This is a genomic window from Paenibacillus sp. Leaf72, assembly GCF_001422685.1.
GTDB lineage: Bacteria > Bacillota > Bacilli > Paenibacillales > Paenibacillaceae > Pristimantibacillus.
In genome coordinates this window covers 115343-211799 of record NZ_LMLV01000002.1, presented here as the reverse complement: position 1 = coordinate 211799, position 96457 = coordinate 115343, and the positions used below count along the sequence as shown (strand labels likewise).

General features: G+C 47.7%; 75 protein-coding genes and 2 pseudogenes (1 of these 77 only partly in view). 20 read left to right on the top strand and 57 right to left on the bottom strand.

Going from position 1 to position 96457, the window contains the following annotated elements; translation table 11 throughout:
* Window positions 1–295: 295 nt before the first annotated feature.
* Complete coding sequence (locus tag ASF12_RS34370) at window positions 296–721, bottom strand: MerR family transcriptional regulator (RefSeq protein WP_063892531.1); 426 nt, start codon at window positions 719–721, stop codon at window positions 296–298.
* Window positions 722–905: 184 nt separating this feature from the next.
* Between ASF12_RS34370 and ASF12_RS10155 the strand changes: the two genes are divergently transcribed.
* Window positions 906–2057 (top strand): S-layer homology domain-containing protein, encoded by a 1152-nt coding sequence (locus ASF12_RS10155; protein ID WP_056033497.1) that lies wholly within the window; start codon window positions 906–908, stop codon window positions 2055–2057.
* 116 nt (window positions 2058–2173) lie between these two features.
* Here ASF12_RS10155 and ASF12_RS10150 read toward each other — a convergent pair whose 3' ends face one another.
* Window positions 2174–2932, bottom strand: a complete 759-nt coding sequence (locus ASF12_RS10150) for an SDR family oxidoreductase (RefSeq protein ID WP_056033494.1) — start codon at window positions 2930–2932, stop codon at window positions 2174–2176.
* Between the two features lie 179 nt (window positions 2933–3111).
* Here ASF12_RS10150 and ASF12_RS10145 point away from each other — a divergent pair, with 179 nt between their 5' ends.
* Complete coding sequence (locus ASF12_RS10145) at window positions 3112–3717, top strand: TetR/AcrR family transcriptional regulator (protein WP_056033489.1); 606 nt, start codon at window positions 3112–3114, stop codon at window positions 3715–3717.
* 82 nt (window positions 3718–3799) lie between these two features.
* Here ASF12_RS10145 and ASF12_RS10140 read toward each other — a convergent pair whose 3' ends face one another.
* Complete coding sequence (locus ASF12_RS10140) at window positions 3800–5605, bottom strand: ABC transporter substrate-binding protein (protein WP_056033488.1); 1806 nt, start codon at window positions 5603–5605, stop codon at window positions 3800–3802.
* Window positions 5606–5731: 126 nt separating this feature from the next.
* On the opposite strand from ASF12_RS10140, the gene ASF12_RS10135 reads away from it, so the two are divergent.
* Window positions 5732–6982, top strand: coding sequence for an MFS transporter (locus ASF12_RS10135; RefSeq protein WP_056033486.1), 1251 nt, complete (start codon window positions 5732–5734; stop codon window positions 6980–6982).
* A gap of 103 nt (window positions 6983–7085) precedes the next feature.
* Window positions 7086–7601, top strand: coding sequence for a peptide-methionine (S)-S-oxide reductase MsrA (gene msrA, locus ASF12_RS10130; RefSeq protein WP_056033535.1), 516 nt, complete (start codon window positions 7086–7088; stop codon window positions 7599–7601).
* An 11-nt stretch (window positions 7602–7612) separates the two neighbouring features.
* Here the strand turns inward: msrA and ASF12_RS36150 are convergent, their stop codons facing one another.
* Window positions 7613–7735: a hypothetical protein gene (locus tag ASF12_RS36150; RefSeq protein WP_268795420.1), complete on the bottom strand. Its 123-nt coding sequence runs from the start codon at window positions 7733–7735 to the stop codon at window positions 7613–7615.
* Window positions 7725–8410, bottom strand: a pseudogene (locus ASF12_RS10125) (HAD-IIB family hydrolase). Before ASF12_RS10125 ends, ASF12_RS36150 begins: the two are co-directional and overlap by 11 nt.
* 225 nt (window positions 8411–8635) lie before the next feature.
* On the opposite strand from ASF12_RS10125, the gene ASF12_RS10120 reads away from it, so the two are divergent.
* Window positions 8636–10654 (top strand): methyl-accepting chemotaxis protein, encoded by a 2019-nt coding sequence (locus tag ASF12_RS10120; protein WP_056033483.1) that lies wholly within the window; start codon window positions 8636–8638, stop codon window positions 10652–10654.
* A 147-nt stretch (window positions 10655–10801) separates the two neighbouring features.
* Here the strand turns inward: ASF12_RS10120 and ASF12_RS10115 are convergent, their stop codons facing one another.
* The 9 genes from ASF12_RS10115 to ASF12_RS10075 all read right to left on the bottom strand — a co-directional run bounded on the left by ASF12_RS10115 (window position 10802) and on the right by ASF12_RS10075 (window position 23392).
* Window positions 10802–11593: a hypothetical protein gene (locus tag ASF12_RS10115; protein WP_056033481.1), complete on the bottom strand. Its 792-nt coding sequence runs from the start codon at window positions 11591–11593 to the stop codon at window positions 10802–10804.
* A 180-nt stretch (window positions 11594–11773) separates the two neighbouring features.
* Window positions 11774–12088 carry a cupin domain-containing protein gene (locus ASF12_RS10110; protein WP_056033534.1) on the bottom strand — a complete coding sequence of 105 codons (315 nt, stop codon included), beginning with the start codon at window positions 12086–12088 and terminating at the stop codon, window positions 11774–11776.
* Window positions 12089–12139: 51 nt separating this feature from the next.
* Window positions 12140–14548 carry a hypothetical protein gene (locus ASF12_RS10105; protein WP_056033479.1) on the bottom strand — a complete coding sequence of 803 codons (2409 nt, stop codon included), beginning with the start codon at window positions 14546–14548 and terminating at the stop codon, window positions 12140–12142.
* Between the two features lie 19 nt (window positions 14549–14567).
* Window positions 14568–16586 (bottom strand): alginate lyase family protein, encoded by a 2019-nt coding sequence (locus tag ASF12_RS10100; RefSeq protein ID WP_056033478.1) that lies wholly within the window; start codon window positions 16584–16586, stop codon window positions 14568–14570.
* Window positions 16587–16663: 77 nt separating this feature from the next.
* Window positions 16664–18079 (bottom strand): ABC transporter substrate-binding protein, encoded by a 1416-nt coding sequence (locus ASF12_RS10095; protein ID WP_056033475.1) that lies wholly within the window; start codon window positions 18077–18079, stop codon window positions 16664–16666.
* A 143-nt stretch (window positions 18080–18222) separates the two neighbouring features.
* Window positions 18223–19848 (bottom strand): helix-turn-helix domain-containing protein, encoded by a 1626-nt coding sequence (locus ASF12_RS10090; RefSeq protein WP_056033472.1) that lies wholly within the window; start codon window positions 19846–19848, stop codon window positions 18223–18225.
* Window positions 19845–21617, bottom strand: coding sequence for a sensor histidine kinase (locus ASF12_RS10085; protein ID WP_056033470.1), 1773 nt, complete (start codon window positions 21615–21617; stop codon window positions 19845–19847). Before ASF12_RS10085 ends, ASF12_RS10090 begins: the two co-directional genes overlap by 4 nt.
* Window positions 21618–21649: 32 nt before the next feature.
* Window positions 21650–22486: a carbohydrate ABC transporter permease gene (locus ASF12_RS10080; protein ID WP_056033467.1), complete on the bottom strand. Its 837-nt coding sequence runs from the start codon at window positions 22484–22486 to the stop codon at window positions 21650–21652.
* 15 nt (window positions 22487–22501) lie between these two features.
* Window positions 22502–23392 (bottom strand): carbohydrate ABC transporter permease, encoded by an 891-nt coding sequence (locus ASF12_RS10075; protein WP_056033465.1) that lies wholly within the window; start codon window positions 23390–23392, stop codon window positions 22502–22504.
* A 285-nt stretch (window positions 23393–23677) separates the two neighbouring features.
* Here ASF12_RS10075 and ASF12_RS10070 point away from each other — a divergent pair, with 285 nt between their 5' ends.
* The 3 genes from ASF12_RS10070 (at window position 23678) to ASF12_RS10060 (ending at window position 27080) form a co-directional block, all read left to right on the top strand.
* Window positions 23678–25141, top strand: coding sequence for a DHA2 family efflux MFS transporter permease subunit (locus tag ASF12_RS10070; protein WP_056033463.1), 1464 nt, complete (start codon window positions 23678–23680; stop codon window positions 25139–25141).
* A gap of 172 nt (window positions 25142–25313) precedes the next feature.
* A complete protein-coding gene (locus tag ASF12_RS10065; protein WP_056033460.1) occupies window positions 25314–25934 on the top strand; it encodes a TetR/AcrR family transcriptional regulator in 621 nt (206 codons plus the stop codon).
* A gap of 291 nt (window positions 25935–26225) precedes the next feature.
* Window positions 26226–27080, top strand: a complete 855-nt coding sequence (locus tag ASF12_RS10060; RefSeq protein ID WP_056033457.1) for an alpha/beta fold hydrolase — start codon at window positions 26226–26228, stop codon at window positions 27078–27080.
* Window positions 27081–27147: 67 nt separating this feature from the next.
* On the opposite strand, the gene ASF12_RS10055 is transcribed toward ASF12_RS10060, so the two are convergent.
* The 8 genes from ASF12_RS10055 to ASF12_RS10015 all read right to left on the bottom strand — a co-directional run bounded on the left by ASF12_RS10055 (window position 27148) and on the right by ASF12_RS10015 (window position 37179).
* The gene (locus ASF12_RS10055) at window positions 27148–27918 is read right to left on the bottom strand and encodes a response regulator transcription factor (protein ID WP_056033454.1); all 771 of its coding nucleotides are present in this window, start codon (window positions 27916–27918) and stop codon (window positions 27148–27150) included.
* Window positions 27893–29692 (bottom strand): sensor histidine kinase, encoded by a 1800-nt coding sequence (locus tag ASF12_RS10050; protein ID WP_155973003.1) that lies wholly within the window; start codon window positions 29690–29692, stop codon window positions 27893–27895. Before ASF12_RS10050 ends, ASF12_RS10055 begins: the two co-directional genes overlap by 26 nt.
* Window positions 29693–29744: 52 nt before the next feature.
* Window positions 29745–30767 (bottom strand): NAD(P)-dependent alcohol dehydrogenase, encoded by a 1023-nt coding sequence (locus ASF12_RS10045; protein ID WP_327204912.1) that lies wholly within the window; start codon window positions 30765–30767, stop codon window positions 29745–29747.
* Window positions 30768–30804: 37 nt separating this feature from the next.
* A complete protein-coding gene (locus tag ASF12_RS10040) occupies window positions 30805–32406 on the bottom strand; it encodes a glycoside hydrolase family 43 protein (RefSeq protein WP_056033449.1) in 1602 nt (533 codons plus the stop codon).
* A 36-nt stretch (window positions 32407–32442) separates the two neighbouring features.
* The gene (locus tag ASF12_RS10035; protein ID WP_056033446.1) at window positions 32443–33717 is read right to left on the bottom strand and encodes an ABC transporter substrate-binding protein; all 1275 of its coding nucleotides are present in this window, start codon (window positions 33715–33717) and stop codon (window positions 32443–32445) included.
* 56 nt (window positions 33718–33773) lie between these two features.
* The gene (locus tag ASF12_RS10030; RefSeq protein ID WP_162241889.1) at window positions 33774–34631 is read right to left on the bottom strand and encodes a carbohydrate ABC transporter permease; all 858 of its coding nucleotides are present in this window, start codon (window positions 34629–34631) and stop codon (window positions 33774–33776) included.
* 18 nt (window positions 34632–34649) lie between these two features.
* Complete coding sequence (locus ASF12_RS10025) at window positions 34650–35537, bottom strand: carbohydrate ABC transporter permease (protein WP_056033439.1); 888 nt, start codon at window positions 35535–35537, stop codon at window positions 34650–34652.
* 475 nt (window positions 35538–36012) lie between these two features.
* Window positions 36013–37179, bottom strand: coding sequence for a TerD family protein (locus ASF12_RS10015; RefSeq protein WP_056033433.1), 1167 nt, complete (start codon window positions 37177–37179; stop codon window positions 36013–36015).
* A gap of 210 nt (window positions 37180–37389) precedes the next feature.
* Between ASF12_RS10015 and ASF12_RS10010 the strand changes: the two genes are divergently transcribed.
* Window positions 37390–37806: an Rrf2 family transcriptional regulator gene (locus tag ASF12_RS10010; RefSeq protein WP_056033431.1), complete on the top strand. Its 417-nt coding sequence runs from the start codon at window positions 37390–37392 to the stop codon at window positions 37804–37806.
* Between the two features lie 157 nt (window positions 37807–37963).
* Window positions 37964–38821: an SDR family oxidoreductase gene (locus ASF12_RS10005; protein ID WP_056033428.1), complete on the top strand. Its 858-nt coding sequence runs from the start codon at window positions 37964–37966 to the stop codon at window positions 38819–38821.
* 873 nt (window positions 38822–39694) lie between these two features.
* On the opposite strand, the gene ASF12_RS10000 is transcribed toward ASF12_RS10005, so the two are convergent.
* From ASF12_RS10000 to ASF12_RS09950, 12 genes and pseudogenes are all read right to left on the bottom strand, one after another.
* Window positions 39695–40777 (bottom strand): peptidylprolyl isomerase, encoded by a 1083-nt coding sequence (locus ASF12_RS10000; protein ID WP_081418729.1) that lies wholly within the window; start codon window positions 40775–40777, stop codon window positions 39695–39697.
* A 90-nt stretch (window positions 40778–40867) separates the two neighbouring features.
* A complete protein-coding gene (locus tag ASF12_RS09995; RefSeq protein ID WP_056033422.1) occupies window positions 40868–41707 on the bottom strand; it encodes a carbohydrate ABC transporter permease in 840 nt (279 codons plus the stop codon).
* 1 nt (window position 41708) lies between these two features.
* Entirely contained in the window at window positions 41709–42593 is an 885-nt protein-coding gene (locus tag ASF12_RS09990; RefSeq protein WP_056033524.1) for a carbohydrate ABC transporter permease, read from the bottom strand.
* A 341-nt stretch (window positions 42594–42934) separates the two neighbouring features.
* A complete protein-coding gene (locus ASF12_RS09985; RefSeq protein WP_056033420.1) occupies window positions 42935–45073 on the bottom strand; it encodes a discoidin domain-containing protein in 2139 nt (712 codons plus the stop codon).
* A gap of 419 nt (window positions 45074–45492) precedes the next feature.
* Window positions 45493–46938: a carbohydrate ABC transporter substrate-binding protein gene (locus ASF12_RS09980; protein WP_056033417.1), complete on the bottom strand. Its 1446-nt coding sequence runs from the start codon at window positions 46936–46938 to the stop codon at window positions 45493–45495.
* 110 nt (window positions 46939–47048) lie between these two features.
* Window positions 47049–48656, bottom strand: coding sequence for a response regulator transcription factor (locus ASF12_RS09975; protein ID WP_056033415.1), 1608 nt, complete (start codon window positions 48654–48656; stop codon window positions 47049–47051).
* Window positions 48649–50451, bottom strand: a complete 1803-nt coding sequence (locus ASF12_RS09970) for a sensor histidine kinase (protein WP_235533118.1) — start codon at window positions 50449–50451, stop codon at window positions 48649–48651. The genes ASF12_RS09975 and ASF12_RS09970 overlap by 8 nt, the downstream gene beginning before the upstream one ends.
* Before the next feature lie 206 nt (window positions 50452–50657).
* A pseudogene (locus ASF12_RS35540) lies at window positions 50658–50744 on the bottom strand (VOC family protein); the annotation flags it as partial.
* Window positions 50745–50810: 66 nt separating this feature from the next.
* On the bottom strand, window positions 50811–52001 hold the full coding sequence (locus tag ASF12_RS09965) for a cytochrome P450 family protein (protein WP_056033412.1): 1191 nt from the start codon (window positions 51999–52001) through the stop codon (window positions 50811–50813).
* Window positions 52002–52484: 483 nt separating this feature from the next.
* Window positions 52485–54197 carry a GGDEF domain-containing protein gene (locus tag ASF12_RS09960; RefSeq protein ID WP_056033409.1) on the bottom strand — a complete coding sequence of 571 codons (1713 nt, stop codon included), beginning with the start codon at window positions 54195–54197 and terminating at the stop codon, window positions 52485–52487.
* Window positions 54198–54480: 283 nt separating this feature from the next.
* Window positions 54481–55245: an AAC(3) family N-acetyltransferase gene (locus tag ASF12_RS09955; RefSeq protein WP_056033407.1), complete on the bottom strand. Its 765-nt coding sequence runs from the start codon at window positions 55243–55245 to the stop codon at window positions 54481–54483.
* A 203-nt stretch (window positions 55246–55448) separates the two neighbouring features.
* Window positions 55449–56024 (bottom strand): cysteine hydrolase family protein, encoded by a 576-nt coding sequence (locus ASF12_RS09950; RefSeq protein WP_056033404.1) that lies wholly within the window; start codon window positions 56022–56024, stop codon window positions 55449–55451.
* Window positions 56025–56155: 131 nt separating this feature from the next.
* Here ASF12_RS09950 and ASF12_RS09945 point away from each other — a divergent pair, with 131 nt between their 5' ends.
* Complete coding sequence (locus ASF12_RS09945) at window positions 56156–56764, top strand: TetR/AcrR family transcriptional regulator (protein ID WP_162241888.1); 609 nt, start codon at window positions 56156–56158, stop codon at window positions 56762–56764.
* 65 nt (window positions 56765–56829) lie between these two features.
* On the opposite strand, the gene ASF12_RS09940 is transcribed toward ASF12_RS09945, so the two are convergent.
* The 12 genes from ASF12_RS09940 to ASF12_RS09885 all read right to left on the bottom strand — a co-directional run bounded on the left by ASF12_RS09940 (window position 56830) and on the right by ASF12_RS09885 (window position 75639).
* Window positions 56830–59652 carry a sugar-binding domain-containing protein gene (locus ASF12_RS09940; RefSeq protein WP_056033401.1) on the bottom strand — a complete coding sequence of 941 codons (2823 nt, stop codon included), beginning with the start codon at window positions 59650–59652 and terminating at the stop codon, window positions 56830–56832.
* Window positions 59642–61255, bottom strand: coding sequence for a response regulator (locus ASF12_RS09935; protein ID WP_235533117.1), 1614 nt, complete (start codon window positions 61253–61255; stop codon window positions 59642–59644). Before ASF12_RS09935 ends, ASF12_RS09940 begins: the two co-directional genes overlap by 11 nt.
* The gene (locus ASF12_RS09930) at window positions 61252–63045 is read right to left on the bottom strand and encodes a cache domain-containing sensor histidine kinase (RefSeq protein WP_056033398.1); all 1794 of its coding nucleotides are present in this window, start codon (window positions 63043–63045) and stop codon (window positions 61252–61254) included. The genes ASF12_RS09935 and ASF12_RS09930 overlap by 4 nt, the downstream gene beginning before the upstream one ends.
* Before the next feature lie 94 nt (window positions 63046–63139).
* The gene (locus ASF12_RS09925; RefSeq protein ID WP_235533116.1) at window positions 63140–64801 is read right to left on the bottom strand and encodes a hypothetical protein; all 1662 of its coding nucleotides are present in this window, start codon (window positions 64799–64801) and stop codon (window positions 63140–63142) included.
* A gap of 69 nt (window positions 64802–64870) precedes the next feature.
* Window positions 64871–65767 (bottom strand): carbohydrate ABC transporter permease, encoded by an 897-nt coding sequence (locus ASF12_RS09920; RefSeq protein WP_056033393.1) that lies wholly within the window; start codon window positions 65765–65767, stop codon window positions 64871–64873.
* A gap of 6 nt (window positions 65768–65773) precedes the next feature.
* Entirely contained in the window at window positions 65774–66667 is an 894-nt protein-coding gene (locus tag ASF12_RS09915) for an ABC transporter permease (protein ID WP_056033390.1), read from the bottom strand.
* A 148-nt stretch (window positions 66668–66815) separates the two neighbouring features.
* Entirely contained in the window at window positions 66816–68498 is a 1683-nt protein-coding gene (locus ASF12_RS09910) for a carbohydrate-binding protein (RefSeq protein ID WP_056033387.1), read from the bottom strand.
* Between the two features lie 127 nt (window positions 68499–68625).
* A complete protein-coding gene (locus ASF12_RS09905) occupies window positions 68626–69546 on the bottom strand; it encodes a carbohydrate ABC transporter permease (RefSeq protein ID WP_056033384.1) in 921 nt (306 codons plus the stop codon).
* Between the two features lie 15 nt (window positions 69547–69561).
* Window positions 69562–70518, bottom strand: a complete 957-nt coding sequence (locus ASF12_RS09900; protein WP_056033381.1) for an ABC transporter permease — start codon at window positions 70516–70518, stop codon at window positions 69562–69564.
* Entirely contained in the window at window positions 70512–72218 is a 1707-nt protein-coding gene (locus tag ASF12_RS09895; protein WP_056033377.1) for an ABC transporter substrate-binding protein, read from the bottom strand. Before ASF12_RS09895 ends, ASF12_RS09900 begins: the two co-directional genes overlap by 7 nt.
* Window positions 72219–72343: 125 nt before the next feature.
* Window positions 72344–74074 carry a sensor histidine kinase gene (locus ASF12_RS09890; RefSeq protein WP_056033373.1) on the bottom strand — a complete coding sequence of 577 codons (1731 nt, stop codon included), beginning with the start codon at window positions 74072–74074 and terminating at the stop codon, window positions 72344–72346.
* Window positions 74075–74085: 11 nt separating this feature from the next.
* Entirely contained in the window at window positions 74086–75639 is a 1554-nt protein-coding gene (locus ASF12_RS09885) for a response regulator (RefSeq protein ID WP_056033370.1), read from the bottom strand.
* 370 nt (window positions 75640–76009) lie between these two features.
* Here ASF12_RS09885 and ASF12_RS09880 point away from each other — a divergent pair, with 370 nt between their 5' ends.
* Window positions 76010–77029, top strand: a complete 1020-nt coding sequence (locus ASF12_RS09880; protein ID WP_056033366.1) for an HD-GYP domain-containing protein — start codon at window positions 76010–76012, stop codon at window positions 77027–77029.
* A 12-nt stretch (window positions 77030–77041) separates the two neighbouring features.
* Here ASF12_RS09880 and ASF12_RS09875 read toward each other — a convergent pair whose 3' ends face one another.
* The 9 genes from ASF12_RS09875 to ASF12_RS09835 form a co-directional block, all read right to left on the bottom strand.
* A complete protein-coding gene (locus ASF12_RS09875) occupies window positions 77042–77707 on the bottom strand; it encodes an oxidoreductase (protein ID WP_056033363.1) in 666 nt (221 codons plus the stop codon).
* A 38-nt stretch (window positions 77708–77745) separates the two neighbouring features.
* Window positions 77746–78171: an arsenate reductase (thioredoxin) gene (gene arsC, locus ASF12_RS09870; RefSeq protein ID WP_056033360.1), complete on the bottom strand. Its 426-nt coding sequence runs from the start codon at window positions 78169–78171 to the stop codon at window positions 77746–77748.
* A gap of 16 nt (window positions 78172–78187) precedes the next feature.
* A complete protein-coding gene (locus ASF12_RS09865) occupies window positions 78188–79588 on the bottom strand; it encodes an arsenic transporter (RefSeq protein ID WP_056033358.1) in 1401 nt (466 codons plus the stop codon).
* A complete protein-coding gene (locus tag ASF12_RS09860; RefSeq protein ID WP_235533115.1) occupies window positions 79585–79929 on the bottom strand; it encodes an ArsR/SmtB family transcription factor in 345 nt (114 codons plus the stop codon). Before ASF12_RS09860 ends, ASF12_RS09865 begins: the two co-directional genes overlap by 4 nt.
* 179 nt (window positions 79930–80108) lie before the next feature.
* Window positions 80109–81035: a carbohydrate ABC transporter permease gene (locus tag ASF12_RS09855; RefSeq protein WP_056033355.1), complete on the bottom strand. Its 927-nt coding sequence runs from the start codon at window positions 81033–81035 to the stop codon at window positions 80109–80111.
* Window positions 81036–81058: 23 nt separating this feature from the next.
* Entirely contained in the window at window positions 81059–81931 is an 873-nt protein-coding gene (locus tag ASF12_RS09850; RefSeq protein ID WP_155973015.1) for an ABC transporter permease, read from the bottom strand.
* 200 nt (window positions 81932–82131) lie between these two features.
* Complete coding sequence (locus ASF12_RS09845) at window positions 82132–83823, bottom strand: ABC transporter substrate-binding protein (RefSeq protein ID WP_056033352.1); 1692 nt, start codon at window positions 83821–83823, stop codon at window positions 82132–82134.
* Between the two features lie 123 nt (window positions 83824–83946).
* Window positions 83947–85695: a sensor histidine kinase gene (locus ASF12_RS09840; RefSeq protein WP_056033349.1), complete on the bottom strand. Its 1749-nt coding sequence runs from the start codon at window positions 85693–85695 to the stop codon at window positions 83947–83949.
* A 14-nt stretch (window positions 85696–85709) separates the two neighbouring features.
* A complete protein-coding gene (locus ASF12_RS09835) occupies window positions 85710–87275 on the bottom strand; it encodes a response regulator transcription factor (RefSeq protein WP_056033346.1) in 1566 nt (521 codons plus the stop codon).
* A gap of 325 nt (window positions 87276–87600) precedes the next feature.
* Between ASF12_RS09835 and ASF12_RS34365 the strand changes: the two genes are divergently transcribed.
* The gene (locus tag ASF12_RS34365) at window positions 87601–87972 is read left to right on the top strand and encodes a hypothetical protein (protein ID WP_155973000.1); all 372 of its coding nucleotides are present in this window, start codon (window positions 87601–87603) and stop codon (window positions 87970–87972) included.
* Here the strand turns inward: ASF12_RS34365 and ASF12_RS09830 are convergent.
* Window positions 87929–88741: a UTP--glucose-1-phosphate uridylyltransferase gene (locus ASF12_RS09830; RefSeq protein WP_056033343.1), complete on the bottom strand. Its 813-nt coding sequence runs from the start codon at window positions 88739–88741 to the stop codon at window positions 87929–87931. The two genes, ASF12_RS34365 and ASF12_RS09830, sit on opposite strands and share 44 nt — an antisense overlap.
* Before the next feature lie 215 nt (window positions 88742–88956).
* On the opposite strand from ASF12_RS09830, the gene ASF12_RS09825 reads away from it, so the two are divergent.
* The 5 genes from ASF12_RS09825 to ASF12_RS33595 all read left to right on the top strand — a co-directional run bounded on the left by ASF12_RS09825 (window position 88957) and on the right by ASF12_RS33595 (window position 93978).
* The gene (locus ASF12_RS09825) at window positions 88957–90240 is read left to right on the top strand and encodes a UDP-glucose dehydrogenase family protein (protein WP_056033340.1); all 1284 of its coding nucleotides are present in this window, start codon (window positions 88957–88959) and stop codon (window positions 90238–90240) included.
* Entirely contained in the window at window positions 90237–91175 is a 939-nt protein-coding gene (locus ASF12_RS09820) for an NAD-dependent epimerase/dehydratase family protein (protein ID WP_056033338.1), read from the top strand. The genes ASF12_RS09825 and ASF12_RS09820 overlap by 4 nt, the downstream gene beginning before the upstream one ends.
* 17 nt (window positions 91176–91192) lie before the next feature.
* Window positions 91193–92449, top strand: coding sequence for a glycosyltransferase family 4 protein (locus ASF12_RS09815; protein WP_063892530.1), 1257 nt, complete (start codon window positions 91193–91195; stop codon window positions 92447–92449).
* A 5-nt stretch (window positions 92450–92454) separates the two neighbouring features.
* Window positions 92455–93546, top strand: a complete 1092-nt coding sequence (locus tag ASF12_RS09810; RefSeq protein ID WP_056033336.1) for a phosphotransferase — start codon at window positions 92455–92457, stop codon at window positions 93544–93546.
* Window positions 93547–93738: 192 nt separating this feature from the next.
* Window positions 93739–93978, top strand: coding sequence for a helix-turn-helix domain-containing protein (locus ASF12_RS33595; protein WP_162241887.1), 240 nt, complete (start codon window positions 93739–93741; stop codon window positions 93976–93978).
* Window positions 93979–94050: 72 nt separating this feature from the next.
* On the opposite strand, the gene ASF12_RS09805 is transcribed toward ASF12_RS33595, so the two are convergent.
* Window positions 94051–94779: a bleomycin resistance protein gene (locus ASF12_RS09805; protein WP_056033333.1), complete on the bottom strand. Its 729-nt coding sequence runs from the start codon at window positions 94777–94779 to the stop codon at window positions 94051–94053.
* Between the two features lie 171 nt (window positions 94780–94950).
* Between ASF12_RS09805 and ASF12_RS09800 the strand changes: the two genes are divergently transcribed.
* Both ASF12_RS09800 and ASF12_RS09795 read left to right on the top strand, forming a co-directional pair.
* Entirely contained in the window at window positions 94951–95655 is a 705-nt protein-coding gene (locus ASF12_RS09800; protein WP_056033330.1) for a MerR family transcriptional regulator, read from the top strand.
* A gap of 275 nt (window positions 95656–95930) precedes the next feature.
* Window positions 95931–96457: the 5' end (the start) of a spore germination protein gene (locus tag ASF12_RS09795; RefSeq protein WP_056033327.1), read on the top strand. Its footprint extends 988 nt past the window's final position; only the first 527 of its 1515 coding nucleotides appear in the window; its start codon is at window positions 95931–95933; its stop codon lies off the right edge, out of view.

The following is a 96457-nucleotide window of genomic DNA, read 5'->3' as shown; positions in this document are numbered from 1 at the left end:
CCGTTGTTCTCCCACTCGCGGACACCTCTTCTTTTTCGTTACGTCTATTATTAGGCGTTCCTTAACGCTGTGTCCACTTTTTATTCTAGTTACATCCTGTCCGCTCACAGGCTGAAATCGCATAAAATGCTAAAATAGCGGCTTCTCAGTCCTTCAAAATGCAAGGTGCCCTTCACTTCCCCCTTCCTTACCCTTCCTTATCCTGTCCTACCCTACCCGCGTTGCCTAAAATTAATTCCCCTTGCTCATCCTCTTCATTTTGATTTGAGTCAAGGGGTTGTCCTAGTTGTTGTAGCTACTGAGGGCAGCCACCTTGCTCAAAAGAGGTGATTTTCAGCTTGTCATCAATGAAGTCCAGCACCTGCTGCAAATCCGCTATTTGCTGCCGAATTTGCTGCTTATGATTCAGCATTAATTGCACCAGCTCGGGGTAATCCGACGGTTTATTGATGAAGGACACACCTATAAACGGTCTTATCTCGTCAAGCGACATGCCTGTTTTCTTCAGGCAGACCAGCATCTTCATCGTTTCAATATCCTTCATCCGGTAAAAACGATGGGTGTTGTTTTTACGCTCCGCCTGCGGCAAAACGCCGATTTTCTCATAATAACGGATTGTATCCTCTGATAACCCTCCTAGCTTTGCGGCTTCCTTAATGGTGTAAATCTTTCCACTATCTTGTACCCGCTTCATTTCCATCGTTTTCTTTCCTTCCGCCATCCCGATTCCCCCTGTTTCAACATAGATATAGAAAGCGTAACAAGGTTTCGGGGAAATTGCCAGTTTATAAGATAGGGAACGATCCCTAAGGTAGAACCTTACAAAAGGCCGCTTTTCAACCGATAATACTATGTAAGAAGTTTCATTCACAACAACTTTAAAGATAAGAAGGGCTGAGGTATACATGTCTATCGTCCGTCGGACGTTCATTTGTCTTATGGTGGTTTCCAGCATGCTTGGGGGAAGCATCGCTGCTGCTGAAACCTATGGACCAAGCAATCAAGGGTCAGATACATTAATGCATTGGGCCAGAGAAAATGGAATCATTGAGGGTTATTCGGATGGAAGCTTTCAACCGGATCGTCTTGTAAGCGAGGCAGAGTTTTTGAAAATATTGTATGAGGCGTTCGATAATGGGTTGTTGAGGAACGCTGAAACGGATGGGACAATTAAAAGTCGGGTAAACACGCTATATCAATTTGCGAAAGAGTGGAACCATCCCGTTGTCGGAGCAGCCAAGACAGAACTTCGTACAGCACCGATCACTCAAGCACAAGCAGCCGCGATTATTGCCTCAGCCAATGGCGTCCACTTTGAGGGACAGGATAATCTGATTTATCTAATTGGACATGGGATGGTACACGGTGATGCCGCCTCGCTGTCTACCTTTAAAGCCGATTCTCCTTTGACACGGGCTGAGGCTATTCAATGGATTAGGCAGTTGACGGTTGCAGGAATGATGGGTATCGAGGAGCGTCCAAAATCCCTGTCCAAACGCAGTATGCTGCCGAGTCTGGTGAATGCGCCAAAACCTTTGCCCCTATTCAGCACGCAGCCATTAACCAAAGGGGATTTTGATTTAATTGGAACCGAGCCTAATTCGACAATGAAATTTGGGGATACGAAATCCTCTATCGATGCACGGTTTGGGGAGTCTCAGACTGTCTCATTTGGATTTAACCAGTATCCTTCCTTCTCAGTTATATACAATAAAGCGGATCTGTTAGGCCTTTGGTCTATATCTACTGATTCAGAATATACGGACACTAGTAAGATTTTCTCTACCAGCAAAGGTATAATAGTCGGAAAAAGCACATTAAGGGATGTCCTTCTGCAATATGGAACAGCGGGCTATTTAAGACCAGGCAAAGCGTACCTCTTTTATGAGCAGGCGGAGGATGGAAGCTATTTTTCGCTTGATCCATTTTTCGATGGTACTCCCATTAAAAATAGAAACAAAACCTATGGCTTTGCCTTCTTCTTTGAAGAAGAAACATTAAAAGTCGAATACACTATGTCTTTTTGGCTGCCTGTAATCAGCGGAGATGATTCATAGTATACTTTTAAAAATCTAATATAAAAAATCCCCTCCAGTTCCCCCCCTTCCCTACAATTCGTATGGGAAACGGGTCGACCAGTGGGGATTACTGCTTCTGCTTGTGATTGTAAAGCTTAGTAAGCCAGCCAGCCCGCATCGGCAGTTACAACCGTGCCGTTGACGAAGCTTGCATCATCGGAGGCCAGGAACAGAGCAACCTTCGCAATTTCCTCCGGCTCGCCCGTACGCGGGTTGAGGCCCATGCCTGCCATCGCACGCGACGCTCCGAAAGCGTTAGGCTCCGTTAGCGACGCCGCAATGTTCGTTTTCACACCGCCAGGTGCAATCGCATTGCAGCGAATGCCGAGGTCGGCATATTGGAAACCAATATTTTTCGTGAGGCCCACGACTGCATGCTTGGAAGCTGTATAAGCTGCGCCCGCTCTAGAGCCTTGCAAACCTCCAGCAGAAGCGATATTGACGATAACCCCACTCTTTTTCTCGGTGAAAAGAGGGATCACTTTCCGAATCGTACGCATCGGTCCCGTTGTATTAATAGCGAATACCCGCTCCCATAGCTCATCCGTTAAGTCCCCTGCCGGAACAAAGTTATCCATAATTCCCGCATTATTAACTAAAATATCCACTGTGCCGTATGTTGCTACGGTCGTATCGATTAATTGCTGAACATCCTCTTCCTTCGCTACATTGGCAGCGATTGCAATGGCTTGTCCGCCGCTTGCTTCAATAGCGGAAACAACCGTTTGAGCAGCATCTACGCGAAGATCGGAAACGACGACTTTAGCTCCTTCTGCTGCGAACAGCTCGGCAATCGCTTTCCCCATACCTGAAGCTGCGCCAGTTACGACAGCTACTTTTCCTGTTAGTCTCACGGTTCATTCCTCCATTTGAAATCAAGGATACAATAAACACATGCTCATTACAGAACATCTGTTACTTCGAGTATAATAAAACGTAAGGTTAAGAGACAATCAGCAAAAAAACCACATTTGCCCGGTAACAGACACAATGCGGTTTTTTGTATATAAACACGTCAAGAAGGTGGAGCATAATGTCTGAAAACAATCCAAAAATCGACCGCCGAACTTTGCGCAGCAGACGTGCCATGCGGGAAGCACTGCTCACTCTAATGGCGAATAAGCCATTCCAAGCAATCTCCATTACGGAGATTGTAGAATGCGCTGGCTACAACCGGGGAACCTTTTATGCCAATTATGATAGTAAAGAAGCGCTGCTAGATGAGATTACGAATGAGCTGCTCGATAAGCTGCTGCAATCGTTTCGGGAACCCTACGAGCATGTCGAGGTCTTTAACGTTAGCGAGCTTCCTGCCCATGCAGTCACGATTTTCAGACATATTTACGAGCATTCGGGCGTCTACACGATTCTAATGAAAAATGATGTGCTGCCCAATATGAAGGAAAAAATGCTTCATGTCCTTAAACAAATTTCGATGGCGGAGCTTTTGAATCCTACGGATGATATTGATCCGGAGCTGTTAGCCACCTATAGCATGAGTTCTGTGCTTGGCCTCGTATGGCACTGGATTGAAACCGGCTTTAAGCATCCGCCTGAATATATGCAGGAACAGCTCGTTAAGATCGTTAATATGAATCCCAATGATGCAAATATGGCGCGTCCAGGAAAGCGGCCCTAATAGCTGTCTTAATAATACGCTCCCCCATTCCAAATTTCGACCTAACTGCAGGAGCATTCGAACTGCATGCCCCTTGCATCTGTCATGTCGTTCTCCGAACCCAGACATCCTTATAATTGATGTTGCCCCAGGCATTCAAGGCAATGCCCTGCAAAGACTGGTGATGCCCAACCAGCTGCCGGCTATGATGCAGAAACAACAGGCTGAACTGCTGCTTGAGCCGCTCTTGAATACGCATTAAAATGTCCAATCGGGCCTCCTGCTGCTGCTCCCGCAAACATAATGAAATATGCTCATCGACAAAGGCGCGGTCTTCAAGGCAAAGACCGCTAGCTACGAAGCTCGTCTCCGACTTATACAGCTCAATTAGCGTCATATCCGGCTGCTCCCCCAGCACCTCTCCGCCTAAAATAATATCAGCTTCCTTCCGATGCTCAGCGCACGCCACCAGCTCCTCAATTGGGAACACCCCCATTTCGATTCGAATACCCAGCTTCTCGCATGCCTTCCGGGTCCATTCCGCACTTTGCTCATTGCTGGGCATCTCATACGTGTACAGCTTGAGCGTTTCGCCTGCGTAACCCGATTCGCTTACCAGCTGCACCGCATAGGAGAAATCATAGCTGGTGCAATCGTCAGCATCTATCCCCTCTTCCAAGAAGCCCGTTGACGCCTGCTCGCGAATGCCGCCCAGATCGGCAATCATCTGCTGGCGGTTCAAGCCGTAATGAATCGCTTGGCGCAGCTTCAGCGACTGCAGCACTCCTTGTCTCGCTAGATTAAAGGCTAAATAGGTGCTGCCCTGCTCCAGCTGCTCCACTTGCTCCAACCGCTCCTTCTTCCCATCCGCCTGCTGCTTTAGCTGTGCTTCAAAATAGGCCAGCTGCGACTGCTGCTCTGGAACAGACCACCCTTCGCTTGACTCATAGTTTGGCCACACCCACATTTCAATGCGATCCAAATGGGGGCAGCCTTCGAAATACAGCTCATTCGCCTCCACAATGAGCATCGATTCATCATTTCGGAGCATGCGGAAGGGCCCTGTCCCAATCGGCATTTTGGCAAAATCGTCCGCTCCCCCCAGCTCGCCCGCATGCTCCGGCACAATGCTGAAGCGCTCCGTGCACAAGCTGTGCATAAACAAAGCATTCGGCTCCTTCAGCGTGATGGTGAGGCTGTACGTTCCGGTTATGTTGATCGCTTCAATCATCGAGGTCAGCCACTCCGAAGGAGAGCTTGCCATCAGCCGCTGAAAGGTAAAAGCAACATCACGCGCGGTCAGCCGCTTTCCATGATGGAAACGCACGCCCTTGCGCAGAAAAAAAGACCACTGCGTATGCTCCTCATTGCTTTCCCAATAGTGGGCCAGCTGCGGTTGAAACGTCCCCCGCGAAAACTTGACCAGCGTATTAAAAATCTGTTCAACCCAATGCGACTCCGTACGCCGGAACACATAGGCAGGGTCCAGCCTTAAGACAGGACGATAGAACGGGAAGCGCAGCACATCCTTCTCCTCCGTATCCTGCTGCAAGCCAAACTGCCGGGTCAGCCATGCCATGAACTCGGCTTTAATCGCTTGATCCTCAAATGGCTCCATGAGCTTCCATGCCTCATTGATTTTCTCCTTTTCAACCAGCTCCTGCGCTTTGGCGAACGCCAGCTCTCTATAGGATTTCAGAAATGCCAGCTGCGATAAATTTCCCCGTCCGCGCCCTGGCGTCCATTCCACAAGCCCAAGCTCCGTCATTTTGTGCAAAAGCATTTGCGTGTTGCGGCGTGTGCAGGCAAGCAGCTCGCTTAGCTCCTCCATCGATACAGCAAACCGCTGCCGCTTCGGCATGTCAATATAATGCTTCCTTAACTGGCCGTAATAGTCGTGGACGTCCATTTAGACTCCTTTTCCAATAGGCAAATGCTAAAAGGCGAAAAATAAAATCCTCACCTTTCGCTTTTCCTTCGTCTTTTTCGAAAGTATACTTTGATCCATAAATACGGTCAAGAGGAGCAGCCCCACATGTTCATAAAAACTAATCGTCTTCCCCTATCACGGCAGCAGTCGCACACGGCAATATGGGGCCATCGGAACTTTCTTATTCTTTTCTTTACTAGCGGCATCATAGCCTTCGGCAATAAAATCTATGAGCTGGCGCTGCCGCTCATTTTATATGATTTGACGCAGTCGGCTGTCGCTATGTCGACGATGAAGGGCATCGAGTTTCTGCCGAATTTATTGCTGGCCGTGTTCATTGGCGTATTAGTGGATCGGGTGCATAAAAAGAATTGGTCGCTCGCTTCGATTTTGCTGCAAATGCTCGTTCTGCTCGGCTTGTATGCCGCACTTGCCTATGGCGACCCTTCGCTGTATGTCCTCTACGCAGGCGGATTCCTGCTGATGGCCTTCGGCTATGCCTTCTCCAATGCGCGGGTAGCGATCGTCAAGCAGGCGATTCCTACCGAGCTGCTCACCTCGGCCAACGTATCGCTCAATTTTGTCACGATGCTGATCGGCATCATTGGTCCTGTACTGACGGGGCTTTTGCTCATGCTGCCGCGGCTTCATGACGGTTTGTTCGTGACGGCGGTGGCGTTCGGTTTTGCATTCATTTTGCTATTATTTCTGCAATCGACTGAGCAGCCGCGGGCGCAGCGGGTATCAAGCTTTTGGAAGGAGCTGCTGGAGGGCTGGCGCGAGCTGCGCCGCAACCGCTTATTGTGGCTGATCACGTTAACCGTTATTTTCCTCAATTGCGCCTCCGGCATGGTCGATACAACGGTTATTTTTTATGCCAAGGACGCATTGCTGCTGAGCAATTTCGAGCTGGGACTCGTATGGTCGGCGGCTGGGATTGGCGGCCTGCTTGGCAGCTTCATTATCAGCTGGCTGCGCCGCAGGCTTAAGGTAGGAACGTTAATTACGCTAACGACTTTATGTCTAGCCGTCACTTATTTCATGATGTATCTTTCCCATTCTGCTGCCATGCTAGGCGTGTCGCTGTTTCTAAATGGCTGGTTCGAAACGATCAGCGTCGTCTGCATTTGGACGTTCCGCCAGGAAACGACGCCGCAGCACTTGATCGGGAGAATTAGCGGCATTACCGGCTCGCTGTTCAAGCTTGGCATGCCCTTCGCCGTCGCGGCGGCTGGCTGGATTTCCGTGTTTACTGCGCCATCCATCGTCTTTCTTGTGGCAATGCTCATCAACTTGATTTTGTTCGTCTGCTGCCGCTTTAGCCCGCTATGGGAAAAGCAGCGAAGCTTGCTTTAAAATCGGATTATACTTGTGAGGAGCAAGTGTTTATAATAAAATTAAATATAATTAGATATAAATAAATATATTTAGCCGCAATAGGAAATGAGGAAATCATATGATACAAAAAGCAACGTTTGCCGGAGGCTGCTTCTGGTGCATGGTCAGTCCGTTTGAAGAGCAGCCCGGCATTCACGGCATTTTGTCCGGTTATATGGGCGGAGAGCTGGAGAACCCTACGTATGAGCAAGTATTGACAGGAGAGACCGGGCATTTGGAGGTTGTACAAATAACGTATGACGATGACATTTTCCCATATGAAAAGCTGCTAGAGCTTTATTGGCCGCAAATTGATCCGACCGATGCAGTCGGACAAGGCAATGATCAGAAGAGCCAATATCGGGCGGCGATCCTCTATCATACGGAGGAGCAGCGCGAGCTGGCCTTGCAGTCCAGAGAAGCTCTCGCGGGCAGCGGCCGCTTTGACAAGCCTGTCGTAACAGCGATCGAAGAAGCTTCCGTCTTCTATCCGGCGGAGGAATACCATCAAAACTATCATCGCAAAAACCCGGAATTTTATAAGGAATCGCGTATTTATTCCGGCCGCGAAGCGATTATCGAGAAGTATTGGAAATAAAACGAATCCATTTAATAAAGGCAGCCCGCAATTAGGGCTGCTTTTGCTTTTGCTTTTGCTTTTGTTTTTGCATTTGCTTTTGCATTTGCTTTTGCATTTGCTTTTGTCGGGAACTTCACCTTGTTATACAGCATACGCTTGGGAAAGCTGCTTTATTTTTTCAATAATCGCGCCTTCGTAATCCCCTTCCACTGCGATGCTTGCCGTCGCATATGGTCCCAGCTCCGCATGATCGCCGATTCTTACCGCATAAAGCGCCGCCTGGAACATGCTGATGTCATTGGCATCGTTGCCGAAGGCGATGAACTGCTTCGCTTGCAGTCCCGCTTTTTGCAGGGCGCTCCATTTATGGATGTTCTGCGGGCCCAGATCAAGCACATTTTCCCGGCTATGCTGGTGGACCACTAGCTCAAGTGCGGCTAATTCTGCAAACAAGCGCTCCATATTCACCGACGACAGGATGAGGATTTTTACGATTGTGTTAAGCGACAATCCCACTCGCTATCAATTAAGTATGTACCCTGATACGCTGTAATTAATTCCATTATTTTACTTACTTGTTCAGTGGCAAACACTTCTCCAGGCAGCCGTTTTCCCGCTTGAGAGATCAGCGAGCCATTGCCGCCAATGAATAGAAGATGATGAAATCTCTGGTCCACCACAGGAAGCATGTCCCTGATTGGGCGGGCTGAAGCAAATACAACCTCATGTCCTGCCTCGATTAAACCCTCCAACGCGCAAAGCAAACGTTCCGATATCGGTTTTCCTTTAAAACAAATTGTTCCATCCAAATCAAATACAAATTGCATCCTCGGCCTCCACTTTAGCTGCATTTCAACTAAATTTTATTAAATAATAATTCCTACGCAAAAAATAATATTTAAAATGACTATCGCCAACTATTTTGCAAGCGATTTCATTCCCAATTCATTAAAAATGAAAAATTTTCAAAATAAAATGAAAATAATAGTAATAAGTTTGCAAGCTGCAACCGATATTAGAAGTACACACATTTTATCAAAAGGAGAATAGTAATGTCATTAAAGAACTCGCGTTTTATTCGTAATTTGCTCATTCTTGGTTCGATTCGTCAGACAGCAGGTAGAATTGTATTGTCCACCCTGCTTATTATCGTCGTTTGTGTCTCCGTGCTCTCCTACACCTTCTACGTTCCAACCTCCAGAGAAGTCCAATCCCAAGCCGAAAAACAAATGGAGCTTTACTCCAGCCTTCTGGCCAAAGAAATTGATGCCAATTTAGTTGAAAAGCAGGCGATTATGCAGGTCATTGCGGAGCAGGGCTCCAAGGTGGAAGCAGACCGGCAGCAGCAGCTTGATTTTCTCGTTCAAGCCCATAATCAGCATCCCGAATTTGAATCGATTTTTTTCTCACTTGATTTAATTGGCGCCAACGCTGTTAACATTAAAAATACGGACGTCGATTTATCTGATCGGCCTTACATCAAGCTTGCCAAGGAAGGCAAACCGTTCATTTCTGAGCCGGTTATTTCCAAAACGATGGGCACGATGGTTGTTGTTGTCGGTGCTCCACTAATCAAGGATGGCAAAGCTTATGGATTTTATGGAGCCTCCTATTCGATTAGCCAAGCGGTAGAAAGCGTCAGCAAAGCTCAATTCGGCGAGACCGGAAAAGCTTATATGACCTTAGCTGACGGAACATTCCTTTCGTACACGGATGAATCGTTTGTGTTAAACAAAAAACTATCCGATCTAGGTATCGCTGCACTTGATCAAGCGCTCGCCAATGCGACCCAAGGCCATACCGCCCCGATTCATTATAAGGAAAATGGCGTTAATAAAATTGGGTTTATGAGTGTGACTGGCCTGGGCTGGGTCATTACGATGTTCGCAGACGAAAGCGAAATTTTAAAGCCTGTCGATACTTTGCTAAACTTGATTATGTTGGTCGGCTCAGGCATTATCATCCTTGCCCTGATTATGACGGTTCTCATTGCTCTGCGGATTGTGTATCCGATTCGTCAGTTGACACATGGCATTGATGTTTTGGCGCAAGGCGATTTAACGTATCGCATTCCGGTGAAAGGCAAAACCGATATTAGCAAGGCGCTGCATTCCTTTAATACCGCTGGCGATCAAATGCAGCTGTTGATGAAGGAGGTTAATGGCTTATCCGAGCAGTTGACGGATTCTGCGAAGCAGCTTGCTGAGGGAGCGGATCAAGGCGCACGTGCGGCGCAAAGCATTTCCGAAGCGATTCTCGTCGTAGCCGAAAGCTCGGAGCGCCAAACATCCAGCTTGCAGGATGGAAGCCAAGCAGCCGACAGCATCGCTGTGCAAATTGATGGTATCGCTTCTTATAGTACAAATGCAGCTGACATCGCTTCAGAAGCCTCCAACCTCTCCGATGACGGAGCGGCTTCCATGGATCAGCTTAATGGAAAAATGGTCGCGATGGAGCAAGGCATCGGCGAGCTTGCCCAAACGATTCATGCGCTCAGCGGCTTGTCCGGCAAAATCGGTGATGTCGTAAGCAGCATCAGCCAAATTGCCCGCCAAACGAATATTTTGTCGTTGAATGCAGCCATTGAGGCTTCACGCTCGGGAGAAGCAGGACGCGGCTTTGCAGTCGTAGCGGATGAAATCCGCAAGCTTGCCGGCCAGTCGATGGAATCAGCCGAGCAAATAGCTGGCTTTATCGGAAGTATCCGCCTCGAAATTGATCGGACGCTGCAAGCCTCTGAACAGACCGTCAACCAAGCGGCTGAAGGCAAACATACGGGTGAAGAAGCCCGTGAGCTGTTCGCCCGCATTCGCTCTTCCATTCAGGAGGTAGCCGTGAGCATTCAAGGCGTATCAACAGCATCCGGCGAGATGGTGTCCGGTACAACTACATTGGTGGAATCCATTCGCCTCATCTCCGACTCGGCCAGTGAAACGGCGGCCGAATCCCAAAATGTTTCCGCTGCGGCAGAGGAGCAAATGGCTTCGATGGAGGAAGTAGCGTCGTCTTCCGCAGAGCTTGCTAATATGGCAGAGAAGCTGCGTATTCAAATTAATAAATTCAAGCTGTAGCCTTGAGTTGAACGAACCGTCTCGGTGCATCGTCAAAAACAGCAAAAGCCTCTTGCTTTTGCTGTTGACGGTTCATCGGGATTTTTTAGCTTCCCATCCATTCAAAAAGCTTTCCAGCAGCGCTTATGCCATTTCGACGACGCAGCTCTATAAGCCTGCTGCTGCTTTGATTTGGGCCCGCTGCTCCATAATCAATTTTTTCAGGCTGTCTGTTCCGAAGGCGCCAGTATGAAAGCCATTCCCTTCGGGATAATAGACGAGCCGGAAAGAGCTGCCATCCAGCAAGTATACCCTTAGAAAAATACCGGATTCATGCTTCGTTTTTTCATAAACCTGATTGAATCCCACATGCTGCAGCGGAAGCAGCTCCTGAATGAATTGTGCAGACGCTTCTGCACTAAAGTCGCCGATCGGACTGCCATCCTCGGCACTTTCCAGGCCTACTTTTTCAACTTTGCCTTCGATATCGAGCAATTGTCCCAGCGTTGCCGCCTTTGGATTATCCATCACCTCATAAACCTTGTTGCCTGCTGCGACACGGAACTCCGACTTGTAGCCCTTTAACGCGTAAATCTCTGTGCCGATAGGCAAAAAGGCGGCATTCCCATCCTTCTCCACATAATCCGTGCAAGCATGATCGTTCAGCATATAAGTTACCTCGCCTACTTTTTCGCCAAGCTGATCGTCAGATACCTTTCCGCTTCCCTCGTAGTTGTATTGATATTTGATGCCATTAATCATCAGAAAATCGACCCACTCGATAATCGCATTACAAGTTTCAGTCGGTTCCTCGGGTTCTGGACCCGCAGCCTTAACCTGATTTTCGGTTGCCTCGGGCGCTTCACGTTCCATCGCACTACTCCCGCCGCCGCAGCCGACAGCTGTCAGCATAAGGAGCAGCACGATTAAAGCCTGGCCCGTCCGTTTTATTCCATTCATCGCCAATCACCTCCCTTCCCTAGACGCTCCCGCGAATCACAATGTTTCAGAAAACCGGGAAAGGCCGCGCTGACCTTCGCTCCATAAAAAAAGGGCTGCCCCCAGCCATTAATTATGGCTTTGGGACAACCCTCACAGCATAGCTTGCTCAGCTCAGCCGTCTATACTGACCTTATTTCATTAATTGATCAAATCCTGCCGAAGCGGCGTGAAGGTATCGAGCAGCTTGCTTGCTTTCAAGGCGCGGCAGCCATGCTCAGCATTGCTAGGAATAAAGATCGTCTCGCCTGCGGAAATGACGGTCTTCTCCCCATTTATCGAAAACTCCAGCTGCCCTTCCAGGCAGTAGGAAAACTGCTCATGCACATGGCTGTGCAAATAACCTTCCGCTCCTTCCTCAAAATGCACCTCCATCATCATAATCGTCTCGCCCGGTGTGAAAATTTTCCGTTTTACGCCCGGCTCGGCATTTTCCCAATTGTTCAATCTGCTCATCATTCGTCAATCCTCTCAACTATTATTGGATTAGATTACACATAATTGCGGTTAGACATATTGCGACTTGTTGCTGCTGCGGACGAAGCTCAGCTCATAATCATCCGCTGCGGTCAGCTTGAGCGCCGAACAATCGAAGGCAGGAGCAAGCCGGTAGCATTCCGCCTTAAACTGATCCCAGCTGCCGAACTCCTGCTCCGAGCCCAGCTTGCAGAAATACGCATTTTTGCGGCTGTATGCCCGGTATTCGCAATGGAATAGGCGATCATGATGGGGAACCATCGGCTCACTGCACCAGATCGCGGCATAGCCGCTGCCTTTTTGCCCAAACAGCCAATGTCCGTCCTGGACGAAATCATCAAACTTCGCCTCTGGGAAAAAGAGATGCGTAAACGCGACCGGATGCTCTTCCCCGATTTCATAAATCGCGCCGAGCGCGCTGCCCTGCTGCTTGACCGCTGGCATGATGCCATTGCCATACCAATAACCCGGCCGCATGCCGCCATCGTCAGCCAGCTCTCCCGGATGGTTCGTATACAGCACCGTATCGTTGTCCAGCGCCGCATACCACATATGCTGCTGATACCCGTACACGCCCGGCTCGAAACGCGATGTGCCGTGAAAACGCTCATTAAACGATTTAACATAATGGCCCGATTCAATGTCAACGGACTCGTCAAAGCTAATATTTTGCCAGAAGGACGGGCTGGCATCATATCTCGGTGATTGAACCGAGGTCAGCATATAATCAGGCTGCTTGTTGAGCTTCACCCATGCGTTCCCGGTCTGGTACTCCAGCTCCAAGGATTCATCCATCAGGCTTGTGAAATGCTGCGGCATCACGTATTTGCTGTTCATCAGAAAAACGATCCATTCGCTGTTGCCCATTGGCGTATCCGGATTCAGCAGATGAATTAAAGACTGGGCCGACTGGGTGAATGGCAAAATGACGGAGCGGTAAATGCGCGCTTGCGGCGCGACAATTGAACCGCGGAACGTATGATAAGCGAAGGATTTCAGCATCTCGTCAATTAACCGGCTTGCGCGAGCGGACTCCTCTTCCTCCATATAGTCGACGACATTTAGCAGCGCACCTAGCGTCACGCACATGTAATCCGCGCTGAGAAACTCCTCAAAGCCATATTCCTCGACATCATCCAGCCACTCGCGGATTTTGCCGAGCGCCACATTGCTTGCCTGAACGCCCGTGCGGCCCGATCTTGCGAATAGCTGATCCGGGTACTCGCGGCCCGCCATATAAGCGCAAATATAGAACATCAGCGCGTGATTTTCGCTCCAGAAGCACATGCCATCTGAGCCGTTCTCCGTCATCCAGAAGCGGTAGTCTAAAATCGCCTGCTTGGTCCGTTCGGTTAAATGGGCCGGAAGCTCTTGCTGCTGCATGAAGCGAAGCAGGCCCGCGAGGATAAAGTCCGAGCAATCCTCGCGCCGCTCAATTTGTCCAAGCGCGTGCAGAATATGCTGTTCATCATTAACACCGGGTTGTCCCAAGTTCCAGCGCGCCAGCACATAAAATAAACCAAAACGCAGCGGTTGAAACGCCTTCTCCGTGCCTATGGCGGCAATCTCCTCGAACATGGCGCCTTTAACCTTGGCCGCTGCCGCTCCTTTGCGATAAACCGGCTTTTTGTTTTGCAGCAGCTCGATTTTGCGAACCAGCTTTCTTTGTCCGATTTCACCATATACGATTGCCATTGGCGCACCCTCGTCAAGCTTCACGCTGCGCTTGCCGCTAATGTCCTCGGCGATCAGGCTGTCATTTACTTCTTCTCCATATGCCAGATAGATGCTGCAAGGCGCTTCCGCCGGGAAGCAAAGCTCATTGCCCTTCAGCGTAATGCCCGACAAAAAGCGGTCCAGCGCAAGAAATGGCTCGGCCTGCTCCGCATCCGGCAGCGTCACCGAAATCTGGTCCAAATGCTCCAATAGTTGGATGCCGAATATGTTCCGCGTATCACGCACTGCCAAATTTTGCATGCGGATGACCATCGTGTTGCTGCCTTTGCGCAAAGGCAGCTGTATTTCCTGCTTATTAATCGGCTTATACACCGGCACGGCAACGGAGCTTACCTTCTCTCCATTAAGCCATACTTCAATCGCCGTATAAGTCCATAGATTTGCCAAGACGACAAGGTCTTCTTCCGCCACAAGCACGGTAGCGGCGAGCAGCTCTACTTTTTGGGGCGTAAACGAAAACTGGCTGAAATTAACGAAGCCGCTGCACGGGTAAAGATATTCCCAAGGCAGCCCCAGCTCGCTCTCAGCGCCGATTTGGATGGCTTCTGATCCCGCTGGCGCTGGAAGCTCCCTGTCCGCGACAATCGAGCGCAAATATTGCTCGTAGCGTATTTGGTTTTTATCGGATTTGTCCGATATAAAATCACTCAAACGCAGTCCTGAAGTTAGATAATGAGTAATAAATCCGTTTTGCTTATCCACATGCTTCACTCCAATCGATTCATTCAGGTATGGCGAACACGGTAAGGCGCCCGTCACGGTTTAAGCTCAGTACAGGGCGGCCCTGCTCGTCCATGGCGACGCTCCATTCAGAGATCGCCAACTGCTGCGTGCCAAGTGATGGCTTCATCACGGTAATAAACCATGCACCTTCATTTTCCGTTGTCAGCAAGCCCTGAAGCACCTTCAGCGGCTGCATCTTCATTTGGTGCACGGATTCCCAGCTATCCTCCACATCAAGCTCCAACTCTGGCGGTCCAAATACGAGCAGCTCGCAGGCGAGCGGCGAAGCGGCAGCAGCTTCTACTCCATTGGTCAAGCCGCTGCCTTTGGCATAGTAGCAGGCAGGCTCAACATTGGAGCCTGTTTCATTAGCTGCAGCAGCGCTGCCTGCTGCCCGTTTGTGTGTCTCCCACTCCAGCAGCCTAGTGTGCAGCCGGTGCTGATACGTATGCTCGCCAGTACCCGTCAGGCGGTCATAAATGACCCATTCTCCGCTATCCAGAAACCATAGGGAGCGCCTATGCGCAACGCCGCGGGAAGCATATCCGTCATGCTCTGCGCAAATCATTTGCTGATCCGGCTCCCAAGCGATTAAGGAAACGGATGCCTCCGGCACGCCCCATCTTTGGGTGCGCAAATAAGGCGTCTGATCCTGCCCGTCCACAAGAACGGTATTATGGGCAGATGTGCTTTTGAAATAACGGCGCCATGGATTTTCCATATACGTGTACGTGCCCGGATCGACGAACAGCGCTTCGCCATAGGCGCACCATTCGAAGGACAACGCATCGGCATGGCCATGAGGGCCTCCAAGCGCAGCTGCATCGAAAATGAGCTGCTGCTCCGTATTGCCAAGCCCATAATAGCCTGCCGCAGGGAATGCAAAGGGCAGCCGCTCCTCCATATGGGCACTCGTCGCTTCTGCTTCGCCTGCCATTGAAGCCGCCCGCGATACTGCTGATTCTGGCGACTTAGCTGTCGTTTCTGGCGACTTAGCTGTCGTTTCCGGCATCTTAGCTGCCGCTGCCAGCAGGCGGTCGATAGCCTCAGGGCCGACCGTCCAAAACTGCTCATACAGCTGATCTTCCAGCAGCAGTCCTGGACGATCATAATACAGCGCCGCCGCATTCAAATCGGGCGGCTGGTTCGCGAAGGAATCGGCAAACGGCGCCATGCTGCCGTCCTGTCTGATCATCAGGCTTGCGAAACGCGTCATGCCGGCTACAATGCGCTCGTATTCGCCTGAGAACGCAAGCCCGCGCTTTTTCGCCATAACGGCACAATCGACGAACAGCTCCAGCGATACCATATGGTAGTGCGGCGTAAGCTCCGAATGGACGCCACCCTGCAGCACCTGCACGCGTATGCATTCCTCCAGCCGCTTCATCGCGGTGCTGCGCCATTCCGCGCTTTCCTCCCACGTCACAAAGGTCAGCCCCGCGCCCAGCAGCCCAATCATATGCATAATCGAATGATTGATTTCAATGCTCGCTTTGTAGGTGGAGAGAAACCAAGCATGCTCTTTTACCGATTGGAGGAACCGCTGCTTCGCTTCAGCATTCCAGCTTTCCGATTGATCGAAAAAATGATAGGCATATATCCATTGGCGCAGCCTAAGTCCAGTTTCCAGCAGGCGCCACGGGCCGGGCCTTTGAAAATAGGTCAGCTCCTCTGCCGGCAAATTCCGCGGGCATGGCTGCGTATCGATCCAGCCTAAAATATGCTCCAGCGCTTTAGCCGCATATTTCTCGTCTCCGGTGCACGCATAGGCGGTGCCTAAGGAGCGAAGATGCTTAAAGCGGTTAATGCCCCAAGTAAATTCCTTGTCTCCAGTTGGGTTGTAAAGCCAATTAATAGGCTGGCCCAGATCGATTTCAAAACCTTTCCAAATAATAGGCTTATTCTCGCACCAACGATCTGCCTGAGCCATTGCAGCGGCCGCCTGCTTGGGAAAATGCTGCTGAAAGCTTGCTCCCCACTCGCTTCTCTGCTTCGGCCTAAAATACAAATGATCCATTTAAGCACTCGCTCCTCTCCCATCCATAAAAGCAGAGGCTGCCCGCAGGCAGCCTCTCTTTTCCTTCAGCTATACGGCTACTGGCCGAGCGAGCCTTGCAGGCTCTTGGCGCTGAACGACGGATTAGCCTGAATATTAGTCAGCCCTTCCGTACGAGCCGCTGCTAGCGCTTTGTTGTATCTCGTATTCAAATCCTTAATCGCAGCATCCAAGTCCTGATTGCTGGTCAAAATATATTCAATAAATACGTCGCTTGCTTTTTTGCCTTCCAGCTTCGTTTCGGTAACCGAAATCGGAGTTGCTGGATAGATGCCATCATATTTCGTTGGAAGGAAGCCTTCGATGCCTTTCAGCTCTGGCTTGCCTGCCGCTTCATTGACGTAAGGCAGAACGGATAGTCCAAGACCTTTCTCTTGATATTCCGTACGAAGCTCCGTGTTATACAAGTATTCTAAGAACTTCACAGCTGCTGCCTGCTTGTCCGATTGTGCGTTGATTCCGATATAACCGCCTGCATTAACCCATGTTACACCATTGATTTGACCATCTTTAGTCGGTACAAGCGTCGATGACCAATTGATTTCCGTCGGGAATTGCGAAGTGTAAACAGCTGGCTCGCTGGAGTGGTTCACATACATCGCGATTTTACCTTGGGCAAACTGTGCGCGAAGCGGATCAATATCCAGCGATTCAGCGCCTGGGATCATGCTGCCATCTGTTTTCATTTGGTGCAGCGCTTTTGCAATGTCGGCGTACATGCCGAAGTCGAATTCACCGGTTTGGTAGTTAAAGCCCTCATGGCTTGTCTCTGAGCTTAGCGAGCCCGATGCAAAAGCCGGACGCGTAAAGCCGGAGCCATTTTTGAAATTGCTAGCGAAGCCGTATACGCCTTCAGCCTTGCCTTGCTCTGTCACTTTTTTCGCGATTTCTACCATTTCGTCGAGCGTCTTAGGAGGCTCTGTGTAACCCGCTTTTTTGAGCAGGTCTACATTGTACAGCAGGCGCCAAAATTGGCCCGTGTTTGGAAGCGTATACACATGTCCGTCTTTTGTATATACATCCTCTACCAGCAAACCGTCGAATTTCGCCAGAAACTCTTTGCTAAGCAGCGTATCAAGTGGAGCAAAATAGCCTTTGTTCACATAAGTTTGGAAGTCTCCGCTGCGGAAAATATCCGGAGCCTGATTGCTCGCAAACGCAACCTCAACCGCCTGATTGTAGTTATCCGCCATAACCTTCATTTCTACTTCAATGTTATCTGTATTCGTTGCGTTATATTTGTCTACCTGCTCCTGCATATAATCCATGTCATGACGATCTATTGTCCAATAGGAAATTTTCGTCTTTGCTGCGCTGCTTGCACCGTTTGTGCCAGCGCTTGCTTCTGGTGCGGCGTTCGTTCCGTTACCCGTCGAGCATGCCCCCAGCATTAAAGCCATTACAAGCAAGCTGCAAAGCAAAAACGAGCGTTTCGTTGCGAATCTTTTTTTCATCTGTCGTACCTCCCCTTTGTTTGGCAAGCGGCGTTCAAGCGGTGTCTACCACCCAGCCCCTCCTGCTGACCTCATTGTAGCACCGTTGCACTCTTGCCCATGAAGGACAAAAACACGATTCTGGGAGGGCAAAATCACTATGATTACGCTTCCGGCTCCGAGCTTTCATATTTGCTGCGGAATTCCGTAGGTGTCAGCCCCGTATGTTTTTTGAACAGCTCGGTGAAATATGGACGATCCCGATAACCTAGCTCATACGTAATATCCTGCACCTGCATGCCTTCCAGCAGCAGCTCCTTCGCCTTGTCCATCCGTGCAGAAGTGACGTATTGCATAAACGTCATCCCAGTCTCTTTTTTAAACAAATTTGAAAAATAGCTCGGGCTCAGATGCACGACATTCGCGCATTCCTGTACCGTCAAATCGGTGCCGAGCCGTCCGCCCACATAATTCATAGCTTGATGGATGAGCTGGCCGACATTGTTTTTCTGGCGCTTCTGGAGCCAGTCGCAGCCAGTCAGTCCTAATTCCTTCACATCTTTAATCAGCTCGGAGGTGGATGAATACCGGCCTTTCTTAATGACGCTCAGCCGTTCATCAAGCCACATGCGCTGCTTGCTATCCGCCTTCTCCGCTATGACACGGTAAATGGAGAAGGCCAGTCCATAAAACAAATTCGTCATCACATCGGGATCAGGCGGCGTCGGATAACGCAGGCATTCCTCGGCAATGCTCACCAGCAGCTTCTCCGTCCCTTCCCGGTTGCCTGAGCGCAAGCAATAAAGCAGCTCCACTTCCTTGTCTGCGGAATAATGCGGGGAAATATGATTTTGCCGTTCAATATCGCTATACGAAATAACACAGCCGCTGCCGGAATAAAACTGATAGCTGAGCGCTGTTTTCGCCTGATTATAGGAAAGGGCGATTTCGCTGATTCCTTCCACGCAGCTTCCGACGCCAATGGAAATGTCCCGCTTGGCATAGCGATTCACATTGTCCCGGCACGCCTCTGCCAGCGCCAGCATTTCCTCTTCCTCATTCGGATTCAGCAATATGACAAATTGGCCCAGATGCTCCCGAAAAACGACACCTTTCGCCTGTTTTTTAATCGTTTCCTCCATAATGTTTTGCACAGCGAAGCGGGTTAGCTCCACTTCCCGCACGGACAGCGGGGAATGCTCGTCCATTAGCCCCTCAATCTGCACAGACATTGCAACGAAACGTCGGGTATCCATATCGATGCTGAGAAACTCCCATTTGTCATAGGCCCGCTCGGGCAGCTCATCATGCCGGATCAGCAGCCGAAAATACTCCTGGCGCAAATAAGGCAGGCTTTCCCTTACTTTGCGCTCCAGCGTCATCCGGTCCAGCTGCTCCAGGCGCTGCGTTTCAATCTTCGCTTTAGCGCGCAGCACGACCTCGACAATTTGCTGCGTCGTAAACGGCTTGACCAAATAATCGAATGCCCCAAGCCGAACGGATTCCTGAGCATAGGTGAAATCGGTAAAGCCGCTGAAAAAAATAACCTTAGCCTCCGGTTCTCCGCTTTCCTTCATCTCACGGACCATATCAATGCCGCTGCGCATCGGCATCCGAATGTCGGTCAGCACAATATGCGGATGCTTCTCTTTAATAAGCTGCAAGCCATCATTGCCATTAGCGGCCGTTCCTACAATTTTGATGCCATGCTCCCCCCAAGGGATTTTGGCCACTATGCCATCGATGACCGTCTTTACATCGTCTATAATGCACATCGTAATTTCGCTCATTCGCTTATCACCTCTTGAATGGGAATAATTAGCTTAACAGAAGTCTGCACGCCAGGCTCGCTTTCAAGCTCCATGGAAGCTTTATATCCGTAATACAGGGACAGCCTTGTACGTACGTTTGCCAGTGCGTAGCTCGTCCGCTCCACTTCCGGACCGTTCAGCATTTTCTCCACACGCTCGGCCTCCATCCCAGTACCATTGTCTGTAACGGTTAGCATGAGCAAGCTCTTGGCAGCATCGGCTTCCACCTCAATGCGGATAACCCCTTCATGAGGCAGCTCCTGAAAACCGTGCAAAATCGAATTTTCCACTAGCGGCTGCAGCAAAATTTTGAGCACGGGCGTATCCAGCAGCTTCTCATCGACCGTCTGTATGCTGTACCTAAACAAATCCGGATAGCACATTTGCTGCAAACTCAAATATTGCGCCACATGCTCCAGCTCCTGCCGCAGCGTCGTAATTTCCCGGCCATTGTTCAGGCCCAGCCGGAAAAGCAGCGATAGCGAAACGATCATGCCGCTGACCGCCTGCTGCTCCTCCATCTCGCTTTTCCAATAAATCGTATTCAACGTGTTGTATAAAAAATGGGGATCAATTTGCGCCTGCAGCGCTTTGATTTCTGATTTGCGCTTGTCCTGCTCGGATGCTTTCACCTCTTCGATTAATTCGCCGATTTGCTCCAGCATCCGGTTGAACTTGTGGCCGACCTGGCTGATTTCATCCTCAAATACGCTCTCGAACCTGACGTCCAGCTTATTCTGCTCCACCTTCACCATAAGATTGCGCAGTTTGAACAGCGGCTTAAGCAGCAGCTCCGACAGCATGCTGGACATAACCAGCGCAAGCAAGACGCAGCCGCCCATAATCGTCAGAATCGTCCAGTTCATGCGCTGAACAGGCTTCAGCAGCTCTGACTTGGACTGATAGCCAAGCAATATCCAGTCGGGATTCATCCCTAGCGCCGCGTAATTGAGCAGATAAGCGTCTCCGCTCTGGCTTGTATATTCGAAGTTCCCTCTTGCGCTGGAACCGACACGCTCATAAATTTGCTGATTGCTTTGCGGCATGCCCTCAGTGGAAGCAAGAACGTTTTTCCCCGTACGGTCAACCACAAGCTGACTGAGGCTGGCGCTCTGCATATCCGCCTGAATCAAATCCAGCAGGTGATCCTCACGGATGTTGACAATGACATACACACCCGGCAGCTGGATATCAAAAAACGGTTTAATAATTAAGGTAATAACGGAGCTTTTCCGGCTGAACAGCTCATCGGCATGTCCCGGCACCCATAGCTTGCTCCATTTTTCCTGCGTTTCCGTTATTTTCTGATTAATAATCGTGCTCTCAAAATCGCTTTTCGGGCTGCGCCGATTTCCCGTCGGATAAAAATCCCCGATTGGCGTATGCACCAGCACCGAGTCAATCGACTGCTCAGCCAGCATGAGCTGGGCAAAAGGCGTTTGCAGCTCAGACAGCCGATTATAATATTCCTTCTTGCTGCTCGACTGCACATCTTTCAGCGTGCGCTGGAAGGGCTCGCCCATCATGAGGGTGGAGACAAGCACAACGATATTTTTCAGGCGCTCATCGAGCACCCTCGCCGACTTATTGAGCGTATCCTGGCTCGTCTTCGTTGCCTGAGATTCCATTTCACGAGAAAAAAACACGGAAACATAAGTTCCCGTGACGGATATACAAACGACGGTCAATAATACGAACGAAACCCACAGACGTCTTTTTAGCGACATTTTTCGAAATATACGTTTCATGCTGTTCATCGCCTCAATGCATATGGAGTTTGTTAGCCTTTAACCGAGCCAGCCGTAACTTGCATAAATGAACGGTTAGCGAAAATATATACGATGAGCATAGGGAAAATCGAAATGCATGCGCCGGCGAGCATCAGTTGATTTTCAACTGCGGCTCCCGCCCCGTAGCGCAAGTTCGCAAGTCCCACGGGCAAGGTTTGTAGATCAGGACGCGAAAGGGAAAAGACGAGCGGCAATATATATTCATTCCATGCATTACGGAAGGTGAATAGCGATACGACAGCCAGCGCTGGGCGCAGGAGCGGTAAAATAATGAGCCAGAAGGTGGTGTAGAAATTACAGCCATCAATGAGCGCCGCTTCATCCAGCTCCCGCGGAATGCCGCGGAAAAAGCCGATTACCATAAAAAAGGCAGTCGCATGCGCACTAATTAGAATAATTATGACGCCCCACAGCGATTTCTGCAAACCAATGGATACCATTAGATCAAATTGTGGACGCAGCACAACCGCACCGATGGAAATAAAAAGAGTGAAGGATTGAAGCAGAATAAACAGTTTCTTTCCTCTGAAAGCAACGCGATCGACCGCATAAGCAGCCATGGAAGATATGAGCAAAGTGCCAACCGTAGCGAACACAGCTACATATAAGCTATTGAAGGTATAAGCGGAGAAATCAGCTTGATTCCACGCCTGCAAATAGTTTTTAAACTGCCAGGAGGAAGGAAGAAACGTCGCTCCGGTTGTCAGCTCCAGGTTCGTCTTGAGGGAGCCGAATAACGCGATTACGATTGGAAAAAGCATCAGTGCTGCCGTAACAAGGAGCAGCAGCCAAACTGGTGTACGAAGTACTATTTTGCGAATGGTCATGATCGTTCCCCCTTTTTAATAAACGTTATTAAGCTTTTTGGACATCCAGAAATACAGCCATGTGACGATACCGACAATAACAGCCGTTGTAAAGCCGACCGCGCTGCCGTAGCCAATATTTTGCACGGACGTGCCAGACGTCGTCAGCGGGAAGAACAGTTTGTACAGGTATAAATACATAACCTCGGTTTTGCCGAAAGGACCGCCCTCCGTCAATACCATAATGCTCTCGTAGCCTTTAAGCGACGTTGTAATCGCAAGCATAATAATCATTTGCAAAACAGGACCGAGCATTGGAATCGTAATGTACCACATCCGCTGCAACGGGTTTACGCCATCCAGCGATGCCGCTTCATACACATCCTCTGGAATGTTCTGAAGACCGGCGATAAATAGCAGCATATAGTTGCCGACTGCTCCCCACACCGCAATAATGACGATCGTCGTCATGGCATGTGCAGCGCCCAGCCAGTCCACTGGAGCGGATACGATGTTCAGCTTCATTAAATACTGATTAATAATGCCGTTGTAGGAGTTAAACACAATATAGAAAACGATGGACATGACAGAGGCGCTGAAAATCGTTGGCAGGAAAAAAATCGCCCGAAACGCATGCCGTCCCCGCAGCTTCCGATTCAATATAACCGCCAATATGAGCGATAGCGGCAGCGTAATAATTAATTTTCCACCCGCATAGATGAAAGTATTCAGAACGGAGTGCCAAAATTCAGCATCCCTTCCCACTCGCGCAAAGTTCTCAAGTCCGATAAACTTCGGTGTCCCAAACCCTTGATAATCAAAAAACATATATCGAAGCGCCCATACAACCGGATAAATGCCGAGCGCCATGGTTAGAAAAAAGCTTGGAAAGCTGAACAAATACGCCCCGATTCGATTTTTATGCATGCCTTCATCTCCCCTTCTTTTGTAGCTTCATTGTATAGGATGCCGCCTTTCATAGGGGATGGGGCAATCAATGATGCTGGGGGGACGAAACGACTATTGTCGTTGTTGACTTGCGGACAATTGTCCGCTAAAATGGTTTTCAGCAGTGCGGACAATTGTCCGCAAGTAAGGAGCGGCATAGGCTGCCTGAATGGAGGCTGAGTGAACCAGCGGGAGCGGGGACATACTGATTTTAGAGCGTTAGCAGCATTGGCACACAAACGAAAGGCATGAGGAGGAACGATTTTGAACACAGGAAGTCTAGATACAGCACCCAAGGATTTGAGTGGAATAAAAAGAGGACCTATTGTAGCGGCACTTATTATAGGCGCATTTGTCGCAATACTGAACGAAACCCTGCTTAATATTGCTTTCCCCGATTTAATGAAGGAGTTTGATATTAGCTACGCGACTATTCAATGGTTGTCGACGGCATATTTGCTCGTAGTCGGCATTTTGGTTCCGATTACGGCACTGCTTCAGCAATGGTTTACCACCCGGCAAATGTTTTTGTCGGCGATGATTTTATTTCTTGTCGGAACCGTCGTCTGCGGCACGGCAACCGTCTTCCCGATGCTGCTTGTCGGCCGCGTCATTCAGGCGCTTGGCACCGGCTTAATGCTTCCGGTCATGATGAATACGATTTTGGTTATTTTCCCGCCGGAAAAACGTGGCGGCGCCATGGGCATGATCGGCCTCGTTATTATGAGCGCGCCAGCTATCGGTCCGACGCTGTCGGGGCTTATTATTGAATCCTTCAATTGGCGCTGGTTGTTTTTCTTAGTTATTCCGCTCGCCGTTTTCTCCATTGTGTTTGCGGCGGTTTATTTGAAAAATGTTTCGGATATCACTCGTCCAAAGGTTGACCTGGTATCGATTTTATTGTCATCCATCGGCTTTGGCGGTCTGATTTACGGCTTTAGTAAAGCAGGTGAGGATGGCTGGGGCAGTTCCATCGTCATTTGGTCTATCGTCGTCGGCGCAATCGCCTTGCTGCTGTTCATTGTGAAGCAGCTCATGTCGAGCCAGCCGCTGCTGGATTTGCGCGCCTTTAAATATCCGATGTTCAGCCTTGTCGCCTTGCTCATGCTGGTGATGATGATGACGCTGTTTTCCACGATGATTTTGCTGCCGCTTTTCCTGCAAAACGCGCTTGGCAAAACCGCTCTGGCTGCCGGACTTATTTTGCTTCCGGGCGGTATTATCAACGGCCTGATGGCTCCGGTTTCCGGCGTGCTGTTCGACAAGTTTGGACCACGGGTGCTCGTCATTCCGGGGCTCGCTATTACAGCGGCAGCGGTATGGATGTTTAACGGCATCGACGAGCTGACAAGTATAGGTTATATTATCTTTATCCATGTTGTGCTGCTAATCGGCGTTTCCATGGTGATGATGCCTGCGCAGACGACAGCGCTCAATCAGCTGCCGCGCAAGCTGTACCCGCATGGCACAGCAATTTTGAATACTTTGCAGCAGGTTGCCGGCGCAATCGGTACTGCTTTATTCATCAGCATTATGTCATCCGGCACAAAAAAATATTTGGAAAGCTCCACTGATCCGGGCTCTCCGCTTGAGCAGGTCAAAGGCTTCGTATCCGGCATGCACAGCGCGTTTCTGGTTGGGCTTATTATTGCCTTCATCGCCTTTGGGCTTGGCTTGTTCATCCGGCGCACCAAAGCACCTGATGTGGAGGAGAAAAGAGCGGCTTAGGGAGTAAATTAAAACTGGGGTTTTCAGTTTTAATTTACGACCCAGGAATAACAAAAAAACGGGCCTTTTCGTTTTTTTGTTATTCCCCTCCGAAGCATTTTTCCTAGAAAGTCGGTTTTGTGTTGCTCCCTCGGAGCGGCTTCGCAGTGAGCATAAAGGAAGTGAAAGCTAGTTGAATTTTGAAATGGATGAGGTGGGCCGGGATATTATCGAGAAGGCCCGCCAGCTTTTTAACGAGCATGGCGTTGAAGCGGTCAATATGCACCAAATTGCGAAAAAGGCAGGCATCGGTCAGGGCACGCTTTATCGGCGTTTTCCAAACAAGGGCGCGCTGTGCATGTCCGTTTTGGATAGCCAATTCGAGCAGTTCATGGCGAATACGATGCGGGACCTAACGGAAAAAGCCGCGCAGCCCGTCGTCATACGCCTTTCGGCCTTTATACAAAGCCTGCTGTTCTTTTCTCTTGAGCTGCGTGAATATATACGTCCTATTCTTTCCGCTATTTGCGCCGAAGAGAAGAACAACCAAGACTGGTTCCTAGCTGAGCCATATACCTTCATGCATGCGACGGTCAGCGGACTGTTGGAGGAAGCCGCAGCAGCAGGGCAGCTGCGACCGCAAATTTTGCCAACCATCGCCGCATCCCTGCTCATTTCCTCATTTTCACCAGAGCTGATGGCCCATTTCGCAGAACAGGGCTACAGTAAGGAATTTATTTCTGAGCAATATAGAGCGACTTTTATTGAGCCAATGTTTATAGAAGCGCCAGAGGCGGGCAAGGACGGCAATTGATTTGCTCCTTCAGTCAGCCCAGCTAAGAAATGTACGTATATCCTTATTATCAAATAAGAGGGTGTCCTATCGGCCTAAATGACCGTGGACACCCTCTTTCTGTTATATAAGATGGTTTATATGAGCTTATTGTATTTTATGTACTTGTTCCGTTAAAGGCCGCCGAAGCTCTACATGAAAAACGGCTGGGCAGGGCATTACTTTTAATAATAGAGGAGATATCCTGTGCTGCGAAAAAATCCGTGTGCACGGTTACAAATTACGAGCAGCAGATGGGAAGGATGGGACATCATGGATCGCCAAGTGAGCACCATACAAGTAGGTGAATATGTGCTTGAATACTCCATTGTGGGCGAAGGATCGCCGCTGCTGCTTTTTCATGGCGGGCACTCCAACTGCTATGAAGAGTTCGGCTACCAGAACCTTGTCGCTTCAGGGTTTTCCATTATCACCCCCTCCCGAGCAGGCTATAGTCAGACCTCCCCTGTTGCCGAGCTGCAGGAAGCCTGTGAGCTATACTTGGCTCTGCTGGATCACCTGCATATTGCAAAAGCACATGTTATTGCAGTTTCAGCGGGTGGGCCGACAGGCATCCTTTTTTGTGCGCAATTTCCTAAACGAGGGGCAAGCCTGACCTTGCAATGTGCAATCACCAAGCCCTGGCTCTCTTCAAACGATACAGCCTATCGCATTGGAAGGCTGATTTTCAAACCCGGGGTGGAAAAAGGAACTTGGCTCATCCTAGCTAGGATGAATAATCTTCTGCCGCGGCTCACGTTTAGGATGCTGCTTTCTTCCTTTTCCACCCTAACACCAGCTGAGGCGTATGCCAGGCTGGATAATCTTGCTGTAGAATTATTTCGCGAAATGAACAACAGACAGCGTTCATATAAAGGCTTTCTTATTGATCTCGAGCACACCCAGAAAGATTATACGAGAGAGTTACGTTCCATTAAAGCTCCTACACTAATTATGCATAGCAAAAATGATCGCTGCGTTGCTCCCAGCCATGCTGAGTATGCCGAAGCCCATATTGTACATTCTGAAGCTTTTATGCTGGATGCATGGGGCCACCTGATCTGGATAGGCAAGCACGCTGCCGAATTTGATCGTAAGCAGATTGCCTTTTTAGCTGAAAATCAATAACAGCCCTCTTCCTCCTTGAGATAGGTGAATTAAGATGGATGAGGGCTGTTTTGGCAGCTTTTAGAAGCTAAGACATCGGCCCTTGGCTCCCGTGAGCTGCCATCAGCTTAAGCTGCTCTCGGTACTGCTTCGGCGTAATGCCTTCATATTTTTTGAAAATCCGAATAAAATAGCTCGCCGTCTGCAGGCCGATTTGCTCTGAAATGCCATCCAGGCTGAGCGGAGAATGATAAAGCAGCTCCTTGGCCCGCTTCATCCGCAGCCGGATGACATAGTCACTGAAGCTTACGCCCGTCTCCTCCTTGAATAACACGCTGAGATAGCTCGGATTCAGATGGACATGCTGGGCGACCTCCTTGATGGACAAAGGCATGCCGATACTTTCATGGATATACTTAACGGCACTAAGAATATAAGCATTGGTCGATGGCACGCCATAGGAAAGCCCGTTTGCCGCTTCCTCCGACTTGGATTGAAACGCTTTTCCGACCGCCTGAATGAGCTGCTCCTGCCGAATCGGCTTCAGCAAATAATCGACGGCGCCAAGCTTCAGCCCTTTCTGGGCATACTCAAATTCTGCAAAGCCAGTGAGCAAAATCGTATTTATGCCATTCTGCTCGCCGCGCAGCGCCTCAAGCAGCTCGATGCCCGTCATGATCGGCATCCGAATATCAGTTATGAGCAGATCATACGGCTTCTCCCGAAGCAGACGGATCGCCTGCTTTCCATTGTCAGCCATATCGACCTGCACCTTGTCCTCCCCCCACTGCTCCAGAGTGAAGGCCACCCCCATGCGCGAGTTGTATTCATCATCAACGACCAATATGCTGTGATTCATCGTCAGAAGCTCCCCTCTCCGGCTCGGGCTTTAGCGGAATTTTCAATACGATCGTCGTCCCGGCGCCCGGCGCGCTGTCAATGGTTAAGCCGTATTGCTTGCCGTAATGAAGCTGGATCAGCTTGCATACATTGAACAGGCCGATCCCGTTTTTGCCCGTAACAAAGGCAATGCTCAAATCATTCTGTAAGCGTTCTCTTATTTGATGCAGCTGGTCCGGGTCTATGCCAATGCCATTATCGTGCACCGTAAAGGAAATGACGCCCGCTTCCTCCCTTACGCGCAGCTTGATCGTGCCGCCATGCTCCATAGGCTCTATGCCATGCACAATAGCATTTTCAACCAGCGGCTGAATCGCGAGCTTGGGAATTCGCACGCTGCCGAGCTGCTGCTCGCAGTCGATTTCAATGGCGAGCCTGTCGCGCCAGCGCATTTTCATAATATCGCCATACCGCTTGACCTGCTCCAGCTCCTCATCGATGGTGACAAATCCGTCCTGGGTGCTTGAATGAATCGTATACCGGAACAAATCGGCCAGCTGAATGACGGTTTGCGCCAGCTCCTGCTCTCCTTTGCGGATATGATCCCAGTAGAGCGAATCGAGCGTATTGAATAGAAAATGCGGATTGATTTGGGAATGAAGCGCTTTAATTTCACTTTTGCTCTTCACAATTTCAATCTCGTATACGGATTTAATCAAATAATTAATCTGCTTAACCATCTGGTTATACGTCATATTCAGCTGATTAACCTCGCGGTTGAAATACTGGTCGGGATTTTCCCGCGGACTGCCGTGCTTGCCGCCCTGAATGATGCGCGTCAGGCTTCGGATCGGCGAGGTAATAAACTTGGACAAATAATAAGACAGCAGGGCAAATACGAAAATGCTCAGCACGCTCGCCCACAGCAGCACATCACGCAAAAAGTAAATGTCGGCGGTCAGCGTTTGCTTGGGAATCATAATTTGCAGCTTCCAGCCTGTCGACCGTATCGCCCGCTCTACCGTTACATAATCGCCGCTCTCCCCTTCAAGTGCGCCGACAGACAGAAGCAGGCCGCTGTCTTCCCCCACGTTCATGCTGTTATTGTTCTCGTCAAGAAGACGCATCACCCGGCCTTTATCCTTCGCCTTGTCCGTAGTGGCCAGCTCAATAATCGAAGGCTTAAGCCGAATGAGCAAATAGCCGCCCTTCGCATATTTCTCTTTCTCCAGCTTGACCTGCCTGACAGCCAGCAAATATTCCGGATTGTCCGGATCACGTCCGATCCATATAATGGCTCCGGCCTGATGAATTTCATCCGCCTGCTTTAAATAACGCTCCTCTACCCGTTCTCCGATGCTCTTCTCCACGATGGGGTAGAGGCTGCGAGACAAGCTGTAAAGCTCAATATCCTTTATCGTATCTGAGTAGGCCGTCTTCTCGATGAGCAGCCTCCTCAGCTTCATTCGTTCGTCATAAACCGCCAAGTGCCCCTGCTTCTCGAGGCCGAGCGCTTCTTGTATCCGGTCATCCATGGCGAGCTGCAGCGTCAGAACGTTAACCTCGTTAAGCTGCGATTCCAGCCTCCCGCTTGCTTGCAGCGCAATCTCGTCAATGTACAGTGCCGCATTTTCCCGCTGCACCTTGGACAGCAGCACATAGAGGCTGCTTACCGTAATGAGCAGGACAATGGACATGGTCAAAATAAAGCTGACAAAAATTTGGCCTCTCGTCTGATCCAGCCCTATTTTTTTGAAATAGCCCACTTTGTCTTCCTCCAGTAAAACTTGCACAAAACCTATCCTCTCGAAAGTTCATGAAAGGATAGGCTTTGTCCGCATACGATTATTTATTAGGATAGATCATGATTTTTATACTCGTGTCCTTCTGCGTGCGGGCCATTTCTACCGCTTCCTTCGTATCCCGCAGCGCATATTTATGGGTAATGACCTTCTCGATGTCCACGCTGGACTGGCTGAGTGCTTGAATGGCGCCCGGGTAGGTGTTCGCATAACGGAACAATCCGAGCACATCTACCTCAGCATCGATGATCGCGTTCACATCAACCGGAATTTCGGAGGCTGCCGGCATACCGACAAGCACAATGCGTCCGCCGCGCTTGACGGTGCGAACCGCATCGGCGATCGCCCGTCCGTTCCCCGATGTCTCAACGATAACGGTAACGCCTTTTCCGCCGGTCAATTCAGCAATGCGCGCCTGCACATCCTCTTTCATCGGATCAATAATCGCCGTAACGCCCATTTCCTTCGCCAGCTCCTGGCGGAAGGGCACAACGTCCGTCGCATAAATTTCACTTACGCCAAATACCTTTGCTGCCTGAATGGCAAGCAGGCCGATCGGGCCAAGCCCGGTTACGAGCAGACGGTCTGCCGGAGTAACCTTTGCGCGATTCATCGCGTGAAGGCCTACCGACAACGGTTCCAGAAGCGCGCCCTGCTCAAAGCTGATTTCACCCGGCAGCTTGAATAGGAAATCGCTGCGTACCGCTACATACTCAGCCCATGCGCCGTCAACCGGCGGCGTTGCCATGAACACAACGTCCGGGCACAAATTGTAACGGCCCGACTTGCAATATTCACAGCGTCCGCAGGCTACGCCCGGCTCTACCGCTACCCGGTCGCCAATCGCGACATTGGATACGCGTGCGCCGACAGCAACGACCTCGCCAGCCAGCTCATGGCCGAGAATAATCGGTTTTTCTACGACGTAGCGGCCAATTCTTCCGTGCTCATAATAATGAACGTCCGAGCCGCATACGCCAATGCAATATACTTTGACGAGCGCCTCATCGTCTTTCGGCGTCGGAACGGGTACTTTTTGAATCTCGATATCCAGCGGTTTGTTCATTACGGCTGCATCCATTACGTTTATGCTCATCATCAGCTCACCTTTCAGAATACTTGAAATAATCAAAGTCCGCATACTTGCCTCGTCCGCTTAAATCCTGTACGCAAATGCCGATAAATGCCCCGGTGAAGCCTTGATCCAGCGCAATGCCATCCTTCACCAGCTCGGCGTTTTCATCCGATATTTTGCTGGCATCCAGAACAGGACCAATTGGCTGCCAAGCCGCTCCAGCCAGCGAATAATAAAATTGCAGCGCCTCATGGCGGACTTCCGCCTTCAAATAGCAGCGCTCGGCCCCATCAATCGATACGGGCTGCTCAAGCGGCTCATCATAGACAGAGCGGTCGCTCGACATAATGCCGAGGCATTTGCCCAGCTGCTCATCGCGGCTGATCCATAAGTAATAATAATTCTTTGTATTGTAATAGTATACAAGCCCGGCAAGCTGCTGATAAGTATCTGGCTCAAATTCAACGACCGTTTCAGCATCTACTGTGAACGATTGCTGGCGGCGTGCGATCAGGCTCTGCCGGTGGGAGGAATACAGCGATTCTCTTCCCTTCAGCCTCATATGGCCGGGACGCTCCTTCAGCGTTGCCCATTGCTCGCTCCGCGGCTCGCGCAGCGTATGAAGATGAATGCTGATCGCATCCCCGTCAAAATGCTCGATCTCCGGCTCCGCCGCAAAACGATGCTCCGGAAGCGCAGGCGCGCTCACCTGAACTTCTGGAGAATGGCCTCCGCTGATAAGGCGCAGCCAGCCGTCCTCCGTCCAAACGACCCTCTGAAGGGCCGTTTCCCGTCCAAGCGTGCAGCTTCCCGAAGGGCTGAGCGGCCGCGCGCACAGATGGGCAATGTACAGCTGCCCAGCCTGCGTCTCAACCAGACTGACATGACCCGCCTTTTGCAGCTCAAGCTCTGGGCGGTCCGCCGACGTAATAAGCGGCCCAGCCGGATCGGCCTCGTAGGTGCCAAGCAGCGTCCGGGAGCGAGCAACCGTCGCCGCATGGCCAAAACGCGTGCCGCCCTCGGCGGTAATCAAATAATAATAGCCGTCATGGCGGTAAATGTGAGGACCTTCGGTCAAGCCAAGCGGCGTGCCGTCGAATATCGTTTGAATCGGCCCCGTCAGCGCCTTTAATTCCTCGGAATACTGCTGAATAACGATGCCGCCAAACGGGTTTTTCCCTTTGCGGTGATCCCATGTCAAATTGACCAGCCATTTGGTGCCATCCTCATCATGGAACAGGGAAGGGTCAAAGCCGCTGCTGTTCAAATAAATCGGCTCTGACCAAGGCCCCATAATCTCGGTTGCTGTAACGACATAGTTATGCGTGTCCTTGAAAGGCCCCATATGGCTCTTCACATCGGTAAACACCAGGTAGAAGATGCCGTTATGGTAGCTCAGGCACGGCGCCCATACTCCGCCGGAGTCGGGATTGCCGATCATATCGAGCTGGCTCGCCCGGGTAAGCGGGTGCGTGAGCACCCGCCAGTTTTTCAAATCGCGAGAATGATGAATTTGGACACCGGGAAACCATTCGAAAGTCGAGGTCGCAATATAATAATCGTCTCCGACACGAATGATCGAAGGATCGGGGTTGAAGCCCCGAAGTATCGGATTGTTAATTACGTTAATCGTAAACGCCTCCTGTCTCGTAAGTTCTAGCTGCTATTACTTGATTTTCGCCAGCTCGTCTTTTACGCTGCTTGCGTTTTGACCGACGATCGCACCGACCGAGTTCAAAAACTGCTCCGCACGCTTCGCGTCAAGCGCTTGGTCGTAGTAGCTGAAGAAGCCTTCCAGGCTGCTGCTGATCGAGCTGTCGTAGGCAAACGCCAGCGGGTTCATTTTCGCCTCGTCAAGTCCAGGGTTTTTCATCGGGCTGATGTTCGCGCCCTCGTTAATTTCTTTCCGTTGCAGCGAGTCTGTGAGGAAACGGATCGCCTCATAAGCAGCTTCTTGGTTCGTCTTCGAGGAAATCGCCATGCCGGCGCCGAAGCCGCCTTGGTAAATGTTAATGCCGCCTTGGCCGCCATCAACTGTCGGGAATGGCACAAAGCCTACTTTATCGGCAAAGTCGCCATCCAGGAAGGAGTTCATTGCCCATTCGCCTTGCAAATACATCGCAGCTTTGCCGTTCGTGAACAGCGATTCCGCCGCTGCATAATCAAGGCCAAGGAAGCCATTGATGAAGCCTTTATGATCGACAGCAAGCTCACGCAGCATTTCGCCTGCTTTCACAAAGCTGTCCTGAGTGAAATCGGCTTCGCCTTTTTTCGCTTTCTCGAACGGCTCCATGCCGCCGATGCGCTGTGCCAGATAAGAGAACCAGTGCAGAACCGGCCAGCGGTCTTTGCCTGCAACTGTAATCGGCACGATATTTTTAGCGTTCAGTTGGTCTACAACGCTTAGCAGCTCCGCGTAGGTTGTCGGAGGAGTCAGGCCATTTTCCTCAAAAATTTGCTTGTTGTACCACAGGGATACTCCGCTGAACAGAACGGGAATACCGTAGTTTTTGCCGTCGTAAGAGAACGTTTCCAATCCGCCGTTAAGCACATCGTTTTTGAATGCTTCATCCTTGTTAAGCGGCTCGGTAATATCGCCCAGCATGCTGTTGGATACGAGCGTGTCGAAAGTTTCACCGCTCCAATACGTAATAATATCCGGTACCTGGTTGCCTGTAATGGCTACTTTCATTTTTGTTTTCAAAGCCTCGTCTTCAAAAAACTCAGCCGTAAGCTCCACATTCGGATGCTCGTCGTTGAATTGCTTGATCGACTTTTCAATAATATCTTTGTTTCTCGTCTCCATGCTCCACATGGTCAGCTTCGTTACATCGCCCGATGCTGCCTCCGTCGCTTCGCCTTCCGCCTTGTTTCCGGCGTTAGAGCAGCCTGCCATCACTACCATCATCATTGCCAACAATAAAATAAGACCCTTTTTCATGTTTGTTTCCCCCTTGAATAGTGTCGAATGCCGCAGCTCATAAATAGATGTTCCGATCAACCTTTAACCGAGCCCGCTACAACCCCCTTTTGAATATACTTTTGCAGAAACATATATAAAATAATGATTGGAGCTGTCGTAATGACCAATGCCGCGCTGATGAGCGAATAATCGGCACTGAAGTTGCCTTTGAACATCATAAGGCCGAGCGGCAGTGTTTTGAGCGATTCTTTGGATACCATAACGAGCGGAAAGACGAAATCATTCATAATGTTGAAAAAGGAAAGAATCGTAATCGTCGCCAGCACAGGCTTCGCAATTGGAAAATACACTTTGAAAAACGTCTGGTAGATCGAGCAGCCGTCAATCATGGCCGCCTCCTCCAGCTCCTTCGGCACCCCTTGAAAGAAACCATGGGCAATAAAGACAGCGACCGGAAGATTAAAGGCGACATAAGGGAAAAACAACGCCCAGAACGAATCATACATGCCCAGCTTGTTCGCCATCGTAAACAATGGAATCAAGGTGCTGTGGATCGGAATCATCATGCCGAGAAAAAATGCCCCCAGCAGCAGCTTCGAGCCTTTAAACGGCCGAATCGATAAATAAAAGCCAATCAGCGTCGATACGACCAGCAGCCCGACAACCGAGAAGAAAGTAATGTACAAGCTGTTGAACAAATAGCCGTTGATTCCTTGGTTCCAGGCCTGCACAAAATTATCGAAATGCCACGATTCCGGCAGCCCCCAAGGGTTGGCGAAATACTCTTTGTTGGTTTTGAATGAGGAAATGACCATCCATACGAACGGATATCCTGTAAATACGAGATGCACCAGTAACAGCACATACAGCAGCAATCGGGAAAAACCTTTGCCACGCGTCCCCGCCGGCTGCATTGTTTGAGTCGCGCTCACCTTCATCTCTCCTTTCTCTTATTCGAATCTGGCGCCTGTACGGCTCAGAAGCTTGGAAATAATAAATGCGAGGCACAGCCCGAACAGCAGCAGGAAAGTAGAGATGGTGCTGCCATATCCGAAGTCCATCATGCGGAATGCATTTTTCATCATATAGCTTGCTAGCACTTCACTGCTATTATTCGGCCCGCCGCCCGTCATAATATAAATCAGGTCGAAATATTTCAAAGAATTAATCACACAGTTCAGCACCGTGAACGTAATGGTCGGCCAGATCAGCGGGATTTGGATGCTGAAAATAATTCTCCACTCTCCTGCGCCCTCTACTCGTGCCGATTCCAGCACCTCTTCGGAAATGCCCTGAAGCGCTCCGAAATAGACGATAATATAAAAGCCGATAAACTGCCAAGCAACAACTGCGATTACCGACCCTAGCGCCGTCGCTTCCTCTCCGAGCCAGGCATGTGCCCAGTTGTCGAGCCCAAGCTGCATAAGCAAATTATTCAGCAGCCCGAAATTCGGGTCGTAAATTTGCCCCCACAAAATGCCAAGCACGGCTGTAGACAGCATAACCGGCGTGAAATAAATCGTTTTCAAAAAATTCGACCCTCTCAGCTTGTAGCTAAGCACAATGGCAAAGAACAAACCGACAGGCAGCTGAATTAAAAGCGCTCCCAAAGTTAAGTACACGGAATTTTTAAGCGAGGTCCATAGAATCGGATCATGAATCAGCCGATTGAAATTGTCCCCTCCATTAAAAATCTTTGCCGAAACTCCGTCCCATTGGAAGAAGCTATAATAAATGCTCATACTGATCGGCACAACTACGATTGCCAAAAAAATCAACAGCGCGGGACCCATGAAAAACAGTCTGCTGCCCAAGCGTCTGACGCCTGTCTCGTTCATCCGTAACACCCTCTCCTAGCTTAATGCGCATGATGCCTGTTGCGTTGTATCCGTTTTCATTATTTTATCAATGACATAAATCATTGTAATGACACGTTGATTAGGTAAAATAGCACTTTCATTGGTTCGTCCGGTCGGGCGATGGAATAAAACAAAAAAAACCGCATTCGTCTGAATGCAGTTCTTTTGAGAGGAAGCTTTTAGTTTGTGCCGACTATTGTAGTAGGACGTGAATGGGAACATAATACCCCCAAATCCTGCTAGAAGCAGCCCGCGTCAAACGTATTCCCGATCGATAGGCTTGGTGGACACAGAAGACCCTATTTCTATCGAATAACGGGTTATGGCATAGTTCGCGGACTCAGGAGCAGCTATTGCGATGCCAATCACCATTTTGAAGGGATAATGAGGACGATAACGGATCTCCTGTCCGCATACTGCCCGAAATCGCATAAAAAGCCAGAATAGCGGAACCTCAGTCCCAATCATCCTTAAACTCTTCTGGGCCAACATCCATTTTAAAATCGCCTTTTTCATAAAGAAGCGGACTGCGCTCCACCCCGTCTTTGGAGTATTTTTCAACGTGACTGACTCGCATTTGCTTGGCATCTGTGAAATCGATGTGGGCAATTGCCACCCAATAGGCGTAATCGTTTTTCTCGAGAAGTGGTGCTGTTACGGTTTGGCCCTGATGATTATCAACAACTGCGCGAACCTTCATTGATTTAAAGCTGCCCGTTCCATTGCTTAATGCGCTATAGGCGGCAAATAAAACGAAGCTTAACGCTTCCGGCCGATGAATGACAATCGTTTCTTTACCATGCCCCAAAGCATCCCCATCCAGTTGAATGTAAGGTGCAGTATGTGGCGATCCAAGGTTGCGATAATAGATTTTGCCGACCTGCCTGTCCTTTGTTACATAAAAACAATACAGATCCAAATCCTTATCCGTTTGCCATTCCAGAGTCGCCGTAACCTTGGATGACTTTTGAATGCTAATGCTCTCTTTCTTCTTGAGCTCTATTTTTAGCAATTGGTTTGGCTTTGCAGGGGAAACAGCGGGTTCAGCAGCAGCAGCCACTTCCGCATGTGATTCGCTGTATACTTTGAGTCCAAAGTTGCTAACAAGAGCGGCGAGCCCTCCCTCAAAACCGCTTCCGACGGCGCTAAACTTCCACTCCCCTTTATGGAGATAAAATTCGCCAACAACGATGGCTGTTTCTTTGCTAAGGCCTTCTCCGAAGTTAAATCTTCCTATCTCTTCTCCGTTGATCGGATTATAGATTCGCCCTATGGCGCTGCGAACTTGCGAAAAGGCTTGGCCGTTCAATTCCCCATCATGAATGGTGAGTGTTACCGCGATTTTATGTATATCACTCGGTATCTTTCCTACCGAAATTTTTATAAGCTCTCGATCACCATTCGCCTGACCTGAGTGTGCAACGGCATGCTGCCGGCTGGACTGTTGATTGTAGAAGATCATATCTTCATCCTGGGCACATACACCTGCTTGATTTAAGAGAAAAGCTGATGCATTTATATCGATTGCTGGATCTGCCGCCTGCCAAGAAAGCCCAATTGCAATATCAGTAATCCCGCGACCTTTTGTAACATCGATTTTTTGACCTTTTGTGAGGATCATGGATAACCCCTCCTTATCAATCTCCTATTTTACAAAATGACACATTTTTAGTATATCACACGAATTAATGACTATAGACATCGTAACAGCTTCTTAGATTTCTCTTCACCCAAGTCATGCAAAAGCAATGAACCAAACACAAAAAATAAAATAACAGGATTGACTTTCTGCTCAGAAGTAACTATGATAGTTACAACGGTGGTGATAACAATGAAACAACTCAGCAGCCGCTTCTCGATGGGAGTCCATATTTTGACGTTGATTGCTGTTATGCCGGGAGATTGCACAGGGGATATTATTGCTGGCAGCGTGAATACGAATCCCGTCGTCATCCGAAGAATTATGGCCCAGCTGAAAAAAGCCCGCTTGATTAGCGTCCGGCCCGGTGTTGGGGGTGCTACTCTTTTGAAAGACCCCGCATCTATTAGCTTATTGGAAGTGTATCATGCGGTTGAAGTCATTGATGAGGGGCCCTTGTTCAATTTTCATCAAAATTCTAGTCCGCGCTGCCCTGTAGGCAGAACCATTGAAGCCTCGCTTACGGCAGAACTGGCTGAAGCCCAAGCTGCTATGGAGCAGAAATTAAGCAGCGTGAGCATCGCGAAGATGATGGGACAAGTAGGTTGAAAAAAGCTCTTGCAGCAGCTTTTTTTATGCGCTCGTTGTAACCACTTGAGTTATAACATTGAAAGTTTCAATAGTAAATAAAGCTAGGCTACAAGGGGAATTCGATAGTAGAATTCCGTTTTATTACACACAAACCCACCCCATGGAGGAATGAATCATGAAAATTTTAGTTACTGGCGCAACTGGACAATTTGGCTCTCACGTAATCGATTCCCTGTTGAAAAAGCTGCCCGCTGAACAGCTCGCGGTAAGTGTGCGTACACCAGAAAAAGCCGCGCATTTGCAGGCACTAGGCGTTGACGTTCGCTACGGTGATTTCGATCAGCCCGAAACCCTTGATAAAGCTTTTGCCGGTGTAGACCGTTTGTTGATCGTTTCCGCTGATGCAGATAATGCTACACGTATTCGCCAGCATCAAGCTGCTATCGATGCAGCTAAAAAAGCAGGCGTAGGCTTCATCGCTTATACAAGTGTTGCCAAAGCCGATAAGAGCACGCTTTCGCTCGCAGAAGTACATCGCGCTGCGGAAGCAGCCATTCTGGCGACGGGCATTCCCTATTCGCTGCTGCGGAACAATTGGTATGTTGAAAACGAAGCAGGCAGCGTGCAAGGCGCCATTCATGGAGCTCCTTGGCTGAATGCCGCAGGCGCTGCACGTACAGGCTGGGCATTGCGCAGTGATTATGCCGAAGCGGCGGCGGCTGTTCTGGCTGGCGAAGGACATGACAATACCGTTTACGAGCTGTCGGGCAAGCCTCGTACGCAAGCTGAGCTGGCTGCTATCACTGGCGAAGCGTTGGGCAAAGAGATCAACGTCGTGGATGTAGACGATGCTGCATTCGGCCAAGCATTGACTCAAGCCGGATTGCCTGATTTTGTCGTAGCGATGTTTGTGGATATGCAAGGCGCAATCCGTGAAGGCTCCCTCGATGTAGAGAGCAATGATCTGGAAACGCTGCTTGGACGTCCGGCTGCTCCTTTGAGCGCATTTGTTACAGCTCTATCTGGACGTTAAGCTTTCCTCGCTAAGAGGATAGGCAGGGTAGGCAAAAGAAACGAGGTTGTCTCGTGAGGTCAGAAATGACCTCCGGGACAGCCTCGTTTTACGTTAAACGTCTGGAGAAAGGGCTTTGATATATGCCACCCCTTGTCTAAGTGATCATACATACCGTAAGGTAGCTTCATGCTCTTTGTTTCAGAGATTCAGGGTTTCAGGGATTCGGGGATTCGGGGTTTGCACCCGGCACAAAGCTAGACTCGGCGGACACAGCAGACGCTATTTCAACAAAATCAGGGTTATGGCACAGGCTGCGGACTCAGGAGACGCTAATGCTCCACAATCGGCCATTTTGGCGGGGTACGGAGGGCAATAACGGATTTCCTGTCCGCTTAAGGCCAGAAATCGGGTCAAAAGCCAGAATAGCGGAACCTCAGTCCTCCAAAAAAGCAGTGAGCATCCCGAGCTTCGAATTCTCAACTACAGTGCTTCAGCTAACTTGCTCTCAGCTACAGTGCTCTCAGCTACAGTGCTTCAGCTAAAGCGCTCTGAGCTACAGTGCTCTCAGTTACAATCGCAAATTAAGGTTCCCCTTTCCTTGAATCATCAGATGAGATTAGTCTTGAATAAACACGCAGCAAGTTTGGCTGTCCGTGTTCCTATTTGGCGTTTTAAACACCTGTGTGGCTGTTCATGTTCCTGTTTAGCAATTCATGCTCCTGTGCGGCTATCCATGTCCCTTCGCGGCTGTTCCTACTCCTTTCTGGCTATCCATGTCCCTTCGCGGCTGTTCCTACTCCTTTCTGGCTATTCATGTCCTTTCGCGGCTGTTCCTACTCCTTTCTGGCTATTCATGTCCTTTCGCAGCTGTTCCTACTCCTATTTGGCTGTTCACGCTCCTGCCTTCAACCGATCAAAGGCTTCTTGATTTACAGCAATGTCCACTGCTTTTACCTTTTCCTCAAAATAACGCTCGAATTTATGATGAAGCACTTCGCTTTGCAGCTGGGACTCCAGACTCGCAAGGGGAACCGCATACTGTTCATTTTTGTCGATCAGCTGAATAATGGAGAAGCTGCTGCCCTGATCAATAATGGCAGAATGCTCGCCAACCCTTAATGTTTCAGCAGCCTGCTTCAGCAAGGTATCGGCCTTGAGCGGAGAGGCTTGCTGCTCTAGAACGAGCGAGCTCTGGCGTACGCCGTCTTTGCCGTACTTCCTCCCCACTTCTGCAAAAGGCGTGCCGGAGTCTAGCTGCTTAAGAGCCAGCTTTATTTTCTCGCCTGCCGCTTCCCGTTCTTCCTTGCTGTAGGAGACGGACAGTTCATTAAAGGTAATTTGGGTTTGATTTTCAAACTTTGCAGCATGGAATTGATAACGGTCCTTCACTTCGTCCTTCGTTACCTTTAATGCCCCTTCTCCCAGCTTCTCCTCAAAGTCCAGCCTTAATTGGCTTAAGGAATAGAAATAATATTGGCTGAGATCGTATTGGGCCAGGCCAAAAATCGCCTTCCCCTGCTCTTTGCTTTCGCCACGCTCTGCATTGTTCTTCTCCCAACGTTCAACGAAGCTTCGAAAGGAGCTGTCTGCCACAAGCCCATGCTCTACGGCCAGCAGCTGCAAGGTTTTTCCTTTGACAGCCTCGTCCATTGCTTGCTGTCTAAGCTTATCAATCGGACGCTCTTCTCCGAACGTTTCCGTCCAGTAGGCTTCACTATCTTCGGCCCCATAGGTTACGTTGAAATAGTTGGTGACGGCCCCTTTTTCCTTCTCCATATAAAGCAGAAATTCGGCTTCGGTGACAGGCAAGCCGCCCACCTCTAGGATGATCTCCTCTCCTTGAGGCTCGGAGGGCAACAAGGCTGCGAACCCTGCGACTGAAATAACCGCCACTACTCCAATAACGACAGCAAATAGCACAATTCGAGACTTAACCGTGTTGAAAAACATTTGGTTAGACCCTCTCCGATTCATCCGTCTCCTCCATTCGCATCCGATATCCCCTGTTCCTCTCAGTTAAAGCTGCACTCCGCCTTTCACTCCGCCTTTCACTCGGCCCTTCACTCAGCCCTTCACTCCGCCAAGCGACATGCCATTCGTTAATTTTTTTTGCAGCAGCGCGTACACGAGAATGGTTGGTGCAAGCACAATGACTAGGCCGGCGAAAAGGGAGCCCCAATCGGTAGCAAATTGCTGGATTTGCATCAGATTAGACAAGCCAACCGGAATCGTCTTCTTGCTATCGCTCGTAATGAAGGTCATCGCCAGCACGTATTCATTCCAAAAGTCGAAGAAGCTGAAGACAGTCAGCGTAATAATGCCCGGCCGGGCCATCGGCACAATAATGCGCAGCAAAATGCCAAAATAGCTGCAGCCATCCATCATGGCCGCTTCCTCGTAATCGTGCGGAATCGACTTCATGAAGCCGGTGAGCAAATAAATAGAAAAAGGCAAGCTGCCTGTCGCATAAACGGTGCTTAACCAAAAGCGATTATCGAGCATATGCCATTCATTCATTAAAATGAACAGCGGCACAATAATATAAACGCCCCCAATAAACAGCCCTGCCATATAAAATTGCGCTATAAATCCACGCAAGCGGAATTTCATCCTCCCCAGCACATAGGCAGAGGGAACCGCCGCAAGCAGCAGCACCGCCATCGATAATAGAACGATAATAACGGAGTTGATCATGTAGTCGCCCATTTTCGCCGTCGTAAAAGCATGAACGTAATTGCTCCAATTTAGGCTCGACGGCAGCCGCCAAGGGCTTCCCATAACCTCCGTATTGGTTTTGAAGGACGCCAGTACATTCCAGACAAGCGGATAGACGACTAAGAGCGCCTGCACGAGCAGAAAGAGGCGAAGAACGATTTTCCCCGGAATGGCTGTCAAAGCGGGCATGTTAATACGATCCCCTTTCCGTTAATTTATTGCTCACAAGCGCGAGCAGCATCGAAATGACAAATACGACAACCCCGATCGCCATCGCATAGCCAAAATTCGAGTTCGTGAAAGCTTGGGCATATAAATAAGTCATCACAACTTCCGAATGCCGATCGGGCCCGCCCCCCGTCATAATCGAAACAATGATAAAGCTAATGCTAAGGACCCCATTAATGCTGAAAATAATCGTGACGCGAATAATCTCCCACAGCATCGGAATCGTAATGCGGAAAAATTGCTGTATGCGGGTTGCCCCATCAAGGTCGGCAGCTTCATAAAGCTCCGGCGAAATGCTGTCGATCCCTGCCATATACATGACCATGTAATACCCGGCCGCCTGCCAGATCAAGGTAATCGCCAATGCCCAAAGGACGGTGCGCTGATCGCCCAGCCACGGCTTCGCCCACTCCCCAAGTCCAATCATCTCTAGGCCAGTGTTCACAAAGCCCATCGTAGGGTGATAAATAAAGGACCACAGGATAGCGATAACAACGAACGAAAGAATGCTTGGGAAAAAGAAAACGGTGCGGTAAAAGCCGCGTTCCTTGAGCTTCGATTGCGTTAAGATAGAGGCATTAATTAAAGCGATCATAATCGTAATAATCGGCACGACCAGCATTAAGAAGCCCGTATTGCGCATGGACAGCAGGAACGTCTCATCGTGAAGCATATCCGTAAAATTTTTAAGCCCGATATATTTCGGCTCATCACTTAACCCCGTCCACAGGTACAGCGACTTTTGAAAAATTTGAAACGTAGGATACACCTTAAACAAAGAGAATAGCAACAGTCCTGGCAATAAACATACGAGGATGAAAAAGGTTCTTTTGGTTTTCATGGTCATCGTTTTCATTCCTTCCCCTTGCTGCACGTACTGCGCTCATGCTTGCTGTCCTTTTGCTTTTGCAGCACAATGGTCTACTATGGGCGTATTATTGATTTGCAGAAGCCGCCATGCTAAGGTGAAACGGCTGTCGCCGTCCTTTGGCGGCACGGCGCGTTTCATTCCGAGAAATATAGAGAATGGATGCAAACATCATATCCTTTCCTATATTTCAAGGTGAAACGGCTGTCGCCGTCCTTTGGCGGCGCAGCTCGTTTCATTCCGAGAAATATAGAGAATGGATGGGAAAATCATATCCTTTCCTATATTTGAACGATAAACGGCGGCCACTGCCTTCCTTTTTAAGTGAATAAACCGATCTCAGCGAGCTGCAGTTGTGCTGCACCGCCGCTATTCGCCGTTACGTTCAAGCGATAATACGAGTAAGCAGTTGAATTGCTGAACGTATACGTCTTGGTCAAGAAACGGGTGGCAAATGCTTCATTCGTGCGTGTATCCAGCGTCGTCCAGTTCGTTCCGTCGTTCGAGCCTTGCAGCGTCCAGTTTTTCGGGTCCCTCGCCGGCACATCGTTAGCGGACGTTATCGCATACGAGGTCACGATATGAGAGACACCGGTTACAAATTTGTACTGAATCCAGCCTGTTCCGGTTGTGATGAGCCATTTGGTCGAAATATTCGCATCAAAGGCTTTTTCCTTCTCTTCTCCTGACGGGCTGCTTGTGGAGCTCGCCGTTACCGTTCCACCTACCGTGACTGATGTCGGTCCACCGCCTCCGCCGCCTATGACGGTCGATTCAAAAGCGCCAATATCCGGAGCCGCCCCATTAAATAAGGCATTTCCATAAAAATCGGTCGTTCCTAATTGCGGCACATTATAACCGGCATTAATGAGTGGAGAAGTGGCTTGCAGCTTGTAGCCATCCCATACGGTTGCGCCGCTTGTAAAGCCGTTGGCTCCTAAGGTCGGCGCTTGCCCCGGGTTAACCATTTGAGGCGGCGCAATCACCTTCGCTGGATCATTCGGTTCGCCAGCCGCATGGCTGCCGGTAGTTACATAAAACGCATTGTTTCTAAATACAGCCGTTCCATAGCTGCCGGAGCTGCTCGGCCAAAAGCTGGAGGAAGGGGTATTTTTGTCATAAAAAACGTTATTGTAAAAATAATACGGCACACTTTTGAAATAAGTAGAGGCAAGGTTAGCGTTGGAATTCGTAAATTTCGTTACGCCGCCGTTATAAATAAAGACGTTGTTCAGGAAATACGCAGCCGAGCTATCGACGTCGAACCAGCCAAACTTGATTAAATAGGCAGCGTTATCGTCACTGATGTTGTATCTGGCAATATTATTGCTGCTTCGGCCCAGATAAGACATCCAGCCCATGGGGTTGTTATGGGTATAGTTGAATTGATAGACGATATTGCTGTTGGGCGAATCAAAATCAAAGGCGGTTCCATCTCCGTTATTCGCCCCCGTCGTCGTCGGCCCGCCGTAAACCTCGTTGTTTTGGAACGTTACATTTTGAGATTTCCACGGATAAATGCCTGCGCTTTCCGCGTTATAGCGCTTGGACCAGCCATCTACGACGTTGTATTCGATAATTGCCCCCTTCGCATCACATACATCAATTGCGCCTTGGCCTATATTGCGCATGTAGTTGTGTCCGATATAAATATTCGTTTGCCACAAGTTATACGGTTCGATTTCGTCTTGGAACGCCGTTGTCGTCGTGTAATTGAAATTGGCAATGGCGAGCAGATCGACCTTCTCGATGGTGTTATTTTCAATCCTGACATCATTGAACGTCATGTTGGCCTTTAAAGCGCCAATGACATAAAACATAATGCCGCCATTGAACGAGGCGTTGCCATACTGGTTCGGCCATTCGTTCGGGCTATCGACATCATGCACGTAATTATCATGAATATAAATATGATCCATGATCGTGTCGCCGCCTGCCGCCACTTGATTCGTATCCAGCACAACCAGAATGCCGTCTCTTATGTTGGTGGGCTTGCTGTTTGCATAAGTAGTCGTTACTAAATCTACGTTAAAGTTGTCGTCATTCGTCACTTCAAGATTGCTGATTTCCCAATACTGCTGGTTGCGCAGCATGACGGCGCCCGTCGCTTGATAATCCCTCTGCGTTCCGCCACCGTTAATAATCGGCTTTGCGGTTCCGCCATATTTATCGATTTTGATAGGAGACCCTGCTGCTCCTGAGCCTTTAGGCCACAGCTGCCCGTTCCATACCCCGCCCGATTTAAACAAAATTTGGTCACCCGGCTGGAATGTCGTCGCATTCACTTTCGTTAGCGTTTTCCAAGCAGTAGTGGTCGAGGTGCCATTATTCGCATCATTCCCACCAGCAGAATCAATATAATACGTCGTATTTGCTGCACTTACCGCCACCGGCCCAATCATGAAAATAGAGGAACATAAAATCAGCAATACCAATAAGCCTGACATGCGTTTTTTCATTCTATTGCTTCCTCCCACATGTATTTGATTCAGACGCAAAGCTGAACAATGGAGCAATGGATTGCCTTCCTTTTTTCATATTGCATTTCCAGATATCGCTACATGCTCATCAGCCCCTCTCCAATCGAAAATCTGTCGATCTTTGAATGAGACGGCGAAGCCACATCATTTGGAGCGCAAGCTGGTCTACAAGCTGGGTTTGCCAGTTGAGCTTCAGTATAAATTCATAAGAGCGTTAACCAAATGAACAAAAAGGCAGATTCATATAGAGGATTTTTAGCTGTTCATCGAAAAATGCAGGAAATCATAAAATCCTTCAGGTTTATGAATTATGAGATATAAAAAAGGATGAGCCTGAGGTAAACCCTCATCTCATCCCGCCTGCCGCCTACCGCCTACAACATGCTATCTGCCGCCCGTTAGGCTCCAGCAGCCTCCAGCTCCTTCTGAATTTCCGAATACACCTTATACAGCTTGGCAGCATATTCATCCAACGTCATCTGCTTGCTCATAATCGAGGAAAATGGCTTATAAACTTCATCACTAGGGTTGAACTTGCTGCCTTTGGCCACCGGCTTAAAGGCGCCATTAACCGCAAGCATGCCGTCATCCGCCGCCTTATAAACGTTGTAGGTTGTCTCCGTAATATACGCTTTAACGAGATCCGGCGCGCCTTTGACCGCCATAACTGCTTTAGCCTTGTCGCCATTGAGCTGGACGATCTTATCTGTGTACAAGTACTTGAGGAATTCTTTGGCAAGCTCTGGATTTTTAGCCTTCGCCGGAATGACTACCGTTTCCACATTCGTCAGGGCGGATACCGGTTTGTCTGATCCAAACGAAGGAACGCCTAAATAACCGAAGCTGAACCCTTCCTCGCGCGGCGCATCCTTCATTTCATCCTCAAACCAGCTGCCGTTTGGAATAAACATCGCTTTGCCTTGAAGGAACGCTGTCTGCGATTGCGTATGGTTAAGCGCAACGGTGCCCGTCATCAATGCATTGTCTTCGGTTGCGATTTTCTCCATGAGGCCCCATACCTGCTTAAATGTGTCGCTTTTCCAAAACTCAGGATCGTAGTCGAAAAATTGGTTCAGCGCTTCCGTGCCGCCCGCTGCATAAATGGCAGGAACGATCATTTCCTCCAGGTAGCCTGGATAAATGCCTTGGTACGTAAATAAAGCGCGTCCATTCTCTTTAGCCGCCGCATTTGCCGCAAAGAAATCATCCCATGTTTTAGGCGGCGTCATCCCTTTCGCCTCAAACAGCGCTTTGTTATACCACAGGCCCATGACGCCAAAGTTATAAGGGGCCAAATACACTTTGCCATCATCATACGGGGACGTTGCCCGGGAATTCAGAACACCATCGAGAATTTTATCCTTAAGCGGGGTGCCCTCTGGCGTCAATTCCTCGAATACTTCCGTCAAATCAAGCAGCGCTTTGTCTTTAATCAGCCCGTTCACAAGCGGCGTATTGTCGCTGCCGGAAATGTACATAAAATCGGGCGGATTGCCCGCAACGATTTTTGGCCGAATGAGCTCGCCGATTTTCGGGCTGGCGGTAATGTTGATTTTAGTCCCGGGGTAATCAAGCATAAACGCCTCGGCAGCGCTATCCCAAAATTCCCGGCCATAGCCGCCTTGGAAGACGGCAACGTCCAGCTCTGGATTTTCAAACGTTTTGCCGCTTGCTGGCGAAGCACCCTCAGACGGGGATGCAGCAGCTGTATCCGAAGCCGATGGGGCGGCAGAGGATGGCGGTGTCGCTTCATTGCTCGGACTGTTGCCCGATCCGCAGCCGGCTAACGTCGTAGTAAGGGCGATCGCTACAGCTGCAAAAGCAAACCCATTGTTTTTTTTCATTGATTTAGTGACCCCTTTCATTTGTAATGAACTTCATTATAAGTTCGCAAGGAGCGTCGCTAAATGAACAAAAGAGCGGATGAGTATGGACAATTTTAAGATTTTCATGATTAGACGGGCGGCATGCTTTTTACATTTTTCGGGGGATGGCCGTAGCGTTTTCGAAATAGGCGATTAAAATAAAACGGATCTGGAATGCCCACCTCAATGGCAACCTGCTTCACAAGATACTTGCCGGACAGGAGCATGTCATAGGCTCTGTTCATGCGGATTTCATTGAGCCTGGTCAAAATGCTGCTCCCCGTTTCTGCCTTGAACAGCTGGCAAAGATACGGCTCAGACAGTCCCACATAGGAGGCTACATCCGAAATCGACACGCGATCCGCAAAATGTTTATTTAAGTAGGCCAACGCTTGCCGTATTTCCTGGCGCAAGGTAGAAGTGGATGCAGCAAGCTGCGCTCCTTGTCCTAAAGAGTCCAGAATTTCATCCGAAAGCTCTTTAATGATCAGCTTTAAGCTGGAATCAGAGTCCGCTGCTTCGACTTTTTCAATCCAGCCCTTCTCGTTCCAAGGCGTGTCCATTTGCAAGGCTGCCGCATTAGAAAGCCCCCAAATGCCCCCTGCTACTATGCGCTTCAGCGATTTCGAATGAATGCCATGCTCGGCGGCGGATTCCATTAATAAAAAAGCTTTTTCCACCCACCGTTCAATCGCGCCATCGCCAGAGCCGCGCAAGCACTCCCGCAGCTGGGCTTCTGCTTCACGAAACCGCTCATTCGTATCTGCGGCTAGCCTGGTATTGGACTGGCACCCTGCTTGATACGCCGTATAAAAGCGAAGCGCCTCGGCCTGCCTATTTAAGCTCATTTGCTCGATGAGATGTTTAAATGACGTTGCTGGCTGCCCATAAATGACGCTAATCACTTGGCCATAATACATTTCCGACAGCTTAATCAAACGTTGGGCTATTTCTTCAGGATCGACAATATTTTGGAGCAAGGGAGTGGAGATGATTAAGGTGTAACGGTTCGGGCGGGGATGAAATACAAATAAAAAATGCTTGTTCGGGAACAGCCCCTCGGCAAGCTTCTCTAACGTTTCATGAAAGTCTAGCGTTTGATGATTAGCGCGCTCGCCTTCTAGCATATTTAGCGTAAATGTATAACAGCATAAGCCTTGTAGCCGAGAGATCGCTTGCCTTTCCTTTTGATTAAAAATATTCCCGTTCAGCTGAGGCTGCTCAGCTTGATCATGCTTTTTCAACAAATCATACAGCTGCACCAGCTCGCCATCGGCCTGCTCTGCAGTCGTTGTCTGGGGTTGAAAATAACTCTGTTTGGCATCCAGCTTAGCCGCCATTTCTTCAAGCGTCTGCATAAACGTTTCGGTCTTCAACGTAAGCTTGAGCATATAATCGTAGGCGCCGAACTTGAGCGCCTCGCGCACGAGATCAAAATCATTATAGTTGCTTAAGACGAGAACTTCGCCTTTAAATCCGTCCGCCAGCAAGCTTTTAATCAGCTTAAGGCCATCCATTTCAGCCATTTTAATATCGGTAATGACGATATCCGCCTTGGTTCTTCTTACGAGCTCCATCGCCGATACCCCGCTCGAAGCAGAGCCTGCGTATTCGAAGCGGCTATCCTCCCATTTAATGATGGTTTTGACAGCATGACGAACGATCATCTCATCATCTACGATAATGACTTTATACATGTTCTACCCCTTCCTTCATCGTCATTGGCAAGCTGATTAACGTTTGCGTCCCGCGACCTGGCTCGCTTGAGATTTTAATCCCGTATTGCTTTCCTACATGAAGGCGTATTCTCTCTTCTACATTGCTCATCCCTATCCCTGACAGCTTGTCATGGGAATGCTTCCGCTCCTGCACCTCGGCCATATCGAAGCCTTTGCCATCATCGGAAATTTGAAGCAGCAGCCTGCCCTCGTTAATTGAGCCGTCTACGGTAATATGTACTCTGCGGCCTTCCCCGCTGCCCGCATGCAAGATTGAATTTTCTACAATCGGCTGAAGAATGAAGCGCGGAACTTGGCATTGATAAAGCTGATCATCGCTCATGCGGCATGCGAGTTTAAACGAGTCGCCATATCTCATGCGCTGGATGACGGCATAATGCATTAAGTTGTCGATTTCCTTCTCCAGCGTAATCATTTCTTCCGTATCCAAAATCGTATTATGAAGCAGCTCGGATAAAGACGCGATCCCTTGCTCCACATTTTCGTTCCCGCTCATCATTGCGCTCCATTTCAAGGAATTTAACGTGTTGAACAGAAAGTGAGGGTTGATTTGAGCTTGAAGCATCTTCAGCTCTGCCTCGCGCTTCGCCTGCTGCTCCTCTTCGACTTGATAAATCAGCATTTTGAGCCGTGCGACCATTTGATTGATCGTTTCGGATAACCGCCCCATTTCGTCGGAATGTGTCGGACCGAGCCGGGTTTCCAGCCTGCCAAGCTTAATTTGGGTCGCATATTGGAGCAAATCGCGCATCGGCCGATTAATGCTGCGATAAATCCACATGGCCAGCAGTCCGGCTAGCAGCAGGATGAACAAGCAAATATACAGCAAGCTTCCTCTAATCGCAGAAAGCTCCGAAATGATATACGAATGCGGAATCAGGCCAATCATATGCCAGTCTGCTGACCGGATATAGGCGCTGCCTACAAGTACGCGTTCCCCATCGACTTTCGCATAAAAGGTTTTGCTGGGCCCATTGGACATCATGGCGCTAAATACTTCTTGCTGGTTATACGTCTGCCCATGGGGAATCGAAGACGACACGGAGGACACGACGACGCCGCTATGATCCGTAATGTAGAGCCTGCCTCCTTTTCCAAGGTCCACATGCTCAAAAGTATTGCGCGAGAACACCTTTTCATCAATGACGATAACGAGGTAGCCCAACGTTTGATTCAGATTATCCTGGGAAAAAATAATGCGGCTCAAAGCAATTTTATCCGAGCCCCGGTTGGAATGCAGATACGTCCACTTTATGTTGCCAGCCGTTTCCGTTATGCCTTGCAGGGAATCCGCGATTTGGTTTTTCGGATACCATTCATATCCCAGATCAAAAAAGATGTCGCTCTCATTAGTCAAAATCACAACATTCGAAATATTGCTTAGGCGAAAGACTTGCTCCCCCAGAGCATCTTTAATATCGGTCTGCAAGCCGTATTTCTCAAAATCCGTCATGCTGTTCATATGCTGGAGCCCGCTTTGTATCAGGCTGTTTATAATAATGGATTCACTAAGGGTCTCGTATTGCGCAAGTTCTCTGGATGCATTCGTCGCGGATTCGGACAACACTTGAAGGGTGGATGTGCTTAGTTTTTCTGAAATAGACGCCTCATATCTAAGGTTTGAATAAAGTGCTACGGAGACGACAGGCAGGAGCGAGGTAATCAGGAAGGCAATTAATAGTCGATGCTTAATAGATAATTTCCGTAAAAATGTGGAAGCCCGCATAGGGCTAAGCTTAAAATTTCCGTTCATCCTACACCCCCGTTTGTTGCTCAAACTCAAAGCGTGCATTAATTCATGAATAGAATAGCTTTATCTTAAGGGCAAATGACATAGCCGTCTATACAACCAAACAACAATAACTTTTTGGGGAGTGCCAAAATAGGAAATAAAAAAGGCGACCGACTATTATAGTCGGCCACCTTAAGTGGTATCGGTTCAGCTCTATTGAGCCTTATTTACTTTTTTTCCATGACAGCGAAGTCATTTTCTTCATGATCCGCAAAGTTAAATACCCGTCCGGATGGCATTTCTACTAAAGGGCCGAAATGTGAAAAAAGAATAAAGCTGCCCGCAGGCAGCCGTGAAAACATAACATGTGGTTAGCCGCTCTAAATGGACAGCGGTATTTCTTTAACTCCGCGCACAATCATCCCCGGTCTCCATTCCAAATCGGCGATATTAGCCTGAAGCTCAAGCCTCGGGAAGCGCCGAAGCAGCGTATTGATGGCGATTTCTCCTTCCAGCCTTGCGAGAGGCGCGCCCAGGCAGAGATGAATTCCTTTGCCAAACGCCAGGTGCTGGCTCTTGCCCCGGGATATATCGAATACATCGGGCTGGCTAAAATGCTCGGGATCACGGTTCGCAGAATCAAGCGCTACGATGACCATGTCATTTTTCTTCATCATATGGCCTTTGAATTCCAGATCCTCGCTTGCCCAGCGACCCGTACTAAATTCGACAGGCCCGTTGTAGCGGAGCATTTCTTCAATAGCGCCATGAATGTATTCCGGATGCTGCAACAGCTGCTCGCGCTGCTCCGGGTGTTCCAACAGGGCAAGCACGCCATTGCCGATCAGGTTGACCGTTGTTTCATGCCCAGCAATAATGAGCAGGGTAATGACCCCATATAATTCTCCTTCCGTTAACTGATCCCCACTTTCATCCGCGACCACCAGTTGGCTGATCAAGTCATCTGAAGGGTTTTCCCGTACAAAGTCAAACCGCTCTTTAAGATAAGCTACGAATTCATCTTGGGCCTGCAAAGAGGCTTCCCGGCTGCTCTCCTCAAAGGAGACTTCAATAATGGAATTTGACCAGCTTCGAAATTGCTCACGATCCTCAGCAGGAATACCTAGTATTTCGCAAATGACAATAATAGGAAGGTGGAACGCATAATCGTCAATCAGATTCATGGTAGGTCCAGCGGCCACCGCATCGAGAAGCTCATCGGCTATTTTCTGGATGTGTTCTCGCTTCCCCGCAATGATTTGGGGAGTGAAGCCTTTTTGCACAAAGCTACGTAAGCGTTTATGATCCGGCAGATCCGAGAACAGCATATTTTTTCCTATTACACTCTTTTGCTCAATACTGCTGACTTTAGCTATATCTTTAATAAAACGCGGGTCCTTGAGCACTTCCACGGCGTCCTCATATTTGGTTACGATCCAGCCATAATGGCCATTCGGGAAAAACTGCTTAAAAATAGGATTGCTGGCTCGTAATTTTTCATAGACGGGGTAGGGATTCTGTTTAAACTCCGGTGTAAGCATCTTCTGCTCGATCGTGCCTCTTGAATTCAATGCCACCATCTCCTTCCAACATATAGAATACGTGTGGTAATCTACGATTCGGCCAGGGACAAAACTAGTGAAAATTGACGAAGAGAAACCCGCTCATTCCGAAATCAATCTAAGCCTAATTCATCCAAATTTTAATAAAAAACCCTTTTTCTGATACACGAAAAGTATACCTCACCTACAGAATCAAAGTCAATTCGTGCCATAAACGCGAAAAAATCATTCCACCCTGAAGACTATTGTTGTACTTTTGCCTCCTCGTTGGAACTTTTCTACATTCCAATATTCCTTTTCTCTGTTCTTCATCAGTTCTAATATTTATGGTCCCCCACAGAATACTGCCCGTTACTATAGCAAAAAAATGAGACCATCTGCGAAGGCAGCGATCTCATTTTTTTGCTATAGTGTCCCGTCGTAAGGCATCTATTTCAATATAATATCCGAAACGCCCTGCTGTTGATTCTCCCAATTAAATCAAATAATTATTCAATACAATTGCTTCAGCTTAGGATTAGAAACACTTTGGAAATCTGCGAATTCGATCCGATTGCGTCCATTTTGCTTCGCTTGGTAAAGGGCTCTATCTACTGCAGCAAAAAGTTGAATTAAATAGCCTTCCGGATTGTCCGGCACATGCTCATGATCAAAGTCCTCAATGGATAAAATGCCCACGCTTACCGTTATCGAAACCTGCTTAACTTCATGATCTACCAAAATGTAGTTCGACTCTACCGCTAATCTCACTCGTTCCGCTAATTGCTCTGCCAACTGGCGCTTAGTATGCGGAAGGTAGATCATAAATTCTTCCCCCCCATATCGGGCTAAAATATCGGTACCGCGAATGGATTGTTTGACGGCTTGAGCCGTACGATAAAGAACTTCATCCCCAATTACATGCCCAAAGCGGTCATTGATCGCTTTAAAGAAATCAATATCAAACAGGATGAGTGAAAATGGCGTTTTATATTGAATATTGGTTATAACCTCATGAGTCAACTGTTGGGTCAAATAACGGCGATTGTAGCAGTTGGTTAAACTGTCCGTAAGAACTAATTCTTCAAGCTTTCGATTAGCTTCAGATAACTCATTACGGATGCGATCCAGTGAATGATTGCGCTCCTGGAGGATCTCATTTTGCCGATTCATTTCTTGAACATAAAAGCGCTCTTGCGAGACATCCTGGAACGTAATAATATGGCCGATTTGCATCGGGTAAGAATCAACAATTGGGGAAGCTTGTACAATAAAATGACGTTCGATATCGCGCTGGGCGACGATTTCAATTTGAGACAACGTATTTTCCTTTTGCTTATAACGCTCCAGAAATTCCTTGCTGCTGCCCTCTACATGAACAGTGCCAAGAAACGTCTCCATATCAAAATAGTCACCCACATTTAAATCCATAGACGATCGTAAAGCTTTGTTAACTTCAATAATGGATTCATTCTCATCTAATACAAGGATTCCATATGGAATCGTATTGATGACGTCCTCATGGGCGATGGAAACAAGATCAAACACATTGTATTTTTTAATGACATATACGAAAAATAAATCTGAAAGAAAAATGCCTAGAGAAGTAAATCCTGGAATGATCGGCAGCCACTGCTTTAACACCACATTAAGAATAGCGTCAATACCGGCAAAAGTGGCCAGCACGAATATGCCCCACAGCGTAATCTTCACTTGATTTTTGATCATGGGTGACGTTCTTGAAGAATGTAATGCCCCAAACAAAACAAAGAGAGAAGCAAAAAAGTAGCTCAATAGAATAGCGATCACAATCCAGAACCATATGCCATATGCTCTATCGACGTAACCGCCCCTCATCGGAGCTACAAAAAGATTAAACGGATTTATAATGACACCAACTGCTGCAATAACCGCAGGCGCAAATAATAAAAATAGTCTCCTATTTCCCAGCTTGTCTGCATTCCCGGTAAGAAAGATCGTGAGCAGAAGCCAACCGCTTCCCAACAAGGAGAGGGCCACAAAAGACATATTTACATAAAACAACTGTAACTGCGGATCGTCAGTCAGATCTGTAGCAAATTGGCACACCGGCCAAAGCATCATTAAAAAATGAAATAAGAAATACACCTTATGTAAGTTCGTAATCCTAACGGTAGCAAAAACATAAATATATACGACAAACAAGAGGATGAATAAAAAGAGATCATACCATGCTAATGGGCTCACAAATTTTCTCCTTTTTTGATTCGACAGCTACGATATTATCAAATAGGTTTGGTTAAATTAACCACATCTTATCATACAGTCAAGACCGTGAGCTAGCCCACACAATGGCAGTCCAGCCAACCTCTGTCCTATTTCTTCATACATTCCTTTGTATTGCCGATGCTTGAACGTTTCATATTTGAGCTATGGGAAGAGAAAACGTTGTTTTGGGGAGAAATTCCGAAAGTGTTACGAGGGTCTTGCCTTAGGGCCAGCCGTTGCCGGACGGCCCTTTCTTTCACTCCTATTCATGATCCAATGGATGATTATCCGAGAACAAATCCGGATTTTCCTTGAGCATTTCCGTTATTACTTCCGCTAGCGCAGCCGCATCACAGACCCTTACATCGGCATCGCCTAGCCGCCCTTTATGCATGGCGCCTTTACTTTCAAGCACATCGTCTACCTTCCAAAAATGCTGCGACCACGACAGCCCGCAATGCCGGCGGGAAGGGACAGAAATTTCTGTTCCATCGGGCAATACCGTGAACAGCATCTCATGGCCATCCGTCAGCCTGCCCGGTATGTCCACCCATTCCTCGACTCCATGAATAAAGGTGTTGCGCTTTAAATCGACCCCAACCAGCAATATCGTCGCTCTTCGGTCAAGCAGCTTTCCCCATGCAGAGCCTCTAGCGCAGGGAGTATCGAAATGATGATCATCGTTTGTGAACTCTATTGAATCCAGGCCTAATGCTGCCACCGAATGAGTGGGATGCAATGAACGCACCACACCAGGCCGCTTGCGAAAAAGCTCGGGCAAAATTCCGACGCAGGAAGGCGACTGATCCACGTAAAATTTCGGATTATCCGCATTGATGTAGGACCAAGTATGGGTGGGCAGCACCAACAGCCCATCCTTCATATAGGCGGTGAACGCATCCAGAACGGTGTCTGCGCCACCCTCGACTGGCCCCATGCTTTTCATCGATGAATGGACGAGCAGCGTTCCTTGGCCGTCAATGCCAAGCTGCTCTAATTGCTTCATTAAGCTCTCTATTGTGTGCATGTTCTACCCCCTCCTGGGCTCATTATATCAAAACTTGCCCTTACTTAGGATACGATTTAACGTTTCCTCTATAAAGCGAAAGCAAAGGGCACCCATCCGGGCGCCCTTCGCAGTTTGGGGTTGGGTTTTTGAGAACCGCAATCCACAAGTTCTATAGCAAGAAATACCTTTTAAAGAAAAGCTCGTTCTCCTGCATATGAACATTAGTTGGTTAAAGAAGCCACCCACGTCTCGACAGATACTACCTCGGCCTGTTGGGGGAACACCTTCTCGGTTAACACGCGATGAACCTCGGGGTCAGCATCGATACAGGCGTCGGAAAGCACCGTAAGGGCAAAATCTTTATCTGCTGCTTCCCGCAATGTCGATAGAACGACGCCGCTTGTGGCAATACCGCTAAGAATGAGTGTGTCGATTTGTTGGGAGCGAAGGATGACCTCAAGGTCACTTCCGGCGAACGCGCTCACTCGAACCTTCGTCACAATCGGCTCGCCTTCTTGAGGCTGCACGGCTTCATGAATCTGCATCATCGCTTCTGGAGCCGCCACACCTCCGGATCGACTGGCAATGCCCCCAAACATTTTGTTTCTAGCACTAATCTCGGGATAACCTGCACGAAAAGCAACACGTACGTAAATAACAGGAATAGCGTGGCTGCGTGCCGCTTCAATCGCTTTTTGGAACGGAAGCAGTGCCCCCGCGCCAGCTGCGTACCGCGACACAACGCTATTTTGCATATCCATGACCAACAGCGCGCTTTTGCTCGGTGAATTTTGCATATGTTTTTAATCTCCCACTTTCTCATCATAAACGGAGGATGTATTCCGTTTTTATTATTATACGGAGAACATTCTCCGTTTGTCAACAAATCGCTATTGATGTAATATTTATAAAGAGGTGTTATTCAAAAATGTCTAAAAAAAATATTCCAGCTGGAGACGCTGACCCTACAGTGTCCTTCATCGCCGCTCCCCCCGAGAAGGCATTGCGGGCAGATGCCCAAAAAAATCGGGATCATCTGCTCCATATCGCCCATCAGGTTTTTATGACCGAAGGCATCTCCGTCTCGATGGATGAAATCGCAAGGCGTGCCGGTGTGGGGGTAGGAACCGTCTATCGGCATTTTCCAACGAAGGAAGATTTGTTTGGGGCCGTCATTGTCAGCCACAAGGCGCGGCTTATGGAAGAAGCCCAGCAATGGCTTGACCACGACGATCCGGGCGAAGCGTTCTTTCAATATTTTGCAACCATTATACGCGAGGGGATTGCAAACAAGGCGATCACCGATGCCCTTGTCAGCAGTCTGAATGTAGAGGCTGGTCGTTCGGACGTTGCGCGAGATTTTTGGCAAGGGATCGACAAGCTGCTCGCCCGTGCCAAGCAAAACGGCTCCGTTCGGGCGGATGCTCGCCTTGAGGATATCAAAATGCTGCTTATTGGCATTTTGCAAGCGACCGGGGACGGCGGTACTTTTCCAGACCGTGTCGTGTCGATTCTATGCGACGGTCTTCGCGGGTAAGCAAAAAATAACCGCTTGCCATTCCAGAGAAGGCAAGCGGTTATTCTTTTTACCCTAAACTACTTTTATTGAATAAGCTCCAGCAGCTCTGTCACGCTGGCTTCGTACTGCGGCTTGAACTGCTCTGATTCCATATATTTGATTACACTGGACAAAAACTGTTTTCCTTCCGGTGTATCTAGCACCTTATCCGCGTCGAGCGAGCAAATAAGCAGCTTGCCATTTCCTACGCGGCATTCGAACAGAAAACCTAATTTGTGATTGCGCTCAAAATTGTCGATGGTCTGTACGATAGGGCTCCATTCTTTGCTCGTACCGTCCATAATAATCGACTTTGAATGGGATACGATGCTCCACCAAGGATAAGTTGAATGCGGCTCGCACGGAAAGTCCCGGAAGACCGGGTGGCTGTTGTCGACGAGAAGCCCCATTGTGCCGACGGGAACCGGACGGTTCATGCTCTCCGAGATGGACCGAAACATCGGGTAGCACCAGAAATCGGTACTATAGAAGCCTTCGATACCATGGCTTATATGCTCCGGCTTCGGCATCAGCCATACCTTCTCTCCTTGCTTTAATAAAGCAAGAGCCTCAGCCGTAAGCGACTCAAAACGATGGACTTTGGACAGCTCCGCTTCAACCTGCTGCGGATAAATCCAGAGGTCATAGGACTTGCGAATATCCGTCTCCAAAATCCGCAGGGAAAGCACAGCTTTGGTCATCACATCAACAGCGGGCATTTCAATGCTCAGGTCGCAAATATCAATGTCATTTTGCTCCTCCCATATTTCCACCTCAGCCGTACCGGACGCCAGTATCCCCTGTCCATCCGCCAGCTCCCACTGAAGCTTGATTGCACCGGGCGGCTGATTTCTATACCAGCACAATTCCACATGAGCCTCAAAGCGTTCGGTCGACGTATAGTTGTATTTAGCAAACCTCGCCATAAGGACGGCATCGCTGCAGAAGGTCCGCCATTCCTCAGGCGTAATCAACCCCTTGGAATCCATAAAGGCATCTAATATGCCAACGAGCGCCGTTCCTTGTCCACTAAAATCCTGAAGGTCGAGCAATTGAAAGCCGGCAAGCTTTCTGGAGCGAAAAGCAGCTTCCAGCTCTTCCTTATAACAGGCTACTGCCAGCTGCCCTGAGCTTTCAAAGTATGGGCTGGCCAGATGATCCAGCCCTTTCTCCCTGAGGCGCTCTTGGAAAATGATAAAATTTTCCGCTTTCAGCGAGCCTGTATACTTCTCTATTTCTCCATAGTTCGGATACGTTGCGTATTGCCCAATCTCATGGGAAATGACCGGAATGTGGGGAATCCATTCCCCCGAGGCGTCGCCGAGCTGGACAGCTTTCGCTTCCGTGCCGTACTGGATTTGAATAACGCCCCCTGCATCACCCGACGCGCCCTCGTTATGATGAAAATCTGGCGGCACAATTTGATCGTCATAATCCTTTAACGTACCTGGAACGTCGGTCTGAACATGGCCTAGCGGAGCATCACACATTGCATAAGAACCTCTGAACAGCCGCTCCTTCGAGAAACGCACCCCGCAGAAGAAATCATCATGTTCAAGAATAGCAGGAGAAAATTGATGATTATTGGAGCCTTGTGTATACAACGGCCTGCTGTCGAACGCTTTATAGGCTTGTAAAATCGCATCGATTTTGGCTCTGCTGCCCCACAGCTCATTGCCCAGCGACATCATGACAAAGGACGGATGATTGCCGAACGCCTTGAGAATAGCATACCCCTCGCTAATCAAGTAGTCTTGCTCCGCCTGGTTATGGCGCTCATCTGATGCTTCGGTAATCGTTCCCCAGAAAGGCAGCTCCGGTTCCATGTAAATCCCCAGCATGTCCGCTGCGGTAAACGCAGCCTCAGGCGGGCAGCACGTATGAAAACGATAATGGTTAATGCCATAGGACTTGGAAATGCCAAGAATTCTCAGCCATTCCTCGACATCCGTCGGCGCATAACCCGTCAGCGGAAAAATCAATCCGTCATGCTTGCCCCGAAGGAACGTTTTGCTGCCGTTAATTGTAAATTTATTTCCATCCGTTCTAAATTCCCGCAGGCCGAAGCTTCGCTGCTGCTGGTCAACGATTTCGCCTTTCTCATCCTTCAAACAGATGCTTACGGTATACAAATGAGGAGTGGCTTCGCTCCATAGCAGCGCGTCCTGCCCCAAAGCATATTCAAGCGAAATGGTCTGCGAAGTGAAGCTATACTCCTTCTCCGCCACCGTATGCACGTTTTCAGAGTTCCAACTGGCTGCGGATACCGTTAGGCTGCCGCTGAGCGCTCCCTGCACACCAGCTTCCACCTTCACGGAGCGCGCGGACAAATTCGGATAGAGCTGGATATCGGTCAGGTACGATTCGCTATAAAATTGAAGCTCGATGCGGCCTGTAATCCCGTTCCAATTGGTCTGTGTATCAGGGGAAGTCATATGGCCGCCCTTCGTTGGATAATCCGTATTGTCGACACGGATAGTAATCGTCTGCGGGCCGCTCTGAAGCAGTCCTGTCAATTCGTAGAGATGCGGCGTATTCAAGCTGTCACGCGAGCCTACCTCGCGGTCGCCCACCCATACCGTCGTCATTCTCGTTCTTTCCAAATAGAGAAAACACGTTTTTTCAGCGAGCCCCTTAGGAATTTCTACCTCTCTCGAATACCATGCATACCCTTCGAACGCATACTCATCGGTCAAGGCCCCTACTAATTTATTTTCGTTCCTCGGACCTTTCCGGGCATAGGATGTCGTTCCGGGCAGCTTGATAGAATCTGTAAACGGCTGCGACAACCCGCTCTTGTCCTTGTCCAGCTGCAGCTTCCATTCGCCCTCTAGGTTGATTTTGGTCAGCAAAATATCACTCCTCATAATAATAATCTCTAAACTCCTGCGGAGTCGTTCCGGTCAGCTTCTTGAATAAAAAGGTGAAGTAGGCCGCCGTTTGAAATCCAACCTGCTCCGACACTTCATATACCTTGATGCTTGGGTCCCGGAGCAGCTCCTTGGCCTTGTTCATACGCGCTTCCTGGACAAAATCAGATATCGTTCGGCCCATTTCTTTTTTGAATAATACGCTCAAATAGCTGGAGTTCAAATGAAACTGCTCCGCCAGTTGCTTCACCGTTACGTTATTATGCAGATGCTCCTCCAAATAACGGGCCACTTTCTGGATCAGGTTATGCTGCTGAACGGTTTGCTCCTTCTGCTTCAGCTGGATATACTGGGCGAGGAAGGCCATTACGACCGTTCTTATTTCCTCCACATCCGTACAGTCAATCATCCGCTGCCACATCAAAATATTCATCTCGGCGTCCGTTTCCTTTGTACGCTTCAATTTGCGGATCAGCTCACTAATTAATCCCATGCCAAAGGCCTGCACATATGAAAAGGACACGGGCTTCTGCGCCAGCAGCATCTCAAACGCATGGTTGAAATAAACGACGGCGTTCTCGCTTTCCCCGCTATCAAGCAGCTTTAAAATTTCCGGAAAATATTCCTCGTACAATCGAAAATCGTGATATTCATTCATTTCAACGTGGTCGAAATACAAAATTTGCCCATAGCCGGCCATTCTGGCGCTTGCCATCATATGCTTGATTTCTTTATATAACAGGGGGATTTCCGACCAAGTTTGGCATTCCCTGCTGATTCCGACGGTAACGGAAGCGTTGTACTGCTCCTTCAGAACATCCTGGATAAAAGAAAGCTGCTTCTCCAGCTTCACACGGTCAATTGGAGAGGCGTTCAATAAAATGACCGCCACTTCGTCCGCTCCGGTCTTGCCGATATACGTGCCTGCAAACTCGGACAGGCCCATTTTGACACATTTGATGAGCCCTTCGCTGAGCATAATTCGCTCCTTGGCGTCATGCGGATTGGACGGAAACAGACGGTCATAGCCGAACAGGAACAGCGTAGCCTGCCAGTCCTCCGACGGCAAATCGAGCAGACGGCACCAGGATTCGAGCAGCTCGTCACTTTGAATCGCACCTTCTATCAAATCCTTGACGTAATGCTCCTGCAGCACCTCATAGCTTTCCGTCATTTTTTCTTTAAGCTTGCTTGTCTCCAGCTCGATATGGTTTCTCTTCTCAAGCGAATCGCGAAATGCAGCAAGCTTCGCTTCCAATTCATCCGTCTTAATCGGCTTGAGAACGTAGGCCTTTGCCCCTAAATGAATCGCTTCCTGGACAAATTCGAATTCGTCGTAGCCGCTTATCATCACCGTCTGCAGGGACGCAAGCTTCGGATAGTCCGACTTGCACTTGGCGAGCAGCTCTATCCCCGTCATTCCTGGCATCGACACGTCGGTGATCAGAACATCCACATGAGCTTCTGCCAGTATGGCAATCGCCTCTTCACCCGATTGTGCGGTCATTGGCTGTTCATACCCTAGCGCTTCCCAGTCGATGTGGCGGACAAGTCCTTGAATCTGCATCGGCTCGTCATCAACGATCAGTGCTTGCATCATGCTCCATCCCCCTTTTTAATTTCAGGAGCTTCCTTGCAGATCGGAATATGAATGGTCACGGCCGTCCACTCATCCTCCATGCTTTCAATTTCAAAACGTCCCTCTTGGCCAAAATAGAGCGCCAGCCGCTCGCGTATATTGTTCATTCCGAATCCGTTTTTCGTACCGATATAGCTGCCTGTCTTGATTCGCTCCAGCTTCTCGCGCGCAATGCCCTTCCCATTATCAAAAATCTGAAACGCAATGGCATCCTCTGTTTTGTTGATCATGATCTGTATAAAGGCACCCTTCCTTGTTGTAATACCGCCATGCAAATAGCAATTTTCCACTATGGGCTGCAAAATGAGCTTAATCGTATACAAATCAAGAACGTCCGTCTCCACCTGCCATTCTACGTGCACCTGATCGGGATAACGCAGCTGCTGGATTTCGACATAAGCCTTTAGATGCTCAAGCTCATCACGAATACGGGTCACATTAACGCGGTTATTGAGGGCCAGCCGATAAAAGGTGGTCAGGGCATCGATCGTCCGAATTTGAATGTCATCCTTCACATCCATGGCACGCCAGCGGATCAGGCTTAAGGAATTATAAATAAAATGCGGATTAATCTGCGCCTGCAGCGCTTTGAAGGACTGCTCGCGTTCTTTTAAAATCGCCTCTGTATGCTCCTCCACCAGCCTTCTGAGGCGTCCAGACATCGAATTAAATAGAACCTCCAGCTCTCCCAGCTCATCGTTGTCCCGGTTTCTCACCGTCGCTTCAAAATAACCTTCGGAAATATCCATCATGCGGGTTCCCAGCTTGCGTATCCGCCAGATGACGTTTTTGAGCACAACCATAATGAGAAAGGTCGATAAAAGGAGAAAAAAAGCGATGCCGCCCACTATATAGTAGAAAATTCGTTTGGACTGCTCCTCCAGCCGATCCAGATGCACAAGCGCCGCGACCGTCCAGCCGGAATTGATTTTCTGCCTGATTAATACCATGCCATCAACAGTTACGGCCGAGCCTTCCGGACTGCTCCAATACTCGCTTAAGGAGGATTCTGACAAACGGCTGCCGATCTCATTGGACTCTGAGGAGGCGATGATCTGCTCATCGCTGTCTACGATGAACATTTCCCCCGCGCCGTCAAACGGATGGTCAAACGACTCAGCAAATACTTCATTATAATTAAGCCGCAAATAGACGATGCCGTAGACGTCCCCGTACGTATTTAAAATTTTGTGCGAAACTACGAGCCGGGTTTTATCGTCGAGCGCATTCGTCCAGGTGAGGTTGTCCGGCGATTGAAGTCTTCCCTTGTACCATTCCTGTTCGATTAAGCCCGAAAGTTTTCGGTCTCCTGGTTTCCATAGAAGCCCGCCGTCCTGTACCAGCGTGTCGTTCGTATGGTAGATGCGGAAATTTTCGATTCCGGGCAAATATTTGCTCGTAAATAAGAAAGCTCGATCCACATATTGAACGGTAGCGTACTGTTCGGAAATGTCCTGATAGTCTCTCGATAATCTGGAAACCAGCTCACCGTCAGTCGCTGTCCGCGTAGCAAGCAGATCATAGCTCTGCTTGCGGAACTCAATGCTTTGGGCGTTCTGGCGAACAGCCTCCTTAATCGTGAGCATATAGTTGCCCCGGACAATATGCAGCGTCATATAGCCTGCTCCGATAGCCAGCAGGACGGTCGGAAGAAATACAATAACCCCATAAAACAGCACAATTTTCTTTCTCATATTCATGGAGCGGGTCATACGAATGATCCATTGCTCTAAACGTTGTCTCAGCCTCATCTGCCACTCCTCCATGAACTGCAAAGGGAGCCCCCTTCCTAATAGGAAGGGATGCTCCGCAAATTCTTTATTTTATTTGCCCGCTTCTACTTGCTCATTTTACTTGCTCATTGTAAGATGCAAGCCATTCCTGCTTGACCTCGCTCCAGTGGCCGCGCTTCTCCAGAGCTTCCTGGAACTTCGTCCATTCCGTCTCAAATTGGCCGCTATCCTTCGCCATCAGCAGCTTGGCTCTATATTCCTTGCGAATATTTTCGATTTCAGGGGAATATTTCTCCCATAGGCCGCCAGCCTTCATTTCAATCAAATCATACGGCTCGGCAACCCGGATACTTCCCATTTTGCCGATCGCCTCGGTGAATTTGATCGTTTTGGCTGCTCCCGCTTTCCCGCCATCCGCTGTGTTCCACCATGGATACCACTCGTTGCTGTAGGAAGAAGCCATGTACAGCTCCGGCGTAACCTTCGCTTTTTGGGCCGCATCACCCGAATTCCGGCTTGTTTTATAAGCTTCATCCGTGAACTGCCATTTCCCAAGCGGCTGGTCAACCCAATCCCAATACAGTCCAACTGGGCCTTCATTAATGACATGCTGTTGTTCAGGCTTCGGCTGCAGCGTGTAATCAAAAAACTTTAAAATCGCTTCCAGGTTTTTTGTATTGGAGCTGACATACACATCGTAACCCGGATTCGGATTAACGACCTGGTTGATGCCGACTTTCTCTACGCCTTGAACTTTAGGGAAAGGAACGACTTCATAAAACCAGCCTGGCTCCGTAGGACCGTCAAGCGTCTCCCATACGGAGGTTGGAATATTCCAGAAGCTTCCCGCATTTAGAGCGACACGTCCCGATTTATTTTTTTCGTTATATTGCTCTTTTTTATTCGTAACGACCTCTGGGTCAATCAGCTTGGCGACGTACATTTTGTTCATCCACGCATAAGCCGCCTTAAAGTTCGGATCATCGTAAGCGAATACAAAATCATCGCCTTTTTTCTCGATTCCCCTGCCGCCCGTCGTGACGCCAAAGGCGGTGAGAATCGCGTTCTCATCGCTCCAGCTGAGCGTATCATTCGTATCCATTAGAAACGAAAGGGGAAGCAGCGTTTTGCCTGACGCATCCTTTTGCTCAGCCGCTTTTTTCAGAAAAGCCTCTACGCCTTCAATAGTAGCCAGATCAGCTATGGTCATGCCAACGCTTTCCAGCACATCCGTTCTGACTGACCATCCTTGCGATGCCCAGCCCGGCCATGGATCTTCAGGATTTTGGTCAAACCAGGTCGGAATCGACCAAATATGTCCGTCCGCATCCTTCATCAATTCGAGATACTGCTTCGGAATCGCAGCCAGCCCCGGATATTTATCCGGCATATCGAAATACTGCTCCAAAGACATCAGCTGCTTCGAGCGGTTCATGGCGCTCTTCACCGTTTCATTTCGGCCAAAAATCGCTGCATCCTCAAAGCCGCCTGTGTTAATTTTCAAATTAAGCGCTGTCATTGCATCGCCCTGTGTCGTCTCCAGCTTAACATCAACACCCGGCTCTTTCTCGCGCCAATACTTCTGGACCAAGCTGTCATTATTCGTTGTTGCCGTCCATCCCAGCCACAGATTGAACGAGGTTGAACCGCCAGCTGCCGCGCTGCCTGTATCGGTGCTGCTTGGCTGATTGTTTGTAGAATTCGAACAACCCGCCATTACGGTCAGCGATACGGCAACGGTTAATGCCGTTAAGAAACGCTTTTTAGATTTCACTGTCATACTCCCCCTATACAAGATTGTACTTCAAATCGGTATATAAATGTTGCTCTAATACCCGAATAATCAGCCTTTGACCGAGCCCACAAGAACTCCTTTGACAAAGTATTTTTGCAAAAACGGATAAACACAAAGAATAGGAATTGCACTGACCATTACAACAGCCATTTTAATCGACATCAGCGTAATATTTTGCAGCTGCGAGCTTCTCGCCAGCGCCTCCTGATTCGTGTTGGAGCCGAGTACGGCAGACAAATCCGACGCAGCTAGAAGCTGCTGCAAGAAGGTTTGAACGGGAATCAATTCCTGCTTCGTAACGAAGAAGGCGCCCGCGAACCAATCATTCCAATGGCCGACTGCCGTAAACAAGCCTAGTGCAGCCAGCATCGGTTTGGACAGCGGAATAATCATCTGCATTAAAATTCGCAGCGGTCCAGCTCCATCTAGTTCAGCGGATTCCACCAGCGCCTCCGGTATGCCCTGAATAAATTTCAGCATGACGAACATGTTCCAGACGGAGAAGAGGCCCGGCAGAACGTATACCCAGAACGAATTAATCAAGCCCAGATTGTTGAGCTGAATGTAGTACGGAACCAAGCCGCCGCTGAACAGCATCGTAATCAGAATATAGCCGAGAATGGTGCCTCTAAAAGGAAGTCCGCGATAGGACAATCCGTACGCCACAAGCAGCGTAACGAGCAGTCCGCCAACCGTCCCAATGATGGTCCTGCCAATCGTGATCAGATAAGAATTCCGAATAATCTCATTGCCAAGTACGATCTCATAATTAATAAGGGTAAAATTCCGCGGCCATAAGTAAACCCCGCCCTTGGCAGCATCTGCGCCGTCATTCAAAGATATGGCCAGCATATACAAAAACGGATAAAGCACGGATACACACAGCAGGCCGAGCAGCGCTACGATGACGTATTGGGCAATATTTTCACCTTTGCTCATCTTCATACGCCATCACCATAATCCTTCGCCGTTTATTTTTCTTGAAAACTGATTCGTCCCCACAACTAAAATCAGACTGATAATCGAGGAGAGCAAACCAACCGCAGTTGCCATGCCAAAGTAGCCTTGCTGCAGTCCGCTGCGTAAAATATACGTATCCAGCACGTCGGCCACTTCCTGGTTAGCTGAATTCATGAGCGGATAAATTTGATCCATGCCCACGGTAATCAAGCTTGGAATACTCAAGATCAGGACGATCGAGATCGTCGGCAGCATGCCTGGAATCGTAATGTGGCGAATTTGGGATAGCTTGCCTGCGCCCTCTACCTTGGCGGATTCATAGAGCTGCGGGTCAATCGTCGTAATCGCTGCCAAATAAAGAATCGTATTCCAGCCTGTTTCTTTCCACAAGCCGCTTAACACTACCATCGGCCGGAACCATTCCGTCGAGCCCAAGAAGAAGATGGAGTCCCCACCCGCTTGATTGATAAACTGGTTGACCAGGCCGCTGTCGAGCGTCAAAAAGGATTGAAGAATGTAGGCTACTACAATCCATGAGAAGAAGTGGGGCAGGTAGCTGACCGATTGAACGAAGCGCTTGAACACTGGCCGGGTCACTTCATTAATCAGCAGAGCCAGCAGAATAGGCGCCGGAAAGCCGAATACAAACTTCAACACCGATATATAGAGTGTATTTTTGACTACGGTCAAAAACTGGGGGTCTTGAATAAAGGAAAAATTATCTAAACCAACCCAAGCACTATTCCATATGGATGTTCCGATTTGGAAATCCCGGAATGCAACCTGTATCCCTACCATAGGGATATAGTTGAAAAGCAGCAGCAGGACCACGCCCGGTAAAATCATTAAATATTGCCATCGATACTTATAAAGCTTTGCGTACAATCTGCATCCCTCCTTGGTCTTTCTATCATAAAGGTAAATTCGGAGCACTCCTACGCAACAGCGGTTGGATATCTATCGTTCTGATTAGAATTCATAACGAAAAGGCTTCGCCCCATGTAAAGGAGACGAAGCCTTTTTGCAATTATTACTACTGAGCCGAAACATTTACACTATCCATATTCGGTCCCTCTGTACCCGTCGTTACAACTTTTAAAATATTGTTCCCGCTGCTCATGGATACCTGAATCGTTTTCTCGCCCCAGGTTGTCCAGCTGCCGGTCGCTGTAAAGGCAGCATTGCTGATTACTTTCGCTCCATTAACATAAATATCCAAATTTCTCGTCCCTGACTCCAGCGCATACCGGAACTTTACATTTTTAGTTCCAGTTACAGCAGCGTAGATGCTATTCCACTGAATGGCTGCATCGGTTGCAGCATTAAAGTTGACATATCCGCTGCCGCTGTAGCCCGAATTGATGGTTTCTACTGCGGAGCTGGTCAATGTTGTACCCGTCTCGGCTTCATAAGTGGTACCGCTGCCGCTGCCTCCACCGCTTCCTAATTCAGCTACAAAGGTTGTAACACTCTGGGCCGGAAGCTGGCCTGTAAAGGAACCGGCCGACACATTAATCGACGATCCGGCTGCAAGATTTCTAGTGCTGTCTGTTACCCATGAAGATACCGTCGATGCATTCCCGTTCTGCAGGACAAATTTCTGATTGACTGCCGAGGTGCCTTTGTTGATGGCAACAATAACCACCTTGTTGTCGCCTTTATATGCAGAGGTGAACACGTTTGTTTCAGGGCTCTTCGATGCATCAACCCTTACATAGCCAGGACGAACGAATTTGGAAAAATGAGCCATGTTATAACCGCGTTTGCTGATCGTGCCGTCCTCTTTCATCGGGCCGTATTGTCTGCGGATATACCACCATACATAGGCTTGGAAATCTCCTTCAACCATAGCACTGTGAATATGATGGGAAACATCCAATGCCTCGGGCCAGAGATCCGCCGAGTTGTTGTTACTATTTGGATAGTATACTTCCGTCATCCAGAGCTCTTTGCCCGCTCCTTTTTGTTTAAACAGAGGATAAGCGAAATTGTTAACGCTTGTACCATAAAGATGAGCACCAAGAATGTCCATATTGGCAAGAGCCTGCGGATCATTCAGAATAGGGTCTGACATATTTTTCAGGTATTGAAAGGACTCCGGTGCCATGACCTTCGTATTTTGAATGGAGCCCGCATTTTCTTTCATAAAGCGAAGCATCTCTTGTGGGGTCCACCATGTCCAGTCATGCGCGTAGTCTGGCTCATTTTGGACCGAAATCGCATACAGGTTCACACCGTTATTTTTCATGTACGTGACAAAATCATTAAGATGCTGCGCATACGCAGCGTACTTATCGTATTTAAGCCGTTTGGCTGCAGTATCACCATTTTTATTGAAGGTCTCGATCATACTGCTAGGAGGATTCCATGGCGAAGCAAAGACGAGTGCGCCTTGCTCTATCGCACGTTTGGCAGTCGGCACTTCTCTGTACCAATTATTGCTATCACCGTCTACAAAGATTCTTAGAACAGAAAAGCCTAACTGATTTTGTCCATTGCCAAATGCGGTTTCTCTTTGGGCCGCTGTCAGGTCCCCAATCCAAGCCGGGTGATTAATTCCTCCAAAGCCTCGTATCAATTGTTTTTCTGCCGATAAATTAATGACTGCATCACTTGCTGCTGAAACCTTAGGAGGAGCTGGCACGGTTAATACTAATGGAAGCGCAGTTAAACATGCCAATAAGACAAACATTGATTTTTTCAGACTTGAGATCATTGTTTTCATCTCCTTATAATATTAATTTTTCCTATAAACTTATCCGGTTGTTTAAACAACCGTCTGACCACCCCCTTTTTCAGCTATGAAGCTGCATTTTGCCTTAAGCAGTCATTATCCGTATCATTCAGCCCTTAACACCGCCGAGGGTCATCCCTTGAACAAAATATTTCTGCAGGAACGGATAGACCATCAGAATGGGAATGCTGGCAATGATCGTCATAGTAGCCCGGATCGAAGTCGGCGTCACCATCGTTCCGCTGTCGCCCGCCGCTTGATAGATATCCCCAGCCGTGGCCGTGGCCGCCGTCGTGGATGTTTGCAAAATTTTCATCAGTTCGTACTGCAGCGTGCTTAATTGGATATTGGAGGAATTGTACAGAAACACATCAAACCAGGAGTTCCATTGCCCTACCGCTACAAACAGCGATACGGTAGCCATGACTGGAACGGTCAGCGGCAATACGACGCGGACGAAAGTAGTGAATTCTCCTGCACCGTCGATCCGTGCCGATTCAAGAATACCTTCCGGCAGACCTTCAATGAAAGAACGGATGACGATCATGTTGAACACCCCAATCACGCCCGGAACAATATAAACCCAAAAGGAGTTAATCAGGCCCAAATCCCGAATAAGCAAATAACCGGGAATCAAACCTCCGCTGAAATACATCGTAAACACGAAAAACATCGTAACAAACTTGCGCAGCACGAATCCCTGTCGGCTGACGGTATAGGAGAGCATCGCTGTGCAAAATACGGCCACCACAGTGCCAATAATCGTACGCAGCGCCGATATGAGCGTAGCGTGATAAACGTCGGATTCTCCGAAAATATACTTGTAATTATCCATCGTCCATTCCCGTGGCCATAAATAAATCCCGCCCCTAATGGCGTCGTTAGCATCATTAAAGGAAACGGCAATCATATTGACGAACGGGTAAATCGTGACAATCATCAGCCCTATCATCAATAGGATGTTGCAGCTATCAAACACTCGGTCCCCAAAGCTGGAAGTGCGTAAACGGGACGTTTTTCCTTTTTGCATGGCGTAGCTCCCCTTTTAAAATAATCTGCTTTCCCCCATTTTCTTGGCAATAAAGTTAGCGGAGAAAAGGAAGATGAAGCTGACTACCGTTTTGAATATACCGGCCGCCGTTCCTAAGGAGAAGTTGCCTGTCCCCATACCATACTTCAGCACGAATATGTCGAGATTCTCCGAATAATCCATGTTCATTCCGTTGCCCAGCAAATATTGCGGCTCAAATCCAGCTTCAAGAATATTTCCCATGTTCATGATTAGCAGAATGATGATTACGGGCTTCATTCCGGGAAGCGTTATGCTGACTATGCGCTGAAGCCTACCCGCTCCATCCATTTCAGCTGCTTCATATTGGGAAGGATCGATCGCACTAATGGCGGCCAAATAAATAATCGTGCTCCACCCCACCTCTTTCCAAACCTCAGTCGCCCCGAGAATTCCCCAGAAATATTCCCCCTTGCCCATCCACAGCACCGGGCTATCCATGAGATGGAGCTTCTTCAGCAGCAAATTAATGATGCCATCCGGAGATAAAACCGTCAGAACAATGCTTGACGCCACTACCCAAGAAATAAAATGCGGCAAATAGCTGACGGTCTGAACGAACCGTTTAAAAAAGATATTTTTCAGCTCATTCAGCAGAAGAGCCAATGTAATCGCCGTAACGAAGCCCAGTACTAATTTGATAGAGCTCATCACCAGAGTATTTCGCAGCACACGATAGAAGGTACTGTCCGCGAATAAGAGGTTGAAATGATGCCATCCTACCCATTCCTGTTCCCCGAAGGATTTTGCCGGCTTGAAGTTTTGAAAGGCCATAGTCCAGCCCCAAAGCGGTAAATATTTAAAAATAAAAGCCCAGAGGACGAACGGAATACACATAAACGCTAGCGTTTTCTGCTGAATAAGGCGATGATAAAACAGCTTTATTTTATTTTTATCTGGTCTATCAACACCTCGCTTAGCTCTACTCACCATTTGCCTGCAACGCGATCTTTTACAATCTTGGTCATCGTATTCTCATAGGTGTTCTTGCCCAGCTTGTTCAGCTCGCTGATATACTCCTCCCACAGCTTGTCGAAATTGGACGGTACCTCCATAACCAGAGCAGGCAAATATCTTCTTTGCAGGTCATCGGACTTCATTGTGAAAATTTGTTCAGGAGAACCTTGCTCCAGCGCGATGGACCATGCCGGGAACCATGGACGTGCTTCGGGTTTGGAAAACATCTCGCTGAACGTCTCGACGCCATAAGCGTTCAGAATCGTTTTATCGCCTTCGGTATACGAGGCATAGGCTACCTCTGGCTGATTGCCGGGGCTAAAGGCATTGCCGTCTGATAGGGTGGACTCCCCGCCATAACGCGGCCAGTCTGTTCCGAAGTAGGTAAAACCAAAAGTACGACTGAGCTCAAGATCATCATGGTATTTGCGCTGCTCATCGCTCGCGTAATAAAAACGGCCATTGTCATCTACACTATAGGTTTGATCCTTGATCCCCCATTGAACGAGAATTTGATTTTCTTCCTTCAGCAAATGATCGAAGTATTTAATGATGCGAATGGGATCTTTGGCTTTGATGGAAATGCCGACCGCGTAGTTGGCAACAAATCCTGGCGGATCCATGTACTGATCTTTTATGCCTTTGTCGAATACAATCGGAAGCGGAGCATAACGCTTCTCGTCAATGCCAGCCGCCAACAGGTTTTTGGAAGCATCCCCCACCTGCCATCCATAGTTAAAGTAGCCAAGTACACGTCCTGAGGTCAGCTTGGCCAAGTATTGATCCTTATTCATTGTAAAAGATTCTGGATCAAACAATTTTTCAGCGTTCACTTCGTTCAGCTTCTGAATCCATCTTTTCTGATAGTCGGTTCCTGCCACAACCTTGGCCTCATGGGTTTCCATATCGACCATGACACTGCCGTCGTTAGGATATCCCGCAAGATGCATCGCAGGATTTTGCAGCGTAAAGAAGTTATTCGCGACGCCGGCAAGGGAAACGAATCCGATCGTATCCGCGCCATCGATTGTCGGATGTTTCTCCCTGTATTGCTTGATTAGATCAAAATATTCATCCAATGTGGTGATCTTCGGATAGTTGAACTCCTTCAGCACCGAACGCTGGATCCAGAAGGCTCCCCCGCCAATATTGGGACTGCCGATATACTCGCCCTGATTGGCCGTATACGGCAAGGTGTAAACTTTCCCGTCCTCCTGCCGCATCTTATCGAGGTAAGGTCCGTATACGCGTTTGATGTTGGGCCCATACTCCTCAATCAAATCATCGAGCGGGATGTAGGCTCCAGCGTCCATCAGCTTCGCCATTTCTCCACTAGAGCTAATCACATCTGGATAATCTCCGCTGGCAATCATGACTCCAGCTTTGGTTGTGCTGTCGCCTACGACGTATTCCAGCTTCCAGTCGACACCGGTTTGCTTCTGCAATTCTTTTCCGATGACCGTTTCACTCGCCAGAGTATCCTTCTTGCCTGTCGAAAAATGATAATACGTAAAGGTCGCCGCCGTATGGTCCTCTCCGCTTGCTGCGGAAGGATCGGATGTGGACTTGCTATTAGAGGCGCTGTTAGGCATATCGTTATCTGCCTTGCTGCATCCTCCAAAAGTCGCCGCCAATAAAATAACCAATCCAGCGATTACTGCCTTGCTTTTGGACATTTCAACTAATTCCCCTTCCATTGACAAATTTGTAAGCCCTTTCAATATATCAAGAAAACGCTTTCTTGATTACCCGACAAAGCATACCTTCTTCTTTGAAAATCATACCGATCCTTTTCAATCTGTTAGGGCTGCCCAGCTTCAAGCGGCAGAGTGATTTCTATTCGCGTTCCCGTCCCTTCACCCGCACGAATGGCGAAGTCAAAACGATTCTGGTAACACAGCTTTAGACGGTAATAGGCGTTTTTCATGCCAACTCGCTCGCCTATATCGTCATTTTCCTCCAAATACTGAAACAGCTCATCGAGCTTGGCCTGGGACATGCCGATACCATTGTCGTCTAATCTGATATGAAGCTTGTCCTCCCGCTCGGTGACAGAGATCGCAATGATGCCTTTGTCGGGACTCGATTCAATTCCATGGATACTGGCATTCTCCACAAAAGGCAAAATGACCATCTTTGGAATTCGACGGTTAAGCGCTGACGGATCTGCTACTATGCTGTAGTCCAGCTTGCCGCCAAAGCGGTATTGCTGAATTTCCAGAAAGCTGCCTATCAGCTCCAATTCCTCACGCACCGTCACGTATTTTCGGCTCCAAGAGATGGACTGGCGGAACATTTGAGCCATATGATGGATGATTTTTGCTGTTTCCCGCTCCCCCTTGATGACGCTCCTCATGCGGACAGATTCCAGGGCGTTAAATAGAAAATGGGGATTGATCTGGCTGTGCAAGGCATGAAGCTGCGCCTGCTGCTGCTTCAGCTCCAGATCCTTCTTTTGGATATCCGCAATATAAACCTCATTAATTAAATTATTAATAGTTTCCATCATTCGATTGAATTCCATCGTTAGCTGGCCGATTTCGTCTCTGGCATCTTCGTAGGGAATCGTCTGAAAGGTTTGCGTTTTCACCTTCTTCATATGCTTTAAAATCTGCACCAGCCGTACATGCAGAGACCTCGACATTACAGCAATAATGATAGAGGGCAGCACAAAATTAATGCATGCGAGCCAAATGACAATGGAACGCGAATGGCGGACCTCTCTAAGAAAGACCTCCTCATTTATTACGCCTTGCAGCGTCCACCCCTCCAAATAACTAATCCCATCGTAAGAGGCTTCGAACAAACGGGAATTTCTTGGAAGCGCAATGTCCTCAAACCGGACGTTTGCCTGCTGCCATTGTCCTCCCCGTTCATTGCCAAAGCACACCCGTCCCTCAGGGTCGACCAAATAAACCTTGCCGCCAAAGGCGCTGCTCCCAAATTTTTGGGCGAGCAAGTCCATGTTCAAATCGATTTTCACCAGCTGCTCAATACCGCCGGTGTGGTAATTGTTTAACTGTTGAATGAGGCTGAGTTTGTTGTCCGAATAAACAAAAGCCGGATAAAGAGCGGAAGAGGACTTAGACTGGATATACCAGTCGGACTGCCGAAGCGTTTCGGTCAAGCGATCAATATAGCCCGAAGACAAAACAGTGGGGTTATCTGTATACACCTGATACCAGCGGACACCTTGTACGTTTTGATCAGAAAACGCCCCACTCAGATAAGACTGATAAGTATTAATGTAATCCATCTGACTGGAAAAACGTCTGGCAACTGTTTTGTTAAAGATGGGATCAGCATATAGGGAATAGGACAAACCAACGCCTTGGTCAATCGTTACGCGCAAATCGTTTTTGAGATTGTTTAACGCCATGTCCGCATCCCGGGTTTTTTGGCTGCGAATATTGACTGTGGTCACGTTATAGAACACCACATTAGTGACAACGATAGGGATAAATACCGACAGTATGTACATAAGCAGCAGCTTGTCGCGCAGTTTCATGTAGTTCAAATTGAATTTCATCATTGGGGCAACCCCTATTCTTTAATATTCAGCATATTGCGATATTCTGTCGGAGATCGTTTTTCCAGCTTCTCGAACTGGGTGACAAAATAATCCGCATTCTGAAAGCCGACTCTGGCGGCAATTTCGTACATGCGCAGGTCAGTCTGCCGAAGCAGCTTTTTAGCTTCCTTTACCCGAAGCTCCAATACATATTCATTAAAATAAACGCCATAGTTTTTACGAAAAAGCCGGCCTAGATACAAGGCATTCATATAAAACCTTGCTGCGATGCATTTAAGACTGATATTTTCGCTATAATGGGCGTCAATATAGTTTTTAATCTGCTTGATGCTGCTCCTGGACCACTCCTGACGCAGCAACGCAATGTACTCCTCCGCTTCCGCAAGCGCCAGCATGAAATGCTCCTCCAACAGCTGTAAGCTCCAATTGCCGTGTTCCCGTTCAGCCAGTTCCTTTAGCCGCCGAACTTCCTCCTCGCTGCCGTCCATTTCCTTAATTACGGCTATAATTCCGGTGATGCATCGGGAGAGGGACCCTGTTACGGCTTGCGGAGTGAAACGCTGCTCACGGAACAATCGAAACATGCCCTCCGCCGTTTGGCGGTATGCTTCCCTGCTGCCTTCTTCCAGCTGCAAGATCAGCTTGTTTGAAATGTCTGGACTAATATCAAAAACATACAAAGGCCTATTATTAATTTTTGCGTACCAAATTACGCCGCGTTCGGCATACTTGTGCCGGGCCGCTTCGCTAGCCTCCAGAAAGGAACGGCGAAGCTCTGCTACATGATCGACGGAATTGCCCGCATAAATGCCGATGTCGACGCTCAGGCGACGGGAAAGGGCTGTGCGAAGCCTTTCCAGAAACGGCCCGATTCCGCCAGCTCTGTTATGCATCCAGTCCACGTTTAACAGCAGCCCAAACTTGCCCGGCTGCAGCTCGATGACGGGAATATCTCCTCTTTGCTCCTCAAGAGAGTGCAGTGCTTCCTGAAATGTCCTCATATCGGCCAGCTGCTCCTGCGGAGCGGCATAAACGTCGACCAAGACATACATCATGCTTGCACCTTCTGGCATGCCTAGCATCGAAGAATATTGCTCCGCCTCCTTTCTATTCAAAGCTCCCTGCATCAGCGCTTCTAGAATGGGGTTGCCTGCCTGTTTGTCTCCGGACAGCAAAGCCTTTTTTCGCTCTCCGATGCTGTAGGTCAGCTTCCGTAAAGCTGCTGTTATTTCCTCTTCATCAATAGGCTTCATAATATAGTCATGTACCCCATAGCGAAGAGCCTGCTGCGCATATTTAAAGTCGTTATAGCCGCTAATAATGATGAAGACCGGGTCAAGCTGGGTATTCTCCTTCACACTTCGGATCAGGTCAAGCCCATCCACGAGCGGCATGCGTATGTCCGTAATGACTAAATCCGGCTCCAAGTCCTCAATCATTTCCAGCGCTTCCTTGCCATTGTTCGCCTCCCCTACTACAATGAACTTCATTTCTTCCCATGGGATGAGTTCCATCAGCCCTTTCCGAACAAACACCTCATCGTCTGTCAGCAGTACTTTGAGCATTGTCCATTATCCCTTCCTTCATTAAAAATAGAAGCCCTCTCATTTGTAAGCGCTATCAAATAAATCAAAATGATAAAAAACCCCCTAAATAATCTTTGCGGATATGCGCGGATTTGGGAGTTTTAGTGAGGCACAGTATATAGCAATGGAACAAATGGTTGACGAAGTGAATGCGGGCTCCTTGCCCAATACCATACTCATGTTAACACATTTACATATTTTATCCAATTAGAAGAAAAACTTCTAAGAGGCTCTTTTAAGCAACGCTAGTAATTTATATGGAGGTCGCGCTTTAGAATGTGATATAATTCAATTTATTTAAATACATAATTTAGAAATGAATCGAATGATTGCAGAGGTCCTCAGTCCTATGAAAAATTACATCGCTCATCAAGCGGAAACCTTTATTCTTAGTAAATATACAAGCCGCTTCTTATTCGGAATCGCATTTCTTGCTGTCATTGCGGCCGACTTTTGTTTCGAAAATTACATATTGTTTCAGTTTGCTTATTTAATGCTCAGCTTACTGGTAGGCCTTTCTTTTTGGAAGGAAACCTGGATTCGTAGCGTGCTCGTCGTTCTTATCGTTTTCTTTAGAGTTTATTTGGAGCGGCAGCCGGCATTTCTCATTCAAGATGAATTCCTCTTGAGAGTCTTCACTTTAGTCGTTACGTATTTCTTAACCTCCTCTTCTATTTCGTTTATGATTTTGTATTACAATAGACAGAAGCAAAATATGCTTCAGCTCACCTTTACACTAGCTAAAGCCTTGGATTCAAGGGATCATTATACGGCCGATCACTCCGATAACGTGGCCTATTATTCGAAGAAAATCGCTGAAGAAATGAAGATGTCCAAGCTGGCATGCGAACGCATTTATATTGGCGGAATTCTTCACGATATTGGGAAGATCGGTGTACCCGAGCATATTCTCCTCAAACCATCCCGATTAACGGACGGAGAATTTGAAATTATTAAGGAGCATCCTAATACGGGTTATGAAATGCTAAGTCATATTTCCCATCTTAAACGCTCCGGCATTTTGGATATGATTCTTCATCATCATGAAAGATTTGACGGCCGCGGCTATCCGAGCCGCATTGGACAGAGCGAAATTCCGATTGCAGCTAGAATTATGGCTGTTGCTGATACGTTCGATGCCATGACCTCTAAGAGGGTGTACAGAGGCGAGCTCGATGTTGAGTTTGCGATAGAGGAAATTCGGAAAAATGCTGGAACCCAATTTGATCCCGATGTAGTCAAAGCCTTTATGAACATCTGGAAGCGGGAAGGTCCGAAACTATTATCCAAGCATTCTGCTAAGCCAACCATAGAGCAACCCTTAAATAAAGAAACAGCTGCAGTCTCGGACCTGAAAATAACGTCCTAGACCGCAGCTGTTTTATTTTTCCTGCTTTAGCTTTACGATATGCTCATTCTCATGAATATGAATGCCTGCCTGATTGCTTTTCGCTGCAAAAATCATGGCTTTGGCAACAGTACTGGCCTGCACAGGAGCATATTTTCTGAGCGGTCCCGAAAACAATGGAGAAAGCAAGACCGACAACGATGCGGCGATTCGTTCCCCGAACCGGAATTCCTTCCGCTCTCCAAGCAGCAGCGAAGGACGGAGTATATGCAAAACCGGAAGCTTGAGACTGCTCAGCGCTTCTTCCACTTCCCCCTTCACACGATTATAGAAGGCTCGCGATGATGGATTTGCCCCGATTGCAGATACAAGCAATAGCTGTCTTGCTCCTTGCCTGCTCGCCAATTGTCCAAGCGATAGCGGGTATTGATAGTCTACTTTTCGAAAAGCATCCTGACTCCCAGCCTTCTTGATTGTGGTACCGAGTGTGCAAAACACATCTGCACCGCCCATCTGTACATCAGCTTGCTGCAATTGGTCAAAATCGATGATTTGCTCTACGAGCTTTGGATGCACCATGCCCGTTGGCCGCCGAACAAGAATCGTTACGGCCCTATATGCCACATCGTTAAGCAACAATTGAACCAGCTCTTTGCCAATTAAGCCTGTGGCTCCCGCCACTACAGCTGTTCTGTTCATTTGACTGCCCCCCTTTTTTTCAAGATCAATCAAACTGATTACTTGCCTTCTTGAACGAAATGTTCAATGCGTTGTTTAATTGAATCGCGAACGATACGGAACTGAGCGATGATCTCTTCCTCTGTTCCTGCTGCTTTTGCCGGATCATCAAAGCCCCAGTGCCATTTGGTCACGTTCGGATTGGAAACGACAGGACAATGCTCGTCTGCGTGCCCACAAAGAGTAATGACATAATCAGCATGATTTAGAATTTCAGGGTCAATGACATCGGACGTATGGCTGCTAATATCGACACCCGCTTCTTTCATCACTTGAACGGCACGCGGATTTAAGCCATGTGCTTCAAGCCCCGCGCTTTTCACTTCATATTTATCCCCGCCCACTAATTTCAAAAAACCATCGGCCATTTGGCTTCTGCAAGAGTTCCCTGTGCACAAAAAATAAATAAGTGGTTTTTTCCCCATTTTCTAATCCCCTTTTTCAATATGGATGGCTTGCTTTTTTACCCAGCCATTTCATCAAGACCGCTGTAAGCAACACGATGACGGCAGCTACCAAAACAGTGGAAATCCAGACGTTAAGGTTTACTGTGTAGATGAAATATAGCCATGCAGACAACCCCGCAAGCGTAATAAATAGGGTTGGTACCGTTAATAAAATACCGATCTTAAAATAGTACCCCCAGCTAATTTTCACTTCTTTGCGCGAAAGCACATGAAGCCATAGAAGAGTGGCGAGTGAACCAATCGGTGTAATCTTCGGACCTAAATCAGAGCCAATCACATTAGCGTAAATCAATGCTTCACGGAGCATCCCTTCCGTTTGGGTTCCATTTATAGCTAACGCGTCAATCATGACTGTCGGCATATTATTCATTAAGGAAGACAATATCGCGGCAATGAAGCCCATTCCCACCGTGGCCATAAACAATCCCTTATCCGCAACCGTTTGAAGCACACTTCCAAGGGCATCCGTCAGTCCCGCATTTCGCAAGCCATATACGACAACATACATGCCCAAGGAGAAAATGACGACCGTCCATGGAGCTTCCTTTATCAGCTTTTTCGTATGAATGATTGGACTGTTGCGGGCTGCAATAAGAAATCCGCCAGCAGCTATACCCGCTACAATCGAAACCGGAATGGAGAAGAATTCGCTGCCGAAATACGCCAACAGTAATACAGCTAAAATGATCCAGGAAAGCTTGAATAGTCTCTTATCCTTGATGGCATCAACTGGCTTCTTTAATTGAGCTAGCTCGTAATTTTTCGGTATGCTATTTCTAAACAACAGGTAGAGCATGATTAGGCTTGCAATAATGGAGAAGAAGCCCGGAACGATCATACGGCTGGCATACTCTGCAAACCCGATTCCAAAATAATCGGCAGATACGATATTAACTAAATTACTCACAACTAGAGGCAAAGAAGCAGTGTCTGCAATAAACCCGCTCGCCATAATAAAAGGCAAAATCATTTTATGTTCAAATTTCAAAGCCCTCACCATGGAAAGCACGATCGGGGTAATAATTAATGCGGCACCGTCGTTTGCAAAAAATGCAGCTACAGCAGCTCCAAGCAAAATGACATACGCAAACATAAGCTTGCCATTTCCTTTTGCGAGGCGGGCCATATGCAGCGCTGCCCATTCGAAAAGACCAATTTCGTCTAAAATCAGCGAAATTAAAATGATTGCTACAAAGGCAAGGGTAGCATTCCATACAAGCCCTGCAACCGCGCCAACATCAGCGAAGCTCACCACTCCCATGAGAAGTGCAAGCACCGCTCCGGCCGTTGCCGACCAGCCAATGCTTAACCCCTTCGGTTGCCAAATGACAAATACAAGGGTGAGCAGAAAAATGACAAAGGCAATGACAGTCATGTCTCCCCCTGAATGCCGCAGCTGTTATTTTTCAAGCCTGCTATTTGTGCTTTCATGGTAGGTAAATATTCATAAACACATTGTACGTAGGCTTCCGCTTCCGGGTTTAAAGAATAATAGACCCACTGCCCCTTTTTCTTTTCACTCAGCAGCCCTGCTGCTTTCAGCTTTCGAAGGTGCTGGCTGGCGTTCGGCTGTGACATCCCAATCATTTCGGTTATGTCACAGACACAAAGCTCCCGTTCTTTCAACAAAGCAATGATGGTTAACCGTGTTTTATCCGCTAACAATTTATAGGCTTCCGCCATCTGATGAATTTTTTGTTCCATATTTTGTTCCATATGCGGCACCTCCCTATATGTCTAATTAACTAATCCTCATGGCGTAATCATATAATCAAACACTTATATAATCAATGGCGAATATGTTAAGCTTTTGTAAAGTCGGAAAAAAAAGAACAGCAAAGTGAAATCAGGCGTGAATGCCTGATTTCACTTGGCTTGCAGTCAAAAATCTTCCGTTATCCCTTCACACCGCCAACTGTCATCCCTTGTACAAAATACTTTTGCAGAAATGGGTAAACGATAATAATCGGCAGACTGGCAACAATCGTCATCGTTGCTCGAATGGAAGTCGGTGTCACCATCGTTACATTGCCCTGCGCATTGGCAAAGGCATCAGCTGCTGATCCGCCCGTGCTGGTAGTGGTGCTTGACGTTGAGAGTACCTTCATCAGTTCATATTGTAGTGTGCTTAGATTAATACTGGAAGAATTATATAGAAAAACATCAAACCAGGAGTTCCATTGATAAACCGCTACAAATAGCGAAACCGTCGCGAGGGCTGGTACTGTAAGTGGCAGAACAATTCGCATAAACGTCGTAAAGTCCCCAGCGCCATCCATTCTTGCCGACTCCATAATTCCTTCGGGCAAGCCTTCTATAAAGGAACGAATGACAATCATGTTAAACACACCGATAATTCCGGGAATAATATATACCCAAAAGGTGTTCAGCAAGTCCAGCTCTTTCGTCAGCAAGTAGTTCGGAATTAAACCTCCGCTAAAATACATCGTAAAAATAAAAATGATCGTCACAAACTTTTTGAAAACATATTCAGGGCGACTGATTGTATAGGCTAGCATCGCTGTACAAAACACAGAGACTACCGTCCCCACTATCGTGCGCGCTACAGAAATAAAGGTCGCATGAAAAATAGAGGACTCATTGAAGATGTATTCATAATTTCGCAGCGTCCAATCACGAGGCCAAATATAGATATTCCCACGTATGGAATCATTGGCATCATTAAATGAAAGAGCAAACATATTCAAAAAAGGATACAGCGTTACAACGATCAGCAATAGCATAAAAATGATATTGCACACATCGAATATTTTATCTGGGGAAGAAAAGTATGCTTTACGAGTTGATTTGGCTTGACTCATAGTGATCGCCTCCTTGCACATGATTAGTAGAGCCTGCTTTGACCCAACCGTTTCGCAATATGGTTCGCTGCGATCAGAAAGATAAAGCTGACAACCGTTTTAAACATACCGGCTGCAGTTGCCAAACCATAGTTATTCATCTGCATGCCATATTTCAAAACGAATATATCAAGATTTTCTGAATAGTCCACGTTCATGCTATTGCCGAGCAAGTATTGCGGCTCAAATCCGGATTCAAGAATAAATCCAAGATTCATAATTAATAAAATGACAATAACCGGTCTCATGCCAGGAAGCGTAATATGCCAAATACGCTGAAAACGTGATGCTCCATCCATTTCTGCCGCTTCATATTGCGCAGGGTCAATCGTTAAAATGGCAGCGAGATAGATGATGGTGTTCCAGCCTACATTTTTCCAAATTTCAGATACCCCAAGAATGCCCCAGAAATATTCTCCTTTACCTAACCAGAGAATAGGCTGGTCAATCAGCTGCAGCTTCAGCAGCAGGATGTTGACAATACCTTCGGGAGAAAGTGCGGTTTGCACAATGTTTGCCGCAACAACCCAGGAAATAAAATGGGGTAAATAGCTAATCGTTTGCACCGTTCTTTTGAAATAAACGCTGCGCAGCTCATTAAGCAGCAGTGCTAATACAATGGCTGTTAAAAATCCTAATACGAGATTAATGGAACTCATAACAATCGTGTTGCGCAGTACGAGATAAAAGGCCTCTTCTTTAAATAAAAACGTGAAGTTATCAAGCCCTACCCAGGTTTGATCAAAAATATCCTTAGCCGGCTTGAACTTTTGAAAAGCGATCGTCCAGCCCCAAAGCGGAACGTACTTGAATAAAATGACCCAAGCTAAAAATGGCAAAGACATCAGCATTAGCATTTTCTGCTTGGATAGTCTTTTCAATAAGTTTGTTTTGTGCAAGTGGCCAGTAGCCGTTGCTACAATTAGCTCAGTCTGTTTCCCCACTCCAGATGTCTCCTTTATATATAAATTTCTAATAATACAAAATTTTGGAATAAAAAGGCGGAGTTAACCCCACCTTTTCCTAGCCTCATCTCATATTCGATACCTATTCAAGCTTACCAATTACCTGCAACACGTTCCTTCACCTTGTTTGTAATAAATGCTTCAAAGCCAGCAACGTCCAGCTTGCCAAATTCTTTCACATACTCATTCCAGATGGATTCATAAGCTGACTTAGATGCAAACACCAGTTTCGGATAGTATTTCTTTTGCAAATCTTCGGATTTTTGATTGAAAATCTGTTCGGGAGAGCCTTGCTCTTTCAAAATACTCCACGCAGGATACCATGGTCGTTCTATCGGCTGCGCAAACATTTTGGAGAAGGTTTCCACATGATAGGCATCAAGCAATAACAGATCACCTTCTGTATAATTCGCGGCCGCTACTTCGGGCTGATTGCCTACAGTGTAGGAATTGCCATCCTCAAATATAGAGTTGCTGCCATAACGCGGCCATTCATAATCAAAATACGCCCATCCGTAGGAACGTTTAAACTCATTGTCATTACGATTGGCAAGCTGTTCCTTATCCATTACGAAGCGGCCTTCTTCATTCACGGAATAGGTTTCACCTTCTTGCCCCCATTGAACCAGCTTCTGATTTTCTTCGGTCAACAGGTTGTCCCAATATTTAATAATACGGACAGGGTCCTTTGCACTAACGGAAATCCCGATCCCGCGATTGTTGACAAATGCAGGCGGATCGATGTAAGCATCTTTAATACTTTCGTCGAAAACGATTGGGAGCCCTACATAACGAAGATCGTCATTGCCAGCAGCTTTAAGGTTGTTAGTAGCATCTCCTGTCTGCCACCCATAGTTGAAATATCCAAGTACACGACCGGAAGTAAGCTTTGCAAGATACTGGTCCTTGTTAGCTGTAAAGGTCTCTGGATCAAGCAAGCCTTTGCTGTTTATATCGTTCAAGGCAGTCAGCCATTTCTTCTCGTAATCCGAGGCTGCATAAACTTTAGCTTCATGGGTGTTCATATCAACCATTACGTTGCCGTCGTTTGGATATCCGGCTAAATGCATAGGCACGTTCGTAATCGAGTAGAAATCACCTGACACACCAGCGGATGTTATGAATCCGATTGTACTTTTACCGTCCATCGTAGGATATTTGGCTTGATATTTCTCAATCAGCTCAAAATATTGATCGAGTGTCTTCACTTCTGGGTAGCCAAATTCCTTCAATACGCGGCGCTGAATCCAGAAAGCGCCTTGCCCAACGTCCGGCTCAGTCAAATATCCGTTGACATTGGCGGTATATGGAAGAATATAAATATTTCCGTCCTCGCTCTTGATTTTATCCATGTAATCGCCATATACCCGCTTAATGTTCGGGGCATGCTCCTCGATTAAATCATTTAACGGAATAAGCGCTCCTGCATCAATCAGCTTTTCAAGCTCCGCAACTGGTGATATGACGTCGGGATATTCTCCTCCGGCAATCATAACGCCAGATTTTGTGCTCGCATCGCCGACGACAAATTCCATCTTCCAGTCTACACCTGTTTGTTGTTGAAGCACCTTGCCAATGGTCGTGTCGCTGGCAAGCACATCCTTGTTCGAACCGAAGCCAAAGTAAGTAAAGGTCACCGGCTCTGTACTTACTTCGGAGCCCTCCGCCTTACCTGCCTCCTTGTTTCCAGCGTTCTTTTCTCCATCATTACTGCAGCCTGCAATAAGCATTGCCGAAGCCATTATAATTGCCATACTTGTCTTTAGCCATTTCTTGTTGATCATAACTTTGTCCCCTTTCTTGCCACAATAAATGTAAGCACTTTCATTATAAAAGAAATGAGGGCGCAATGTTACACCGCAAACCTTAGAATATTCTTCGTAAAGTAAAGGATCTAATAGGCTGATTTAATGACTTGCATTTCCCATTGGCAAGCGCAACATAATACGTGTGCCTTTCCCCGCATGACTGTTAATCGTATAATCAAACGCATCGCCGTAGCAAAGTTTCAAACGTGTTAACACATTTTTCATGCCTACTGAATCGCCCATTGTAACATCCTCGGAAAAGTAATGATGCAGCTCCTCCAATTTTTCTTCGCTCATGCCGCCGCCATTGTCGGCAATAACAAATAATATTCGTCCCTTATCTTGTCCAATTTGAATGGTAATAAAGCCTATTCCGGGACTGCTTTCAATGCCGTGAATGCTGGCATTTTCTACGAATGGCAACAAAGTCATCTTCGGTATTTCGTATTCCAATAAGGATTGTTCAACAGCAATTTGAAACTGAAGCTTATTGTCAAACCGATACTTTTGGATTTCCAAGAAGCTTTCAATCAATTCCAGTTCATCACGTATCGTAACGAAGCTGCGCTTCCACGAAATCGACTTGCGAAATATTTTAGCCATATTATGAATGGTGTTGGCCGTTTCTGATTCTCCCTTCATCAGGCTTCGCATACGGACCGTTTCCAGTGCATTAAACAAAAAATGAGGATTGATTTGGCTGTGCAGCGCATGAAGCTGTGCCTGTCTTTGACGTATTTCCAGCTCTTTTTTTTGAATATCCGCTACATAAACATCATTAATTAAATTTTCTATTCGCTCGCTCATCCGATTAAATTCAACAGCAAGCTCGCCTATCTCATCCCTTTCCCGATTATAGGGGATTCTTCCAATCGTTTTATTCCTCACTGACTTCATGTGCACTAAAATATCTTTTATTCGTGTATGGATGGAACGGGATACCATCATAATGATGAGGGTAGGGACAAGGAAATTTATGATTGCGAACCACAGAATAAATTGGCCTGACTGCCGCACCTCATACAGCATCTTCTTTTCATCCATTACACCATATAACGTCCAGCCTTCCATATAGCGTCTGTCATGATATTGCTTTTGGATGACAATTGGTTTATCCGGCTTATTAATCTCATTGACCGTTAATCCACCGCCTGCTGTTAGTTGGCCGCCCAAATGCCCGTTAACCAGATGGCTGTAGCGAACCTGACCGCTTGGGTCCAAAATATAAATATCACCCTCAAAGCTGGACAATGCTATTAATTGAGCAATGTACTCCATGTTTAGATCAATCTTTATCATATGCTCGTAGGCTTGATAACGCTGATCTGATATTTTCTGGATGACACTGATTTTGTCCGGCGTTACATGTAAAAACGGATACGTATTGTTGTAATATTCCACATGCTGATACCAGTCGCTGGCCAGGATTGCTTCATCAAGTCTGACTATATTGCCAGAGACTAAAATAGTCGGATTGTCACTCATGATTACAGCCGAGCTCAACATTTTATATTCCTTGTCAGAACGATTGAAAATGTTGGAAATCGACGCGAGCGACTCGATATATTGATCGTAGGTTTTATATTCTGTATTCAGATGATGGATGAGCGATTTATCAATGGAATACAAATAGGTAATGCCTGCCGCATCATCAATGGCAACGCCAAGTTCTTTTTTCAACTGCGTAATCGCCAGATCTGCGTCTGCTTTTTTCTGATTTTTAATTTTATTGGTCATGACGTTATAAAACATAATGTTCGTCAGCACAATGGGGATAAATACGCAGACGATATAGATGAAAATCAGCTTGTTTCGCAGCTTCAAATGATGCAGACTAAATTTGAACACCCCGCATAGCCTCCTTATTTTCTGCCAATGATCTTATTGCGATAATCTGTCGGAGTCATCTTTTCCAATTTTTCAAATTGTGTGGCAAAGTAATCTGAATTCGGAAATCCAACCAGCTCTGCGATTTTATACATACGGTTGTTCGTTTGCCGCAGCAGCCGCTTGGCTTCTTCAATGCGCAGTGAAAGCAAATACTCATTAAAATACATGCCATAGCTTTTGCGAAAGAGCTGGCCGAGATAAACAGGATTCATATAAAATTTTGCTGCGATTCCTTTCAGATTTATATTTTCCGTAAAATTAGCATCAATATATTTTTTTATTTTTTCAATGCTGCCCTTTCCTTTTTCACTTCGCTTTGCGGCAATATAGCCAGCCGATTCTTCTATAAAACGCAAGCATATATGCCGAAGCTGATTCAGGTTGCGGTATTTGTTTGGCCAATCCAGCAGTTCATTCAGCAGCAGCAGTTCCTTCTCGTCCCCTTCAAATTGTCTGATGGTGTTTATGACCGCAATAATGCTCCGTCTGATGGTATTGGCGACTGCGTCTGGAGCAAAACGCAATTCCTGAAATTGATTAAAAATAGTATGGATGACAGCCTCATAGCCCTCACGCACATTCTCTTCCATCTCGGTAATCAATTTGCTGTGCAATTCTTCATCTACGTCAAAATAATATAAGGACAGCGGGAGCATCTCGGATGCCATTATAATACCGCGCGAGCCTGCAGCAAAACGGTAATTCAAGCATTGGCCCGCGCTGCTCCCAGATTGGTCAATGCGCTTAAGATGCTCCTCCCTGCTTCCGATGAATAAACTTATCGTAGTTCCCAGCTCTTTCTCCAGCATATCCAGCAGCCATGCATAAGCCGTATTCTCGTTATCGCCCAATTGCATTAGCCATGCTTGTGGGACAATAAGTCCATACTGATTGTTCTCGCGCACATGAACGAGCGGAAGCGTCCCTTCGCGCTGCATATACCGCTGAAGCGCCGTCTGCATGGCCGGTAAATAATCGAATGATCCCGACGTCTGCATATCTTGTATTTCTGCAATTACATACGTATAAGGAGAGGAGGCTGGAAGCTTCAATATATGGGAAATCTGCTGAATAACCTGCTCGTTGGGCTCTGTCTGCAGCAAAGTAGAGATTATGGTCTGAGCAAGCGGTTTTTCTCCTGTATATGACAAAAGCTGCATTTGATTCAGTGTATTTTCCACCTTTTTCAAAGTGGAGCCCAGCTCTTTCTTGTCAACTGGCTTCAAAATATAATCCGACACATTGTAGCGCAAGGCTTGCTGCGCATAAGTGAAATCATGATGGCCGCTAATAATAATAAATAACGGCTGGTGATCCCCCTCCTCCTTCACATGCTTGATCAGTTCGAGACCATCCAGCATAGGCATTCTGATATCAACAATAACCAGATCAGGCTTCAGTCGTTCAATTAGCTTAATCGCTTGCTTCCCGTTCTCTGCTTCTCCGCATATTTCGAATTGCATTGCGGCCCAATTCATTAAATTGATCAGACCCTTTCGCACAAATATTTCGTCATCCACAATGAGCACCTTATACATAGCTGATCCTCCTCCTAATGTGCAGCCGTCCGTTTTATCCTATGATACCATGCTTAAGATACTAGTCCATTGCTTGAGAACACGTGTCTTAAGTTCTCTTTCTCCCGGTATGCATCAAAAGTCCGCTTTCGAGTTCGGCTCCTGTATGTAGACTATGAAAACAATCAAATGCCTCGTTACAAATAATAGATTGCGGTCATATATTGTAGCATATACGAGAAAGGGGGTTTGCATATGTCAAACTTCAATTCATCCTCCTGCTCTTGCGGCAATCATAGAGGTGGTAACCGTACGGGAGGTAGCCGTACAGGCGGCAATCGCACTGGTGGCAATCGCACTGGTGGCAATCGTTCCCGTGGTAACCGCACGGGCGGGGATCGTTCACATGACAATTGCCATGGTCATCGTTCACATGGCCATCGTTCGCATGGTCAACATCACCGCTCGCATGATAACTGCAAACGGGCTGAGCAATTCGATAGAAACTCGGACGACGATTACGAGTAAGCAGCTAAACCATTCACGTACTAAGTACCGACTGTCGCCTTCTTCTGAAGGCGACTCTTTTTGTCTACGCAAAAAAACAGAAAAAAAGAGAGCAAAGAGAACCTTAAACGAGCTTCATCGTCGTTTGAAGGTTCTTCCCCATTCCTTTAAGTCTGCTTATTCATTCTGTATGCACAACGCTGGGCATTAATATACTCGCTTTCAATACTAGTATCATACCATTTCTCCTTAAAAACATAGCCATACGCTTCATCCTGCTGGCACAGAACGTTCAGCGCATCCGTTAGCTGAAGCTCCACCCCTCTTTCGGCATTCAATTGATCAAGAGCGGCAAATATTTTAGATGTCAAAATATATCTGCCCATGACCGCAATATGGGATGGCGGGTTCATTTTGGGTTTCTCGACAATAGAATTAAGTCGATATACCCCGGCTTGAATCTGCTTTCCAGAAATGACCCCATAGTTTTGCAGCAGCTCCCTCTCCACCGACTGCAGTCCGATAACCGGGTGCTTGAACTGCTCGTACAGCTTAATCATTTTGCGCAGCGGAGGGGGTTGCCTCAAGCAAAGCTGATCCGGCAGCAAAACAACAAACGGATCGTCCCCTGCGAATGTTTGTCCCAACTGAACAGCTTGGCCAAGCCCTAGAGCCTGCGGCTGTCTTACATATTGAAAACTGACCTTCGGCGGCTCAATTCCTTGAAGCATATTGCTTTTCTGATGTGTGTTTAAAAACCATTCCAGCTCAATGGAGCGATCAAAATAATCCATAATCTCTGTCTTATTGCGCGAGAGAATAATTAAAATTTCTTTGATCCCGGCATCGATCGCTTCCTGAACAATATAGTCAATGACAGGGCGGCTGTTAATAGGGAACATTTCCTTTGGAATCGCTTTAGTAATCGGCAAGTTGCGCGTCCCGTATCCCGCCGCAGGAATAATCGCTTTAAATACCACTAATATCACCCACTTCCATTGGAATTTCATCCAATATATAGTAACAGCATATTAGCGAAAATCGATTTTGAAGCTTGTCCTCTATGAAAATAAGGCAAATGCGGTAACCCATTTCAATAGACCCCCCCTTGATTTAATAGATGCAGCAGCCGTGACCATTCTTAACAAAAATCAATATTTTAGTAGTAGTAGTAGATTCGAGAGGAGCGATAGGAATGGAAATTTGTGTTGTAGGAGCAGGCTACGTTGGTTTGACAACAGCGGCTGTTCTGGCAGATATGGGTCATACCGTATTTTGTACGGATGTTGATACGGATAAAATTGCGAAGCTGCGGAAAGGGATTATTCCGATTTACGAGCCTGGGCTGGCCGAGCTGATTACGGACAATCAGCAGCGGGGAACGCTTTTTTTTGATACGGACAGCAAAAAGCATATGGCTCATTGTCCTGTCATTATGATTGCAGTTGGGACCCCTTCAGCGAAGGATGGCAGCGCCGATATGAAATATGTAAAGCATGTCATCACCGCTATTGCGGAAACGATTCATACGCACAAAATTATTATTATGAAAAGTACCGTGCCACCCGGCACGGCTGATTGGGTTGAAGAGGAGCTCCAGCAGCACGGGACTCGCCCCGACTTATTTGATATCGTCTCGAACCCTGAATTTCTTAGGGAAGGAACCGCTATCGAGGATACCGTTCACCCTGATCGTATCGTGATTGGCGCTAAGAGAAAAGAACCTGCAATGAAGGTCCAGGAAATGTATGCTTCCCTTCAAACCACGTTTTTGCTAACGAACCGACTAGAGGCCGAGCTGATCAAATACGCATCCAATGCTTTCCTCGCCACTAAAATTTCCTTCATTAATGAAATATCTCGGATTTGCGACGCCTATAAGGCTGACATTACGGAGGTATCGCAGGGCATTGGTCTTGATGAACGGATCGGAGGCAGATTTCTGCAAGCCGGCCTCGGCTACGGCGGCTCGTGCTTTCCTAAAGATGTGAATGCCCTTGATTTTGTGGCGGCCTCTAAAGGCGTTAAGCTTGATCTGCTGCAGGCTGTCAAGAAAATCAATCGTTCACAAATAGACATTTACCTGAATAAAATAACCCATGCTTTAGGCGAAGGGTCCGAAAAACCGCGAATTGCCGTATGGGGGGCAACCTTTAAAGAAAACACAGACGATATTCGCTATTCCCAATCCATCGCTTTAATGAAGAAGCTGACGCACAGAGGATATACGGTATATGCTTACGACCCGCTTGCAACGCCCGAGCTTCCCTCCGTTATTTGGTGCTCCAGTCCTTATGTTGCCGTGGAGCAAGCGGATGTGCTGGTAGTCGCCACAGCTTGGAGCTCCTTTCTGGAAGCCGATTGGCATAAGGTCAAAACGTTAATGAGGCAGCCTGTTATTGTAGACGGACGAAATGTTTTGGACAAAAAAAATCTGGAATTGCAAGGCTTTGCTTACATCGGAGTTGGTCGCCCATGAAAATCCTCGTAACTGGCGCTGCCGGCTTCATCGGATCTCATTTATGCGAATATTTGCTGGCAAGCGGCGAGCATGAAGTGATCGGCGTTGACGCATTCGTTCGTGAAGAATTGCACCTGATTGGCACTAAAAACATGGACAGCTTTCTTCATCACCCGCGATTCAACATGATTACCGCCAATATGCTTCATTTGGACTGGAAAACACTGCTTAACGATGTGGATATCATTTATCATTTGGCTGGCATACCGGGCGTTCGCTCCAGCTGGGGAGCTGATTTCAGCAGCTACGTCGAATCTAACATTCTTGCTACTCAGCAGCTCCTTGAAGCTTGCCGTCAATCATCGATTAAAAAATTTGTATTCGCGTCTACCTCTTCCGTCTATGGAGAGACGACGGGTCAAGTATCTGAGGACACGCCGCTTGCTCCTCTCGCCCCCTACGGTGTCAGCAAGCTGACAGGCGAGCATTTATGCCGAGTTTATAGCAAAAATGTTCCCGTCGTTATTTTACGCTTTTTCACTGTATATGGGCCTCGTCAACGCTCAGATATGGCGTTTCATCGTTTTATTAAACAGCTGCTGGCGAATGATCCGATTACTTTATTTGGCGACGGCTCGCAAACCCGGGATTTCACGTATATCAGTGATTGCGTAGAAGCTATCGCTGCTGTAGCTGACGCCCCCCATGTCGTAGGAGAAACCATTAACATCGGCGGTAAAGAACGGGCAGCTATCATACAGGTTATTCGAGCCCTGGAGACTTTGACTGGAAAAAAACCGGTAATTACCCCTAGCGGCAGCATGCACGGCGAGCCCATGCACACTTGGGCCGATATATCCAAAGCCAAACGGCTATTGCAATACGAGCCCAAAATCAGCTTGGAGGCCGGCTTAGCCAAGGAGCTCGAATATTTTATCGATTTTTATAAATGACAGGAGGCTGTCTCCTTATGAGACTGGCATTCATATGTACGGAAAAGCTCCCTTCTCCCGCTGTGAGAGGGGGAGCCATCCAAATTATGATGGACGGAGTATCTCCCTTTTTATCACAGAACCATCAATTAACGATCTACTCCATTACCGATGCTGCGCTGCCAGACAGGGAGACGCGTGGTGATATTAAATATATCCGCTTTCCTAGAGATAGCTACGTTGAAGATGTTGCGGGTTCATTGAGGGAGCACGCCTATGATGTCGTTCATGTATTTAATCGTCCTAAAAACGTCGTTATTTATAAGGAAGCCTCCCCGACTAGCCGTTTTGTCGTCAGCCTGCATAACGAAATGTTTGAGCCCAACAAAATATCCGATATTGACGCCGAGCTTTGCGTGGAATATGTACACAAAATAACGACGGTAAGCAAATATATTAAATCAACGATTACTAGGCGCGTTCCCGCTGCAGAGGATAAAACCGAACCGATTTTCTCCGGAATTGACCCTAATTCTTACCATCCCATTTGGACCTCCCGCGGCTTGCAATTACGCAATCAAATGCGGGAAAGATATGGCGTCCAGAACAAGAAAGTTATTTTGTTTGTTGGACGGCTCAGCGTCAAGAAAGGACCTCACCTGCTCATTCAGGCAATGGACCGTGTCCTTGATGAGCATCCGGATGCGGTCCTTGTTATTGTCGGCGGCAAATGGTTCAGTGATAACACTATTGATGACTATGGACAATGGTTACTGAAGCTGGCTGAGCCTTATCGCAGCAGAGTCATCTTCACCAAATTCGTTCAAGCTGACGAAATCCAAAATTATTTTTCCATGGGCGACGTATTTGTTTGCAGCTCCCAATGGCAGGAACCGCTAGCTCGTGTGCACTACGAAGCGATGGCCGCCGGAATCCCTGTCATTACAACCGATCGTGGCGGCAATGCCGAAGTCGTTCAACATAAGCGCAATGGCTATATTGTTCGAACCTATACCAGCGCAGACTCATTTGCCGATGCCATTAACTATATGCTTACTTATAGGGATGAAGCCAGGACGATGGCATTCAGAGGCAGGGAAATGGTCGAAGGATTTTTCACATTCAAGCATGTTGCAGATCGTTTAAATAAAATTTACATGGACGCTTACAGAAGCGAGCCTACCCCATTATCAAATCTTACTATAACCAAACTTAAAAGCCGATTCACGCGGCCTCTTCGCAAAAAACTCAAGCGCCGCTCTAGCATCAAACGAACTCAGCAAAGGGGCAGGTAACGATTATGCAAACGATAACTGGACTGATGTCCCAATATCCGCTTCAAGTGAAGAGCATTAAGCTCATCTCGGATAAAGGCAAGAAGGCGACCTGGAGCCTTGCGACAAGCGCGGGAACTAAAATTTTGAAGAAGGCGCCCGTCTCCAAGCAACGGCTCCTCTTCCTCCTTCAAGCGATTAGACATTTGCAGAAAAATGGTGCGCCTATCCCTCGCATGGTAGCTACCACGGATGGAAACGATTATGCGGAGGACAGCAGCGGCAGCTGCTACGTCTTATCAGACGCAGCGGAAGGCGTATCGCCCTCCTATGTAACGGGAGATCTCCTTCTCATTATGAAGGAGCTTGGGAAGTTTCATATGGCTTCCCGAGGTTTTCAATCCGCCTATACAACGGATGAAAGGGAGCATCTTGGAAGCTGGGGGCGGGGCTATGCGAAGCATCTCGATCAATTAGAGCGGTTCAAGGGAATGGCTCTCAGCAGTAGCAATAGCAATAGGATTAGCATTAAAAACATGAAAAGCAGTAAGAGAAGTAGAAGCGGTAAGAGCAGCAGCATTAGAAGTAGTAGTAGCAGCGAATTTGAGAGGCTGTTTCTTCTGCATGTGGACAAATTTATTGACCAAGGAAAAGCTGCCCTGCATTTGATTCAAAGCAGCCCATACACCAACTGGGTTAATAAAGTAGCCGTGCAAAAAAACCTTTGCCATCAGGATTTTGCAGCAGCTAACTTGATTAAGACCCGGCAAGGGCTTGCCATTATCGATATGGATTCCTTAACCTTTGACTTGCCTGCAAGAGATATTCGCAAAATATTCAACAAGGTGATGAAGAAGCATGGATGGAGCTCGGCTAAAGCCATATCCATGCTGCGGGCTTATCGTGAGGTTCATCCTCTAAGCGCGGAGGAATGCAGCGTCATCTATGCGGATCTGTTATTCCCTCATCTTTTCTATGGCTTATCCAGCAAATACTTCAATAAGCGGACGGAATGGAATGCTCCCCAAACGATACAGAAGCTAAAATCATTAATTACGTCTGATCGAGAGCGCCAGCAAATGCTTGCATCGTGGGACAGCATTGTCAAACAGTCGTAAGCAATCTTAAGCAGGCTTAGTCAATTTTAGCCTTAAGCACAAAGCTTCTTTCAGGCTTGCTCTGGCGTTTTCAGGCAAGCCTTAGCTTATAACGAGGCCTCTCTCCTGCAACGTCTTCATACTCCTTTCGATATCCCCCTTCAATCGTTTCATTACCTGCAGCTTTCTTTTACTTTAGCGCAAGCGTTACGGTTGTTCAGCCAATATTACCTTAGTCGAAAGTTTAAGCAATGCACAGGCTTCGGTTTCTCGGAGTACGTCCAATTAGTGCGTATTCGCGAGGCCCAACGGCTGCTGCGTGAGACGGACCTCAAAATTATTGAGGTTGCTGCTTGTGTTGGAATAGATCCAGTGGCGAATTTTCACAAGCTGTTCAAAAGTACGAATGGCTGCTCGCCTCTCCAGTACCGAAAGCGCCAGCGGCGCGGCTAATACTCAACTTAACGGATTAAGTGCTGCCCTTAGATTGGAATGAAACTGGCGGCTAATCGCCTCCGCCTCCTCTTAGCAATTGTCCCTACCTTCCAAGCACGCTCTAAGTTCCTTTAGTTTTTCGTATTCTTCCGTCGCATCTCCAAGTACTGTATCGGATAACGACATCCGGTCTGCTTCTTGGACGAAAGTATTTACAATAGCCCGTTCATCCATGGAGAGGGCGATATCGGCACGTAATACATACGCTCTATATCGAAGCGTTGCCGATGCTTCTTCGGCTTTTGGAAGAACAAGATCCAGCACTTTGGCCGCAGCCGCTGGTTCGTCTTTGGCGTACATCAATCGGTATGAGGTTTCGAACGCGCTTGCAAATTTGGAGGTCTCTTCCACGATTAGCCTTGGGGAGGCATGCTTAGTTCCAATCAACAAGCGGTTACCGGCAGGATCGATGATATGGAATCTGCGATCTTCCATCAGATTGCTCGGTTTAGAAATTCTGGGATATCCCTTGGTGGGGATTTTCCGGTACGCTTTTTTTAAATTTTCGCTGAATTCCTTATACACGGCATCCACGTCAGGAATGTGGACGTAGCACAAGCTATAAGAATTTGCTGGATTCAATTGCTTGAGTACAAAGAAATGCAGTTCCACGATACTGTGGCGGACGCAAGCGTATAGGTTTGGTTTGGCTTGACGATAGGTCACTTCGAAGCCTAGCGCTTGGTAGAAATCCAACTGCTCGTCAATAGATCTGCTGGGTAAAATCGGGATCGCGGTTCCGAAGCGTTTTGTTGACAAGTGATCAACCTCCTGGTTTATAGGACTTATTAACCCAATTACCCCCTTATCGTACAACATTATTGCAAATGCTAATGTTCATTTAGATTTATCCATGTATTATACTGATTTTAGAGAAAAAGCCGTCATATGGTTTAACTATTAATTGCAGGTTGAAAGAAGGGAATCGAGTTGAAAGGTATTGAGATAGCAAAGAAATTGAGGATAAGCACGAGTGCATTAAGGCATTATGAAGCTTGGGGACTTATTCCTAAAGTCGAGAGAATGGCAAATGGGTATCGCAATTATACAAAGGAACATGAGGCTTATTTTCAATGTATACGTGCGATGTACGCTGGTTTTGGAATGAATGTAATTCGAGAGGTTATGCCACGCATCGTAAATGGGGAAAAACTTGATGCTTTATGGATAATTAACAAGGCACAAGTAAACCTTCATGCAGAAAAGGAAACCGTACAAAGAACAGTTGAGATGCTTGATTTAAAAGAGTGGACAGATTTCCCAAAGTACCGTAATAAAAATTCGTTTACGATTGGAGAGGTAGCTAAAGAAGCGAATGTATCTGCTTCCGCAATTCGACATTGGGAAAAGGAAGGGTTAATTAGGCCCGAGCGCCAAAAGGAGAGTGGATTCCGTATATATAGCCCTTCTGATATTCGCAAGGTGCTTATCATCCGAACGGTTCAAAAAGTAGCTTACTCCTTGGATATTGTTCGTGAAGTATTGTCAGGTCTTGATAAAAAAAACATTGCTCAAGTTAAGCAAATTGCCCTCGAGTCTCTTCAATACATTGATAATGCATTGGTGGAACAGATGCGCGGTATCGCTTATTTGCATAATCTTCTTGATGTTGTGTCAAATATGGAAGAACAGTAGGTAAAAATCCTTTTAACGTTATCTGTTTCCTGCTCCAAATCAAAATCAAATGAGGCTGCCCGAAGGCAGCCCCAAAATAATGTCATGTTGTAGGAATTGTCATGTAATGAAAGAAAATCCTCACTTTTTTAAAATTCGCAATATAATGACATGATCTATCGCGAAACTGAATGTGTTGTGATACTCATTGTGAATAAAAAACTGCGAAGCATGAATAAATCTTATTAGAATTGAAAACCATTAAAGCATAGTTCTTACTTCTGGAGGATAACAGCATGAACCAAACGAGCTTTGCCAGTACCCGCTCAGAAACGGATATCCAACCGATTTCACCCGTATTGGAATCTAATTTAAAATGGCTCGAAACTCATTTTGAATACTGCGAAGACTTGTCCGTCTTTCAGTGGCACTTTGGACCAGAGCTCCAATCCACAGCATTTTCCGTTTATTTCGATTCGTTATTTGAAAATAAAGCATTAAATTATATGAAAGCATCGCTTCAGGACCTTGTCCCCCACGAAGTAGGCCCTGCCATTTCTGTCACTCCTGAAGATGTAATTCGCTTTTTCAGCAACCACGGTGTTTCCTCGCAATCCTCCAAGCTTGTAAACGATTTAATAGAAGCTAGTGATGATATTGTTACAGGGCATCTTGTTATCTTCTTTAATGGCTGGAATCAAGCTTTGTCTTACAAAGTTGCTTCACTAACAACCAGGCAAGTAAGCGAACCGAGTGCAGAATCCGTAGTTCATGGTCCACGTGAGAGTACAGTTGAAAATTTGCAAAAGAATATCGGTATGTT

Excerpts from the sequence above, each read along its gene's own strand:
- ASF12_RS34370 (WP_063892531.1), bottom strand. The coding sequence starts at position 721 with ATGGCGGAAGGAAAGAAAACGATGGAAATGAAGCGGGTACAAGATAGT.
- ASF12_RS10155 (WP_056033497.1), top strand. The coding sequence starts at position 906 with ATGTCTATCGTCCGTCGGACGTTCATTTGTCTTATGGTGGTTTCCAGC.
- ASF12_RS10145 (WP_056033489.1), top strand. The coding sequence starts at position 3,112 with ATGTCTGAAAACAATCCAAAAATCGACCGCCGAACTTTGCGCAGCAGA.
- ASF12_RS10140 (WP_056033488.1), bottom strand. The coding sequence starts at position 5,605 with ATGGACGTCCACGACTATTACGGCCAGTTAAGGAAGCATTATATTGAC.
- ASF12_RS10135 (WP_056033486.1), top strand. The coding sequence starts at position 5,732 with ATGTTCATAAAAACTAATCGTCTTCCCCTATCACGGCAGCAGTCGCAC.
- ASF12_RS36150 (WP_268795420.1), bottom strand. The coding sequence starts at position 7,735 with ATGCTGTATAACAAGGTGAAGTTCCCGACAAAAGCAAATGCAAAAGCA.
- ASF12_RS10120 (WP_056033483.1), top strand. The coding sequence starts at position 8,636 with ATGTCATTAAAGAACTCGCGTTTTATTCGTAATTTGCTCATTCTTGGT.
- ASF12_RS10115 (WP_056033481.1), bottom strand. The coding sequence starts at position 11,593 with ATGAATGGAATAAAACGGACGGGCCAGGCTTTAATCGTGCTGCTCCTT.
- ASF12_RS10110 (WP_056033534.1), bottom strand. The coding sequence starts at position 12,088 with ATGAGCAGATTGAACAATTGGGAAAATGCCGAGCCGGGCGTAAAACGG.
- ASF12_RS10100 (WP_056033478.1), bottom strand. The coding sequence starts at position 16,586 with ATGGATCATTTGTATTTTAGGCCGAAGCAGAGAAGCGAGTGGGGAGCA.
- ASF12_RS10095 (WP_056033475.1), bottom strand. The coding sequence starts at position 18,079 with ATGAAAAAAAGATTCGCAACGAAACGCTCGTTTTTGCTTTGCAGCTTG.
- ASF12_RS10090 (WP_056033472.1), bottom strand. The coding sequence starts at position 19,848 with ATGAGCGAAATTACGATGTGCATTATAGACGATGTAAAGACGGTCATC.
- ASF12_RS10085 (WP_056033470.1), bottom strand. The coding sequence starts at position 21,617 with ATGAAACGTATATTTCGAAAAATGTCGCTAAAAAGACGTCTGTGGGTT.
- ASF12_RS10080 (WP_056033467.1), bottom strand. The coding sequence starts at position 22,486 with ATGACCATTCGCAAAATAGTACTTCGTACACCAGTTTGGCTGCTGCTC.
- ASF12_RS10075 (WP_056033465.1), bottom strand. The coding sequence starts at position 23,392 with ATGCATAAAAATCGAATCGGGGCGTATTTGTTCAGCTTTCCAAGCTTT.
- ASF12_RS10060 (WP_056033457.1), top strand. The coding sequence starts at position 26,226 with ATGGATCGCCAAGTGAGCACCATACAAGTAGGTGAATATGTGCTTGAA.
- ASF12_RS10055 (WP_056033454.1), bottom strand. The coding sequence starts at position 27,918 with ATGAATCACAGCATATTGGTCGTTGATGATGAATACAACTCGCGCATG.
- ASF12_RS10045 (WP_327204912.1), bottom strand. The coding sequence starts at position 30,767 with ATGAACAAACCGCTGGATATCGAGATTCAAAAAGTACCCGTTCCGACG.
- ASF12_RS10035 (WP_056033446.1), bottom strand. The coding sequence starts at position 33,717 with ATGAAAAAGGGTCTTATTTTATTGTTGGCAATGATGATGGTAGTGATG.
- ASF12_RS10025 (WP_056033439.1), bottom strand. The coding sequence starts at position 35,537 with ATGAACGAGACAGGCGTCAGACGCTTGGGCAGCAGACTGTTTTTCATG.
- ASF12_RS10015 (WP_056033433.1), bottom strand. The coding sequence starts at position 37,179 with ATGATCCTCACAAAAGGTCAAAAAATCGATGTTACAAAAGGTCGCGGG.
- ASF12_RS10010 (WP_056033431.1), top strand. The coding sequence starts at position 37,390 with ATGAAACAACTCAGCAGCCGCTTCTCGATGGGAGTCCATATTTTGACG.
- ASF12_RS10005 (WP_056033428.1), top strand. The coding sequence starts at position 37,964 with ATGAAAATTTTAGTTACTGGCGCAACTGGACAATTTGGCTCTCACGTA.
- ASF12_RS10000 (WP_081418729.1), bottom strand. The coding sequence starts at position 40,777 with ATGAATCGGAGAGGGTCTAACCAAATGTTTTTCAACACGGTTAAGTCT.
- ASF12_RS09995 (WP_056033422.1), bottom strand. The coding sequence starts at position 41,707 with ATGCCCGCTTTGACAGCCATTCCGGGGAAAATCGTTCTTCGCCTCTTT.
- ASF12_RS09990 (WP_056033524.1), bottom strand. The coding sequence starts at position 42,593 with ATGACCATGAAAACCAAAAGAACCTTTTTCATCCTCGTATGTTTATTG.
- ASF12_RS09985 (WP_056033420.1), bottom strand. The coding sequence starts at position 45,073 with ATGAAAAAACGCATGTCAGGCTTATTGGTATTGCTGATTTTATGTTCC.
- ASF12_RS09980 (WP_056033417.1), bottom strand. The coding sequence starts at position 46,938 with ATGAAAAAAAACAATGGGTTTGCTTTTGCAGCTGTAGCGATCGCCCTT.
- ASF12_RS09975 (WP_056033415.1), bottom strand. The coding sequence starts at position 48,656 with ATGTATAAAGTCATTATCGTAGATGATGAGATGATCGTTCGTCATGCT.
- ASF12_RS09970 (WP_235533118.1), bottom strand. The coding sequence starts at position 50,451 with ATGAACGGAAATTTTAAGCTTAGCCCTATGCGGGCTTCCACATTTTTA.
- ASF12_RS09955 (WP_056033407.1), bottom strand. The coding sequence starts at position 55,245 with ATGCACACAATAGAGAGCTTAATGAAGCAATTAGAGCAGCTTGGCATT.
- ASF12_RS09950 (WP_056033404.1), bottom strand. The coding sequence starts at position 56,024 with ATGCAAAATTCACCGAGCAAAAGCGCGCTGTTGGTCATGGATATGCAA.
- ASF12_RS09945 (WP_162241888.1), top strand. The coding sequence starts at position 56,156 with ATGTCTAAAAAAAATATTCCAGCTGGAGACGCTGACCCTACAGTGTCC.
- ASF12_RS09940 (WP_056033401.1), bottom strand. The coding sequence starts at position 59,652 with ATGAGGAGTGATATTTTGCTGACCAAAATCAACCTAGAGGGCGAATGG.
- ASF12_RS09935 (WP_235533117.1), bottom strand. The coding sequence starts at position 61,255 with ATGATGCAAGCACTGATCGTTGATGACGAGCCGATGCAGATTCAAGGA.
- ASF12_RS09930 (WP_056033398.1), bottom strand. The coding sequence starts at position 63,045 with ATGAGGCTGAGACAACGTTTAGAGCAATGGATCATTCGTATGACCCGC.
- ASF12_RS09920 (WP_056033393.1), bottom strand. The coding sequence starts at position 65,767 with ATGAAGATGAGCAAAGGTGAAAATATTGCCCAATACGTCATCGTAGCG.
- ASF12_RS09910 (WP_056033387.1), bottom strand. The coding sequence starts at position 68,498 with ATGATCTCAAGTCTGAAAAAATCAATGTTTGTCTTATTGGCATGTTTA.
- ASF12_RS09905 (WP_056033384.1), bottom strand. The coding sequence starts at position 69,546 with ATGCAAAAAGGAAAAACGTCCCGTTTACGCACTTCCAGCTTTGGGGAC.
- ASF12_RS09900 (WP_056033381.1), bottom strand. The coding sequence starts at position 70,518 with ATGGTGAGTAGAGCTAAGCGAGGTGTTGATAGACCAGATAAAAATAAA.
- ASF12_RS09895 (WP_056033377.1), bottom strand. The coding sequence starts at position 72,218 with ATGTCCAAAAGCAAGGCAGTAATCGCTGGATTGGTTATTTTATTGGCG.
- ASF12_RS09890 (WP_056033373.1), bottom strand. The coding sequence starts at position 74,074 with ATGATGAAATTCAATTTGAACTACATGAAACTGCGCGACAAGCTGCTG.
- ASF12_RS09885 (WP_056033370.1), bottom strand. The coding sequence starts at position 75,639 with ATGCTCAAAGTACTGCTGACAGACGATGAGGTGTTTGTTCGGAAAGGG.
- ASF12_RS09880 (WP_056033366.1), top strand. The coding sequence starts at position 76,010 with ATGAAAAATTACATCGCTCATCAAGCGGAAACCTTTATTCTTAGTAAA.
- ASF12_RS09875 (WP_056033363.1), bottom strand. The coding sequence starts at position 77,707 with ATGAACAGAACAGCTGTAGTGGCGGGAGCCACAGGCTTAATTGGCAAA.
- arsC (WP_056033360.1), bottom strand. The coding sequence starts at position 78,171 with ATGGGGAAAAAACCACTTATTTATTTTTTGTGCACAGGGAACTCTTGC.
- ASF12_RS09865 (WP_056033358.1), bottom strand. The coding sequence starts at position 79,588 with ATGACTGTCATTGCCTTTGTCATTTTTCTGCTCACCCTTGTATTTGTC.
- ASF12_RS09860 (WP_235533115.1), bottom strand. The coding sequence starts at position 79,929 with ATGGAACAAAATATGGAACAAAAAATTCATCAGATGGCGGAAGCCTAT.
- ASF12_RS09855 (WP_056033355.1), bottom strand. The coding sequence starts at position 81,035 with ATGAGTCAAGCCAAATCAACTCGTAAAGCATACTTTTCTTCCCCAGAT.
- ASF12_RS09850 (WP_155973015.1), bottom strand. The coding sequence starts at position 81,931 with ATGCTAATGCTGATGTCTTTGCCATTTTTAGCTTGGGTCATTTTATTC.
- ASF12_RS09845 (WP_056033352.1), bottom strand. The coding sequence starts at position 83,823 with ATGATCAACAAGAAATGGCTAAAGACAAGTATGGCAATTATAATGGCT.
- ASF12_RS09835 (WP_056033346.1), bottom strand. The coding sequence starts at position 87,275 with ATGTATAAGGTGCTCATTGTGGATGACGAAATATTTGTGCGAAAGGGT.
- ASF12_RS09825 (WP_056033340.1), top strand. The coding sequence starts at position 88,957 with ATGGAAATTTGTGTTGTAGGAGCAGGCTACGTTGGTTTGACAACAGCG.
- ASF12_RS09820 (WP_056033338.1), top strand. The coding sequence starts at position 90,237 with ATGAAAATCCTCGTAACTGGCGCTGCCGGCTTCATCGGATCTCATTTA.
- ASF12_RS09815 (WP_063892530.1), top strand. The coding sequence starts at position 91,193 with ATGAGACTGGCATTCATATGTACGGAAAAGCTCCCTTCTCCCGCTGTG.
- ASF12_RS09810 (WP_056033336.1), top strand. The coding sequence starts at position 92,455 with ATGCAAACGATAACTGGACTGATGTCCCAATATCCGCTTCAAGTGAAG.